Here is a 114,507-nt window from a genome sequence, read left to right on the forward strand (position 1 = left end):
GATGAACAAATAGACTGGGGATTTATCGCTGAAATCGGCTCATCTCCGGATAGAGACCGGGAATCGGTGTTCAAGCCCGGTTATTCAGAGGTTCCTTAGATCGAGCTCAGCAATATTGGATAAACTTGAGCTCTAGATAACTCCACTTTATCCACAGACCACCCCAACCAATAACCTCAACAACGCCAACACCTTAGCCGATAACGCCCTGCGCTGCCACGTATTCGCTTGAGTTCTCGTTTTTGCTCACACAATACGACTGTATGGCCAGCCAGCATCGTAGCAGGGGGTCGTTTTTGGGCTTACAGGTAACAAACGCAGTCGCCCCAGGGAATCCGGGAGGACGATAAAATACGGGGAATCAAGTGGTGCCGGGGGTGGGACTCGAACCCACACGCTCGTAAGAGCACGAGATTTTGAGTCTCGCGTGTCTACCAGTTTCACCACCCCGGCAGGGAGGAATCGGGATTATACCGATCACGCGACAGAGGTCAAAACGGCGTATCCCGCGGGGCTTTCTCAAAGGCCCCCTAGATGCTGTCGAACAGGGATAGCTGGCTCGTCTGCGCGAACGACTGCTGGGCCGCCTGGAGGACGAAGCTTTGGAAGCTGAGTTCACTGATGGCCTCGGCGTAGTCCACGTCCTGCAACTTGGAGCGGATTTCCTCGGTGAAGACGGAGGAGTCCGTCAGGAACTCGCGGGTGGAGTCGACGGCGTTGAGCCGGCCGCCCAGGTCGGTCTGCACCTGGAGGATGCTGGACTGGGCGTTGTCGAGGTTCTTCAGCGAGTTGGCGATCAATTCGTCGTACGCCTGCTGGCCGCTGCCAACGGTGGCGCTGGTGGGGCCGTTCTGGAGGTCCAGGTCCTCGAACTTGGCGCCCTGCACCTGGATCTGCCCGGTGCCGGTGCCGCCGTCGTTGGCGGAAAAGCTCAGGTCGCCTGCCTGGGAAACAATCTGCAGGTTGCCGCTGCTGTCGAGGCTGGCTTCGACTTTTTCCAGGGCGTCGTCGTTGCTGGTGTTGATGGCATCGCGAATGCCCGCCAGCGTTGTGTTGCCGGTGAAGCTCACGCCGTTGATGGTCAGGGTGTCGTCCGCCTCACCCACGTACGACGCGGCGGGAATGGTCGCCTCGGCTGGCGTTTTGGTCTGATTTTCCAGGCCGTAGATCAGCTTCTCAACCGTGGCGAACATGGACTGCTTCTCGGCGGTGTTCACCTCGAAACGGTCACCGACCTGCGCGCCACTGATTTCGAACTGGATGCCCTGGAACTGGATGCTGTCGCCACTGGTGTAGGTGCCGCTGTCCAGATAGTCACCGGGGACGGGCGGTGATGACGGGCTGGTGGACTGGCGGCGGATGCCGTATTCGGTGATGCCGCCGTTGTCGTAGATGTCCACGACCAGGTCTTCGTTATTGGCGTTGTAGAAGCTGTTGTAGATGTCCTGATCCAACACCATGCCCGAGGTAATGGTGGCGCCAGAGGTATTGTTCGGGCTCGCGGATGTGGTGAAGCTGGGCTGGTCCGTCGGCACGTCGACGAACAGTCTCTTGCCGGTGTCGTTGATGGGCACCTTCACGCCCTCGTCGATCTCAAGCTGGCGCTGCCCCTCGTCGCCCTGGTAGACCCAGTCGCCGGAGACGTTACGGGCGAAGGCCTGGGTCTCGCCCTTGAAGCCGCTGAAGATATACTCGCCCGAGGCATCCCGGGTGTTGGCGATGGAGGCCATCTGCTCCACCTTTTCGCGCAGTTCGGCCGCCACCGAGGCGCGATCGTCCGGGGACAGCGTGCCGTTGCCGGCCTGCACCGTCAGCTCGCGCACGCGCTGGAGCGAATCGACCATCTCGCCGAGTGTCGCCTCCTCCTGTTCCAGGCGATTCTGCGCCAGATCGGTGGCGCGCTTGAACTGGTCGATCTGCGAGACTTCCTGGTTCAGCTTGAGGATGCGGGCGGCGGCCACCGGGTCGTCCGACGGGTTGAGCACGCGCTTGCCGGACGACACCTGCTGCTGCGTCTGGTTCAGGCTGGTGTTGAGATCCTGCAGCCGGTTGAGGCCGCCGGAAAAAACCTGTTGTGTGGATATGCGCATCATGATGACGAGTCTCCGCCCTTGTTACCGCCTGACCGGGCCACTTACTGGAAGGTGCCCAGCAGGGTATTGAACAGTTCCTGCGCCACGCTCATCACGCGGGCATTGGCGCTGTAGGCATTCTGGTACTGGATCAGGCGCCCGGCTTCCTCGTCGAGGTTCACACCGGAAATCGACTGTTCCTGATTGGTGGACTGCTCGAGCAGGGCCTTGCCGGCTTCCAGATCCAGATTGCTCTGACGGCTCTGAACACCAACGGTCTCCACCAGGCCGCCGTACGCTTCCGAGAAGTTCTGGTTGCCGTTGTTCATGGTGTCCTTCGTGCCCAGACCACCGAGGAGCTGCGCGTTGCGGTTGTCCGACGTGCCGTCCCCGTTGTAGTTGATCAGAAAGGTGTCGTTGGCTTCCGGGTTGCCATTGATGGCGAACTGGAACCCGCGGTAGTTGGGATCGGTCGGGTCCTCGGTGAAGATCTCGTTCGGGCGCCCGGGCTCGAAACTGCCGGTCTGTGGCGGCACGAACGACTGCGGGTTGTTCGGGTCGGAGGCGTCCAGAATCTCGTAGTTCTCGGTGTCCGAGAAGCGGATCATCAGCGGCGGGTTGAGCTCGCCCTGCTGGCTGAATGAGTCCAGCCGCTGGTTGGTCAGCGGATTGTCCACATTGAGCATGGTGCCCTGATTGATCACGCCGTTGCCGGCATTGCCGGAATCGGCTTCGGCCTTGATCGGACTGGCTAGCGCCAGATCCTGTTCCCGTTCGATTTCCACGCCGATGTTGGCCGCCGCGTTCTTGGTCGGCTGGATGAGGAAGCGGTCGCCCTGCTGGAAGGTGCCCTCCTCGATCTGCACGTTGAAGCCATCCTGCGCGATTTCTGCCGGCAGCGGGCTGGGCAGGCTGCCCTGGCTCACCACTTCTCCGCTGGTGCGGTCGATCAGCTCGTAATTGTTGCCATTGTTGCCGCCGAACCGCAGCTGGTAGGAACGTCCGTCGAGCTGGTTGCTGTCGGTGATCTCGACGCCAATGGTCGCATCCTGCGGCGGGGCGTTGCCGCTATCGGCGGTGACCCGGCTCAGGCGCACGGCTTCGCTATTGATGTCCGTGAACAGATTGCCACCCAGATCCCCTTCCAGATCCATGCCGATCGCGTGCTGGTGGTTCACCTGTTCGGAGACGGCAATGGCAACACGACCCAGCTCATCAAAGGCCGGTTCCAGCGCCTGTTCCTGGAAGGTACGCAGCCCGCCCATGGTACCGCCCACAATCTGCTCGGTGACCCGCGCCACCCGGTTGCCGGTGCGCAGCTGGAAGTCGAGTTGATTGGGGTCGGACTGGCTTTCCACGGTATCAAGACTGGCCGCACGGCCACCGACGACAAGCGCCTGCCCGCCGGTCAGTGACACGTTCACCTGCTGGCCATCGGCCTGACTGACGTTGATCTTCACCAGCTCGGACAGCTCGCGGAGTTTTTCATCACGCTGGTCCAGCAGGTTGTTGGGCATCTCACCCTGCGCCAGCCCCGGGGTTTCAGAAATCTTGGTGTTAAGATCCGCCACGCTGGCGATCAGGGAGTTCACATCTTTTGCAGCGTTGGCCATCTGGCCGGTCACCGAGTCCCGTTGCTGACGCAGCTCGGTCTGCAGGGACTGGAAGCGGCTGGCCAGCTCGTTGGCCTCGCTCAGTACCAGTTTGCGCTGGGGCAACGCGGACGGGTCTTCCGCGGCGCTCTGGAGGCTGGAAAAGAAGTTGTTCAGCGCGCTGTTCAGACCGGTGCTCTCACCGCCGAGCAGGTTGTCGAGCCGGGACAGCTCGGTATTGAGCGCTTCCTGCTCGCTGGACAGGGATGTGTCCGTGCGCACCTGTTGTGTGACGAACTCGTTGGTGATGCGCTCAATGTTGCTGATGTTGACGCCGGTGCCGATCGTGCCAGCACCGGTCCGCATGCCCGGGCTGCTTTCGAAGTCGACCCTCTGACGGCTGTAACCGTCGGTGTTGGCGTTGCTGATGTTGTTACCGGTGGTATTCAGCGCCGCCTGGTGACCCAGAATGCCGGAAAGGCCAATATTGATCAGTCCCGCCATGTGTCGTTACTCCCTCTCTCCCGACGCAGGGTCGGCCGATACCCGGGACAGGGAATCGCCCGTCACCGCACGGAACGGGTCGCTGCCCATGATCCGCTGAATCTTGTCGCTGTAGGCCGGGTCCGTCGCGTAGCCGGCTTCCTGCAGGCGCTGGGCGAACACGTCCGGTCGGTCCGCGCTGTTCAGCGCCTCGCGGTAGCGCGGGTTGTTCTCCAGGAAACCAAGGTAGTCCCGAAAGCTGGCCTCAAAATCCGGATAGGCCCGGAACTGCGCCTGCTCCTTCATCGGCACGCCCTCGCGGTACTCAGTCGTGGTGATGCCTACCGACGGCCCCTGCCAGCGGTTGTCTGCCTTGATGCCGAACAGGTTGTGGCTGGGCTGCTCGGCCCGGCCCTCGATCATGTGCCGGCCCCAGCCGGTCTCGAGCGCGGCCTGGGCGACCATGACCTGCGGGTTCACGTCACTGTCGGCCGTGACCTTTTTCGCCAGCGGCATCAGTGATTCGACAAACTGCTCCGGTGATTCAAACCGCTTCGGCAGCGGCTGGTCGGCACGCTCTTCCGGAACGGCGTCGCGCTTCATCATGACGTCGACCTGCTCGACCTTCTCCGGCAGCGACGGGGTCAGCGACGGCAGGTCCCGCGAGTAATCGGCAATCGAGCCCTTGTGGGTGCTGCGCTTCTCGCCGCTCGCATCCATTCCTGGGACCTGTTTGCTCAGCTGGCGCACCAGGCTGTCCGCCAGCCCGAACCGGCCACTGTCGCTCATGGACAGGGTCAGCTGCTTGTCGAACATGTCCTGATACATCTCGCCCTGGTGGCTGTTCAGGTAATTGCCCTCGGCAAACACGTCGTTGACCTTGCGCATGGACTTCATCATCTCGGACAGGAACAGCCCCTCGAACTGCTTGGCCACCTGCTCCAGCGCCGCACGACGGTCCGTGTTGGCCTGGCGTTTGATGGCGTTCAGCCCGTTGAGGTCGGTGTAGACCGATGCCTGTTCCAGTCGCGGATCCTGCATGAGGCCCCCTAGATGACGATCAGCTCAGCGCGCAGCGCGCCGGACTGTTTGAGTGCTTCCAGCACTGCCATGACATCCCCCGGCGCGGCGCCCACCTGATTGACCGCCTGGACGATCTGGTTGAGCGTGACGGCGGGGCCGAACTTGAACATGCGCGACGGCTCCTGCTCAGTCAGAATCTGGGTGTTCTGCTCCACAGCGGTTTCCCCGCCCGCCAGCGCATTCGGCTGTTCCACTTCCGGGTTCTCTTCCACCACCACGGTGAGGTTGCCGTGGGTGACCGCCGCCGGACTGACCTTCACTTCCTGGCCGACCACGATCGTGCCGGTGCGGCTGTTGATGACCACTTTGGCCGCCTCGTCCGCCGGTTCCACCTGCAGGTTTTCCAGTACGGAGAGGAAGCTGACGCGCTGGGAGGCATCCCGCGGCGCTTTCACCGCGACGGAGGTCGCGTCCTGGGCGTAGGCCATGTCCGGCCCCAGCTTGCCGTTGATGGTTTCCACCACGCGCCGGGCCGTTGTGAAGTCCGGACGCAGCAGGTTGAGGGTGATGGTATCGCCCTGGGAGAACGGCGACGTCACTTCCTGCTCAACGGTGGCGCCGCCGGGAATCCGCCCGACGCTCGGGACGTTGACGGTGATGCTCGAACCATCCTCACCCGAGGCGCCGAAGCCACCGACCACCAGATTGCCCTGAGCCATGGCGTAGACCTGCCCGTCCGCCCCCTTGAGCGGCGTCATCAGCAGGCTGCCACCACGCAGACTCTCGGCGTTGCCGATGGAGGAGACGGTAATGTCGATCTCCTGACCCCGCTTGGCGAATGGCGGCAGATCGGCCGTGACGGTGACGGCGGCGATGTTTTCCGTGTCCGGGTCCGTGCCGGGCGGCAGCGTGACGCCGAACTGGCTCATCATGTTCTTGAAGGTCTGGTTGGTGAACGGGGCGGAATCCCCGGTGCCACTCAGACCCACCACAAGGCCGTAGCCGACGAGCTGGTTGTCACGCACGCCCTGAACGCGGGTCAGATCCTTCAGGCGGTCCGCCAGCGCGGGTGCGGTGAGCAGGCACAGGGCCAGAACAATCGCATATCGGATGACACGGCTCATAACGGGAACCACTCACTGTTGAAGAAACGGGCCAGCCAGCCCATGCGGTTGGCCTGGTCAAAATCGCCAGTGCCGCCATAGGCAATGCGGGCGTCCGCGATGCGGGTGGACGTCACCGTGTTTTCCGGCGTGATGTCCTGCGGGCGCACCAGACCGGTCAGACGGATGTATTCCTTGCCGTTGGTCAGCGTGATCCACTTCTCGCCACGGACCTGAAGAACGCCGTTGGGATAGACCTTGGTCACGGTCACAGTGATGCTGCCCGCCAGGCTGTTGCTCTGGTCCGCTTCCGCAGCACCTTCAAAATCGCGCTCGAAATTGGGGTTGGTGCCGAGATTCAGCCCGTCGAGACCGAGAATGGTGCCTTCGTTGATGTTGACCTCACTGTCCTTGGTGACGCTGCTCTCGGCGTTCTTGGACGCGGTGGTGCTCTCCTGCAGCGTCACCGTCAGAATGTCGCCGACGTTCAGCGCCACGGTGTCGCCATAGGGATTGAAGTTGCGCGAGGTCTGGTAGATGGCGCCGGAGTTCGGATCGCGCTGCATCATGGCATCCGCAATCACCGGGGCGTACTCCGGATCACCCGGCGTTGCCCGCGGACGACTGACCGCCGCGCAGCCCTGCAGGACCGCCAGCAGCAGGATCAGACCGGTTGTCGCGATGGATCGATTCATGACGGCTCTCCGTTCTACCCGTTCAGCCCGCTATCACACGTTCTGTGACAGGAACTGCAGCATCTGGTCGGTGGTGGAGACGACCTTGGAGTTCATCTCGTAGGCCCGCTGGGTGGTAATCATGTTCACCAGCTCTTCCACCACTTCCACATTGGACGCCTCAATGCTGCCCTGCTCGACTGTGCCGAGGCCGTCCAGTCCGGGTTCGCCTTCCTGGGGATCACCGCTGGCGTTGGTCTCCCGGTAAAGGTTGTCGCCGATCGCGCGCAGCCCCTGCGGATTCACGAAATCCACGGTGGTGATCTGGCCCAGGTTCACCGGGTCGGCTTCGTTATCGATGGTGGCTGAAACGGTGCCGTCCTTGCCGATGGTGATATTGGTCGTGCCCTCAGGCACGGTAATGTTCGGCTCCAGCGGCATGCCGTTGGGGGTGACCACATCGCCGTTGGCGTTCAACTGGAACTGGCCGTCACGGGTGTAGCCAGTCGTGCCGTCGGGCATCTGGATCTGGAAGAAGCCACGACCGTTGATGGCCATGTCCAGCGACTGTTCGGTGACCTGCAGATTGCCCTGAGTGAACTGCTTCGCGGTACCCGCTACGCGCACACCGGTACCGAGCTGCAGGCCCGAGGGCAGCTGCGAGTTCTGGGTGTTGAAGCCGCCCGGCTGCTTCTGGACCTGATACAACAGGTCCTGGAACATCGCGCGATCACGCTTGAAGCCGGTTGTGTTGACGTTCGACAGGTTGTTGGAAATCGTGGACATCTTGGTGTCCATCGCCGTCAGGCCGGTCTTGCTTGCCCAGAGTGCCGGATGCATAGCTCATCTCCTGTGACGGTCCCCGGAGCGGCCAGTGTTTGCCGCTTTTGCCGCCGGGAACGCCCGTGATTCATCGATTATCAGAGGTTCTGCAACAGTCGTGCCGCCGCCTCGGAATTGCTGTCGGCCGTCTGCATGACCTTCACCTGCATTTCGTACTGACGGGACAACTCCATATTCGCGATCATCTCTTCCACCGCGTTGACGTTGGAGCCTTCCAGAAAGCCATTCTCAAGACGCACGGCCGCATCGGGGGGCTCCGGACCGTCCAGCGCCGCGTCCGGTTTGCGTCGCATGTAACCGTCGACCCCCTTCTCCAGCGACCCCTGCGGCGGGTTGACGAGTTTCAGCCGGTCAACTTCCACCAGATCGCCCGCGCCGCCGCCCTTGGGCACAATGGAGACGGTGCCGTCCTTGCCGATCTGGATGTCGTCATAGGGAGGCACCGCGACCGGGCCGCCATTTCCCATCACGGGGTCGCCTTCGCCGTTACGGAGGATGCCGTTGACGTCCAGGCGCAGGCTGCCGGCACGTGTGAAGCCTTCGTCGCCCTGGGGCGTCTGGACCGACAGCCAGCCAGGACCGTTGATGGCGACATCCAGCTTTCGGCCGGTCTCCATCAGTGGGCCGGCGGCGGTGTCCGTGGCAGGGTTTTCCGTCATGGCATAGGCGCGCGTGGGGTTTCCCTGACCAAAGACCGGCATGGACCGGGCCTGGGCGAAATCCCGCTTGAACCCGGTGGTACTGACGTTGGCCAGATTGTTCGCATGCGACTGTTGCTCAAGCATGTTCTGTTTGGCGCCGGACATGCCGAGATACAGCATCTTGTCCATCGGTAATCTCCTGCCGGGTTATTGACGCGTTACCCCGACAGATGCAGAAGCTGTGCCAAACCGACGACAAACCGGATTTCGAGAGGAAACTCAGGCAGGAAGGCAACCCCGGGACCGGCTCGGCGGCCCCGGGATGCCGGATCATTAACGCAGGTTGATGATGGTCTGGGTCACCGAGTCGGCGGTTTCAATCGTCTTGGCGTTCGCCTGATAGTTGCGCTGGGCAATGATCAGATTCACCAGCTCGCCGGACAGGTCGACGTTGGATTCTTCAACGGACGAAGACTTGATGGACCCCAGTGTGCCACTGTCCGGAGCCCCAACGATGGGCTGGCCGGACTCGAAGGTTTCCACCCAGGTGGTCTCCCCGACCGGAGAGAGGCCTTCGGTGTTGTTGAAACCCGCAAGGGCGACCTGCCCCAATGTCAGGGACTGCCCGTTCGAGTAGCGGGCGAACAACACGCCCTCGTTGGACACGTCCAGCCCAGAGAGCCGGCCTGTGGTGAAGCCGTTTTGCTGCTGATCATTCACCGCGAACTCACTGCCATACTGGGTCGTGTCACGCAGATCAATTGAGAAGTTAGAGCTGACCGGGGGCTCGGGGATCGGAATCTGACCGCCGTCCGCCACCGTTCTGGGACCATCCGCACCGTTGGGCTGGCCATTCTCGTCCACCGGCACCCAGTTGGAGACGAGGATCTCGTTTTCCGGGTCGCCATCCACGCTCTCTAACGTGCCGTTCTCGTTGAACAGCAGGTCGTACTGGGCCATGGTCGGCTGGCCACCCGGTGTTACCGGGTCACCAACGTTCCGACCATCGATCTGTACGTAGAGTGACCAGGGACTGCCCTGATTGACCCCGGTTGCCGGCTCCTTTACGAAGTACTGCGTCATCGTATGGGGGTTGCCCAGACTGTCGTAGATCGTGGACGAGGTGGCGTGGTTGTAGGTGCGCTGGTCGGTCGGGTCGAACGTGTTGGTGACAAAACCATCCGGGGACTCACCCGTGAGGATCGTGTCGTCGCCCGCCGTGTCTGGTGTCGCCGCGAGCGTAATGTCTCGGCCCAGGGTGATGTTCACGCCCCCGACCTGCTCGGACGGGTTGTTCGGGTCGCCGGAGACGGCCGTACCGCTGTCGAACTCCAGACTGCCGCCACCGCCCGAGTTGTCATAGCTGAAACCCAGGGTGTCGCCCCGGCTGGAGATGATGCGCAGGTCGCCCGCCCCGTTGATGGTGGCGTTCAGGCTGCTCAGGGACGAGCCGTTAATGTCATCAGCAAGCTGCTGGAGCTGTTCTTGCTGAGTCAACGCGTTGCCGTTGTCGTCGGTCGCCTGGACGGTGAAGTCCACATTCTGGAGCGTCAGGATATCCCCTGGCAGAATATTGCCGTCATTGGTCCCGTCAAGTACGGACTCGGTCCGCCCTGTGGCACTGACGTCCTCCTCCTGACTGAGCGAGTTGGCAATACTGCGGGCAGAAGCCCCGGCGGCAATATCCACCGTGCGGGTGGTGCTGTCCGGGTAGGTCACCGTCAGCTCCTGGGCATTGGTCTGGGCATTCAGGGCGGGCTGGTCGGTTTCATAACGCGAGCCGCTTTCCGCCAGCACCGATTCCCTCGAATCCAGATTCAGGTCCGAATCCACGTTCGTGGTCCGTTGCGGCGCGAGGTTGTCGCTGTCGACCTGAAGGTCACCACGGACCCCGCTCAGATTGCCGTCGTCATCGGCCTGGAAGCCCTGGACGCGCATGTTCTGGTTGTTGGTGACGAAGCCGTCCTTGTCGATGCCGAATTGGCCGGCACGGGAATAGCGTACTTCGCCGTCATTGTTCAGGACAAAGAAACCGTCACCGTTGATGGCCATGTCCAGACCGTTGTCGGTGAACCGTATGTTGCCCTGGCCGAATTGCTGCTGAACGTCCTGAACCCGCACACCATCGCCAATCGGGTTGCTACCGGAGCTGAGAAAGCCGCTGGCGTACAGATCCCCGAACTGGGCTTCGCTTCCCTTGAACCCGACGGTGCTGGCGTTGGATATGTTGTTGCCGGTGACATCCAGATCCACCTGGGACGCCCGCAGCCCGCTGAGACCGATATTGAAAGCCATGTTACACCTCGCCCCTTACTCCGCTGTGCGGGTTATTTGATTTGCTGAACGTCTGAGAGCGCTACCTGCCCCATGCCGGCCAGATTGAGAGTGACACCCTTACCGCCTTTCTGGCCCAGCGACACGCTGTCCACATTGGCGTTGATCATGGTGGAGAGCTGTTGAGTGCCCTGGGGGTAGCTGGCCTCTGCCTTGATGGCATAGGCGCCGGGCGGCATGGCATTGCCGTCTCCGTCCTTGCCATCCCATTCAAAGGTTGTCTGGCCAGCCTGGGCCGACCCGAGATCCAGCTGTCGGACCTGCGCACCCGACTCGTCGACCACTGTCAGCCGAAGACTGGAAGTGGACGCCGGCACGTTCACCACCCCGTCCATCTTGCCGTCCGGGCCCAATTGGCCGCTCTGGGATGGCACCAGCACCGACTGACCCACCATGGCGGATGCCTGCAGCGCCTGGGTGGAGCGGAACTCGCCGGCCAGTTGTTCGACACTGCTGGAGACGCTTTCCATCTGTTCAAGCGAGCTGAATTGCGCCAGCTGGGCGATGAACTCGCCGTTCTTCTGCGGCTCCAGCGGGTTCTGGTTCTTCATCTGGGCCAGCATCAGGTCCATGAATTCGCTGCGGCCCAGCTCGTCAGTGCCCTGCCCCTGTCCGGACTGCGGGGTCTGATTGCGGAATTGGTCCAGGATGCTGCTGGCGTTACTGACTGCCCCGGTATCGTTCATAAATGACTCCTTGCCGACGGCTTACTACTGACCCAGAGTAAGAATCCGCTGCATCATGGATTTGGCGGTGTTCATCACATCCACGTTGGTCTGAAAGCTGCGTGAGGAGGACATCATGTCCGCCATTTCCTCAACCACGTTCACGTTCGGATAGTAGACGTAGCCTTCCTCGTTGGCGGCGGGATGGTTGGGCTCGTATCGCATCTTGAGTTCCGCATCGCTTTCGACGATGCCGTCCACCCGCACGCCCTTGCCGGCGTCCTGACCGGGCGTGCCCAGCGTGTCCCTGCCCTGCCCCTGAGTCAGGGCGTCCTGCTGGATGGTGGAGAACACCGGCTTACGCGCACGATAGGTCTGATCGATGCTTGAACTGGCCGTCTCCGCATTGGCGATATTGGAGGCGGTGGTGTTCAGCCGCTGACTCTGTGCGGTCATGCCGGAACCGGCGATGTCAAAGATGTTGCCCAGGGACATGATGTCTGTCTCCATTCACGCGGGCCCGGTCAGGCGCCCACTGTTGTTACTGAGACTGGCCTTTCAGGGCCTCGCTCATACCTTTAAATGTACTGCTCAGGAACTGGAAGCTCGCCTGAAACCCCATGGCGTTGCGCGTATAGCGGGCTTGTTCCTGCTGGGTTTCCACGGTATTGCCATCCACGGACGGCTGGTGCGGTACGCGATACAGCAGTGCTGCCCGCTCGGTCATGGCACCGCCGGTTGCCATGTGGCGATCATGGGTACGTTCCATGGCCGCGCCGCTCTGGGAGGCCGAAGCGTCCCTGAGCGCGGCACGAAAATCGATGTCACGGGCCTTAAACCCGGGCGTGTCGGCATTGGCCAAGTTGTTGGCCAACACCTCTGCTCGACGGCTGTGCAACATCAGCGCGTCGTCACGAATGCCCAGCGCTTTGTCGAATGAAATGGCCATGCCCGTTCCTCACCCACTCTCTGTTGGTCGGTCTGAGAGAGACTAAGCAGAACGCATGCCAGAAATTAGAAACGGGGGGGAACGGCCCGTGAACCGGGCGGTCGGGGTGAATCGGCCGTGCCGGGCGGCGATCCGAAGGTGGCAAAAGCGGCAAGGGGTTACCGATTTCTTTTGGTTTCGCCGCGGAATCCGCGGAAGGACGCGGAAAAAAGAAGATTAGCCACGGAAAAACACAGAAGAACACGGAAAGAAAAAATAAAGACATTGGCTTTTCCGTGTCTTTCCGTGTTTTTCCGTGGCCATGTTCTTTCATTCCGCGTTGTTCCGCGGATTCCGCGGCGAATTCAGATCCCTTGAGCCGGCCAGCGCTGGACGAATTCGTTGGATTCGGGCCGTGGCACGGCGGGTTTGCGCTGGATGGGAGTGCCAACGTAGATCAGGCCGGCGAGGCTTTCGTTGTCGGCGAGCCCGAGCCCCTCATGGACCACCGGGTGGTAGTTGGCCGGTCCGGTGCGCCACATGCCGGCAAAGCCATGGGCCTGCAGCGCCAGCAACAGGTAGGCAACGCCGCAGCCGGTAGATAGCGTCTCTTCCACCGCCGGCACTTTGGGGTGGGACTGGTGGCGGGTGATGGCGGCGATGATCATCGGCGCCCGACGCGGCATCGAGCGTAACTTCGCCTCGCTCGGCATGGCGCTGTCATCGGCTGCACGCGCCAGAACGTCCGCCAGCGCGTCCAGCCCGTCCCCCTCAATCACCAGGTAACGCCATGGGCGCAGCAACGCATGGTCGGGTGCGCGAGCGGCACAGGCAAACGCCTCGTTCAGTACATCATTCCCCGGCGCCGGCGCCTGAAGACGCGGCTCGGATGCCCGACCGAGTATGGCCCCCGTAATCTCGCTCATGTCGTTCTCCTACTGCGCTGAATGCACCCGTCGCCCGAATTGTGACGGGGTTCCAATACTGTTAGTCTTAGACAAAAGCATAAGCCGATTGTTGAACAGCTCGGCACACATGATAACAAGAATCATTTGGTTTATCGCCATGACAGAACAGCGTCGTTTCCAGAGTTTCAAAGAGTTCTATCCCTATTACCTCGAAGAGCACAGCGATGCCAACTGCCGGCGCCTGCACTATGTGGGGAGTCTCTTGGTCATTGCTGTGCTGGTATACGCCATCGCCACATTGCAGTGGGCGTATCTGCTCCTGCTGCCCGTGATCGGATACGGGTTTGCGTGGGTTGGACACTTTGTCTTTGAAAAGAACCGGCCGGCCACCTTCACCTACCCGCTCTACAGCCTGATGGGTGACTGGGTCATGCTCAAAGACATGCTGACCGGCCGAATCCGGCTGTAGGATGATGAACGCACCACTGGCGGCGACAAAACCGACCTCCGCGGCGACGTCTCGACGACCGGTCGCGATCCCGCCCATGCCCGACTACACCGGACGTGTGCTTGCATATGTCTGTACAGCGACCATCATCCTGGTCGGGCTGTACACAGAGACCTTCGAACACTGGATGATCTGGCTGGCGGCCGGAGCCCTTTTCTGGCCCCACATGGCGCATTATTTCACCCGGCGGACGATTCTACGGCGCTCCTCGCGGGTTCGGCACAAGATGCTGCTGGCTGACTGTGCGCTCGGCGGTGGCTTTGTGGGCCTCATCGGCATGGTGGTGGTCCCATCCCTGGCGGTTCTGATGATGCTGATGTTCAGTTGCCTGCTGGTTGGCGGTATGCGCCAGTGGTTGCTGGGAACGGGCTGCTTTCTGGCCTCGGCCGCTGTATCACTCTGGCTCTTCGGACTCGCGCCCTCGCCCAACGCACCGATCCTGTTGAGCATGGTGGCGGTTTTAACGACCGGTCTCTACATCTGCGTTACGGCGTATTACGCACACCTGCAAGCCAAGGCACTGGTGACGGCCAAGTCCCAGATCCAGCATCAGCGTGAACAGTCCATTGCCCTGTCCCACAAGCTCTCCAAGTACCTGTCCCCGCAAGTGTGGCAGTCCATTTTTACCGGTGAGCGGGATGTGCGGCTGGAAACCCAGCGCAAGAAGCTGTCGATCTTCTTCTCGGACATCCGGGGTTTCACCGAGCTGTCGGAAGAGATGGAGCCCGAGGCGCTGACGGATCTTCTGAACACCTACTTCAACGAAATGTCACAGGTCGCCCTCAAGTACGGCGGCACCATTGACAAGTTCGTTGGTGATTCCATCATGATTTTCTTCGGCGACCCCACCAGTCAGGGGCAGCGTCAGGATGCACAGGCCTGTGTATCAATGGCCGTGGAGATGCGCAAACACATGAAGATTCTGCGCCAGAAATGGCGCAGTCAAGGCATCAAGACACCGCTGGAAATCCGCATGGGCATCAGTACTGGCTATGTGACCGTCGGCAACTTCGGTGCAGAAAACCGGATGGACTACACAATCATCGGCAAGGAGGTGAACCTGGCGGCCCGGCTGGAGGCACTGGCGGACCCCGGCGAGATCCTGATCTCCTACGAGACCTTTTCCCTGATTAAGGACACGATCATGTGCCGGGATATGGGGGAAATTTCCGTCAAGGGCTTTGGGCGCCCGGTCCCGATCTATGAGGTGATCGATTTCCGCCGCGACCTCGGTGCGGACCGAAGCTTCCTTGAGCACGAACACGCCGGGTTCGCAATGTATCTGGACTCCGAGAAGATCCATGCCGACGAGCGTCGCAACATTCTCGAGGCACTGGAATCAGCCGCCGAACGCCTTCGCGAAGAAGACCCCGACTACTGACGCACCAGGCGCTGGAATGCGGGCGCACGGTCCGCCGTACTGCGCCATGGGTTGATGTCCAACCCGCCCCGCCGTGTGTACTGCGCCAGAACGCTCAGCGCTTCTGGCCGACAGTGCTTCATCAGGTCCGTAAAGATCGTCTCCACGCAGTGTTCGTGAAAGTCCTGCTTCTGGCGAAAGCCTACGAGATAGTTCAGTAGCGACGCCCGTTCGATTTCCCGGCCGGTGTACGCCACAACGACGGTCGCCCAGTCGGGCTGGCCAGTGACCGGACAATTCGATTTGAGCAGGTGCGAGCACAACCGCTCGGTCACGCGGCGTTCTCCGGCTGTGGGGTTCTCCGGTGTGTGCGTCGTTATCGGCGCGTCGTCGATCAGAATCGTGTTATCCGGCCTTCCAGCGGCGGTGGTCGCGTCGTCCACGGAGTAAAGCTGAACGCCGACGGCCTTTCCCGCGACTTGGGACATATCACGCTCTATGCAATGACGGACCGCCGCTGCCGACTCAAACCGCTCCTGATTCAGGGAATTGAGGTAAAGCTTGAGCGACTTGGACTCGATCAGGAACGGCGAATCCGCCGGCACGGTAAACCGCGCCCAGGCCACGGCCGGTATGCCATCGGAGCGCAGCCAGGACAGCTCCCAGGCCTGCCAGATGTCGGCACCGAACCAGGGCCAATGCCCCTCGCTGAGCGCCAGACGCTTGCGATTGGCCGCGCGCGGCACCGGATACAACCGCTCCGGCGCGTACTGTTCAGGATAGTCGCTGGTCTGGCCCAGCGGTGCGTCGTTCAGGCTCATGAGCACCTCATCAATGCCGGATACCCCGGCCGCGGGATAGCATCCGCAGCGATACGGTGGAAAGGATCACGATAAAGACCGCCACCATCGCCAGCGACACCCACACGTTCACGTCCGAGACGCCCAGAATACCGTGGCGGAAGGCATTCACCATATACAGGATGGGGTTGATCATTGAGACGCCCTGCCAGAACTCCGGCAGCATCTGGATCGAGTAGAACACGCCGCCGAGATAGGTCAGCGGCGTCAGCACGAACGTGGGTACGATGGAGATATCGTCGAACTTCGTGGCCAGCATGGCGTTAATGAACCCACCCAGCGAGAAGAGCATCGAGGTCATGATCACCGTCAGGATGGTCGCGCTGACGCTGTACATCTGCAGGTCCGTAAAGCCCAGCGAAAGCAGCGTGACGATCAGTCCGACCCCCAGGCCGCGCGCCATGCCCCCGGCCACATAGCCGGCCAGGATGACCCAGTTCGGTACCGGTGATACCAGCAGTTCTTCGATGCTGCGCTGGAACTTCATGCCGAAGAACGAAGACACAACGTTGGCGTAGGAGCTGGTGATGACGGACATCATGATCAGCCCCGGTACGATGAACGCCATGTAGTCGAACCCTTCCATCGGGCCGATCCGCGAGCCGATCAGGTTGCCGAAGATCACGAAGTACAGCGTCATGGTGACGGCGGGCGGCAGCAGTGTCTGCGGCCAGATCCGCGTGAACCGGCGGATTTCGCGGACCACGATGGTGGTGAATGCGGTCCAGATTGCGCTGGGATTCATGCGCTCGCCTCCTGTTGGTCGCCGCTGCCCTCTTCCACCAGCTTCAGGAAGAGTTCCTCCAGACGGTTGGACTTGGTCCGCATACTGGTGACCTCGATACCGGCATCACTGAGCTCGCGGAACAGCGCATTCAGCGGGTGACCACGCTGCACGTCTGCCTCCAGCTGCCCTTCGCCATTCAGGCGGGTGTCAAAGTCCGCCAGCGCAGGCGCCTCACCCAGTGGCTCGGCGACATCCAGGACAAACGTTTCCATGCTGAGCTGGCGCAGCAGATCACGCTTGCTGGTGTTCTTGACGATGCGTCCCTCATCGATGATGGCAATGTGGCGGCAGAGGGCTTCCGCCTCTTCCAGATAGTGGGTGGTGAGGATGATGGTCGTGCCCCGCCGGTTCATTTCTTCCAGGAACGTCCACATGGAGCGGCGCAGCTCAATATCCACACCGGCGGTGGGCTCATCGAGAATCAGCAGACGCGGTTCATGGACCAGCGCCCGGGCAATCATCAGGCGACGCTTCATGCCACCGGAAAGCATCCGGGCCGGCGAGTTGCGTTTGTCCCAGAGTCCGAGCTGTCGCAGGTAGCGTTCGGCCGATTCCGCAGCTTTTTTCGTCGGAATACCGTAGTAACCCGCCTGCGTCACCAGGATGTCGAACACCTTTTCGAACTGGTTGAAGTTCATTTCCTGCGGCACAACGCCCAGATTCATCTTGGCTCTCGCCAGATCCGTGTCGATGCTGTGACCGAACACCTCGACGGTGCCGCCGGTCTTGTTGACCAGCGAACAGACGATGCCCAGTGTGGTCGATTTGCCCGCCCCGTTGGGCCCGAGCAGTGCAAAAAAATCACCGCTCTGGACCGTCAGATCAATGCCTTTGAGGGCCTGAAAGCCGCCTTCGTAGGTCTTATTGAGATTCCGAATCCGGAGTGCGTCGTTCATGATGTCGCCCGGTCTGGAGAATGAAGGATCGTAAGGGTCCTATCTTGTGATGAATTCCGCAAGTTCAAGCCGTTCGACCGTCGTCGATCAACTGCGCAAACTGCGACGGGCGTCCGGTAAAGACGTGCACGGATTCTTATAATCGCGGAATACATACGCGACCAACTGCGCAGGGACCACTCGACTGTATGATAAGAACAACGCTGAGCCTCGCCCTGGCCCTCGGGCTCACCGGCTGTGTCCTGGATGACAGCGGTGACGATGGCAACGCCGCCGCCACGGGGCAGCTGACCCTTGGCGGTATCGCCGGCCTCAACTACGACACCCAAAGCCAGACCGGAACCACCAACGATCGCGGCACATTTCGATATTTCGAAGGCGAGAACGTGACTTTTCGCGTGGGAGATCTCGTGGTCGGCGAGTCGGTGCCAACGGACCCCATCATCACGCCACTGGAGTTCCTCCCCGAAACCCGCCAGCAATTGCAGCAACCGCTGACCAACGAACTGGGCCTGCTCAGCCACCGCCCAGTCGAGGAGCAGGTGGTGAGCAACACCACGCTATTGAACATTACCCGATTCCTGATGGTGATGGACGAAGACCAGTCCACCTCAGAGGGCAGTGATCTTCAGATCACGGACCGCACTCTGGATCAATTCCGGGACCTTCGCCAGCAACTGGAGGAGCCGATTGACTTTACGGTCTCCGCGTCGGACTTCAACCAGGGCGGCAAGCAGCCGGACACCAATGAAGAGCCCGATCCCGGTGCCGAGCGGTCACCGGTCAACTGGGTGCTTGAACGCATCTGCTTCGAGCCGGCGGACAGCGAGCTTTGCGACGATCCGCCTACGCCCACCGAAATCAGCAACGCACCGGTGGCCCCCGAGGACGATACGGAGCGGGACCCGGATGTGGAGTACCAGGACGACCTTCAACAGAAGCGGGACCGAATCCTGGGCGCCCAGCGCAGCATCGGGGATGTGAGCGAGTCCGACGCCGAAGACTATCTGCTTCGCGAACTGGATGAGATCACCGTCGACATCGCCAACCGCTACTACCTCGACACCGTCACCCAGACCGTCAGTGAAGGTGATGAATCGGTCCGGGAGGTGACTGTACTGAAGGTGGGTGGCGGGATCGAAATTGACCGTATCGAGGCCATCAGCACCAACCCGTCGGCGCTCACCATTCACAGCACGCACGCTGAAAGCGGCACGGTCGAATATTTTGTGAGCGGGGATGCCGGTACGGAGGTGGAGTTAATCATCAATTTCCGCCCGGTCGGTGATTATCGCTGGGTGCAGAAGCCCCTGCGGGTCGTCATCGAAGAGTAGCCGCCCGCGTCAGCCGACCAGGCGTTTGATGCTCCATCGGGATACTCTGGCACCGGTGACCTCATACTGCATCGGGTTCAGCCCTGCGGTGCCGAGCGGCAGGCATGCGGTGATGTTAAGCGTCTGCGAGGCATCACGGCCTTTGTTGTACTCGGCCAGGTTGATGATGCGGCCCTTTTTCAGCGGCTGGTGTTCCTGGTCGGTCATGACCATCACACGCGGCCAGAGCCGGCGCTCTGGTGAATGTGAGATAACAGCGCCGCGCTGACCGTCGCTGAGCTGCACCAGCGTGCCGGTCGGATACAGTCCCACCGACTGGATGAACCGCTCTACCAGATCCTCCTGGAAGGCGATATTCCGCAGTTCGTAGAGGTGAGCCACGGCCTGCGCGGACGTCATGGGGCGACGGCCCGGGCGCGGTTCCACCAGTGACTCGTAGTAGTCCACCAGACCCGCGATCTTGCCCAGAAGCGGGATCCGGTCGCCCCGCAGTCCGGACGGGAAACCGGACCCATTGTGACGCTCGCGGTGATAGCGCACGACGCTCAGTACCGGACGTGCCACATCCGCGTCTTTCAGGCGCCGAACACCGTATTCGACGTACTTCTGGAACGTGCGGTAGTCGTCCGCGTTGAGCCGATCCTCATTCTGGACGATCGATTCCGGCAGATCGAGTTTGCCCACGTGCGCAAGCAGTGTGCCCATGGCAAGGCTGTGCAGCGCATTTTCGTCAATACCGAAGTGTCGGCCACAGATCAGAGCCCATACCGAGGCGTTCATGGCATGGCGGTAGCTGTGGTCGTCGTGTTCGCGAATCCGGGTCATCCAGAGCAGCGCATCCGGGTGACGGACCACGCTCTCCATCATGCCACGGGCCACCCGCGATACGGCCCTCAGATCCGGCGCCTCGCCGTCACGAAACTGCCGGGTCACACCCTGCAGCGCCGCCTCCGCGTCTTCCAGAACAACCGACGCCTGACGAGCCTCCTTCTTCATGGACGTCTGGACGTCGTACTGGCGGGGTTGCCGGATGTGGATGGGGGGCAGCTTGATCGCTACGTTCTGATCCTTGCGTTTGCGCCCCGGTGGCGAAAAGGTGTCGTCGTCCGGGGTGGAAACGTCACGCCCTTCCGCCACATCAATCATCACCCACTTACAATGGGAGATCAGTGACTGGATTTCGTGCTGGTGGCGAATGTGAAAACCCTGGATGGGGAACGGTGTCTGGTGCCACGGGCAGTCCAGATCAGACACGAACATCCCGATCTCAAGATCATGTGCTGCGACTTTTTTCTGTCGAACGCCCACGGTACACCTCGACTCCAGATTTCACGGTTTTTGACACTGTCTATTGTGCCTGTCTGGCAGCCAGAGGCCATTACAATTTCGTAGCGACTCGTCACCATTCACTGACATCGGGTTACCTATCTTGTCACTTCGCAACATCGTGTGTCGGTGTGACGGCTGTAACAAATCCGGTGCCGACCCGATCGCTGTTACTCGTCGTCGCAGACGGCATCTCCCAGCTCTGGCGGCCCGGCCTCCAGGCTGTAGCGCGGTGCCTTGCGTACGGCAATGGAATAGGGGACAGCGGATGCCCGGACGTAGTCCCGGTTTTCAGCCTCCTCGCCGGAGCCACGCTGGGTGTTGATCGGCTCGCAATCCACCCGCAGCGCCAGTTCCCCCTCCAGTGCTTCCAGCCGGTCAGCGTTTGTCACCGCCATGCAAACCGTTCCGGGCTCAACCGGCTCGCCAGTACGTGCCAGCCGGTCCTGCCCCGGTTCGCCACACGCGCGAACCCCCTCACTGGCGCAGCCTGAGTCACCCTGGGGCACCCCCTTCAACCGCCAGACCCGGGTACTGCACTGTGTCTCAACGGTCAAAGCAGTCGCCACAACATCAGCCCCCGGCCACCACGCCGGGTACTCAGCGGTATGCCAGACCACACGCACACGCCGGTCCTCGCCCGACGAATTCTCCGCAGGGAACACCGCATAATGGGTATAGTGAGATGCACAGCCGGCCATCACAAGAGCGAACCCACCGACCAGCGCCCCCGAGAGGCGGCCCCGCCAGCGCCCGAAGGAACGTTCCCGTTGAACCAGAGGCGGTCTTGTGCTCATTCGTCATCATCCTCATCGACAAGCTGCATGCCGATACCATCCTCGGCATATCGCACCACCTTCATCGCCCGGATCGGTGCTGGCACCGGCATGTCTTGAACCTGAACCCTAACCCGGTCCCCAACGGCAGGAAGCCATTCCGGGTCATTCACTTCGACAAAAACCCCGCTGTCGGAGATGTCCCGCGTTAGAAATATCTTCTCTCCAAGCGTCTCATGCGTGATCAGGAGCTTCGCGGTCATGGGGGTGCGGAGGTGTTTTCGGCGATCACGGGACATAATCAAAAAGGCCTACAGGTTGTTGTTATCCATCGTGTTGAAGAGCATAGCATCATCAGCCGTGCCCTTCCCGACCGATACCGCCCCGCTTTTCCTTTTTCTCGCAAAACCCAACAAGAATGGTTATTATCACGTTTATCGAAAACAGCGAACTGACAGAACGCCCACGCAGTAAAACGAGAATAAGGACAGTGACATGAAGCTACGAAACATCATTCTAGGCAGCGCACTGGCGGCCAGCACATTCATGCCAGCGGCGGCCAGCGCCAGTGGTGACGTCAACATCTACTCCTACCGCCAGGCCTATCTGCTGGAACCTCTGCTCGATGCCTTTACCGAGAAAACCGGCATTGACGCCAATGTGGTGTTCGCCAAAAAGGGGTTGGCTGAGCGCCTGGCCCGCGAAGGTGAGAACAGTCCGGCGGATCTGGTGCTGACCACCGATATATCACGGCTCAATGAACTGGTGGAGCGGGGCCTGACCCAAAGCGTCGTGACAGACACGCTAAACGACAACATCCCGTCCAGTCTGCGCCACTCCGAGGGACTGTGGTACGGCCTCACGACACGTGCCCGTCTCATCTTTGCCTCCAATGAGCGGGTCGAGGAAGGGGCGATCACCACCTACGAGGAGCTGGCCGACGAGCGCTGGGATGACCGGATCTGCACCCGGAGTGGCAAGCACCCCTACAACATTGCCCTCTTCAGCTCGATGATCGCACACCACGGTGTCGAGGAAGCCGAGCAATGGCTTGAAGGCCTCAAGGACAACCTGGCCCGCAAGCCCCAGGGAGGCGACCGCGACCAGATCAAGGCGATTGCCGCTGGCGAATGCGATCTGTCCATCGGCAACAGCTACTACTACGGGAAGATGCTGCAGGACGAGAATCAGAAGGCCATTGCCAATCAGGTTCACCTGGTGTTCCCCAACGCTGATGACCGCGGCACGCACGTCAATGTCAGTGGTATGGCAATGACTCAGAGCGCCCCGAACCGGGACAACGCCGTCAAACTGATGAACTACCTCGCCTCAGAAGAGGCGCAGTCGATTTACGCCCGTGTGAACTTTGAGTACCCGGCCAACCCAGCCGTCGCGCCATCCGAACTGGTCTCGGGCTGGGGCACCCTGAACCGCGACGATCTACCACTGGAAACCATCGCCGATTATCGTGAGGAGGCGGTCAAGATGGTGGATCGGGTCCGGTACGACAACTGATTCCGCCCATGGGAAAGCGGGCAGTCTGATACAATCGCCCGCTTTCTCATGACACCCGGCCAAGCACTTCTATGACACAGGCGACCTCGTCGGACCCCGCAATCAGCACCTCGCGTTACACGCTGACCCATCGAACGGGCAAACGGTGGTTTTTCGGGGCCGCTGCCACCACCGCCCTGGTCGCCCTGCCGATCATTGCGGTCATGGTTCTGGCGTTTTTCCCGGAATCGAACGTCTGGCCCCACCTGGTCTCCACCACACTCCCGCTCTACCTTGAGAACACGGCCCTGCTGATGTTGGGCGTCGCTGTGACGACACTGGGCCTGGGCATTCCCTGCGCGTGGATTGTCACCATGTGCCAGTTTCCCGGGCGCCGGGTGCTGGAGTGGGCGTTGTTGCTGCCGTTCGCCGTGCCGGCCTACGTCATCGCCTATGTCTACACGGATCTGCTGGACTATGCGGGGCCCATCCAGAGTACGTTGAGAGCCGCGTTTGGCTGGGAGAGTGCCGGGGACTACTGGTTTCCCGCCATCCGGACGCTGACCGGCGCCATCATCATGATCGGCCTGGTGCTCTACCCGTACATCTACCTGCTCGCCCGGGCGGCGTTCATGGAACAGTCGCCGTCCCTGTTTGCAGTCAGTCGCAGCCTCGGTCGTTCCCGCACGGCGACCTTTTTCCGGGTCGTGCTGCCCGTCGCACGCCCGGCGATTGCGGTGGGCCTGTCGCTGGTGCTGATGGAGACACTGAACGATTTTGGGACAGTGGATTTTTTCGCCGTGAACACCCTGACGCGAGGGCTGTTCGACACCTGGATGAACCTTGGCAATCTCGGGGGTGCGGCGCAGATCGCCATGGTCATGCTAACGTTCATGGTCGTGCTGGTCACACTCGAGCGCCTGTCCCGACGCCGCCAGCAGCAATACGCGGCGCGAGATCTCCGCGACCCCGTCCATCGATTCCGCCCCCGACGCTCCGTCCAGGCATTCTGCCTGGTATTCTGTGCGATGCCGGTCGTGCTTGGGTTTCTCGTTCCCGCCGGTGTACTGGGGCACTATGCCTGGCTTTATCTGGACGAAAGCTGGACCGAGTCATTTCTGGAGACGACCTGGAACAGCCTGTTCCTCGCCTCCATGGCCGCGCTGTCCACCACAGTGATCGGTCTGGTGCTGGCGTACAGCCGCCGGCTTCATGACACGCCGGTGATGAAAGCCCTGCTGCGTCTCTCGTCCCTGGGGTACGCCATGCCCGGCGCGGTTCTGGCAGTCGGCGTCATCATCCCGCTTGCGGCATTCGATAACTGGTTCGATGGGCTGATGGAGCAATTCCTGGGGTGGAACAGCGGGCTGCTGCTGAGCGGATCGGCATTCGCCATTATTTTCGCCTACACCGTGCGGTTTCTGGCCGTTTCGGCTGGCAGCCTTGAGTCGGCGCTTCAGAACGTGACGCCCAACATGGACATGGCCTCCCGCTCGCTGGGGAGTCCGCCGGCGCGGACACTGTTGCGGGTGCACCTGCCGATGCTTCGAGGGACCATGCTCACGGCGGCGCTGGTCGTCTTTGTGGATTGCATGAAGGAACTGCCGGCGACACTGATCCTCAGGCCCTTCAATTTCCAGACACTGGCAACCCACGTGTACCAGTTCGCCTCGGATGAGATGCTGGGCCAGAGCGCCCTGCCCGCTCTGCTGATCGTGACAGCGGGCATCATCCCGATCGTTCTGATGAGCCGCTCGATCAGCCGGTCGCGGGAGTTTCAGTAAGTCAGCGAATTACCTCTGGTCCTGCGAGCGCGGGACGGTCACCACGAAGCGCCCGCTAAAGGTGGCCGCCGGCGTCGCTCCGGCCGCGTCCTGAGAGTAGACCGTGGATTCCAGACACAGCCGACCGATGCCCCGACGATCCACGCTGCGTTCGAACCGCTGCATGTCCTCCGCGCCGGGGAGGGAGCATCGGGCCAACAGGTCTCCACTGAGCGGCTGACCGTAATCGATGGCGCCGGACTGGATCACCACTTCGCCCTCGAGGCCCTGATCCTCCACCCACAGCTCCAGCAACGACCAGGCCGCGGTCACCGCCACGGCATAGATGCTGCCACCGAAGCCGGTGCCCTGGTGGTTGTGGTTCAACGACAGCGGCGCGTGCACTTCGATGTCGCGGCCAGAAAAGGCAGTCAGCGTCACCCCAAGCGATCGGGTGAGCGGAATCAGGGTGTTGATGCGCTCCTGAAAGCGGGCAAGACGGGTCATGGGTTATCCTCCTTGGCACCCAGTGTAGGACGCCCGTCCGGCTTGCCCAATTCGACCAAAGGCGGTCGCCCGCCCCCGCTCTGGGGCGGGGGCTGGAGCGGATTACTCCCAGATGATCGCCTCACCGGCGCGGTACCAGTCGTCGACCCTGTCAGCGTAGGCGTCTTCCACGACGTTCCGTTTGAGCTTCAGGGTCGGGGTGAGGAAATCGTTCTCCATGGTCCATTCTCCGTCCACGACGGCGATGAATTTGAGCTTTTCATGAGGGTCCACGGATTGGTTGATCTGGGCCATCAGCTCAGTGAAGCTCTTTTCCAGCTCCTCACGGAACTCGGGGTCTGAGGACTTGCTCAGCGCCTCCTCCGAGAGCATCACCAACGCGTGCGGCTGCGTCTGGTTGGCACCGGAGACGCACACCATCTCCACGTCGGGATGGCTCATCAACTGATTCTCGATGGGCGCCGGGGCAATATACTTGCCCTTGCTGGTCTTGAAGATCTCCTTGATCCGCCCGGTAATCTTCAGGCGCCCCAGTTCATCCAGTTGGCCCTTGTCGCCCGTGCGGAGGTAACCATCCTCGGTGAAGGTCTGCCGGGTTTTCTCCTCGTCCCGGTAGTAGCCCATCATGGTCGCTGGGCTTTTGACCAGCACCTCACCCTCTTCGCTGATCTTCACGTCCACGCCCGGCAGGGGCTCGCCGACATACCCCGTGCGAGCCCGGCCCGGCCGGGTCGTGTGGGAGTAGGCAAAGTTCTCGGACATGCCGTACCCCTCAAGCAGCTCCAGCCCCAGGTTGCGGTACCACTCGAGGATGTCATGGGACAGCGGCGCCGACCCACTGCCAGCGAATTTGACGTGTTGAAGACCGAGGTTGGTCAGCACCTTCTTCTTGATGATCCGGTTCAATACCGGAATGCGCAGCAGCCGATCGAGCTTCTTCTGGGGCATCTTCTCGAAGACCCCGTGCTGGAACTTGGTCCAGATGCGTGGAACGGCAAGGAACAGGGTCGGCTCCGCCCGGCGCAGGTCTTCCACGAATGTATCCAGCGACTCGGCAAAGTACACGCGGAACCCTCGTTTCATGGAACCGAGTTCCACCAGGTAACGCTCGAATACGTGTGACAACGGCAGATAGGACAGCATCCGTTCGTTCGCCGTGACTTCCAACAGCGATGTCCCACCCTCCGCGGCAATAGCCAGGCTCTTGAAGTCCAGCATGACCCCCTTGGGCCGGCCGGTGCTTCCGGAGGTGTAGACAATGGTCGCCAGCTCATCCGGATCACGCTGAACGTTCTCTTTCAGCGGCGGGTACTTGGCGACAAGGTCGTCCCAGGTGGGAAAGTCCGTTTTCGGACTCAGCGGAAAAGAGATGCAGTGGATGGCATCGGGAACACCACTTTTCATACCATCCCAGTCGTCCAGCTTGCCGACAAACAGGGCTTCACAGCCACTGTGTTCGAGAATGTACTGCACGGTATCCGCATTCAGCGTCGGGTACAGGGGCACGGAAATGTGTCCGGCCATCCAGATCGCCCAGTCAGCCATAATCCAGTGAGCGCAGTTCTTAGAGACAATCCCGATCCGGCTCTTTTCCGGCAGGTTGAGCGACTTGAGATAGGAAGCCATTCGCCGCGCTTCGCCGACGGCACGGCGCCAGGTGTAGTCCACGGTCTTGCCGCCACCAACCGGCTGGGTCATGTAGATCGACTCGGCGCGGGCGGTTTCCCAATGATAAATCATCTCCAGGGGAAGCGCTGTCTGTGCTGTCTCCATTTCTTTTCCTTACCCGGTTGTGGTTGTTATGGAAAAGACCCTATGCCAACTCTGTCACCAGCGTCAAAGCGGCCTCGCGAGCCGGAGGCCGATCTCAGTGAAATGGCCGACGGATGACGGCATGCCACAGCACTGTCATTGGTCTGTCGCATGTCAGTGGACGGGTCATGGTGACTCTCCGTTATACTGCATTAACTGCCGGATTTCACGGGATCCCAACCCGTTCACGGCAATTGCGCCCAAAAAGAGCGAATAATGGCATGGGTCTGAAAGACAGGAAGCAAGCGATGTACGTCTGTATCCACTGCCGCCAGGGGCTGATGGACCCGGTGGCACAACTGGACGAGGTCGGTCACCTGGATCGATATCAGTGCAGTTACTGCGGTCACCAGACCACAATCCCGCCGGTTGCCATTTCCGTTACTCAAGCGCTGTCATGCCTGGCCGGTGCCGGAATCGCCCTGTTTCTGCTGTTCCGCCATCTGGGCCAGGCGCTGCAGGCCTTCCAGCTTGGCAATGGCAACATGGTCACGGACCTGGGGCTCTCACTGCTCGCGACCATCCTCTTGGTCGGCTTTGTGGTGACCATCATCCAGGCCATCCAGAGCATGAAAACCCAGCTTCAGTACCGGCATGTTCCCCCGCGATCCGGGTAACAGCGGCGACTGGTTTTTGTGCTAAAATCCGGCCCTTTCGTTTTTGGGCGGCCCCGGAACCTTGATCTGCTCCGGCGCCGATTGATCCAGCATGATCCGGAGACACACCATGTTCAGCCGTTTAGTCAAAACCATGCTAGCGACCCTGCTGCTGGCCACCGCCTCACTCGTGCAGGCGGAACCAAAAACCGTTGCCGTCACCCAGATCGTCGAGCACCCCGCTCTCGATGCGGTCTATCAAGGCGTCCGTGACGAGCTGACGGAAAACGCGGGCTACCGCATTGGTGAGTCCATCAAGTTCATGCATGAAAGCGCCCAGGCGAATACCGCCACGGCGTCCCAGATCGCCCGCAAGTTTGTCGGTGCCAGTCCGGACGTGATTGTTGCCATTGCCACGCCGTCGGCGCAGACAGTCGCCGCCGCTGCCCGCAAAACGCCAGTCGTTTTTTCCGCGGTCACCGACCCGGTCGGCGCCAAACTCGTCGACAGCATGGAGAAACCAGGCGCCAACATTACCGGCATCACCGATATGCTGCCGATTGATCGCCACCTGGACATGCTCCAGCGCGTGGTACCGGATGCCACCCGCATCGGGACCGTCTATAATCCCGGCGAAGCCAATGCCGTGGCCCTGGTGGATGAAATCGAAAAGCGTTTCAAAGAGCGGGACGTCGAGCTGGTGAAAGCCGCCGCCACCAAGACGTCGGAAGTACTGGGCGCGGCCCGCTCACTGGTCGGCAAGGTGGATGCCATCTACATCACCACTGACAACACCGTGGTATCCGCTGCCGAAGCGGTGATGTCCGTCGGCGAACGTGCCGACATCCCGGTCTTCGCCGCGGATACCGCAACGGTCGAGCGCGGCGCCGTCGCCGCTCTGGGCTTCAACTACTACGACATGGGTCGCCAGACCGGGCAGGTTGTCGACCGCATCCTGAAAGGGGAAGCACCCGCTTCCATTCCGGTTCGTGGCATCGACAAGCTGTCTCTCCACGTCAACCCGGGAGCGGCGGAACGCATGGGCATCGCCCTGCCCCAATCCTTCGTTGATGACGCTGACAAGGTCATTTCCGAATAATCGCCCGACGATCAACGCAGGATCTCCATGCTCAGTGAAATCGCGCTTTACGGCGCCTTCGAGACGGGCCTGATTTACGGCATCGTCGCGTTTGGCGTCTATCTCTCATTCCGGGTGCTCCACTTCCCCGACCTGACCGTCGATGGCAGCTTCCCGCTCGGTGCGGCCGTGGCGGCCGTGATGATCATTGACGGCTTCAACCCCTGGCTGGCGACCGGTATGGCCCTGGTCGCCGGCATGGGCGCCGGTGCCGTGACGGCGCTGCTCAACGTCCGGCTCCACATCCTGAATCTGCTCGCGTCCATCCTGACGATGATTGCCCTGTATTCCGTCAACCTGCGCATCATGGGCCGTCCCAATATTGCCCTGCTCTCCGAAGAGACGGTGCTGACGCCCTGGTATGAGCTGGATCTGGCATTCCATCAGGTGCCGGTCGCGCTGTTCCTCCTCGTCTCTCTGGTCGGCCTGGTGATGCTCTGGCGGTTCATGCAGTCCGAGACCGGCCTAGCCATGCGGGCCACCGGCGCTAACCCACGAATGGCTCGCTCCCAGGGCATTGCCACCGGTTGGATGATTGTCCTTGGCATTGCCCTTTCCAACGGTCTTGTGGCCCTCGCGGGTGCTCTGTTTGCCCAGAGCCAGGGGGCCGCCGATGTCACGATGGGCGTTGGCGTGATTGTAATCGGGCTGGCGTCACTGATCGGCGGCGAGGCCGTGCTGACCCCCCGCAATGTCTTCCGCGCCCTGCTGGCCTGTCTTGTCGGCGCCATTCTCTACCGGCTCGCCATTGCCCTGGCTCTGAATGCGGATTTCGTGGGTCTCAAGACGCAGGACCTGAACCTGATTACCGCAGTTCTGGTGACGCTGGCGATTGTTCTCCCGAACGCCCGACACTCGGTCAAGTCATTCTTCTCGCGGAGCTGATGCCATGATTAGCGCAGACAACCTGCAACTGACTTTCGGCAAGGGAACACCGCTGGAGAATCCGGCTCTGCGTGGACTGAGTCTGAAAGTCGACCCGGGCGAGTTCGTGACGGTGATCGGCAGCAATGGCGCCGGCAAGAGCACGCTACTCAATGCCCTCTCCGGCGAGGTCATGGTTGACTCGGGCCAGATCATTGTGGACGACAAGGACGTCACCAAACTCCCCACACACCGTCGGGCGGACCGGGTGGCTCGGGTGTTTCAGGACCCATTGGCCGGCACCTGCGAGGATCTGACCATTGAGGAGAACATGTCCCTGGCCATCAAGCGGGGCATGCGACGGGGGCTGGGCTCTGGCGTCAAGAACCGTTACCGGAAGCGCTTCCGGGATGCGCTGGCGGAGCTGAATCTGGGGCTGGAGAATCGTCTTGGCGACCGGATGGGGTTGCTGTCCGGAGGACAGCGTCAGGCGGTCAGCCTGCTGATGGCCAGTCTGAACCCCTCCAGCATTCTGCTTCTGGACGAACACACAGCCGCCCTCGATCCGCGCACGGCCCGCTTCGTCCTGAACCTGACATGCAACATTGTTGAGCGCCATCGCAAGACGGCCCTGATGGTCACGCACAGCATGAAGCAGGCACTGGACGTCGGCAGCCGGACGGTCATGCTGCACCAGGGTCAGGTGGTATTCGATATCAGTGGCGAGGAACGTGAGGGGCTGGAGGTACCGGATCTGCTGTCGCTGTTCGAGAAGCAGCGGGGACTGGAGGTGACCGACGACAGCCTGCTGCTCGGCTGACGGTGCTTCTGGAAACACAGGGGACGGCCCGTTGCCGGGCGCCCCCTGCGACGGACGGGCACTTACTGGTGTCCGTAAACACGCATGTTGGTGCCACTTACTGACAGGTTGTCCATGGCCAGTGACCCAATGGACGTGCCACCGATCAGGACGCCGCCCACACGGATATCCGCCTCGAACTGCGCCAAATCAATCGCCAGACTACTATTACCGGTCGCGTTGTTGCCTTCATAGAGGTTCAGCTCCACCGGAGCGAAAACATCAAGGGGCTGCGGCGCGTCGAGGTCGTAGTCGGCACCGGTCACCACGACGTCCCGAACACCCAAGGCCAGGAACGGCGCATCAAAGTCCAAATCGTCGATGGCGATATCGGTCTGGATGTTCAGCGTGTCCGTTGCCGTGTCAACACGCAGGGTGCCGGAACCGATCAGGGCATCCATCTGGAAGTTGTCCATGATCGTCGTGGAGTCCGTGTTACCGGCGCCCTCGCCCTCGAGCACCCACTCCCCCGTGGCGACCCGCACATCCACCGCCCTAAGAAGACCTGCAGGCAGCAGATTGATAACGGCATCGCCGTCTGAAAGGACATCAATGTCCATCCGGAAATCATCCAGTAAGTCAGTTGGCGTGGAACCCGCCAAGTCCAGATTCATCTCCGAGAAAAAGTCCGTCCGGTTGGCACCACCGACAAAGACGTCGTTCACGGCGAGTGAGCCCTCGTCCGTATACCGAACTTCGTCGATGTTGATACGTGTCTGCAGCTCAATGGTCACGCCGGACTGGCCGGTCACGTTGCCCATCTGGCTGTCATCAAGTGGCTGGATTTCCGCCATCCCCAGGCCGGGTGCGAGACCGAGGCACAGCGCAACTGTGCTTGTTTTAAAACCTTTCATTTGATTGCTTCCCTGTTGCTTTTGTTGTCATCTGAACTTCCCGCAATCAATCACGAGAGACTGCATCAAAATCAAGGCCGTTTATTGTTGTTCTTGGCAAATGCTGGGCATAATCACCCCGCATACTCTCACTTTAGCGACACATCCATCGAGTCAACGTGCTCGCGATCACAAAACCGGGTTACAGGATGCAAATGCGACACAAACAACGCATCGCTCCGTTCTGCGACCCAATTGGTAACCGCGGAATCCGGTTATCAACTGAGCACTAGATCTAGTGCCATCGTTGCTGAAGGCCCAACCACGCGGTTTCAACAACAGGCAACCCCCGACAGATTGATTTTTCCCAATCCGCGACCATCTCCGATAGTTTCCTCGCCCTTCACAGACCACAATATGGTGTTATACTAAATCACCAATTGGCGGATATATTGGGTTTTCGAAAAGCGGGGTCGGTGCCTGGGAGCACCGGTTGTCAACCGCGTCCCCTCGGCCATGGCCGTCATTCGGGGAGTGAGCGGGTGGCAATGATCGAATTCCCGAACCACCAGATATAGTGTCCAGGCCGCTATAGCCGCCTGGACCCGACCTGCTGATCGGCAGACCTATAACGAGAACCGGACGTTTGAGGGCGGCAATGAGCGCGAAAGTACAGGAGCTGATATCCACCATTCCCTTCCAGGAAGCCTCGATCGACATCTGGAACAGTAAGTACCAGTTGAAGACCAAGAGCGGCGAACCTGTGGATCGGACCGTTGAGGACACCTACGAACGGGTGGCCCGCAAACTGTCCGAGGTCGAGGCAAAGGACCGTCGCAAGCAGTGTTTCAACGATTTCGTCTGGGCGCTCCAAAACGGGGCCATTCCCGCAGGCCGTATCACCTCGAATGCGGGCGCTGAAGCCCACAAGCCGGCCACGTCCACGATCAACTGCACCGTATCAGGCACGGTCAGCGACTCCATGAACGACATCCTGGAGAAAAACCATGAGGCCGGTCTGACACTGAAAGCCGGCTGCGGGATTGGCTACGAGTTCTCGACCCTGCGTCCGAAAGGCGCATACGTTGCCGGCGCCGGCGCGACCACCTCCGGCCCGCTGTCCTTTATGGATATTTTTGACCGCATGTGCTTTACGGTGTCTTCCGCCGGCGGCCGGCGTGGTGCCCAGATGGCCACCTTTGATGTTCACCACCCGGACGTTCTGGACTTCATCCAGGCCAAGCGCGAAGACGGCCGCCTGCGGCAGTTCAACCTGTCCCTGCTGGTGACCGAAGACTTCATTGAAGCGGTGAGAAACGGCGACGACTGGCACCTGTCTTTCCCCGTGACCCAGCAGGAAGTCGAGACTGAGAACCTCGACGTTCACGATCCGGAGCAGTTCGTCTTCCGGCCCTTCCCCACCCAGGAAGGGTATGTCATCAACGAAGATGGCGAGGTCGCCTGCCGGATCTACCGGACGGTCAAGGCCCAGTTCATCTGGGATGCGATCATGACGTCTACCTATGACTACGCCGAGCCTGGCTTCATCCTGATCGATAAGGTCAACCGGATGAACAACAACTGGTTCTGCGAAGACATCCGGGCCACCAATCCCTGTGGCGAGCAGCCGCTGCCGCCCTATGGCAGCTGCCTGCTGGGCTCGGTCAACCTCACACAGTTCGTGGACTACCCGTTTACGGACAAGGCCAGCTTCAACTACGAGAAGTACCGCAAGGTGGTCGGCATCTTCACACGGATGCTGGATAACGTGGTAGAAATCAACGGCCTGCCGCTCGACGAACAGCGTCACGAGATTGAGTACAAGCGCCGGCACGGCATGGGCATTCTGGGTCTCGGCTCGACGCTCGCCATGCTGCGGATGCCGTACGGCTCCAAAGAGTCCGTCGCCTTTACCGAAGACGTGGTCCGCGAAATGGCCGTGGAAGGCTGGCGCCAGTCACTGGCCCTCGGCCAGGAGAAAGGCCCGGCACCGATCATGAACGACGACTTCGAGATCACCCGCCGGATGCTGGCCATCTGCCCGAAGCTGAAGGAAGAAGGCTACAAGCTCGGTGACAGGCTCCCGGGACGCGTCCTGCACGCCCAGTACAGTGCGTATATGCAACAGATTGCCGATGTCGAGCCGGAGCTGGTTGCGGAACTGGCGGAGAAAGGCGGACGCTTCACGCATCACACCTCGATTGCGCCGACGGGCACCATCAGTCTGTCACTGGCCAACAATGCCAGTAACGGTATCGAGCCGAGCTTCTCGCACCACTATGCACGCAACATCATCCGGGAAGGCCGTAAGACCAAGGAGAAAGTCGACGTTTTCTCTTACGAGCTGCTGGCCTACCGGCATCTGATCAATGCCAAGGCCATGCCCTTCTCGGAAGAGGCGGACGCCAAACTGCCGGAATACTTCACCACGTCCGACGACGTGACGCCGACTCAGCACGTGGACATTCAGGCAGCGGCCCAGAAATGGGTGGATTCCTCAATATCCAAGACGGCGAATGTTCCGACAGAATTCCCTTATCCGGACTTCAAGGACATCTACATGTACGCCTACGAGAACGGACTCAAGGGCTGCACCACGTTCCGGTTCAACCCCGAGGCGTTCCAGGGTGTCCTGGTCAAACAGAAAGATCTGGAAAACACGCTGTACGAGTTCACCCTGGACGACGGGTCCAAGGTTAACGTCCGGGGCGATGAGGAAATCGAATACGACGGTGAGGTGCACACGGCTGCGAACCTCTTTGATGCACTCAAGGAAGGCACTTACGGCAAGTACTAAGCGCCCCGCACCAGAACAGGACAGAACATCATGACGGTAAAGATCGACAAAAACATCGTAGGCTATCGGGTCAAACCCAACGACTCGGCCGAACCCGCGGCTCCGGCGGCAAAAGAGGAAGAGCAGCACCAGCCGATCGAGATGAACGAGCACATCGAACGGCCGGATTTCCTGCTGGGCACGACCTACAAGATCAAGCCGCCGGTTGACGAGCATGCGATGTACATCACCATCAACGACATCCTGCTCAACGAGGACACGGATCACGAGGTTCGTCAGCCCTATGAGATCTTCATCAACTCCAAGTCGATGGAGCATTTCCAGTGGGTGATCGCCCTCACCCGGGTCATCTCCGCCGTATTCCGCAAAGGCGGCGATGTGACCTTCCTCGTGGAGGAGCTACGCTCGGTCTATGACCCCAACGGCGGGTACTTCCGTAAGGGCGGCGTTTTCATGCCCTCACTGGTGGCCGAAATTGGCGCCGTGATCGAGAAGCACATGAAGGCCATCGGGCTGATCGAAAGCGAGGAAATGAGCGAGGTCAGCCGACGCATCCTGGCGGAAAAGAAGGCCGAGTTCGAGTCCCGCCAAAAAGAGTCCAGCAACGATGGCGACACTGGCGGCTACCCCTCCAACGCGACCACGTGCGGCAAGTGCAACACCAAAGCCGTGGTGGTCATGGACGGCTGCGCGACCTGCCTGTCGTGTGGGGATTCGAAGTGTTCATAACCCCCTAAAAGTGGTTACTTATAACACCTAGCAGTTTTTCAATCGCTAACCCTCAGAGCCTTCCGTTCTGGGGGTTTTTTATGAATGTCCCCATCTCTCAAAACTCGACAACTGGCAAGCCCCCGATACAGTAGACACCTGAGGGCGTTACACTAACGCAAAGCCAAGCAGGTGTTCTGAGTGAGCGATGGGTCACCGATATAACCCATATCTGAACTGGTTCGGGTTACGTAGCGCCGCCGGTCTGATGACCCAGAGTGAGGCCGCTGTCAATAAAGCGCTGTAACACCACGCCGTAGGTGCCATCTGGCACCTCCTTGCCTATTTCAAGTACTTGGCCATCGTCATTCCGGGGTTTAAGGCTCAGGTCCAGTAGCCGAAACTTCGGCAGGCGCTCTTTGTTGGCATCACGAACCATCATAATACGTGGCCGTCGCCGGTTTTTCGGATTGGACGCGATCACGATGGCCACTTCCCCTGTTTTCATATCGACGATGGAACCGGGAGGATAAATGCCGATCATTTGCACGAATTCACGGGCCAGATCGGGATCAAACTGGGTTCCCCGGAATCGGTGAATGATCTCCAGCGCCTCCATAGACGACCGGCCCCGGTCGTAAACACGGTTGCTGGTGATGGCATCGTAGGTGTCCACAATCGCCACAATTTTTGCAAAATAGGGGATCTGATAGTCTTCCAGCCCTCGCGGGTAGCCTTTACCGTCCAGTCTCTCGTGGTGGTTGTAAGCGACATCGATCGTTGCGTGCGCCACCTTGGGCAGGGCCATCAACATGTCTCGTCCCCAATTGGCATGATTTTGCATGATAGCGTGTTCTTCTGGTGTCAGGGCTCCGGGTTTCTGGAGAATTTCGCTCGGGACTTTGGCTTTGCCAATGTCATGCAGCAATCCGCAAAGACCAAGTGTCCGAATTTCCTCTTCCAATAGTCCCAAACGTTTGCCGAAGGCGGCGCTCAGGATGGACACGTTGAGGCAATGTTCGGCGGTGTATTCGTCTTTGTGTTTCAGTTTCGTCAGGAGTAGAAGGGCATCGTCGTTGCGAAGAATGCTGTCAACACAGTCGTTCACCACTTCCCTGGCACGATTCAGGTCCAGGGCCCGGCCGACCCGAAGGCCTGACATGATACCGTCAGCAACCTTTTTCGCTTCACCGTAGTGACCAGTGGCGTTGCGAATTTCGTAGTTGACATCCACTTTGTTGACGTAGGTGACGCGTTTGGTGATCCGGCCTTCGCCGGAGTCCGGTTGAGGGCGACGTTTGGCCTTGACCTTTTTTTTTGTGTCTGGTCGCTGGCTATACTGGACGAATCTCGCCTTTTCCTTCCGCTTTAAATGCTCGCCGGGATGGGGCTCGTATTCGGTTTTTTTGACCTTACCTTCGATAGTGACTTTACGGCACTGTGACTGTAATGCGTCGATATCGTCCTGGCGCTGGATAATAAAGCCCTGCAACAGAAAGTCGGTTTCCTCCCAGGGGCGATCCAGTTTGGTGACGTGCATACCGATTCGAAGCTCAGAGACGTCAATCTCAAGCTCCGTCGTTTCGTAGCGCATAGAAGATGTCGTTCTCGGCGCAAAGCGAGTTTCAGCTTCATACAGAAAGGTAGTCACCGGGCCGTGAAATGTCACTATGCAGATTGTTCGTTTGCGAAACTGAATCTTGAAAATTTGTCAAAGCGGTTTCTCATGGTCGTTCGCAGGCTAACTGGTAACACTCAGCTTAGTTCCGAAATACTGAATGGTCGCATCAGGAAGTATTACCCCATGGCGATCTGGACCCGCGCACTTCGCCACGCTTGAAAACATCGCTAACGCCAGCAAGAAGACGGCGGTTGTAGCGCTTGGTATTTGGTACGTGGATGTGGGTGGGGTTCTCCACCGTTACTACGCCCCGTTGTAGTAATTTAGACTTTCAAACTTTCCGACTTTAAAACGCTTCGGCTGCCAAACCAACTCACCACCCGTCCCGCAATGCCATCGGATAGATCCGCGGTTCAATCTCCAGCTCGATGCCATACCGGCTGAACACATCGTCCCGGATGCGTGCGGCCAGGTCGAGCAGTTCCCGCGCGTTGCCCTGACCGTGATGCACCAGCACCAGCGCCTGACGGCTGTGAACGCCGACATGCGCCTCGCGGTGCCCCTTCCAGCCGCTTTGGTCAATCAGCCAGCCAGCCGCCACCTTAATGCCGTCCTCGACCTCGTGGGCGGGCATGTCGGGATGCTCGGCGCTGAGGCGTTCAAACGTGTCACGGGAAATCACGGGGTTTTTGAAGAAACTGCCGGCGTTGGGCAGAAGAGCCGGGTCCGGGAGCTTGCGACGACGGATCTGACTGACCGCTTCGGCGACATCGGCCGCACGCAGGGTCTCCGGTTGGCGGCCATCCAACCAGTCCGCCAGCTCACGATAGGACAGGTTCACAGGCCTTGAGCGGGACAGCGCCAACCGCACATCCAGCACCACATACCGACCAGGTTCTCGCTTGAAAACGCTGTCGCGGTAGGCGAATGCACACTCGTCCGGACCCAGCACACGGACCTGACCGCTATGACGATCCAGCACCGAGACGGACACGAGCACATCACTGAGTTCAACGCCGTAGGCACCAATGTTCTGGATCGGCGCCGCCCCAACCGTCCCGGGAATCAGCGCCAGGTTTTCCAGACCCCGGTAGCCCGCTGAGACGGAGTACAACACACTGGCATGCCAGTTCTCGCCAGCCCCCAGTTCCAGCACCGCCCGGTCTTCCGAGACATCCGACCAGCGCCGCCCCATGATCGCCATCTCGATGACCAGACCGGGCTGGAACGTATCCAGCACTACATTACTGCCTCCACCAAGAACCAGCGTTTCGAGATCATGCTGAGCGGCCCACTCCAGTGCCCGGATCAGTGCCTCACGATGGCTCACCCGCACGAACCATTCGGCCCGCGCCGGCAGGCCGAGCGTGGTCCGTTCGGTCAGGTCCACATTCTCGCGTGGCGGCCAGTCGGGGTGCGTCACAAACGATGCTCCCGGATGTCGTCGAGCAGGCCGTCACAGGCGTCCTCCACGAGGTCGAGCACGTAACCAAAACCGTCCCGGCCGCCATAATAGGGGTCGGGAACCTCCTCTTCTCGACGTCCACGGGCATAGGAGAGAAACAGTCGGGGCTCGGTCGCGTTCGGCTGCCCGTCGGCCATTCGCGCCACTACGGACTGGTTCTGGTGATCCATCGTCAGGACGTAGTCGAAGGCGAGGAGGTCGTCCGGACGGAGTTGCCGGGCACGCAGGTCCGACAGGTCGTAGCCCCTCCCAAGTGCGGCCTGGGTGGCGCGGGCGTCGGGCGCCTCGCCGACGTGAAAACCGCCCGTTCCGCAGGACTCGATGTCCACCCGGTCCGCCAGACCGGCGTCCGCCACTCGCTGGCGGAACACACCATGGGCGGTGGGGGACCGGCAGATATTGCCGAGGCACACAAACAGTACACGAACGGGAGCTGTCATATGCCTACTTCTCCTGCTTCCGATTCTGAAACACGGCACGGACCCGTTCCAGGTCCGCCTCGGTATCCACGCCGCCAGGCGGCACTTCCAATGCCTCGTCCACATGAATCCGGGCGCCGTTCTCCATGGCCCGCAACTGCTCCAGAGACTCGACCTGCTCCAGCAGGGACGGCGGCCAGTTCACAAAGTCGTGCAGCACCCGGGCGCGATAGCCATAAATACCGATATGACGGAAGTAAGGCGTGGCTGGCGGCAGTGAGGCGGGCGTGCCGTCCGCCCATTGATCACGGGCCCAGGGAATCGGGGCGCGACTGAAGTAAAGCGCGTAACCCTCGCGATCCCGGACGACCTTGACGATGTTGGGGTTCAGGACCGACTCCACGTCATGGAGTCGCTCGCACAGGGTGGCAATGGCCGCGTCCGGGAAACGCTGGAGCGACTGGGCGACCTGGTTGATCAGCGCGGGCGGAATCAACGGCTCGTCACCCTGAACATTGACCACCCGTTCCTCAGCAGCCAGTCCGCAGCGGCGCGCAACCTCTTCAAGTCGGTCTGTGCCGGAAGCGTGATCGGAATCGGTCATGGCCACCTCGGCGCCAAAATCGCCGCAGATGTCGGCAATACGCTCATCGTCGGTTGCAACGATGACCCGCGATGCGCCGCTTTCACAGGCCCTGGCATGGACGTGGCGAATCATCGGCCAGCCGTCCAGGTCCAGAAGGGGCTTACCAGGCAGGCGCGTGGAGGCGTAGCGGGCCGGAATGACGACCGTAAAGGACATATCGGTTCTCCCTCCGTCAGGCAGTGCCTGGTTCATCAGCGCCGCTTTTCCAGGCGCTCGTCTGTCGTCAGCGTCCGGGCCTCATCCGCGATCATCACAGGAATGCCGTCACGGATCGGAAAGGCCATCCCATCCGCCCGGCAGATCAGTTCATCCCGGGCCTCGGTCAACACCAGGTCGCCCTTGCAGACGGGGCACGCCAGTAAGGCAATCAGTTTCTTATCCATCATGATCCTCTCTGGTCGGAGCCGACGGCCGAATCCCCCGCTCCGACAGTTGTTGCTGCAGCTGCCGCCAGAAAGCCTTCGGCAACCGGGCGTCAACGGCCAGATACCAGGCGTCCGCCGTCCGTTCACGGCATTTCACCGCATCCTTGGCCGTCATCACAAGCGTCTCACCCGGGGCGGGTGTCAGGTCAGAAGCGGAAAACGGGTGATGGTCCGGGAACGGCCGTTCGTTGACCCGGGCGCCCAGCTCTCGCAGCGTCTCAAAAAAACGCGACGGGTTGCCGATGCCCGCCACGGCGGAGACCGACTGCCCCGCCAGCCAGCCCGGCCCGCGCTCGTCACCGCTCGACACGTGTACCAGCCGACTCGGTGCCAGCGTCATCTCGTGGGCGCCGCCAAGCGACGGTAGCGTCCCGCCATTGGTCACCACCAGATCCACCGAGTCGAGCCGGGCGGGCTCTTCACGCAAGGGGCCGACGGGAATCGGCGCGCCATTCCCCAGCCCCCGGGCCGCATCCAGAACAGCAATTTCCAGATCCCGATGCAGGGCATAGTGCTGCAGGCCATCATCGCAGACCAGGATGTCTCCCAGATCGTGCTCCCGCGCGTATCGCGCCGCCCTGACCCGCCGGGGATCGACCACTACGGGGCAACCGGAGGTCAGCGCCAGCATCGCCGGCTCGTCCCCGCTCTCATCCACCGGTGTCTGCGGCGTCACCACCAGCGGGAGCGTTTCCGGATCACCGCCATACCCCCGACTGAGGATCACCGGGCGCCAACCCTGCTCGGCCAGCCAGGTTACCAGCGTCAGGACCAACGGGGACTTACCGGTGCCACCCACTGTAATGTTGCCGACCACGATAACCGGCAGACCCGCCTCTTCGCCTCGGTGACCGGTGCGGTAGGCCCGGTAACGCCGACGGGCAACCCACCGGAACAACCAGGCCAGGGGCCACAACCACCAGAGGGGACGGTTGCTGCCGTACCAGAGCCGGTCGAGACGCTGGCTCATGCCGGCTCGCCGAACCCGGTCTGGTGGAGCTGTGTATACACACCGCCCGCCTCAAGGAGCTCGCTGTGACGGCCGGATTCCACGATACGCCCGCCGTCCATGACCAGAATCCGGTCCGCTTTTTCGATGGTGGACAGCCGGTGCGCAATCACCAGCGTCGTCCGGCCTTCCATCACCACGTTGAGTGCTTCCTGAATGTGGCGTTCGGATTCGGTATCCAGCGCCGAGGTGGCCTCATCCAGAATCAGGATGGGTGCGTCCTTGAGCAACGCCCGGGCAATGGCCAGCCGCTGGCGCTGACCGCCTGACAGCATCACGCCGTTGTCACCAATCAGCGTGTCCATGCCCTCCGGCATCCGGTCAATGAACTCCAGGGCATGGGCCTTGGCGGCCGCATCCCGGATCGCGTCCGGGTCATTCTGACTGAGCGTTCCGTAGGCAATATTCGCGGCAATGGTGTCGTTGAACAGCACCACGTTCTGGGTGACCAGTGCGATCTGATCCCGAAGCGCTCTCAGGGTGTAGTCGCGAATCGGCACATCATCGAGCGTGATCTCGCCACCGGTGTATTCGTAAAACCGCGGCAGCAGACTGACCAGCGTCGACTTGCCACTACCGGAACGTCCGACCAGCGCGACGCTCTGACCCGCCGGGATGGTGACGTTGATGTCATGCAACACATCGTCAAGCTGGTCGCGATACCGGAAGCACACGTGATTGAGCGCGATCTGACCCTCGACCCGACCCGGTGCGTAATCGCCGCCGTCCGGCTCCGGTACTTCGTCAACGGTCTGGAACACATCGTAAGCGGCCGCCACACCTTTCTGGATCTGATCGTGAATGGACGTCACCTGCCGGACGGGCTTGGCCATCGTTGACGCCGCCGTAATGAACGCCACCAGCTCCCCGGTGGTCATACCATTGCGGATCTCCGGCGCAAGCATCAGCCACACCAGTGCGGCAATGGAGACCGCCACCAGCAGTTGCACGATCGGCACACTGATCGCCTTGGTGGAGGCCATTTTCAGGCTCTGTTTCAGATTGCGTTGACTGACGTCGTAGAACCGATCCCGCTCATAGCGCTCGCCGCCAAAGATCCGTACCACGCGATACCCGGAAATCGCCTCCGAGGCGACGTGCGTGATATCGCCCATGGAGTTCTGGATACGCAGGCTGATCTTCCGGAAGCGCTTGCTGGCAAAGCTCACCACCAGCCCGATCAGCGGCGCCAGGCCGATGAAGATCAGCGTCAGCTTCCAGTTGGTGTAGAACATGAAAGACAGCAGGCCAACGATAGTCAGCCCTTCACGCAGCAGGATGGTCACGGCATTGGTGGTGGCGTCGGCGACCTGCTCCACGTTGAATGTCATCTTGGACACGAGATGACCGGACGAGTGGTCATCGTAAAAGCGCGACGGCAGCACCAGCAGCTGGTCGAATACCTGCGTCCGGAGGGCGTGAATGATCTGACGCCCCACATACTGGATGAAATACTGCCCCAGAAAGGTCCCCAGCCCCCGCATCGCAAAAACGCCAATAATCAGGGCGGTCAGGAAGATGCGGTTGCGGTCCGAGGGATTCTCAATCGCGGCGATCACCACTTCCATGGCAGCCGCCATGGCGGTTGACGCGCCAGCGTAGATCATGTTGCCAATAACGGCCAGACTGAATGCCAGCCAGAAGGGTTTGGCGTAGCTCAGCAGTCGCTTGTACGTCTGCCAGTTGGAGGGCTCGGACACTGCGGTCATAGAATGCGTCTGCCAATCCGGATGTGCGCGCTCACTCCTGCTCGGAGAGACGCTCGGTGGTGATACTCAGTTTACTGAAGCCCAGTTCGCCAGCCACGTCCATCGCACGAACCACGTACTCGTGGGCCGTCTGGGCGTCGGCGGTGATGACGAACGGCAGAGACTGGTCGCCGGAGGCCAGTTCACTGATCGCCCGGCGAAGCGTCGGGCGCTGGTTATTGACCAGAGCCCGGTCATTGACCAGATACTGGCCATCGCCGGTCACGACCACGTCAATCTGATCCACATCCGACGGGCTCGCCTGCCCCTTTGCCTCAGGCAGGTCCACCTTCAGGTGGCTTTCCTTCGTGAAGGTGGTGGACACCATGAAGAAGATCAGGAGCAGGAAGACGACGTCGATCAACGGCGTCAGGTCCACACCGACCTGCTGGCTGCGCTGGCGTTTGAACTTCACGGGGGTCAGGCTCCCTCGATGTCGATATCGCGGTCACCGTGGACGACTTCCACCAGACGGATGGCCTCCTGTTCCATCCCCACCACCAGCTCATCCACTCGCCGGATGAAGTAGCGATGGCAGATCAGGGCAGGAATCGCCACGCTCAGGCCCGCCGCGGTTGTTACCAACGCCTCGGAAATGCCACCGGCCAGGTTTTCGGCGTTACCAACACCGCCCAGCTGGATTTCGGCGAACACCTTGATCATGCCGATCACCGTACCGAGCAGGCCGAGTAGCGGCGTGATGGTCGCAATGGTCCCCAGGGGATTGAGGAACCGCTCCAGATCGTGGATGACCTGGCTGGCCTCATGCTCGATGCTTTCCTTCATGATGTCGCGACCGTGCTTCGCGTTCATCAGCCCACCGGCCAGGACACGACCCAGCGGAGAGGCCGATTGCAGCGCCCGAAGCTTGCGACCATTGAGTTCCTTTTTCTTGATCCAGCGCCAGAGCTCATCGGTGGTGCTGGCGGGCGCTACTCGCGACGGGCGCAGCGACCAGAAGCGCTCGAAGATAATCGCCAGGGCGAGAATGGAGCAGGCGACAATCGGCACCATGATGATGCCACCAGCTTGAAGAAGCTCTAACACAGATGATCTCCCTGATTCCGAACGGGCCGCGCGCTACTTTAGCACAGGCACCCTGTCCCGCCACACCCTGCCCTCATTGGAACGGAGCGGTTGCGGCGGACGGATCCAGAATGGCGAATCCATTCTCGCGGTCGTCACCCGTATGCCATCCGGGTGGAACCGGAAATGCAGAGCCCCCTGATGCGCCGTACTGAACAGGCGACTGCCTTGCGCCACATACCGGTCCACGACCGTCGCCGCCGGATGACCGTAGGGATGACGATACCCCGCACTGAAGACCACGCCCTCTGGCGACAACCCGTGGACCCACGCCTCTGAAGACGAGGTCTGACTGCCATGATGCGCCGCAATCAGCAGCGTCCGCGTTGGGCGCCGAGCCGGCTGGCGACGCAACCACTGGTGCTCAACCCTGGCTGGTATATCGCCAGGCAGGACGACCCGAGCGCCGCCGACATGGATCGTGATCACACATGACGAGGCATTCCCGGCGTCCGCCCCCGACGACTGCCAGCCAGACAGGTCCGCACGACCAACCATGAGTCGTGCACCATCACAGCGCCCAAGACGGCCCTCCATGGCACGACGTTCCGAGAGGTTCAACCGGCCCGGCTCACCGGCAAGCACACGTTCGACAGTCATTCCCTCCAATAAAGGGACCAGCCCGCCCGTATGGTCCCCATCCCCATGACTGAGAATCACGGCATCCAGAGACCGGACGCCCAGCCGGCTCAGCGAGGGAAGAATCGAAGATTCAACGGCGTTGTATCCGGAGGGCGATGACGGCCCGGTATCGTAGAGAATCGCCTGGTCAGCATCACGGAAAAGCGCGGACAGTCCCTGGCCCACATCCCAGACCCACAGCTCCGGCACCACAACCGTTCGATTCGGCACGCTCCCGGACGCCATCCCCTGCGACAGCACCAACACGCCGAGGCACGCCAGAGTGGCCCATCGATACCCGGCGCTTACCGGCACCACAGCAAGTAACAATCCCGCGATCGACAGCGGTGCCGCCAACCACAGCGGCCATGCCAGATCCGGCGCGGGCCAGTCAGCCAGCCAGGACAGCCAATACATCAGGACCGACAGCAACGGGTCGACCAACCATGTCGCAAACATTGCCGCGCCCGGCCACAGGAGACCGACTACGACCACCCCCAGCGTCACAGGCAGGATGAGGACGGAGACCAGCGGAATTGCCACCAGGTTCGCCAGCCATCCGACCAGCACCGGTGACTCACCGAGTACGGCCAGTGCCGGCCAGAGGCCACCGAAAATGCCCGCTTGCGCCACCATCAGCCCCCGAACCGGACCGGGTTGTCCCAGGCGACCGCGAAATACCAGTATAAGACTGGCGACCGCGCCGAACGACAGCCAGAATCCCGGGTCGAGCGGTGCTGCCGGGTCAATCAGGAGCGCCAGAGTCATTGCTACCAGCCAGGCCGTCCAGGCGCCCGAACGATGGCCAAGCACCCAGGCGGCGCCACCCACCAGCGCCATGATCAATGCCCGCTGAGTGGGCACAGAAAGGCCAGCCATCAGCGCGTAGACCAGGCTGGCGAGCAGCCCTGCAAGGACCATGCTGAGCCGGCGGGGCCGACTCCCCATCCGAGTCATGGGTACCGGCCAAAGCATCCCCCGCACCAGGATCATCGCCAGACCACCCACCAGCCCGATGTGCAGACCAGAGATCGCCACCAGATGAGTGGTTCCGGTGGCCTGGAAACGCTCCCAGTCCGCGTCAGTCAGATGCCGACGCTCTCCGAGCACCAGCGTTTCAATGAGCCGGAAATGGGTCAGGTCGCCATAGCGCGCTTCCAGAGTCCGGGCCAGTTCATCCCGCCAGCGGTGATACTGGCATCGCAGATCGCAGCGCACGGAAGCCGACACCCCAACCGAGCGGACTGTGCCGGTCGCATGAAAACCATGGCGGAATAGCCAGCGCTCGTAACGGAAGCCGGCTGGATTGACCGAGCCGTGAGGCGGTTTAAGCTTGACAGTCAGACGCAGGCGGTGAGGAAGCGGCACGGGCTCATCCTCACCGTACGCCGCCAGACGAATGGTTTGCGGCAATACGGCGGGCGTCGCCCCATGCCATTGGGTGACGCAAAACGGGAAACGCCGGCTGTGGTAGGCACCTGACTCGACCAGACCGCAGCGGTAACCGCTCACGTCGTACAGCCCGGCGTCGCGCTCGGTCAGCCGCGCTTCCATCGCACCATCGACGTGGATCAGCGCCCAACCCAGTCCAAGGCACAGTCCGATCACGGCCTTCAGGCTGGTCAGCAACGCGGGCGAATCAGGCCGACGGAGCAGCCACACAAGCACGGCGCACAGCATCACCACCCCCAGCAAGATCCAGGGTGGTCGCTCGCCAGCACAATAGAGTAAGATAGCGCCGCCTGAGAATGCGGCCATCCATGTACGCATCAGGCTCCCGGGCAATCCATGCCCTACTTTTGTTTGTCACGACTCCGGCGTCATACTGGTGCCAGCCCGGAAGTCAATCCATCCGTGCCAAGGCACGGTGCTGACAGGCCCTAGACGCTATGCCGAAACGGTTCATCAAACGCAACATGCCAACCCCGGACCGGGTGCGAAAGATCCAGTCCCTACAGTTTCTGGGGGACGTGCTCCATGAACCAAACCTCTGGCATATCAATCGTCACGCCGTCTCCCGGGCATTCTTGATCGGCCTGTTCCTGTGCTGCATTCCGATTCCATTCCAGATGGTCGGGGCGGTTCTCATGGCCATCTGGATCAATGCCAATCTGCCGCTCTCTCTGGTGCTCGTCTGGATCAGCAACCCGCTGACAATGCCGCCAATGTTCTATTTCAACTACCGGATCGGTGCCTGGATACTCGGCCAGCCTGCCCTGGAATTCGAGTTCCAGCTCTCCTGGAGCTGGATTACCGAGCGCATTGTCGACATCGGCGTACCACTGTATCTGGGATCGGTCGTGGTCGGCGCGATTGCCGGGGGCAGCAGTTACCTGATCCTTCAGTATCTCTGGCGGCGCCATGTCCGGACGGCCTGGCACCAGCGCCAGGCGCAGCGGCGCGCAGCCCGGTCCGGCCAGATTCCCTCCTAGGGTGCGACTTCGTGGTCCTCGTGCAGCTGCCCCTGCTCCAGTCGCATGACCCGGCCCAGCCGACGCGCCATACCGGTGTCGTGGGTGACAACGACGAACGCCGTCCCCAGACGGTCGCGAAGTGACTCAATCATCGCCTGCACACTGTTGGCGGTCTGCTCGTCCAGATTGCCAGTCGGCTCATCCATCAGGACACACTGCGGATCATTGACCAGCGCGCGGGCAATCGCGACCCGCTGACGCTCGCCACCCGACAACTCGGCGGGTTTATGAGCAAGCCGATCGCCCAGACCGACCTGTTCCAGTATGGACCGGGCGCGCTCCCGGGCGTCTTTCAGGCTTTGCTGGCCCAGCGCGCAGGGCATCATCACGTTCTCCAGCGCGGTGAACTCCGGCAACAGATGGTGGAACTGGTACACGAATCCCAGGTTCCGGCTCCGGAAAAGTGCCCGCTGCCCCTCACTGAGGCGATGAATCCGCTCGCCACAGATTCGAATATCGCCCGATGTGGGCTGGTCCAGACCACCGAGCAGATTCAGCAGCGTGGTCTTGCCCGCACCGCTGCTGCCGACGATGGACACGGTTTCTCCGGCGGCTACTCGCAGGGAAATATCAGAGAAGATCGTGAGTTTGCCGGGGCCTTCACGATAGGTTCGTCCAATGGATTCGCAGTCAATCACCATGCCGGATGCTCCCTGATCATTCATAACGCAGCGCCTCTGCCGGATCGACACGGGATGCCCGCCAGGCCGGATACAATGTGGCGAGCAGGCTCATGGCCAGGCCGGCACCGCTGACAATCAGCACGTCCTGCCACATCAGGCGGGACGGCAGGTAACTGATGAAGTACACATCGGCACTGAGGAACTGGTGCCCGATGACCCCTTCAAGCCAGCTGATAAAGGCGCTGATATTGATCGCGCCCACCACGCCGAGCAGGGTGCCGACAATCACCCCGAAGACGCCAATCACTGCCCCCTGGATCATGAAAATGCGCATGATCCGTCCCGGCGTCGCGCCCATGGTGCGGAGGATCGCAATATCCGCCGTCTTGTCCGTCACCACCATCACCAGAGTGGAGACGATATTGAAGGCGGCGACGGCGACGATGAACATCAAGAGCAGTCCGATCATGGTTTTTTCCATGCGGATGGCCTGGAACAGATTCCCGTGAGAACGGGTCCAGTCGGAGATGAAGTACCGCCCGCCAAGACTGCGCGCCACGTTTTCGGCAATGGACGGCGCCTGGAAGAGGTTGTCCACTTTCAGGCGCACGCCATGGGCCTTACCACCGGTGCGCATGAGTTTGGCCGCATCGTCCATGTGGACCAGCGTGTAGTTGCCATCCAGCTGAGCGCCCACGCTGAAGATGCCCTTGACCGTGAAGCGTTTGAGCCGGGGAAGCACCCCGGCCGGCGTCACCGATGCCTCGGGCAGCACCACCGTGACCTTGTCCCCCACTTCCAGGCCCAGCCCACTGGCCATGAGCCGACCGATGATGATGCCGAATTCACCGGAACGAAGATCGTCCAACGTCCCCACCTCCATGTGGTTCTCGATGATGGATACCTGACGCTCCTGCTCCGGCAGGATGCCATTGAGCGACACACCCCGGACATCCCCGGAGCCGGTCACCATTCCCTGCCCCTGAATGAAAGGCGCGGCGGCTTTCACCCGGGAGTGGTCGGTGGCCAACCGGTCAATCCGGCGCCAGTCATCAACGACGTCATCCCCCTGAATAACCGCGTGGGGCACCATCCCGAGGATGCGCTTGCGCAGCTCTTGGTCGAAGCCATTCATCACCGACAGCACAATGATCAGTACCGCAACGCCAAGCATCAGGCCGATCATGGAGGTCAGTGAAATGAACGAGATGAAATGATTACGCCGTTTGGCGGCCGTATAGCGAAGGCCGATGGAGAATGCGAGCGGCTTGAACATGTGGTTTCGTTACTTCCCTGGGCCACGATTCCCCTCGACAGCAGTGTCGGGAGAACCTGTTACACTTTTAAGAGAAGGCCCGCCTGGATAGCGCGCGCCTTCCCATACTGGCGATCCGTATCGCCCTGAAACCGGAGCACAGGACCAAATGGAACCCCGAGGCGAACAAGATCGACGCCAGTTCTACCGGATAACCGATCAGGTGGGGCTGGAGCTCAAAAAGCTGACGGGCGACGAAACACTGCCCGCCGATCCGTTCGGGGACGGCCACCTGTCCGCGTTGATGGACGAATTACAGCGTCTGGATCACGACATCCGGGGCAACCTTGCCACCCTGGCCGAACGTGACCGACTCGTCGCGTCCCTGATCAAGTCGCTCAACAGTCGTGTCGACGCGTTGGCGCGCATTATGACCTTTGAGCAAAATCCCTTGCAACCGGAACAATGGGCGACCGTGACGCTGAGCGAGGGTGGCGTGGCGTTCCCGAGTGAGGACTCCGAGCTCGTTCCCGGACGCCGCGTGGCAATGCGCCTGACGCTACCGCCCGCACTCTTCCGCCCTTCCGGCATTCTCGATATCGTATCGGAGAGTCGTGACGCCAACGGCCTGCGGATTCTTCATGGCGAGTTCGTCAGTCTCGACGAAGGGCCCCGCCAGCAGATTGCCCGGCACGTCATGCAGTGGCAGATCCGTCGGCGGCAGCAACAACAGTCGGAACAGGCGATTCCCGGAACCGGAACAGAGACTGGCTCTGCAAAGCGCCCAGACCTGAACCATAATCAGGCGAATCAGTGAACACGCCGACGGAATCATGAGACAGAAAGGACCGAAGTACATGAGCCAACAACAATCACCGATTGCCGACGCACGCCCACGAGTTCGCCGCCTCCTGGCCAGTGTCTGCCTGGGCGGCCTGATGGCGGTCACCTCCCCGCTGGCCGCTGACGAGGTCCGCATGCCCATCGGCGCCAAACCCATGGCCACCGGGCAGCAAGCCATCAACGTCCCGCGTAACGGCATGAGCCAGGCCCAGGTCGAACAGCGGTTCGGCGCCCCACGGCGTATGGTGGGCCCGGTTGGCGAGCCCCCCATCCGGGAATGGCACTACGAGGACTTTGTGGTCTATTTCGAACGCAACCGGGTCATCCATACGGTCGTCGAGCCGGCGAAAGGCCAATAAGGGAAGCGGGTCACACGAATGCGGACTGACGGGATCACCCCCAGACGGTAGAATGCGGTGTTTTTGACGCGCAGACTGAGTGATTGTTCGTGAGTGATTCCCGTTGCGTGCCTGCCGAATGGGCACCCCAAAGCACCCTGATACTGACCTGGCCCCACCATGGCACCGACTGGCGGGACCGGCTGGCCGAGGTTGAGCCCGTTTTCGAGCAGATTGCACGGGAAACGCTGGCCTTCCAGAACGTGCTGATCAGTTGCGAAAACGTCATCCGCGCCGAGTCGCTTGAATCGACACTCAACGCATACGCTCGGACGCATGACCTGCCCGGTCGGGTACGGGGGCTGATGGCCCCTTCGAACGACACCTGGGCAAGGGACCACGCCCCGATCGGCGTCCTCACATCAGAGGGACCAGTGCTTGTGGACTTTCAGTTCAATGGCTGGGGTGGCAAGTATGACTGGGAAAAGGACAATGCGATCACCGGTCACCTGGCGCGGCAGCACGCATTCGATGGGCATCCGATTGAAACCGTCGATTTTGTGCTGGAAGGCGGGTCAATCGACTCCGATGGTGCCGGCACGCTTCTGACGACCAGCCAGTGTCTGCTGACGCCAACACGCAACCCCTCCCATGACCGCCGCGGCATCGAAGCGGTTCTGAGCGAGACACTGGGCGCCGACCGCGTACTATGGCTGGATCACGGCTACCTGGCCGGGGACGATACGGATTGCCACATCGATACCCTGGCCCGGTTCTGCGCGGCGGACACCATTACCTATATGCGCTGTGAGGACCCCACCGACGAGCACTACGGTGCGCTCAACGCCATGGAGAACGAACTGGGCCGGTTTACCCAGCGGGACGGCACGCCCTATCGACTGGTGCCCCTGCCGTGGCCGGATCCTATCCGGGACGCCGCCGGCAACCGTCTCCCGGCCAGCTATGCCAACTTCCTGATCATCAACGGCGCCGTGCTCGCACCGGTCTACGACGTTGCACAGGATGATGCCGCTGTGGCCACGCTGACGGAGCTTTTCCCGGACCGGCAGGTCATCCCGATTCCATGCCGGTCCCTCATTGAACAGGGCGGCAGCCTTCACTGTCTGACCATGCAGATTCCCTCGGGAGACGCACCGGTATGACGAATCAGGAGACTCTGCCCGTCGCAGCAATCCAGCAGGCCTGCTCGCCGGACAAAACCGAGAGCCTGACCATCAGCGAACGGCTGATCCGACAGGCGGCTGGTGACGGCGCCCGCCTGATCGTTCTGCAGGAGCTGCACGCCACGCACTATTTCTGCCAGAGCGAGGATGTAGCGGTGTTCGACCTGGCAGAGCCCATTCCGGGGCCCACAACCGACCGGCTCGGCGAGCTGGCCCGCGAGCTGGGCGTGGTGATTGTCGGCTCGGTATTCGAGCGCCGCATGGCGGGCGTCTACCACAACACGGCGGTGGTTCTGGACAGTGACGGGCAGCTTGCCGGGCGCTACCGCAAGATGCACATCCCAGATGACCCCGGGTTCTACGAGAAATTCTATTTCACGCCGGGAGATGCTGGTACCCGCGACATGCCTTCCGGGTTCAGTCCGATCGACACAGCCGTCGGGCGCTTGGGCGTGCTAGTCTGCTGGGATCAGTGGTATCCCGAAGCCGCCCGGCTGATGGCCCTGGCCGGGGCGGACATCCTCATCTACCCCACCGCGATTGGCTGGGACCGGACCGACGATGGCGACGAGCAGACCCGCCAGCTTGATGCCTGGGTAACGGTGCAACGGGGGCACGCCATTGCCAACAACCTCCCGGTGATCGCTCCAAACCGCGTCGGCCATGAGCCCGCGCCCGAGACTGGAACCCCGGGCATCGACTTCTGGGGCAACAGCTTCATCTGCGGCCCACAGGGAGAGATGCTGGCCCGGGCCGATGATCGCCATGAAACGGTGCTTCACGCGTCGATTGACCGACACCACAGTGAGTCCATTCGCCGCATCTGGCCGTATTTCCGGGATCGGCGCATTGATGCGTACGACGACCTTCTGAAACGGGTACGGGACTGACGCCCACCATGAAGAAACTGATCGACGGCACCCTCAACCAACTCAACACCATTCTCCTGGGTAAGTCCGAACAGGTTCGGCTGGCCCTGTGCTGCCTGCTCGCCCGCGGGCACCTGCTGATTGAGGACATCCCGGGCATGGGCAAGACGACCCTGTCCCATGCCCTGGCGCAGATCACCGATCTGAGTTATCAACGCATCCAGTTCACCAGCGATCTGCTGCCTGCGGATGTCCTGGGCTTCTCCATGTTCGACCGGGAAGCGGACCACCTGGTCTTTCACCCGGGCCCCATTTTCGCGCAGGTGGTGCTTGCCGACGAGATCAACCGGGCCTCTCCGCGCACCCAGAGCGCCCTTCTGGAAGCCATGGAGGAGCGGCAGGTGTCGATTGAGGGTGAAACACGCCCGCTTCCCTCACCGTTTTTTGTCATTGCGACTCAGAACCCACTGGAACAGGGCGGCACCTATCCGTTGCCCGAATCCCAGCTTGACCGGTTTCTGATGCGTGTGGAGCTGGGTTACCCCGACCCCCGCGCGGAGCGGGCCCTACTGGAAGGCGAAGACCGCCGCACTCTGACCCAGCACCTGCAACCACTGCTGCGCCCCGATGACCTGGCCACGCTGCAGCAGGGTGTGGAACGCGTCAGCACGAGCGGGGCTCTGCTCGACTACGTCCAGCGTCTGCTGGAACAGAGCCGTCAGATGCCCGGCGTGCGCTACGGACTCTCGCCCCGGGCGGGTCTGGGCATCATCCGGGCCGCGCGGGCCTGGGCGCTCATGGAAGGTCGCCACCACGTGCTTCCCGATGACGTGCAGGCCATTTTTCCTGCCGTGGCCGAGCACCGGCTCGAGAACGGCGAGTCCGGCCGGGGCCGGGACCGGGCGCGCGCCCTGCTCGACCAGGTCCCGGTGATGAGCTGATGCGCCAGGCGTTTGCGTGATAAAAGCGCGATAGAAAGCGGTGCCGCGCACGCTCCCAGGTTGAATTTCAGCAGGACGGCACAATATTCCCAGCATCCGGGGTCGTCCAACGTCGGCGCGCATAGGAGCCGGCAATATTGGGCATTGCCCCAACCAATTCAAGAAACCCGCGGATCGTGATACCGTCCGCGGCAGTTTCCGAAGACCGCCTTTTTCGAAGAGAGCCATCATGAGCAACGCACAACATTCCCGTCTGATTATTCTCGGCTCCGGCCCCGCCGGTTACACCGCCGCGGTCTATGCCGCGCGGGCCAACCTCAAACCCACGCTGATCACCGGCATCGAGGTGGGCGGCCAGCTCACCACCACCACCGACGTGGACAACTGGCCCGGTGACAATGACGGCGTCCAGGGGCCGGAGTTGATGCAACGGATGCTCAAACACGCTGAGCGGTTCGAGACCAACGTCGTGTACGACACCATCAACGAGGCTGACCTCAACAGCCGCCCCTACCGGCTCAAGGGGGACAGTGGCGAGTACACGTGCGATGCGCTGATTATCGCGACTGGCGCCACCGCAATGTACCTGGGGCTGGAATCCGAAGAGACGTTTATGGGACAGGGCGTCTCCGCCTGCGCCACCTGTGACGGCTTCTTCTACAAAAAACAGAAGGTCGCTGTGATCGGCGGTGGCAATACAGCCGTTGAGGAAGCGCTGTATCTATCCAACATTGCTGACAAAGTCACGCTGGTTCATCGCCGGGACGAGCTGCGGGCCGAAGCAATCCTCCAGGACAAGCTGTTCGAGAAGGTTGAAAACGGCAACATCGAGATTCTCTGGGATCACACGCTCGACGAGGTGCTGGGTGATGCCACGGGCGTGACCGGCATGCGCGTCAAGCACACGAAATCCGGTGAGACCCAGGACATCGACCTGGCGGGTGTCTTCATTGCGATCGGGCACCGGCCGAATACCGAGCTCTTCAAGGGGCAGCTGGACATGGAAGGCGGCTACATCCGCATCCGTTCCGGGCTCGATGGTATGGCGACTGAATCCAGTGTGCCGGGTGTATTCGCCGCTGGTGATGTGGCGGATCACGTGTACCGTCAGGCCGTCACCTCCGCCGGCTTCGGCTGCATGGCAGCGCTGGACGCGGAGAAGTACCTGGACACACTAGACAATTGAGGTCCTAGGAGTCGGTGAAGCACCGACTCCCACATGTGCCCCGACCCATGGTCTATGTGTATCGGGACACGAACTCAGCGCCGCGCCCCCGGGGCCATCGATTGCAGACTGACGCGGAACCCAATCACTTCTTCCGACGTTCCTGAGACAGCGGGTGGTCGTGTTATCCTTCGGCCAATCACATCAGCTCTCTGACGGACGTCATGACCACACTACCCTGGCTGGAACCCGGCAACGACTGGTTCCCTCCTCCGGAACAAGCGCTGAACGACCCGGACGGCCTTCTGGCCATCGGGGGCGACCTCTCTCCCAGGCGATTGGAGAACGCGTACCGGCAGGGTATATTTCCCTGGTTCAGCGAAGAGCAGCCAGTACTCTGGTGGTCGCCAAACCCCCGATGCGTGCTTTTCCCGAATGAAGTCCATATTTCTCGGCGTCTACGACGCACCCTGAACCGTCGCCCCTGGTCCATGACGGCCGATAGGGCCTTTGACCACGTCATCCGTGCCTGCGCCGAGGAGCGTGCCGAAGGGACGTGGATCACGAAAGACATGCGCAACGCCTACCTGCACCTTCATCGCCTCGGTCGCGCTCACTCGTTCGAAGCCTGGAATACTGACGGTCAACTGGTGGCCGGTCTGTATGGCGTTGCCATGGGGCGCTGTTTCTTCGGCGAGTCCATGTTCACGCGCGAAACCGACGCCTCGAAGGCCCTGTTCGTCCATGTGGCCAACCAGCTTTCGCAGTGGCAGTACGCCATCCTGGACTGCCAAGTGGAAAACGGTCACCTGCTCAGAATGGGCGCACGCTGTATCCCCAGAGCCCGCTTTTTATCTATACTGAGGGAGAACGTGGATCAGGCCCCCGGCCATGAGGACTGGTCCCTGACCTGGCGCTGGTAGGTTATGCCAGCTTCCCTTTTCCGGAAGGGATGGCCCATGTATCAACGCGGAGATGGTGACGACCACCATCCCGGAGGTCGCCGCGATGAGCAGCCTGAGAACCCTGGTCTTCTTCGCCACGCCGGCTCACGACTGCAGTTATCTGCCGGATCGCGAGGCAACCACCATGTTTGTTGACCCGCGGGCGACCGTCGACAAGCGCCTCTACAGCCAACTGACCTCACTGGGCTTCCGGCGCTCCGGTTCGCATTATTACCGCCCCCACTGTGAAGGCTGCAATGCCTGCATTCCGGTCCGTATCGACGCGACCCGATTCCGCCCCAACCGATCCCAGCGCCGGGTTTGGCGCGACAATCCAGACGTCCGCTTTGCGTTGGCGCCACCGCGGTTTCAGGAGCGGTACTACACGCTTTATGCGCGATACATCGAGCAACGCCACTACGACGGTGACATGTATCCACCATCGCGTGAGCAGTTCACATCGTTTCTTGTGGAAGGCGCCAACCAGAGTCACTTCCTGGAGATGTGGGCCGAGGAGCGATTGATTGGCCTGGCGGTTCTGGACGTGCTGGACGACGGACTCTCAGCCATCTACACACTGTTCGACCCGGACGAAGCCGACCGGGGCCTGGGGACGCTCGCGGTTCTCTGGCAGGTCGATGAGGCGCTCCGGCGCGACCTGTCCTACGTCTACCTGGGCTACTGGATCCGGGATTGCCGCAAGATGAACTACAAGACCCGCTTCCGGCCGCTTGAGGCGTTGTTGAATGGGCAGTGGCAGGTGATGGCAGATCACAAATCACAATAAGGACTGACATTTGCCACGGAAGAACACGGAAAGCACGGACGGCGTCCTGCGGACGCAAAGAGAGTCACAAGCACTTGCCACTTGTTACTTGCGACTCGTCACTTTTCCGTGCTTTCCACGGCTGAACCTGATGATTACCCACCGCTAATCACACGATAGCACCGTGGCTTTTGCTTTCACCCCCCAAATCAGGCAGAATTGCCCGCATTTCATGAGTGAGGGCCAGCCCAAGGAACACCGGCGATGGCCCGAAACTGATCATCGTTCACCAACCGAATGTTTCTGAGGTGATTACTGAATGGCAAAGTCTGATGTCATCGAAATGGAAGGCGTTGTGGTCGATACCCTTCCCAACACCATGTTCCGCGTCGAGCTGACCAACGGTCACGTTGTGACAGCCCACATCTCGGGCAAGATGCGCAAGAACTACATCCGCATCCTGACCGGCGACAAGGTCAAGGTTGAGCTGACGCCGTACGATCTGAACAAGGGCCGCATCGTTTACCGCGCCCGCTGATCGACCGGCACGAATAAAAAAAGCCCCGCCTGGCTCTCGCCGACGGGGCTTTTTCATTTGCGCCTTGTGGTCGCGGCGGGCCGGCTCAGACCGCCTCGGCCGGTTCATCCTCGTACTCAAACGTCAGGTGATCGTCTTCGAGGTGGACCTTCACATCGCCGCCGTTTTCGGACAGGCGCCCGAACAGGATCTGCTCGGCCAGCGGCCGTTTGATCTTGTCCTGGATCAGGCGGGACATGGGACGCGCGCCCATTGTCGGGTCGTAACCCTGCTCCGCCAGCCATTGCTTGGCGTCCTCGTCCACATGCAGCACCACCCGCTTCTCGTCGAGCTGCGCCTGCAGTTCGGTGAGGAACTTGTCCACCACATGCGTGATGGTGTCACGCTGCAGATCGTGGAACTGGATGATACCGTCGAGACGATTCCGGAACTCCGGCGTGAAGGTCTTGGAAATGATCTCCATGCCATCGGAGCTGTGATCCTGCTCGGTGAAGCCGATTGAGCGACGCGCCATCGACTCGGCGCCCGCGTTGGTCGTCATCACCAGAATCACGTGCCGGAAGTCCGCCTTGCGACCGTTGTTGTCTGTCAACGTCCCGTGATCCATCACCTGCAGCAGTAGATTGAAGACTTCCGGATGCGCCTTCTCGATCTCGTCAAGCAGCAGAACGCAGTGCGGCTGCTTGTTGACCGCCTCGGTCAACAAGCCACCCTGGTCGAAGCCAACGTAGCCCGGAGGCGCACCAATCAGCCGGGAAACCGTGTGCGATTCCATGTACTCGGACATGTCGAATCGCACCAGGTCGATGCCCAGCACCTTAGAAAGCTGGCGGGTGACCTCGGTCTTGCCCACACCCGTCGGGCCCGAGAACAGGAAGGCCCCTTCCGGCTTGTCCGGCGACTTGAGCCCCGCACGGGCCAGCTTGATGGCCGTGGACAGTGACTCGATTGCCTCGTCCTGCCCGAAGACCGTCATCTTCAGGTCGCGCTCCATATTACGCAGCAGATCCTTGTCGCTGCTGGAGACGCTCTTCGGCGGAATCCGGGCGATGGTGGCCACCACGTCCTCGATGCAGGACACCCCGATCACCTTACGCCGCTTGCTCGTCGGCATCAGGCGCTGTCGGGCACCCGCTTCATCGATGACGTCGATAGCCTTGTCCGGCAGATGCCGGTCGGTGATGTAACGATCCGACAACTCCGACGCGACCCGCAGTGCCTTGTCGGTGTACTTCAGATCGTGGTGCTTCTCGAAGTGTGACTTCAGCCCCCTCAGAATCTGATAGGTGTCGTCAACACTCGGCTCGTTCACATCAATCTTCTGGAAACGACGGGCCAGAGCACTGTCTTTCTCGAAGATGCCTCGGAACTCCGAGTAAGTGGTGGAGCCGATGCAGCGCAGCTCACCAGACCCCAGCAACGGCTTGAGGAGGTTCGAGGCGTCCATGACACCACCGGATGCCGAGCCAGCACCGATGATGGTGTGAATCTCGTCAATGAAGAGAATCGCGTGATTCTCTTTCTTAAGTTCCGCCAGCAACCCCTTGAATCGCTTCTCGAAATCGCCTCGGTACTTGGTGCCCGCCAGCAGCGCACCCATGTCCAGCGAATAGACGACCGCGTCGGAAATCACATCCGGCACCTGCCCGTCCACAATCCGCTTTGCCAAACCCTCGGCAATGGCCGTCTTGCCGACACCAGCCTCGCCCACGAGCAGCGGGTTGTTCTTGCGGCGACGAACCAGCGTCTGAACAGTGCGTTCGACTTCGTGCTCACGCCCAATCAGCGGATCGATCCGGCCCAGGCGGGCCTGTTCATTCAGGTTGGAGGCGTAGCTCTCAAGCGGCTTCGAGGATGCGCCGTCTTCACCCATTTCCTCCTGGGCCTGATCACCACTGTCCTGCTGTTCTTCAGGGCCCTGGACCCGAGAGATGCCGTGAGAGACGTAATTGACCACATCAATGCGGGCAATGTTCTGCTTTTTCAGTACATAGACCGCCTGACTCTCCTGCTCGCTGAAGATGGCCACCAGCACGTTCGCGCCGGTCACCTCTTTCTTACCGGAGGACTGCACGTGGAACACCGCGCGCTGCAGAACGCGCTGGAAGCCCAATGTCGGCTGGGTTTCACGTTCGCTGTCATTCTGGGGAATCAGAGGGGTTGTTGAGTCCACAAACTCCAGTAACTCGTCCTGAAGTCTCTGGAGATCCGCACCACAGGCCCGGAGCACACCCAACGCCGACTCATTGTCCAGCAGAGCCAATAACAGGTGCTCTACTGTCATGAACTCATGTCGCTTTTCACGGGCGTTCCGAAACGCTGTGTTGAGCGTCATTTCCAGATCTTTGCTTAACATGGGCCACCCCAGGCTCTATCAGTCCGCACGTTCTATCTCACAAAGCAGCGGGTGTTCGCACTCCGAGGAGTACTGGTTCACCTGAGCCGCTTTGGTCTCCGCGATGTCGCGGGTATATACCCCACATACGGCCTTTCCCTGCGTATGGACGAGCAACATCACTTGAGTCGCCTTTTCTTCATTCATGCCGAAGAACGTCATCAGAACTTCCACCACGAAATCCATCGGGGTGTAATCGTCGTTCAGCAAGACAACCCGAAAGCGCGCCGGGCGCTTCAACGCCGGTTTCTCCGGCGCCGTCGTCACACCGTCTTCACGGTCGGGCGCCTGATCATCATCCTCCTGATTCCATATTAGTAGAGAATTGGAAATCTTCCGCATGGTTTCGTTACCGGATTTTTGACCGTTCAGGAACCCTCCGGTTCCCTACTGTGATACGTGACGGTTCGCCGATCCGTTTTCAAGCCATCGCCCTCCGATACGGGTCGGCAAACCTGTGAAAAAACCTCTGGTTTGACGCAGTTCATAATAACGTGCCGCCGTCGGCCACAACCAGCCATTTTGCTATTGACTCTGATCGAATATTGGTCAACAGTAGATTTCACATTGTTAAATTATGTAAACACGGCGCCGGCCGAGACCGCTCATGATCGGTCTCGGACCGGCAGGTAAGGCACCCGGAGGTGCCCCGATAACGACCAGCACGCACGAATGACGCTAGGGAGTGAGCACGATGCCTCAAGGCAAAGTCAAATGGTTCAATAACGCCAAGGGCTACGGGTTCATCATTGAGGATGGTGGCAGCGAGGACCTGTTCGCACACTTTTCCGCAGTCCAGATGGAAGGTTACAAAACCCTCAAGGCTGGGCAAACCGTTACGTTCGACAAGAAACCAAGTGATAAAGGCATTCACGCGGTCAATATCGTCCCTCAGGACAAGCTGGATAAACGATCCCGCTCGAGCGACCGACCGCACCTGAAAGCCGTCTGACGCGTCCAGGCCCGGAAAACCAATCTCGACAGCGGGGCACCCTGAGTGCCCCGACAGTGCCCTGCTTCGTGTTCGCGACGCCTCATTCCATATTGGCAATCACGGCGTCACCGAACTCGGAGCACTTGAGCAGTGTTGCGTCCGGCATCAGGCGTTCAAAATCGTACGTGACGGTCTTGGAGGCAATGGCACCCTCCATCCCCCGGATCACCAGGTCCGCCGCCTCAAACCAGCCCAGGTGACGCAGCATCATTTCCGCAGACAGAATCAATGAACCGGGGTTGACCTTGTCCTGACCCGCGTATTTTGGCGCGGTGCCATGGGTCGCCTCAAAATTCGCGACGGAGCCGCCCATATTCGCGCCGGGCGCAATGCCAATTCCGCCCACTTCCGCGGCCAACGCATCGGAAATGTAGTCACCGTTCAGGTTGAGGGTCGCGATGACACTGTAGTCATCAGGCCGCATGAGAATCTGCTGAAGGAACGCATCCGCGATGACGTCCTTGATGACGATCTCGCGACCAGTCTGCGGATTCGTCATGACGTGCCAGGAGCCGCCGTCCAGTGGTGTCGCACCATAGCGCTGCGCCGCCAGCTCGTACCCCCAGGTCTTAAACGCGCCCTCGGTGTACTTCATGATATTGCCTTTGTGGACCAGCGTGACGGACGGTTTGTCGTTATCGATGGCAAACTGGATCGCTTTGCGGACCAGGCGCTGCGTGCCCTCTTTCGACACGGGCTTCACCCCAATACCGCAGCCTTCCGGGAAGCGGATATTTCGCACCCCCATCTCGTCCCGGAGGAAGGTGATCAGCTTCTTCGCTTCCGGGGAATCGGCCTGCCACTCGATACCGGCGTAAATATCCTCGGAGTTCTCCCGGAAAATGACCATGTCGGTCAGCTCGGGGTGACTGACCGGGCTCGGAACCCCTTTGAAATACCGGACCGGGCGAACGCAGGCGTACAGGTCCAGCTCCTGACGCAGCGACACGTTCAACGACCGGAACCCCTCCCCCACGGGCGTCGTCAGCGGCCCCTTGATACTGACCGGGAATTCCCGCATCGCCTCCAGGGTTTCGGCCGGTAGCCAGGTATTGGGACCGTAGACCCGGGTGGCCTTTTCGCCACAGTAGACTTCCATCCAGGTGACAGAGCGTTTGGAGCTGTAGGCTTTCCGGACCGCCGCATCCACCACATTTTTCATCACCGGTGTGATATCCGTGCCGATGCCATCACCCTCGATATAAGGGACAATCGGGTGATTGGGTACATTCAGGGAAAGATCTGCGTTGACGGTAATCCGGTCGCCATCCGCCGGCACTGTGATCTTCTCATACCCCATATTGGTCTCCCTGTCGTTCCAGACTCCGCCCACCCACCGCGGTCAGGCGACGCCTGTTCCATGATAGAAAAGCGCCCTTCGCCTTTGTAGTATGGCCGCTTATTCGCGCTTTCGCTCCGGACACTGTCCTGTATGGCCCAACTCATTCTGCTTTACAAACCGTTTCGCGTTCTCAGCCAGTTTACGGATCAACGCGGCAGGCCGACGCTGGCCCACTATATCGGGGCGTCCGGCGTGTATCCGGCGGGCCGCCTCGATTTCGACTCGGAGGGATTGCTGCTCCTAACCGATGACGGTCGGTTGCAACAGCGGATTGCCTCCCCCGCCCGGAAGATGAGCAAAACCTACCTGGTGCAGGTGGAGGGTGCCATCACCGACGAGGCGCTGGAGCATCTCCAATCAGGCGTCGAACTCAAGGATGGCCTGACTCGACCGGCCCAGGCCCGGCGTATTGACCCACCCGATCTCGCCGCTCGGCAACCGCCCGTGCGCTTCCGGCGCGACACTCCCACCAGCTGGATCGAGCTGACACTGACTGAGGGCCGCAACCGTCAGGTCCGCCGGATGACCGCCGCCGTGGACTTCCCCACGCTCCGACTGGTCCGGTATCGTATCGGCGACTGGACGCTCGACGGACTCCAACCCGGAGACAGTCGCCAACAGACCATACACCTGCCGGCGTCCGCCCCCAACCAGAACCAGCGGAATCGCCGGAACCGACGAAGGAAACGCTCATGACCTGGACACCCCACGCCACCGTCGCTGTCATCGTTGAATCCGATCAACGGTTCCTGATGGTGGAGGAACGGAGCCAGGGGCGTGTGGTGTTCAACCAACCGGCCGGCCACATTGAGGAGAACGAAACCATCCTTGATGCTGCCCGCCGCGAGGCGCTCGAGGAAACCGGCTGGTCGGTCGAGCCCGAGCACTTTCTGGGGCTGTACACCTTTCGGGCGCCGGTCAACGGCGTCACCTACTACCGGTTCTGTTTCTCGGCCCGCCCCGTCCGACAGGAAACGACAGAACTGGATGACGACATTATCGCGGCCCATTGGCTTACCCGTGGCGAGCTGGCCGACCAGTACGACCAGCTGCGCAGCCCACTGGTTCTCCAGTGCATCGATGACTATCGCCGCGGACGGCGCTTCCCCCTGGATGTCATTGTGGACCCGGTTCCCTCACTCTGACGGGTCGCGCCGCGCCAGACACCCCGCAGAGATGGTAGAATCCCGGTTTTATCCATCGGCAAGAGCGGTACTCGATGACAGTGACAAACCCCAATGCAACACGGGTAATTGTCGGCATGTCCGGCGGGGTGGACTCCTCCGTTTCAGCCATGCTGCTGCAGTCCCAGGGCTATGCCGTCGAGGGCCTGTTCATGAAAAACTGGGACGAGGACGACGGCACCGAATACTGCACCGCCATGACCGACCTGGCGGACGCCCAGGCCGTCGCGGACCGCCTCGGCATCACGCTCCACACGGCGAGCTTCTCGGCAGAGTACTGGGATCGTGTGTTCGAGCATTTCCTGTCGGAATACCAGGCCGGACGCACACCGAACCCGGACATCCTGTGCAATAAGGAAGTGAAGTTCCGGGCCTTTCTGGATTACGCCCTGACGCTCGGCGCGGATTACATCGCCACAGGCCATTATGCCCGCCGTCGTCCGCCTGAATACGGCGAAGGCCCCGCCGAGCTGTTGAAGGGCCTCGACCCGAACAAAGACCAGAGTTATTTCCTGCACGCCGTGTCGGGTGAGCGCATTGCCCGGACCCTGTTCCCGCTGGGCGATATTGAAAAGCCGGACGTCCGGAAGATGGCGGCCGAGGCCGGACTGGTCACCCATGACAAGAAAGACTCCACGGGCATCTGCTTCATCGGTGAGCGCAAGTTCAAGGACTTCCTCAAGCAGTACATCCCGGCGCAACCGGGTGACATCGAAACCCCGGACGGCGACGTGATCGGCCGCCATCAGGGACTGATGTACCACACCATCGGACAACGCCAGGGGCTTGGCATTGGGGGCCTGAGCGGCTACAGCGATGATCCGTGGTACGTTGCCGAAAAAGACCTGACCCGTAACGTGCTGATCGCCGTTCAGGGCGGCCAGCATCCGTTGCTGTTTTCCCGTGGGCTGACGACCGGCCCCATCGACTGGGTGGCGGGCCATGCCCCTTCATCGCAGTTCCGCTGCCACGCCAAGGCACGATATCGCCAGCCCGACCAACCCTGCACAGTCACGGTGGGCGACAGCGGCTGCCGGGTGGACTTCGATGAGCCACAGCGCGCCGTGACACCGGGCCAATCCGTGGTCTTTTACGACGGCGATGTCTGCCTCGGAGGCGGCGTCATCGAGACCACCTGGCGTGATGCCCACGCATCCCTGTCCGATGCCGGATGAGCCGCGAACCCGACTGACGAGGTAATCTTGAGTCAATCACTGGACGACCAGATCATTGCGCTGGCCGGCCTTTTCCAGGCGGTCACACAAGTACAACAGATCGCGCACCAGGGGCGATGCGATGCCGGCAGTTTCGACACCTGCATTGCCTCCCTGTTCGCAACCGACCCACCCTCAACGCGGGCGGTATACGGCGAACTGCGGGACCTCCGCGAAGGGCTCTCCACACTGCGGGACCTGCTCCAGCAGCAGCGGGGCCAGCAGGACATGGAAATCCTGCGCTATGCCCTCAACCTGATCCATCTCGAATCCCGGCTCCGCAGGAAGCCGGAGATGCTGGATATCATCGGCAGCCGCATCGACCAGGCCCGCCACACCGCCGACCACTTCGGCTACAGCCATATCAACCTGATCAACAACCTGGCGTCGATCTACACCGACACGGTCAGCACCTTCCGGCTCCGCATCCAGGTCACGGGCAGCCCCGCCGAACTCCAGCGCGAGGAAAACGCCGCCCGGGTCAGAGCGCTACTGCTGGCCGGCATCCGCTCGGCCGTGCTCTGGCGTCAGGTCGGCGGCCGTCGCTGGCACCTGCTGCTGTTCCGGAAGAAGATGACCGAGACCGCAAAGCGGCTCGCGGAGAAGGCGAATCAGTCGGTGTTGCACTGACTCTACTGTATAATAGTTGCCCCACAGCTCAACCAATTCACACATGAGGTATTCGATGGACCTGACCACGCTGACCGCCATTTCCCCCGTCGATGGCCGCTACGGCCGCAAGACCGAGGTGTTCCGGAGCATTTTCAGCGAGTACGGCCTGATCCGGAATCGCGTCACCGTGGAAGTCCGCTGGCTGGAAAAGCTCGCCGGGCATACTGGTATTGCTGAGGTCCCCACCCTCTCCGACGCCGCACGCAAACGACTCAACCAGATCGTGAGCGACTTCAGCGTCGAGGACGCGGAGCGGATCAAGGCCATCGAATCCACCACCAACCACGACGTCAAGGCGGTGGAGTATTTCATCAAGGAAGTGATTGCGGACACCCCGGAGCTGGAAGCGATCTCCGAGTTCGTTCACTTCGCCTGCACCTCTGAGGATATCAATAACCTATCCCACGCCCTGATGCTTCGTGAAGGCCTCGACCATGGACTGCTTCCGGCGATGGAACAGGTCACCGACCGGGTCGCGGAGCTCGGCCGGGAGCATTCAGATCAGCCCATGCTGTCCCGGACCCATGGGCAGACCGCCTCTCCCACGACCGTCGGCAAGGAACTGGCCAACGTCGCGCACCGTCTGCGCCGTCAGCTCGATCAGGTCCGTAACGTGGACATTCTCGGCAAGATCAACGGCGCCGTCGGCAACTACAACGCGCACCTGGCTGTTTACCCGAACGTCGACTGGGAGGCGAACGCACGGGATTTCGTCACATCGCTGGGCCTGAGCTGGAACCCCTACACCACCCAGATCGAACCGCACGACTACATTGCCGAGCTGTTCGACGCCATCGCCCGGTTCAACACCATCCTCATTGACCTGGACCGGGACCTCTGGGGCTACATCTCACTGGGCTACTTCAAACAGAAAACCGTGGCCGGCGAAGTCGGGTCCTCGACCATGCCGCACAAGGTCAACCCGATTGATTTCGAGAATTCCGAGGGCAACCTGGGCATCGCCAACGCGCTGTTCCGGCACCTGGCGGAAAAACTGCCCATCTCCCGCTGGCAGCGTGACCTGACCGATTCCACGGTCCTGCGGAACCTTGGCGTCGGGTTTGCCCACTCGGTCATTGCGCTGGAATCCACCCTCAAGGGCCTGAACAAGCTGGAAATCCACCCGGAGCGGCTGGACGAGGACCTGAACCACGCCTGGGAAGTGCTCGCCGAGCCGATTCAGACCGTGATGCGCCGTTACGGCGTGGAGAAGCCCTACGAAAAACTCAAGTCCCTGACGCGGGGCAAGGCCATGACGCCGGAGGTGATCCGCGAGTTTGTCGACAGTCTCGAGATTCCTCAGGACGCCAAGGACGATCTCAAGGCCCTGACTCCCGGGCGCTACACCGGCAACGCCTCCCAGCAGGCGGGGAAGCTCCGGTAATGCGGATACCTGGCGGACCCGATGTCGACACGTTTCTGTCAGAGTATTGGCAGAAGAAGCCGCTGGTGATCCGGGGTGCGTTTCCGGAACTGGCCAGCCCGGTCTCTCCGGATGAGCTGGCAGGACTCGCCTGCGAGCCCACCGTTGAATCGCGCCTGGTTCTGGATGAGAAGGACGGCAAACCCTGGCAGTTGGAAAACGGACCCTTCGATCCGGAACGGTTCAGCGACCTACCGACCACGGGCTGGACGCTTCTGGTTCAGGGGCTCGACCACTGGGTGCCGGAGCTGGCGCCTCTGCTCGACCGTTTCCGTTTCATCCCCAACTGGCGGCTCGACGACATCATGGCCAGCTACGCGCCGGAAGGCGGGAGCGTTGGGCCGCATTTCGATCAGTATGATGTGTTCCTGCTCCAGGCCGAAGGCTGCCGGGAGTGGCATTTTGGCGGTCACTGTGATGAGCAGTCGCCGCGCGTGGCGGAGACGCCGCTACGCATCCTGAAAGACTGGCAGCCGGAGGAAACCGTTCTCCTCGAGCCAGGCGACATGCTGTATCTCCCACCGGGCATTGGTCACCACGGCATTGCCCGTGGCGACTGCGTCACTCTCTCCGTCGGTTTCCGGGCGCCGAGTCACGATGACATCCTGACCGGCTTTTCCGATTTTCTCTGCGAGCAGGCCGGCGCCGAGCAACTGTTGCGTGATCCGGATCTGACAGCGCCGGAGAACCCCGGTGAAATCGGCCCGGAAGCCATCGATCGCGCCGCGTCGGTGCTGGAGGATCAGCTCAGACGCCGACGGGAACTCGCCCTGTGGTTCGGTCAGTACACCACCGCCCCGAAAAACGACAGCATCGTCATTCCACCGGATGACCCCCTGCCAGAGCCCAACGCGCTACGGGAGGCACTTGATAGCGGGCAGACGCTGCGCTGGAACGAAGGGTCCCGGTTTGCCTGGCACCGGCTCTCGGACGAGGAAACGGCTCTGTTCGTCGATGGCGAACGGTTTATACTCAGGGAGGACGCCCGGGCCATCGCACCCGTGCTCTGTGCTGGTCATCAACCGGACCCGGCGGCGCTGCGTGCCTTCTGCGACGATCCCGCACTCGCCGGTCTGATGACGAACCTGGTCAACCATGGCAGCCTGTATCTGGAATGAGCCTGAGCATTCGCCAATACTCGTGGCAGCTCGCCCCCCGAGCCGTTCGGGAGATCCGCGAGCGCGTGTTCATCAAGGAGCAGTCCGTCCCTCCCGCGCTGGAATGGGATGACACGGACGAGATTGCCGATCATTTCGTCGGCGTTACCCCGGACAACACGCCGGTGGCCGTTGCCCGCCTGATTCCACCGGTCGCAGGCCGGTCCGGCTACGCCTCAATCGGTCGGATGGCCGTTCTGCGTGAGCACCGGGGAAACGGCCATGCCCAGGCCCTGCTCCGTCACCTGATGGCCATCGCTGGCGAATCGGCGGACCAGCTCATTCTCAGTGCCCAGGAGCAGGCAATTCCGTTCTATCAACGCTCGGGCTTCCACGTTTGCTCAGACACCTACGACGATGCCGGCATTCCCCACAAGGACATGCGCTGCCTGGCCCCTGAGGCAATCCTTCAGGCTGACCACAGGTCCACACCGACCATCCTGGGAGCCGATGACAGCACCTGGCCGGTGGAAACCGAGGCTGAGTATTCCAACCTGCTGGATACGCTGGTCGGCCAGGCCCGCCAACGACTCTGGCTCTACGACCGGGAGCTGTCCCACGACCGCTACGACCGGAGCCGACTACGTGATCTGCTCTCCTGGCTCGCCCGCCACCACCGGCACAGCGAGGTGCGGCTGCTGATTCAGGATGACGGCCCGCTGGTCAAACGGCGCCATCAACTCGTGCAGTTGATGAGACGCCTGCCCAGCAGCATTGAGCTGCGCGTGGTGAACCCGGATTATCCGACCCCCGATGAACCGTTCGTGATCGCTGATCGCAGCGGTGTGGGCTATCGCCATGGCTTTGACGAACCGCACGGCTGGTTCCGCTTCGACGCGCCCGGCCACGCCAAACGACTGGCTGAGCGCTTCCAGCAGCTCTGGGAAACCGCCTCACCATCGGTGGAATTGCGCGAGTTACCGCTCTGACGAACTCAGCGGTTGCATCCCCGTTGTCTCAAACGGCGCGCCGAACCCCGCAAACTCCTCATCGAACTCCTCGGCGACCGCCACGATCAGCCGTCGCAGCCACTGATGGTCCGGGTTGTGCTGGAGCAGCGGACTCCAGGCCATTTTGAGCTCAAAGGGTGGAATGTTGAACGGCGGGACTTTCACCACCAGATCGTCATTCTTCCGCTGCAGCCAGGCGGCGCGACTCGGCAGCGTGGCGATCAGATCGTGCTGTTCGGCCAGCAGCATGGCGACTTGGTAGTGTCTTGTGAACACGGAAATGCGACGCTTGCGCCCCATCAACCCCAGGGCCTCGTCGACCCACCCGAGGCGCTGGACGTCTTTTGGGTTCACTCCCACGCCGACCCCAAAGCCGGTCTTACTCACCCAGATGTGACTGGCGTCCAGGTAGGTGTCCAGGGTAAACGGCTCCCGTAGAATCGGGTTGTGGGCATTCATCAGGCAAGCAAAATACTCCGTCCAGAGCGTTTTCTGATGAAAAGACTGAGGGAGCTTGTCGAAGCGGTTGATTGCCATGTCCAGACGGCCCTGCTCCACGTCCAGAAAGCTCACGTCGCTGGGCGTCAATACGTCGAGCGTGACATTGGGTGCTTCCTGGCGAATTCGGCGCAACACCCTGGGCATGAGGCACGACTCGGCATAGTCGCTGGCCATGATGCGGAACACCCGCTGGCTGTCGCCAGCGGAAAACTCGGTCTTCGCCTGAACGGCCCGTTCAATGTCCGCCAGCACATTCCGCACCATCGGCTTGAGTTCCTCGGCCCGCTCGGTGGGCGTCATCCCCTCGCTGGTGCGGATCAGCAGCGGGTCACCGAACAGCTCCCGCAACCGCTTCAGGCCATTGCTCATGGCCGGCTGTGTAATCCCGAGATGACTGGCGGCCTTGGTCACATTTTTCTCGCGCAGCAAGACATCCAGATAGACCAGCAGATTCAGATCAACGCGGGAAATGTCCATGAACGGTGCCCTTGAAAAGTTCGGCCCTATTGTAGCACTCCCCAACCCGCCCCTCCGGCGACCAAAATCCGCGAATCTGCTAGGATAAGAGAAACCTGGCGGGAGGACAGAGCGTCATGACCCGACCATGTGGGACACCAGGGTCCCGACCACTCAACGATCCACGACCGGCAGAATGTATCGCCTATGGACCTGACAACCATCGTTATCTTCTTCGGGGTCATCGTCGTCCTCTCAATCATCGCCATCATGGTCAGCCAGGCCCGGGAAAAGGCAAGGCTGGAACGCGCCCGCCGTGCGACGGCATTGGAAGATCGCTTCAAACTCAGCCAGCGGCTGCTGTCCGACATCCCATCCCAGTATCTGTCACGGGACCTGCGCCGCATGCTCCTGCTGCACGCCGAGGAGACCTGCCAGTCGCTGGAAGCGCTCAAGACGGACCTGCCCACTGGTGAATGGCGCCAACGTATCCGCAAACAGCGCGAGGACCTTGAGGCCGGCGGTGAAGGCCCCGCCGCCTCCCGGATTGACTCAAAGAAGAAAACATCAGACATCAAAATTGACCTTGAGCACCTGTACCGCATCATCGAAACCATGCAGAAGCAGGGCCGGATCGACGCCTCTCTGGCAAAACGCAACCTGAAAGTGATTATCTACCTCCTCCATCGCGTTCAGGCCGACTACCACGTCCACCAGGCACAGGAGGCTACCCAAAACCAGCGTTACCGGCACGCCATCCACGCCTACCACATGGCCTGCAGCGCCCTTGACGCGGTCAAGGACCATCCGTCGGCCGTGAAGGCTCTCAAGAGCTTCCGAGGGCGGATCACGGAGCTGGAACAGGCGGCCGAACAACAGTCTGGGGGCAAGGCAGGCCAGGACCGTTTGGAGAAGGAATGGGATTCCTTCCTGAGCGAGGACGAGTGGAAGAAAAAAGCGGATTACGATGACTGACCACCGCCGCCGGTCCCCTGATCGGCGCGCAAGGAAGCAAGGGACCGTGTGAGTGGAACGCCCCTTCAAAACACGCCTGTCGTTTCGACTGACGCGCAACACCGTCCTGCTGGCGTTGCTGCTCGGCATCCTGTTGAATCTGGTCCAGGTCGGGCTGGACTATACCCAGGCACGGGCCGCCATGGACGACGAGATCACGGCACTGATCAATATCAGTGACAGCCCCGCCTCCCAGATCGCCTACAACATCGATGCGCGACTGGCCCGGGAACTGCTCGACGGCCTTCTGAACCATCCCGCCATCCTCCAGGCGCGCATTTCCGATCCGGAGGGCGACATTCTGGCCGAGGTCAGTCGTGCAACATTGTCATCCGACTACCGCTGGCTCAGTGATGCGCTGTTCGGGGCGCGCCAGCGGTATCAGGAGGATCTGTCTGTCCCCCAGCTCGATGACATGCCGCTTGGCGAGCTCTCCGTCACCATCGACACCTACCACTATGGCACCGCGTTCCTGAACCGGGCCGGCTACACGCTGATCAGCGGCTTCGTGAAGAGCCTGATCCTCAGCATCATCCTGCTGTTCATCTTCCACCGGATTCTGACCCGCCCGATACTGAACGTCATCAGCGCCCTCGGGCGGGTGGAACCCGATGCACCGGAGAAAACCCGTCTGCCGGTGCCACCCAGTCACAATGACGACGAAATCGGTCGGCTGGTGACCATGATCAATCATCACCTGGACACCATCGACGAAAGCCTGAAACAGGTCCGTATGGCCGAGGCCCGCATGAAGGATTATTCCTTCCAGCTGGAACGGGAGGTGGATGACCGCACACGTGAGATTTCGGAGAAGAATGAAGCGCTCAAGCGAGGCAACCGGGCGCTCATCCGCGCCAAGGAAGAGGCCATGCAGAGAGCCCGGGGCCGGGCGGACTTCCTGGCGAACATGAGTCACGAAATCCGGACGCCACTGAACGGCGTTCTTGGCATGCTGAGCCTGACCCTGGACGACGAGCTGACGGCGACACAACGGGATCGCCTTGAGCTAGCCCGCTCCGCGAGTGAGAGCCTGTTGGGCCTGCTGAACGATATTCTGGACATTTCCAAGGTCGAAGCCGGCAAGCTTGGTCTGGAGGCCATCGATTTCAATCTGGTGCGGGTCGTGCGCGAAGCCGCCGCGCTTATGGAACAACAGGCGGATCGGAAAGGCATTGGCCTCACGGTGGCCATTGCCCCGGGCACCCCCGAGTGGTTCGTCGGCGACCCCACCCGCATCCGCCAGGTGGTGAACAATCTGCTGAGTAATGCCGTCAAGTTCACCGATCACGGCGAGGTCCGGATCATGCTGGACCGGGTCGGCGACCAGGTACGAATCGATGTTCTGGATACCGGAATCGGCCTCTCGGTTGAGGCGCGCAAGCGAATTTTTTCCCCTTTCTCACAGGGGTCCGAGGAGACCACCCGGCGCTATGGGGGGACTGGCCTGGGTCTGACGCTCTGCCGTCAACTCGTGGACCGCATGAATGGGCGCATCACAGTCGCTTCTGAGCCCGGTGAAGGAACCCGCTTCACGGTCTGGCTGCCCCTCTCCGTGTCCGACCCCCCCGATAGCAACGCCAACGCGGTCGCCACCCTGCCGGAGCCGGAGCGCCCCGCCGCCGGCCGCCGGATACTACTGGTGGAAGACAACCGCGTTAATCAGGTCGTCGCCAGCGGTATGCTGAAAAAGCTGGGCCACCAGGTCGAAGTGGCTGAAAACGGCGAGAAAGCGCTGGAGGCGCTGGACCACACTTCTTTCGATCTGGTTCTGATGGACTGCCAGATGCCGGTGATGGACGGATACCAGGCGGCACGGGCGATACGCCGCGACGGGCGCTGGCCGGACCTGCCGCTGATCGCCGTTACCGCCAACGTCATGGAGGGCGACGCGCAGCACTGCATCGACGCGGGGATGGACGATTACATGTCCAAGCCGTATGACCGTGACACGCTGCAACGGGTCGTTCAGCGTTGGACCTAAGTTCATTCGCTGATGGGACACTAACCATCCAGTCGGTGCAGCAGCGACTGCAGCATGGACCGCAGACGCTCCGCTTCCTCAAGATCCAGGCCGGACCGGCACATCAACTCACCGGGCACCGACCGGGCGCGATCCCGCAACGCCCGGCCCGATTCCGACAGGGCCACCGTCACCACTCGCTCATCCACACGACTACGGGCCCGCGCGACGAGCCCGTGAGCCTCAAGTCGCTTGAGCAACGGGGTCAGTGTCCCGGAGTCCAGCCGCAGGCGACGGCCGAGCGTGGAGACCCGGACCGACTCGCCCTGACCATCCGCCTCCCAGAGCGCCAGCATCACCAGATACTGAGGGTACGTGAGCCCCAATGCGTCCAAAAGCGGCCGATACAGCGAAGTCATGGCCCGGTTGGCCGCGTAAAGGGTAAAACAGACCTGATTGTCCAGGGCCAGAGGGTCGTCTGTCATCAAAGCAACTTTTCAATGTCCTTTCGGATGTCGCCGGGCTTGGCGGTCGGCGGGTACCGGTCCACCACGTCCCCGTCCCGGTTCACCAGGAACTTCGTGAAGTTCCACTTGATTTTCTCAGAGCCCATCAACCCTTTGGCCTGACGCTTGAGGTACTGATACAGGGGGTGGGCGTCCGGACCGTTGACGTCAATCTTGGAGAACATCGGAAAGTCGACGCCGTAATTGAGGCTGCAGAACTCGCTGATTTCACCGTTCTCAGCCGGGTCCTGATTCATGAACTGGTTGCATGGAAACCCGAGCACTTCGAATCCGCGATCACCCAGCTCCTCGTGCAGAGACTGAAGCCCTTCGAACTGTGGCGTGAACCCGCATTTGCTGGCGGTATTCACAATCAGCAGGACCTTCCCCTGATAATCCGCCAGGGTCCTGCGCTGGCCACGAATGTCATCCACTTCGATCTCGTAGAGCGATTCCGACATGGTGGTTACTCCTTTTTGCCTTCTACGACTGTTGGACGCCATCCTGACGATGTACTTTGGTTGTGTCCAATTTAATTTTTCACAATCAATGATACGACCACGGACTGGCCTCTTCCTCCCCTGCGCCGGCTTTGGCAGAATGGTCTTTTATGCACAAAATCATGGATTCAGGACCTCATGCAGAACTTTAAAAAATCAACCAAGCTGGACGACGTGTGCTACGACATCCGCGGCCCGGTCCTGCGTGAGGCCCGTCGCCTGGAAGAGGAAGGCAACCGGGTCCTGAAACTCAACATTGGCAACCCGGCGGCTTTCGAGCTGGATGTACCGGAAGAGATCCAGCAGGACGTGATCTACAACATGCACTCCGCTCAGGGCTACGTGGAGTCCAAGGGCCTGTTTTCGGCCCGCAAGGCGGTCATGCACTACTGCCAGCGCCGCGGCATCAACAAAGTCGAGATCGACGACATTTATCTTGGCAATGGCGTCAGCGAGATGATCGTCATGTCCATGCAGGCGCTGCTCAACACGGGGGACGAGGTTCTCATCCCGGCACCGGACTATCCGCTATGGACGGCGGCCGTCACACTGTCCAGTGGCCGACCTGTCCATTACGTCTGCGATGAGGCTCAGGACTGGTTTCCGGACATTGATGACATCAAGTCCAAGATCACCACCCACACACGAGCCATTGTCCTGATCAACCCGAACAACCCGACCGGATCGGTGTATTCGAAGGAGCTGCTCGAACAGGTGATCGAGCTCGCCCGCCAACACGATCTGATCATCCTCGCCGACGAGATCTACGACAAGATTCTCTACGACGGGGTGCAGCATGTGCCCGCCGCCTCATTGGCGGACGATGTGCTGTTTTTCACCTACAACGGACTGTCGAAGAACTACCGGGCGGCCGGCTACCGCTCGGGATGGATGATTATCAGCGGGGCCAAGCACCGGGCCCGGAACCTGATCGAGGGCATCGACATGCTGGCTTCCATGCGCCTGTGCTCCAATGTGCCGGCACAGCTGGCCATACAGACGGCGCTTGGGGGGTATCAGTCGATTGAGGACTTGGTCGCGCCGGAGGGGCGCCTCTACGAACAGCGGGACATCGCGTACCGGATGCTGAACGACATTCCGGGCATCAGCTGCGTCAAGCCCCAGGGTGCCCTTTACATGTTCCCGAAACTGGACCCGAAACGATTCCCGATTGAGGACGACGAGAGACTGGCTTACGACCTGCTCCAACAGGAGAAGATCCTGCTGGTACAGGGGTCCGCATTCAACATCAACGATCGACAGCACATGCGCGTTGTCTTCCTCCCCCGGGTCGATACGCTGGAAGACGCCATCTCGCGTCTGGGCAATTTCCTCGAGCACTATCAGCAATAGGGGCTCGCCATGGCCGACATCCATATCGAGGAGTTTTTCCGGGATACGGCCATTATCCTGGTCCAGCTCTACAACGCCTTCCCCCGCAAGACCACCCTGTTCGTCGAGGACATTGCGGGGCCGGACGAGCCCGATGAGTTCGGGCTCCACAGCCGGCGACACATGGCGTGCTTCGGTACCATGCTGTGGCTGGCCGATGAAGGCCATCTGCGGTACGAAACCACGATCAGTCAGGACGCCATCGATCAGGCGGTGCTGACCCAGGACACCTTCACCCGGCTGAGTGCGGCTGCCCCGCTCGACCGCTTACCCGGTGCGATCACCGAGGAACTGAACCAGTCCGATCAGATTCCACCGGCTGTCCGTGCCGATCATGCCACCAGCATCCACCTGTTTCGAAAGGCGCTCAAAAGCGGGCACTCGACCCGTATTGCCGACACCGTCCAAGGCATCCTTTTTCACGACGCTGCTTCGTCTTAAATTTTCGTTATCCTCTTGAACCATGACGGGTTGCCCCGATCATAGGAAAAAATACTCTGGAGGAGTCATCTGATGAGAATCCTGCTGTTCCTGGCCACCAACCTGGCAGTGATCGTCGTTGCCAGCCTCACCCTGAGTCTGCTAGGGGTGGATTCCTACCTGGAACGCAACGGCCTCAACTACGAATCGCTCCTGATCTTCGCGGCCGTCTTCGGCTTCGCGGGATCGTTCATCTCACTGCTGATCTCCAAGAAGATGGCGGTCTGGAGCACCCGGGCACAGAAAATCGAGGATCCAAGGACCCCCGCCGAACGCTGGCTCGTGGAAACCGTCAGCCAACTCGCCCGAGAAGCGGGCATCGGCATGCCGGAAGTGGCCATTTTCCCCGCCTCCCAGTCCAACGCATTCGCAACGGGCTGGAACCGGAACAAGGCGCTGGTGGCAGTCAGCCAGGGACTGCTGGAGCGGTTCAACAAGGACGAGATCCGCGCGGTTCTGGGCCATGAGATAGGCCACGTCGCCAACGGGGACATGATTACGCTGGCGTTGATCCAGGGGGTGGTGAACACCTTCGTGATCTTCGCCTCACGGGTGATTGGCTCGGTTGTGGATCGGGTGGTCTTCCGGAACGAAGACGGCCACGGCATTGGCTTCTTCGTGGTCAGCATTGTTGCCGAGATCGTGCTGGGCATCCTGGCGAGCACCATCGTCTTCTGGTTCTCTCGCCGGAGGGAGTTCCGGGCCGATGTGGCCGGCGCGCAACTGGCCGGTCGCCAGGCCATGATCGGTGCCCTGAACCGGTTGAAGCGGGAAAGCGAACTGCCCGACCAGATGCCCGACAGCCTGCAGGCCTTCGGCATCAACCGCGGCGCCCGAAGCGGCCTGGCCGCCCTGTTCATGACACACCCGCCGCTGGAAGACCGGATTGCCGCCCTTCAGAACATGGCTTAACAGACTGAACCAATCGACCGGATGCCGCCGAACGGCGGCGTCTGGCGAGCGCCCTACTTCTGCTTGAGCTTGAAACCCAGCGCCTTGAACACCTGCTGGAGATCCTTCGCCCCGCTCTTCAGTTGTATCTTGACGCTGTCGAACTCGCGGCGAATGGGATACTGCTGGCGCAAACGATCAAAGCCCGTGCTCCATTCGCCGACCGGCCGCCTCAGCACGGACCGGAAACGCGCATCGTCGCAGCGGACGTCGTAACAGGCCCGGATGGCGACACGGGCTGCCTCCTGAGTGGATGCACTGGCCGTGAACGAGAGCTTGCTCAGTGGCGGTTCCGGCATATACTGGCCACTCGACTTGCGCACCGGCAGGCCGAAATAGCGACAGACCGCCTGATAGATCCGTTCCGTGCCCTGAATTTTGCCTTCCTGACTGTAACCGGCAATGTGAGGGGTCATCAGCCAGGCCGCCTCCGCCAGCTCCGGATCGGTCTCCGGCTCGCCTTCCCAGACATCGAGGCAAAGCCAGGGGGGCGCTTCCTGTCGCATGCGCTCCCGCAACGCCTCCGAATCCACGACAGCGCCCCGGCTGGTATTGATCAACAATTGTTGCTCATTAAGAGTCGCCAGACGCGCCCGGTCCAGCAGGTGGTGCGTGGCATGATCACCGGCGCGGGTCAGCGGCGTGTGCAGCGTGATGACGTCACAGGTAAGCACGTCGTCCAGATCGTCCAGGCCGTCTTCCCCGTCGTCGGCCAGTGGCGGATCACTGGCACGAACCGAAAAGCCGAGTTTGCCAAGCCGATGACGCAGCCGACCGCCGACATTACCAGCTCCAACGATGCCGACCGAGAGGCGGGTCCAGTCCTCAATGCCGCGTTCTTCAGCGTACACGGATAGCACGCTCAGAACGTACTCCACCACGCTGTCGGCATTACTGCCGGGCGCCGCCGCAAAGCCGATGCCGTTCCGCTCGAGCCAGGATTCATCAATGTGATCGGTGCCGATGGTGGCCGTGCCAACAAACCGCACACGGCTGCCCGACAGCAGATCGGCATCCACGCGGGTGACCGAGCGCACCAGCAGGATATCGGCGTCTGTCACATCCGCCGCCTTGATGGCCCGGCCGGGCATGCGGCGGATGGTTCCAATATCACCGAAAAACGCGTCCAGTAGCGGGATGTTCTCGTCGGCGAGAATCTGCATGGCGGAGTCCGTATCCAGGGGCTCGATCAACGCCGCCGTCCCTGCGGACGCCGGCCGCCACCACCGCCACGACGCTTGCGTCGCTGAATCGGCGGTTTCTTGAGCGGTTGAGTCAGACTTTCCTCAGGGACTTCGCAGGTCAGCTTCTGATCGATGTACGCCTCGATGGCCGGCAGCGAGAAGGCATCATCCTCACTGGCGAAGCTGACCGACACCCCGTTGCGGCCGGCGCGACCGGTACGGCCGATGCGGTGCACGTAGTCTTCCGCATTGTCCGGAAGATTGTAGTTGAACACGTGGGTCACGCCATTGACATGGATACCGCGACCGGCAACATCGGTCGCCACCAGTGCCTGGATCTGCCCTTCCCGGAACCGGTCCAGTGTTTTGAGCCGCTTGTTCTGCGCGATCTCGCCGGACATCAGCTCGGAGGCGATGCCCTGGTTCCGGAGGTCGTCGTTCAGGTCACGACACTGATCCCGGCGGTTGGCGAAGATGATGGCCTTTTCCACTTCCGGGCGCTTCAGGTAATTGGTCAGGACCGTCAGCTTGTCGTCATTGCCCACCATAAAGACCGACTGATCGACACGCTCGGCGGTTTTCTGTTCCGGTTCGATTTCGACGAACTCCGCCTTGCGGGTCCACATGGACGACAGGTTAAGCACGTCCTGATTGAAGGTCGCGGAGAATAACAGCGTCTGACGCTGATCCTTCGGTGTGCACTTGCGGATGATGCGTTTGACGTCAGGAATGAAGCCCATGTCGAGCATCCGATCCGCCTCGTCGATGATCAGCATGTCGATCTGGTCCAGAAACACGTCCTGAGAGCTGAGAAAATCGATCAGACGACCCGGTGTTGCCACCAGAATGTCGAGCGCTTCATTGCGCAGTTGCTCCCGCTGGCGGTCGTAGTTCACACCACCCATCACGGTCATCACGGAGTGGCCGGTGTGGGCACAGAGCTGCTCGGCATCCTCGGCGATCTGCATCGCCAGCTCCCGCGTTGGCGCCAGCGCCAGGATTCGCGGCTCGGAGGCATATCGCTCTTCCCAGGGAAGCGGCGTCGCCAGCATGCGCTGAATGGCGGTCAGCAGGAACGCGGCGGTTTTGCCCGTGCCGGTCTGTGCCTGGCCGATCAGGTCATGGCCGGCCAGCGTCATGGGCAACGTTTCCGCCTGAATCGGCGTACAGGTGGTAAAGCCGATACCGGCGAGCGCTTTCTGCAGCGGTGGGGACAGGGCCAGGTCCTCAAACCGTGTCGGGCGCTCCTCGTTCTCAGCAGCCTCCTCCCCACTATCGGCTTCGGTCGGCCCGGCAGTGCGACCGTCCGTACCGTTGCCCTGTTCCCCGTCGGACTCCGACGAACCACTCACCTCCGTTTCCGTCAGCGTTTCCACGTCGGATGGGCGCTCAGGGGCGTCTTCACTCACTGCAGACTGCGATGGATTCTGACCACTCGTTGGCACGTTCACTCCTCTGTTCGGTATCGTCTGGCAACCGGAACCGGTGCGGGCCAAACTGGCGACGCTGGCCATAGGCCTCCAACAGGGCGTCGCAAAACCGTTTTGCCCTGACGGGAAGCCCCTGATCCAGATATCGTAACGCCTGCTGACTGACGGCCCGGCGGAACCGTGCCTCATCGGCTGCCCCGTCTCCGGACAGGTTATCCAGACTGATGTGAAAGCGGAAGCCCGCTGCCTCTGAGAAAATCCATTCGAGGGCCTGAGGGCGCACTTCCACCTTTTCAAATTCCGCTTGTTGCTGGGCCGTCCGCCCATCCGGGCAATACCAGTACCCGTAGTCATAAAGCTGACGGCGACGCTCTCCAGCAATGCACCAGTGACTCGTTTCGTGAAGAGCACTGGCATAGAAACCATGCGCGAACACCACCCGGTGGTGCGGGTATTCCCCGGATGCCGGCACATACTCCGGCTCATCCTCACCACGGACAAGTTCGGTGTTCCATTGCTGAAGAAAACACCGATTGAACAGTCGTATCAGATCGTCGGGATGGTGTGTCATGCGGTCGCCTATTGTGCGCGTTTCAACCAGTGATTACCACCCGACGCCCGGTCGGGCGGCCCGGGTCAGGAACTTTCTGGTACCATCCCGCCTCATAGTGCTGACCCGTTCACACTCACTGTTTTACTCAGGTCGTTATCCCCATGGCACACTGGCGTCGTCCGCCCCACTCCCTAACGATGGCACAACACCTGATGGCGCTCGTACTCGTGGCGCTCTGCCTGCCTGTCCATGCGCTGGATCTGGGCCAGCAAAAGGGGGCCGGTGACTTCCTGCCAGTCGATCAGGCATTCCCGTTTGAAACCACCCTGACCGACTCCGGACTGTCGCTGCACTGGGATGTCACGCCCGGCCACTACCTGTATCAGGGCCGCGTCCAGGTCCGAGCTCCCGAAGCGGGCGTATCAGTCAGCGCCCCCCGGTTCTCCAGAGCGGGTGAGGACCGGGAAGATCCCTATTTCGGGCAGGTCACCGTGTTTACCGAGCCGGCCACCGCCCATATTGATGTCACATTGCCCGCGGACAAACGGGAGACGACGCTGAAGGTGACCTATCAGGGGTGCGCCGAAGCCGGTCTGTGCTACCCGCCGGAAACCCGTGATGTTTTGTATATTGCCGGAGACAGCAGTGCACCATCGTCCGGCAGCGATTCAAAAGCACCCGCTTCGGCAGGACTCGATACGGCCACCGGGCTGGCTGCATTGCTCTCCGAGCAGAGTCTGCTGGTCGCGGTTGGGCTGTTTTTCCTGCTCGGGCTCGGCCTGACCTTCACGCCCTGTGTCCTGCCGATGATTCCCATCGTCGCCACGGTGGTGTCCAGCCGGAATACCCGGACCACCGCTCAGGCCCTGACACTCGCCATCAGCTATGTCCTGGGCATGGCGCTGACCTACGCAGCGGCCGGTGCGGTCACGGGCCTGCTCGGTGCCAGCTTCAATGTGCAGGCGCAGCTCCAGCAGCCCTGGGTATTGATCACATTTGCCGCGTTCTTCGCGGTGTTTGCGATGGCCATGTTCGGCCTGTACGACATCCAGCTTCCCGCCGCGCTGCGCAACCGGCTGGATTCAGCGAGCCGTCAGCTCAGCGGTGGGCGCCTCGCGGGCGTCTTCGGCATTGGTGCCCTCTCTGCGCTGATCGTCTCGCCCTGCGTCTCGGCGCCACTGGCCGGCAGTCTTCTCTATATCAGCGCCACACAGAATGCGATTCTGGGCGGTATTGTCCTGTTTGCCATGGCGCTCGGCATGGGTGTCCCCCTGATTCTGGTCGCCGTCGGCGGCCAACGTTTTCTGCCCACCTCCGGCCCCTGGATGATGGCCGTCAAGGCACTCTATGGATGGCTATTACTCGGGGTGGCTGTCTGGCTACTGGAACGGCTGCTTCCGGGCTGGACAACGCTATTGCTGTGGGGCGCCCTGCTGATCGGCATTGCATTGCACCTCGGCACTCTCGAGCCGGCGGCAACCGGTTGGCCGCGATTCCGCAAGGGCGTGGGCGTTGTGGTGCTCCTCTACGCCGTGTCCCTGTTTGCGGGCGGGCTGGCCGGCGCCTCCGATCCGTTCCGGCCTCTGGCCCCGTTTACCGCAACACCACCGGTCGGCGACCCCGCATCCGGGACCTCGCAATTCGAGACCATTGAACAACCCGCCGCTCTACAACAGGCGCTGCACGAGGCGGCGCAGCAGGACCAGCCGGTGATGCTCGAGTTCTATGCCGACTGGTGCATCACCTGTAAAACGATGGAGCGAAACGTGTTTTCCCGCGCGTCGGTCCGACAGGCGCTCACCCCTTATCGCCTGCTCCGGATCGATGTTACCGACAACACCCCCGCGCAACAGGCGCTGCTTGAGGAACTGGGCCTGTTCGGGCCGCCAGCCATCCTGTTCCACGATGCCAGTGGGCGGGAACTCTCGCAGTTTCGAGTCCTGGGGGATATGGGCCGCGAGGCCTTCCTCGACCATCTCGCGGCGCTACCGGTTCGCGAGCGTTCATGAGCGCGTCGGGCCGCCAGGCCCTCCGGCAGGGGGCCGCTTTCGTGCTGGCTGGCGAACTGCTGCTGGCCATCATGGGCGCCATCATCAAGCACCTCGCGCCAGAGATGCCGAATGCGGTCCTGGTGTTCCTGCGCAATGCACTGGGCCTGGCCATTCTGCTGCCAATCCTGCTGGTGCGCACCGGGCCGGCAGGGCTTAAGACCCGCCACCTCCGGTTTCACCTGATGCGGGCGGTCATCGGCGTCAGCGCCATGTACTGCTATTTTTTCAGTCTGGAGAAGTTGGTCCTCACCGAGGCCATTCTGCTGAAGCTGACCGCGCCATTCTTTATCCCGATCATCGCCCTGCTCTGGCTCGGTGAATCGACCTCGCGGGCCGCCTGGCTGACCATTGCCGCCGGATTTGCCGGCGTGCTTGTGATTCTCGACCCGACGGCGGCCGGCTTCCAGGATTACCTGTTCGTCGCCGCCGGCCTGCTCGGCGCTCTGCTCGGTGCGACCGCCAAGGTCACGATCCGGCGCATGGGCGTCACCGAGCCCAGCGCCCGTATCGTCTTTTACTTCGGGCTCTTCGGCACCATGGTGACGGCACCGGCTGCCATCGCCGGCTGGCAAACGCCAACGCCCACCCAATGGTTGTGGCTGATTGCTCTGGCTGCCTGCGCGACCCTGGCGCAGATGCTGATCACGACCGCCTATCGCATCGCCCCGGCCGGGCGTATCGGCCAGTTCACCTACTCGTCAGTGCTGTTCGCGGCGCTGCTCGGCTGGCTGTTCTGGTCCGAGCCCTTCACTTTGGAACAGGCACTGGGCTGCGCGCTGATCGTGGGTGCGGGGCTGGTGAATACGCGATTGCGGCGTTAGGAAAATCGAGCGCCTCCAAGGCCCCTACCCTAACTCTGTTCGAGAATGGTGACCTTCTCCTCCCGCTCAAGCAGGGCGACCAGCTCATCCATCAGCCCCTGGCGCTCCTGGGACCGGTACCAATGGTCCCAGTCCGCCACCGAACGCCAGTTGCAGAGCGTCATCCGGTGGTTGGGATCGCTCAGATCCACCAGCGTCTCCCCGGAAATAAAGCCCGGCGCAGTGACCGCCCGTTGCAGCAGTTGCCGCGAACGCTCCTCATAATACGGTTCCAGAGACTCCGCAATGTGCCGTTCAATCAGAACTCGGATCATGATGGTGACCTCCACAAGCCATTGATCTTATAATCCCAACATAGCACGCCGGATCCAGATGGGGTGTGAGAGGGTCACACAGAGGGGGCATCATGACCGAGCCGACGTTTGATATGACGCTGGACGCAACCGGGCTGACCTGCCCGGAGCCCGTCATGATGCTGCATAACCGGATCGCGGAAGTCCCGGTGGGCGGGGTTCTCCGGGTGATTGCGACGGATCCGTCCACCAGTCGCGACGTGCCACGATTCTGCCAGTTTCTCAATCACGACCTGGTCGGTGAGGATCACTCGGAGGAGCGGTATGTCTACTTTATACGGCGCGGTCAGTAGGCGACCGCGAGGACGGTGATCTCTTCCCGGTCATGGTAGAGCTGCCGTGCCGAGAGCTGAACGCGAAAGTCCTCGGTCGACGCGCGCTCCAGCAGTAGGTCCCGGCAGATCAGCCACTCCTCATAGCGCTGCTTCATGGGGAGCTTCAGGTTGAAAAGGCTCCATCGGCACAGGCCGGCCGCCAGCCAGTCCCCGACCATGTCCACGGTCCGGCGGGGACGGTCGACGATGTCGCAGACCATCCAGTCAACCGGGTGGGCCGGACGCCATCGGTAGCCGTCTTCCTGCACATGGGTCACCTGACCGGTTGCCATCAGCGCTTCATCCATCGGGCCGTTATCGACGGCCGTCACCATCATGCCCCGACGCACAAGCTGCCAGGTCCAGCCGCCGGGCGCTGCGCCCAGATCGACCGCCTGTCGCCCGTCACTCAGCCACTCCCGTTGCTCGTACTCCGAAAGCAGCACTTTCCACGCCTCTTCCAGCTTCAACGCCGAGCGACTGGGGGCGTCCGCCGGCAGCTTCAGTCGGGGCGCGCCCGAGAGGAATGGTGATCGCTCAGGTGCCTTGCTGATCCCCATCAACGCCGTTTCAAAATCTGGAAGAAACAGCTCGAGACGGCGCTCTCCCGCCACATCGGCACCACCGAGAAATCCGGTCTTTCGAAGGGCCTGCGACAATGGTGCCACCCACTTACGGGCAAAGACGCTGAGATCGGTCGATGCGCTTTCAGGCACCCGCACCTCAACCCGCCCGGCCTGCCAGTTGCCACCGGCAGCCCGCAGGCATTCAAGGACGGCACCCACACGGTCGCTCTCGGGCAGATCCAGCGACAGGGACACCGGAAACCAGTCACGAACAAAAACCCGCGTATCCAGCCCGACGGCACTCATGGCGTCCCGGGCAACGGAACCGTCCGCCAGCATGAAACGCACCGTTCCTGAGCCTTTATCAGGCCGGAAGTACCCCGCCATGCTCTTTTCCGCCAGCGCATCCGTCATTTCCTGCCCGGCTTCCACTTCAAACCCCGGACGGCAGAACAGCAGAAGCTCATCCATGACCGTCAACCTCCAGCCCGGCCCGCCAGCCCGAAAACACTGAGGCCGCTTCCCGGATCAGATCATCCTGGGTCCGGCCACTCTGACGGGTGGGCTTGAAGTCATGTTCGCCGCTCTCAAGCCAGTGCAGCCGGATGGCGGGCAACAGGGGGGTCAGGTGGTCGGTCACCTCGTCCTGCCGACCGAACGGGTCCCGCGTGCCCTGCAGGATCAACAACGGCATTCGCAACGCTTTGAAGTGATCAGTGCGCCATCGGTCCGGCTTGCCAGGCGGATGGAACGGATACCCGAAACAGGCACAACCGATCACGCCCTGAGCAGCGAGGTCCGCATCGGCCGCCAGCTCACTGGCGATGCGGCCGCCCATCGACTTGCCACCGATGACCACCGGATTCTCCGACGTCAGTGTGTCAATCTGCTCACGAAACGCTTTTTTGAGCGTGTTGGCGGCCGACGGCGGCCGTTTGCGACCATCTTCCCGGCGTTTCTGCATATAACCGAACTCAAAGCGGACGACGCGAACGCCGGTAGCGCCAATCTCCCGTGCCAGAGCCTCCATGAACGGGGAATCCATCGGCGCACCAGCACCGTGGGCAAGCAGTAGCGTTAACGGGCCCTGACCATCGGTCAGGCGATCATTCGCAGGCAAAACGTCTCTCCTGTCTGCTATGTTGAAACGGGGTCCCGGGGCCGTCCACCAGCCGGTGGACATGTCGGCGCCAAGCCTATCACAGGCGCTGCGCAAAACACTGTCAATAGGCCCATGCCGCCGTTCCCGACGGCAAATTACCCCATTTGTGTCATTGCAAATGGAGGGCGGTTTCCCCATACTTTGCGCCCACAAAGACTCTCCACTTGAAACCCACTGGTAAGGCCAATGAGCACAGCAAACTTCGACCTCACCTACAACTACAAGGTGGTGCGACAGTTCACCATCATGACAGTTGTCTGGGGCATTCTGGGGATGGCCATGGGGGTGCTGATCGCCTCCCAACTGTACTGGCCATCCATGAACCTGGATCTGCCCTGGACTCACTTCGGGCGCCTGCGCCCGCTTCACACCAACCTGGTGATTTTCGGTTTCGGCGGTAGCGCCCTCTTTGCGACGTCCTACTACGTGGTACAGCGCACCTGCCAGGCTCGTTTGCTGTCGGACGGACTTGCGGCCTTCACCTTCTGGGGCTGGAACCTGGTGCTCGTACTCGCCTGCATCACCCTTCCCATGGGCTTCACTTCCACCAAGGAGTATGCCGAGCTCGAGTGGCCGATCGACATCCTGATTACTGTGGTCTGGGTCGCCTACGCGATGGTGTTCTTCGGGACGATCATGAAGCGCAAGGCCAAGCACATCTACGTGGCCAACTGGTTCTACGGCGCATTCATCATCACCGTGGCCGTGCTCCACATCGGCAACAACCTTGAGCTGCCGGTATCGGCATTCAAGTCCTACTCCATCTATGCAGGCGTCACCGACGCCATGATGCAATGGTGGTGGGGACATAACGCTGTCGGCTTCTTCCTGACTGCCGGCTTCCTCGGCATGATGTACTACTTCGTGCCCAAGCAGGCGGATCGGCCCGTCTACTCCTACCGCCTGTCGATCGTTCACTTCTGGGCGCTGCTGGCGACCTATGTATGGGCTGGTGGTCATCACCTGCACTACAGTGCGCTGCCCGACTGGGCGCAGACGGCCGGCATGGTGATGTCCCTGATCCTGCTCGCACCGAGCTGGGGCGGCATGATCAACGGCATGATGACCCTCTCCGGTGCCTGGCACAAACTGCGCACGGACCCGATCCTGCGCTTCCTGGTGGTGTCCCTGTCGTTCTACGGCATGTCCACGTTTGAAGGGCCGATGATGGCCATCAAGACCGTCAATGCCCTCTCCCACAACACCGACTGGACCATCGGCCACGTGCACTCCGGTGCGCTGGGCTGGGTTGCCATGATTTCCATCGGCGCGACCTATCACCTGGTTCCCAAGCTGTGGGGCGTGTCGAAAATGTACAGCGTCAACCTGATCAACATCCACTTCTGGCTGGCCACGATCGGCACCGTACTGTACATCGTCGCGATGTGGGTCAACGGCATCATGCAGGGCCTGATGTGGCGTGCCGTGAACGCTGACGGCACCCTGACCTACAGCTTTGTGGAAGCTCTGGAAGCCTCCAAACCGGGTTACCTGGTTCGCTTCATCGGCGGGGCGATTTTCCTGAGCGGCATGCTCGTCATGGCGTATAACGCCTGGATGACCGTCCGCCAGAAAGACGCCGTTGCGTTGGACAATAGCGCGCCGCAGGCCGCCTGAAGCAGGAGCGAGTGACCATGAAGCACGAAATTGTCGAGAAAAACCTCGGGTTGATGAGCATCCTGATCATTCTGGTCATCAGCACGGCGTTTCTGGTGGAAATTGTGCCGCTGTTCTTCCTGAAATCCGTCAACGAGCCAGTTGACGGACTGGAGCCGCTGTCGGCGCTGGAGCTGTCAGGACGCGATATCTATATCCGCGAAGGCTGCCACGTCTGTCACACGCAGATGGTGCGGCCATTCCGGGCGGAAACCGAGCGTTATGGCCACTATTCGGTGGCCGGCGAGTTCGTCTATGAGCGGCCCTTCCTCTGGGGGTCCAAGCGCACGGGCCCGGATCTGGCACGCGTGGGCGGCCGGTACTCGGACGCCTGGCACCGGGTTCACCTCTACAACCCGCGGGATGTTGTGCCTGAGTCCAACATGCCGGCCTTCCCATGGTTGTTTGAGGACAAGCTGGACCCTGAGGCCATCCAGCCGAAGATGGAAGCGATGCAGACTCTGGGCGTGCCCTATACCGATGAGCAGATTGAGCAAGCCCCGGAGAAAGTCCGTGGCAAATACGAGATCGAGGCCCTGGTGGCCTATCTGCAACAACTGGGCACGGTCATTTCGACCAAACGGTGATCCCCATGGACTTAAACGATGTGCGCGGTATTCACACGTTGCTCGTGATGGTGGCGTTTCTGGGAATCGTCTGGTGGGCCTATAGCGCCAAGCGCAGAAAGCCGAATGACGAAGCCGCCAATCTGCCTTTCGAGGACGATGACATCGACCAGCGTACGCGTCGAAAAGAGAACACGGAGAACGATCAATGAGTACCTTTTGGAGCATCTGGATCAGTGTGATCGTGCTCGGTACGGTCCTCGGCTGCTGGTGGCTGCTCTGGTCCGTCCGAAGGGGTCAGTCCAGTGACCTTGAAACCGACCAGACCACGGGTCACTCCTACGACGGCATCGAAGAATACGACAACCCGCTGCCGAAGTGGTGGGTGCACCTGTTCACGGCGACCATCGTATTTTCCCTGGGCTACCTGGTCCTGTACCCGGGCCTTGGCAGCTTCGAGGGGCTGCTGGGCTGGACCCAGGAAAAGCAGTGGGAACAGGAAATGCAGAAGGCGGAAGCTCGCTACGGTGAGCTGTATGCCCGCTATGCCGACACGCCCGTCAAGGAGCTCGCGCAGAACGAGGACGCATTGCAGATGGGCCAGCGCCTGTTCGCCAACAACTGCGCTGTCTGCCATGGTTCCGCCGCGCGGGGCGCGATTGGCTTTCCCAACCTGACGGACGATGCCTGGATCTGGGGTGGCTCACCAGAGAACATCAAGACCACCCTTCATAACGGTCGCCAGAATGCCATGCCGGCCAAGGGCACCATGCCGAACATGACCTCGGAACAGGTCGATCAGGTGGTAAACTACGTGCTGAGCTTCAGTGATCGGGAACGCAGCGCCGAGGCGGCCGAAGCCGGCGAGAAGGTGTTCCAGCAGGCCTGCGTGGCCTGCCACGGGCCGAACGGCAAAGGGAACCCGGCACTGGGGGCACCGAATCTGACGGACGACGCCTGGTTGTACGGCAGCACCTACGACTGGATCAAGGAAACCGTCATGAACGGCCGGCAGAACGAAATGCCGGCACAGGAGGGTCGTCTCAGCGACGACCAGATTCATATCCTGGCCACCTATGTCTGGAGTCTGTCCAACCGGGGCCAGTAATCCAACCGACAGTGGTCGGCCCATGCGGGCCGGCCACTGCCCGGACGAAAGCCGGCGTGGCCGGGACACCGGCCACAGCGGCGCCTGTTGAGAGGTCACAATGAGCAGTCAGATTCCGGTCAGAGAGATCGATCCGGCGACTGACGACGCCTCCAATAAGAAGAAAAAAGCCGGGAACGTCGACCACTACGCCAACCGCAAGAAGATCTACACCCGCTCAGTCAAGGGGTTCTTCCAGCGCATCCGCTTCGTCAGCCTCTGGGCGCTGATGGGGATGTACTTCCTGTTCTGCTGGATTCAGGTCGGCGGCGAGCCGATCATACACTTTGACCTGCCCGCACGTGAATTCCACCTGTTCGGAACCACCTTTTTCCCGAAGGATTTCATTCTGCTGTCAGGCATGCTGATCATTGCCGCCTTCGGCCTGTTCTTCATCACGACCCTGTTTGGACGCATCTGGTGTGGCTACACCTGCCCCCAGACGGTGTGGACCTTCATCTTCATGTGGGTTGAAGAAAAAATCGAAGGCAGCCGGAACAAACGGATCAAGCTGGATAAGGCGCCGAACAGCGCATCGAAGAGCGTGAAAAAGGCCTCCAAGCACGCCGTCTGGCTATTGATCGCATTCGCCACGGGCCTGACGTTCGTCGGCTACTTCTACCCGGTGCGGGAGCTGCTGGCCGATCTGTTCACACTCCAGGCCAACGGCTGGGCCTATTTCTGGGTCGGCTTCTTCACCGTTGCCACCTACACCAATGCCGGATGGCTGCGGGAGCAGGTCTGCCTCTACATGTGTCCATACGCCCGTTTTCAGTCGGTGATGTACGACGAGGACACCCGGGTCGTCGCGTACGACTATAACCGTGGCGAGCCGCGGGGCGGTCGCAAGAAATCCGCTGATCCGGCTGAACTGGGTCTGGGAGACTGTATCGACTGCGGCCAGTGCGTCCAGGTGTGCCCGACCGGCATCGATATCCGTGACGGTCTCCAGTATGAGTGCATTGGTTGCGCCCTGTGCATTGACGCCTGCGATCAGGTGATGGAGCGAATGAACTACCCGACCGGACTGATCCGGTATGTCACCGAGAATGAGCTGGAGGGAAAGCCCTCGAAGTTCCTGCGGCCACGCACATTCGGCTATGGCGCCGCACTGGTGGCCATGATCGCCGCGATCGCCATCACGCTGGTCATGCGGGTGCCGGTCGAGCTTGACGTATTGCGGGACCGCGGTCAGCTCTATCAGATGAACGGGCGCGGCATGCTGGAGAACTCCTACACGCTCAAGGTCCAGAACATGACGGAGGTGCCACAGACATTCCGGATCAGTGTGTCAGGGCCGGAAAGCACCCAGCTGATCACCCGTGACGAAATCCAGCTCGATCCGGGCGCCAACCGGACGCTGCCCACGGTCGTGGAGATCAGCCCCGAATCACTGACCCAATCCCGCACAGACATCCGCTTCCGTATCGAGTCACAGGGTCAACCACCGCTGTCCGCGGAAACGGAAAGTCGGTTCATCGGACCAAGCCGCTAGCACGCTCAGGACATCAGCATGAAACAACGTACAGTCGAAGACACACAGCCCTGGTATCGTCAGTTCTGGCCCTGGTTCATTCTTTCGATTCCGCTCATCACCATCGTCTGGTGCATTTTCATGATCACCATGGCAATCCAGTCCGAAAATGCCATGGTCAATGACGACTATTACGAGAAGGGGCTGGCCATCAATCAGGAACTGTCCCGGGACCGCCGGGCAGCGGCACTGGGCCTGTCCGCCTCAATGCGGGTGGACGGCGAGCTGGTCCGCGTCGATCTATCCGGTGCGGCCAACCGGGAAAGACCCTTCCCGTTCCTGATGCTGAACCTGTTCCATCCCACCCTTGGCGACCGCGACCAGAGGCTGCGGCTGATTCATCAGGGGGAAGGCCACTACCGGGCAACCCTGCCCGCGGCACTGGAGAACCGCTGGTACCTGGAGGTACGGGGGCCCGACAACGACTGGCGCCTGACCGGTGAAGCCTCGTTGCCGCTCAAGGACCCGCTGACTCTGGTTCCGGCAACCCAGGGCTGACTGTGGCGACCGGCAGCTGCTATCACTGTGACGAGCCTTTAACCGGAGGGGCAGCGGTCACGCTGACACTTCGGGGCGAACCGCGCTCGTTTTGCTGCGAGGGCTGCCGGGCTGTTTGCCAGTTGATCATCGATGAGGATCTGGACGCTGTCTATCGCTACCGGACCGCACCGCAGCCCACCGCTCGCACCCTGACGGACACCGAGTCGCGCCGGATTGCGTTGTACGACCATGAACTCGTCCAACGTTCGTTCGTAAGCGCCCTGCCAGATGGTAAGCGGCGCGAGGCCAGCCTGCTGATCAGCGGTATCAGCTGTGCAGCCTGTATCTGGCTTCTGGAGCACCATCTTGGCCAGCAGCACGGCGCGGAGCATCTGACGGTCAACCACACCACCCATCGCGCCAGTCTGATCTGGTACCCGGATGAGGTTGCCCTGAGTGACCTTTTCCGCGCCATCCATGAGCTTGGCTACGACGCCAGCCCCTGGGATGCCAGCGAGGCTGATCATCGACGGCAGCAGGAAAGTCGCTCGGCGCTGATACGCCTGTGCGTCGCCGGTATTGGCGGCATGCAGAGCATGATGCTGGCTGTGCCTCTGTATTTCGGTCTCATTGATGGCGTGTCTGGCAATCTGGAAACGTTTTTCCGCTGGGTGAGCCTGCTTGTTGCGACGCCGGTGGTGCTGTATAGCGCCCGGCCTTTCTTCCGGAATGCGTGGCGTGACCTACGCACCCGCCACCTGTCCATGGATGTGCCGGTGGCTCTGGCGATCGGACTCGCCTACAGTGCCAGCGCGGTCGTCACGGTCTTCGGTGGAGAGGAGGTCTATTTCGAGTCGGTCTGCATGTTCACCTTCTTCCTCTCTCTGGGACGCTACATCGAGATGCAGGCCCGACACCGGGCGGGTCTGAGCGACCAGGCGGCAGGCAGCCAGACTCCGACGATCGCCAATCGGATCAACGGTCAGCAGGAAGCGATCGTCTCCATTCATGAGCTGACACCCGGGGATCACATCCGACTCTATCCGGGCGATACCATTCCCGTGGACGGCGAGGTTGTCTCCGGTCAGACCACAGTCAACGAAGCCGCCCTCACCGGCGAGTATGTCCCGGTCTCCCGGCAGCCGGGGGACGCCGTCCATGCCGGCACGGTCAATGGCGACCAGCCGCTGGTCATCGCCATGACACGCGCCGGCGCGGGCACCCGGCTGGCCGGGATACTGCGCATCATGGATCGGGTTCAGGCCGAACGCCCCCGGGCGGCCCGTGTGGCCGATCGCGTGGCCGCCGTGTTCGTCGGCACGCTGCTGGTGGTCGCTCCCCTGGTCGGGCTGGGATGGTGGCTGGCGGGTACGGGGCGAGCCTTCGACATCATGTTGGCGGTGCTGGTCGTAACCTGCCCCTGCGCCCTGTCGCTGGCCACGCCCACGGCCCTGACCAGCGCCACCAATGCGCTGCGGCGCCGGGGGTTTCTACCAGCCCGTGGCCACACACTCGAATCGCTGGCCACCATTGATACGGTGGTGTTCGACAAGACCGGCACGTTGACCCAGGGCAGCCTGACGCTGACCGGAACAGATGCCCTGGCGAACTGGTCCGAAGACGATTGCCTGTCCCTCGCCGCCGCTCTGGAAGTGCACTCGGAGCACCCTGTGGCTCAGGCGTTCAAACCATTCCGTCGCCCTAGCTGGTCGGTCGACGGCGTTCGGAATCACGTCGCCGGCGGACTGAGCGGGCAGTGGCAGGGCCAAACGGTGGCCATTGGTCACGCGGGCTTTCTCCAGGCGCAATCCGATCTCCCCCTTCCCGACCACGCGGGCATGATCATCGGGCTGACCGTCGGCAACCAACTGGTGGCTCGCTTCCACCTTGATGACCGGCTGCGCCCGGACGCCATCGAGACCGTGCAGGCGCTGACGGCCCGGGGGCTTGAGACGCACCTGCTCAGCGGTGATCGCTCAACCCACGTCGCCGAGGTCGCGCAGGCAACCGGCATCCATGCCTGGCGGGGCGAGTGCACCCCCGAAGACAAGCTGAATGCGCTGAAAGCCCTTGAGCACCAGGGGCACCGAATCCTGATGGTGGGTGATGGCCTGAACGATTTGCCCGTCATGGCGGGCGCCCACGTTTCGGTCGCGCTTGGCCGGGCCGCGGACCTGACCCAGCTCCAGGCGGATGCCATCCTGCTCCGGCAACAGCTGGCCAGCGTGCCCGAAGCCCTGACGCTGGCTCGCCGGACCCGGCGAACGATTCGCCAGAATCTCGGGTGGGCCCTGGGTTACAACATCACTGCCCTGCCGCTGGCAGCCGCGGGCATTGTCCCGCCCTGGCTGGCCGCACTGGGGATGTCCGCCAGTTCCCTGGTGGTGGTACTCAACGCCCTGCGACTCGGGATGGCGTCATCGCCTGGCGCCGGCTACCGCGTTACCATGAATCCGGCATCGCTTCCGTCGTCCAATCCCGCAAGGTGAGTCATGGAAATCGTCTATCTGCTGGTCCCGCTGACACTGCTCCTCGTTGCCGTCGGTATCGGCATCTTCTCCTGGGCCGTCAAAAACGGTCAGTACGATGACCTCGATGGTCCGGCCCATCAGATTCTTTACGATGACGACGAAGACATGATTCCGCCTGGCGCCAGGGCGAACACTAACGACGCAGCAGAGACGGAATCACCGACTCCTTCCGACAACCCAGAGGACCCCCCGCGACGATGATGATGATGCCTGACATGCCGGTAAGCTACCCGGCTGCTTTTCTGGTCGGCCTGCTCGGCAGCACCCATTGTATCGGTATGTGCGGCGGCATCAGCGCTTCCCTTTCCATGGCCCTGCCGACGGGCCGAAGCTTTCGGTGGCGCCAGCTAGCCTACCTGCTGTGTTTCAACGGCGGGCGTATCGGCAGCTATGTTCTTCTGACCAGCCTGTTGGCGTTCCTCAGCACGTCGGCCGTCGGTGAACTCAAGGCCCTTGGCCCGGTCTTACGGAGCCTGGCGGCTGCCCTGCTGATTCTCATGGGGCTGTCCATCGGACAATGGTGGCAGGGCATCAGTGTGATTGAACGCATCGGCGCGCCACTCTGGCGGCGCCTCTCACCACTGACCGGCAAACTGTTGCCGATTCGTCACCCTCATCAGTCCCTGCTTCTGGGTATTCTCTGGGGCTGGCTACCGTGTGGTCTGGTTTACAGCACGCTCGCGTGGGCCGCACTCCAGCCCACTGTGCCACAAGCCATGCTGACCATGCTCTGCTTCGGGCTCGGCACCCTGCCCTCCATGCTGCTCACCGGCATGGCCGCACGCTCGCTTCAGCGACTTCGGAGCAATCCGTACTTCCGCCGGGGTGCCGGTGTGCTGATGATTGGATTTGGCATCTGGACCATTCCCTGGATGGCCCTCAGCATGGCGCACTAGTGGCCCGGGAATTGCAGCGTGTTTCTCAGAACCCGTCGTTCTGTATCGTTTTTCGGCATTCACAATTGACCGCCTTACCAGGCTGGTCTAGCTTGAACATGAACTTAGGCGTTTTTGCTCAAGTGGATCTTGGAAACCGGTGCTAACTGCCGGTTGTGTGGCCTGAGGAAACTGACAGTTCGGTTTCCCTGAACGAGAGGTCCCTGACGATGTCCCGGGCTCACGCACTCATCACGCATGTCATTCGCCCCGTTTCCGAAGCGTTGGGCGGCCCTCACCCATTACTGGAAGACGTTCTCTTCAGCGCCGCCAGCCTGCGGGAGTTCGACCCCTGGCACGCCGCCGAACCGGGCACACTGGGGTTGTTCGGTATTACCCCGGAACTCCATCGCCAGGTCTGGGATCAGTATCTGGCATACCGGCCGGAGCAGGCGAGCCGCGTACGCGGCTACGCGAGCCAGCACCGGTTTCTGGAGGCACCGGACGACGAGCTGATCACCAACACCTGTTATGCCGCAGCCGTCGGCATCAGCGCGCTCCAGTGGGTACAGTCCACCTGGCCGCCGGTAAGCGATGATGTGGCAGGCGTTACGAGGTTATGGGCGGAGCTGACGTCCATTCAGGGCCACCAGAAGGTCGTCCGCTTCGAGGAACTCCTGAGTCACCAGCTGGCCAGTCACTCCGAGAACAGCCATCAGCAGGCCGTGCTCACAGGTTGAGCACATCCACGCGGCCATAGCCGCCGCTGTCATTGGTCGGCATCACCGTCGCCGGCTGGGCGGAACCGCCTTCCGGGTCCGCAAAATCGTGGATCGACGGATCCGCCAGATGGGAGGGCTTGACGTTGCAGATCGCCCGAAACATGCTCTCCAGGCGCCCCGGATGGTCTCTGTCCCAGCTTTGCAGCATGTCTTTCACCACCTGGCGCTGGAGATTCTCCTGAGAACCACAGAGGTTGCAGGGAATGATCGGGTACTCACGCAACTCGGCGTAACGGGCAATGTCCTCTTCGCGCGCATAGGCCAGCGGTCGAATGACCTGGTTACGACCATCATCACTGCGCAACTTGGGCGGCATGGTCTTGAGGGTCCCGCCGTAGAACATGTTCAGGAACAGGGTTTCCAGCAGGTCGTCCCGGTGGTGGCCCAGGGCAATCTTGGTCACGCCCTGCTCTTCGGCAAAGTTATAGAGAATGCCCCGGCGCAGGCGCGAGCATAGCCCGCAGGTGGTTTTCCCTTCCGGCACCTTTTCCTTGACAATGGAATAGGTGTCTTTTTCGATTACGTGATACTCAATGCCGAGCTTTGAGAGATAGTCCGGCAGGACGTGTTCGGGAAATCCCGGCTGCTTCTGATCCAGGTTGACTGCAATCAGATCAAACCGGACCGGCGCACTGCGCTGCAGGTTCAGGAGGATATCGAGCATGGTGTAGGAGTCTTTGCCACCACTGAGGCAACACATCACCTTGTCACCGGCGCCGATCATGTCGAAGTCGGCAATCGCCTGACCAACGTCCCGGCGCAGCTTCTTCTGGAGCCGGTTCTGCTCTTTGTGATGCTCTTTCGGGTCCAGCGTCTCGTTTGCCATGCCACCGACACTCTGATGGAAATGAGGCGGGAGTATACCGGATTCACCCGCAGCTCGTCAGTCACAGGGCTTTTATGGGCGAGGCGATTCGCTTAATCTTGCTACTATGACTGATTCCCGAATGCCGCTCGCAGGCACTGACGCGCTCCAGGATCATCTGGGTCATCTCATGGTGGCCGTGGAAACCCTGCTCCGGGAGCATCCGGCCGGGCTCTCCGAGCTATCGCTGATCCGCTCGTTGCAGAACCGGCCCTGGGAGCTTCTGGGCGACATCGATTTCAGCGACCCCGCCCGGCTCTATCCAGCGCACTTTCTGGTATTCCACTGCCTGTACCGGCTGCGGGACGAGCTGGCGCCGGAGGGGGAATCGGTTGCCATCTCGCCCCTGCTGATCCGTCTCTACCGAGAAGAGACGGTAGCAGGCGATGGCCTCCCGGACCGGCACGACGACCTGCGGGCCTTCTATCTGGACCTTTCGGGCTATGAGCTGCCGGAGAGCACCGTCCAGCGTATGCTGGACGACTTCTGGTCCGGTCAGAGCGCCCGGTCAATGGACACCGCCGAGCTGCAGGAAGCCGCTGGCACATTGGGATTGTATGAGTTACCGTCCGACTTCGCCGGGGTGAAGCGCGCCTTCCGGCGACGGGCAATGCAGTCACATCCGGATCGGGGTGGTTCCAGCGAGGCGATTCAGGCGATCAATGAGGCCTTCACCCGACTGCGTCACTATTACCGCGCATCGTCTTAAGAGGACATCATGAGACTCAAGGCAGGACGGTTTCACACAGGCGGGTTCCTGGTGCTGACGCTGCTGAGCGGCGTCTCTCACGCGGATCTCGCCATTCTCCAGTACCACCACGTCAGCAATGACACGCCGGCGGCCACCAGCACAACTCCCTCGCTGTTCAGGGCCCAGCTGGATCGCATCGAATCACTTGGGATCCCTGTCAAACCGCTGAAGGCCGCAACCCAGCGACAACTCAGCGGTAATGGCGACGACACGCCCACGGTAGCCATCACCTTTGACGACGCTTACAGCTCGATCCATGAAACCGCCGCACCGATCCTGCTGGAACGTGGCATGCCATTCACGGTTTTCGTGAATACCCAGCCCGTGGACGAAGGACGCCAGGACAGCATGAGCTGGGACCAGCTCCGGGAGCTGGCCGATCACGAGCTCGTCACCATTGCCAATCACAGCGCGGATCACGCCCACCTGCCCCGCCGGCCCGGCGAGACCGAGTCGGCGTGGCGCAAGCGCGTCACAGACAGCCTGGACAAGGCTTACGAGCGTCTTGAAACCGAAATCGGAGAACGACCGGGCCTGTTTGCCTACCCCTATGGCGAATACGATGCCGCCACCGAGGCGCTGGTCCGCGATCGGGGATGGCTGGGCTATGGCCAACATTCAGGGCCCGTCGGTGAGACGTCCGGCCAGACCCGCCTGCCCCGTTTCCCAATGGCCACGGCCTATGGTCAGCTCGACACACTGCCCACCAAACTGCGAAGCCTGGCGCTGCCTGTTCCAGCGGACTCTCTGCCAGACAGTGTCGTCGATTCCAACCCACCGTCCATGACACTGGCGCTGCCCGATGGGTTCGAGCCGGCCAGGCTCACCTGTTACGGCTCTGGCCGTGGCAAACTGCCAACCATCCGGACCGACGGTGGCTCTTCCGTCACCGTTCAGGCCGATACGGCATTCGACAGCCGTCGGTTCCGTTACAACTGCACCTACCCGGCCGGCGACGGGCGTTTCTACTGGCTGTCGCAGCAATGGACGGATCTGTCCCAGCCCGAAGACTGAACGAGGCCCTGGTTCGACGACCAGCAACCGTCGAGGCAGCACTCTGCGCCCGCCTTTGATTTGGCGAGGCGTGTGATGCCTCGGCGGCTAACGGTGCTGTTGTAGCCCGATTTCACCGGTCGGCGCGTGGGGAATCACCTCAGGGCCCTCATCGGTCTCGTAGACGGTCTGCCCCTGCTGATCCGCCTGACGCGTGAGGATCAGCAGCCACGCCTCGCCCTGGGCGGGATAGGCCGCCAGGCGCGCTTCCAGGAACGCCCGGCGGGACCAGCTCTCCGGCTCAAACCGATAGGTGACATCTGTGATCAGCCGCCGGACCTCCATGGACTGGTCCAGGAAGACCAGCGTGGGCAGCACGACCCCATCACGAACGTATGATCGCAACTGCAGAACCAGGGCCGGTGCCTTACTGGCCGAAGGAAGCGACACCAGCCGGTAATGGCTTTTGCCACTGGCGAAGTCATAACGGGGACCGGACGGATCCAGCCCGGCACCAAACGCCCGGCTCGCGTCCCAGGGGACGGCATCCGCCACCGGCAACGACTCGCAGCACGTCCGCTGCCATTGCTCGATCAGCGACGGCCCCTCGGTTTCCACGCCCATATTCGACAGCGCCTCCGGGTTGGGTGCCCGCGTCGGTGAACCGCTGTCCGCGACGATCTCCCGCGCTGGGGTCAGCGATGGCGCCTCGGGCTCTCCGGCGTCATCCGTGAATGCGCCCGGCTCCGGTTGGTAGGGCGTGTTCCGTAGCTCCCCGGTCGCATCCCGCCAGGTGAAGTACGGTCTGGGACCGCCCTCGCGCACAAAACCCTGGCGCGCCAGCTCATTTCCGTCCGGGTAGTTCTCCAGGGTATACGCCAGCGCCTCGTCATCATCCCGGGACTCCCCGGTCGTCGACTCCGGCGACTGGGGGGATGCTGACGAGGCGCCTTTGTCCCGGGAAGTCGAGGTATTGCGGCGGGCTCGGGTGTTTGCCGACGTCGTGTCGGCGCGCGCGGTTCCGGCCCGGTCTTCCATCCGCTGTTCCGCGATGCGGGTATGGCGCACCTGACCGGACGCATCCACCCAGGTGTAGTAACGCCCATCCTGTTCCGGCCCGGGGCCGGCACACCCGACCGCTCCAACCGCCAAAGCCAGGAGCAGGCCCTTCCATCGCTGATCATTCATATCCTAACACCGCGTGTAACAGGGCCCCTATCATCGGGCATGGCCGATCAGAATCGGGTCCGGAAGCTCAACCCGGCCGAGACAACACTCAGGTCGGTTTTGACGTCCAATCCGGCATAGGGGTTGTAGATGATGTTGGTTATATTGTCACAGTTGATGTTGCAACTGGTATCCGCGGGAATGGTTTCGATGGTCCGCAAATAGCTCAGGCTCAGGTCAATGTGCGTGTCCTTATCCCACTGGTACCCCATGCCAATCCCGTACATATGGGTATCGCCGAACGGTGCCAGCAGCTGGCGCTGATCGTCCGGGATCACCGAATCCCGGAGCTCAACACCGGCCCGCAGGTCCAGGCGTGATGACACATGCAATTCCGCCCCGAAGCCCCAGGTCCACTCGTCCTCAAAGTTCAGGGGCAGGCGCAGTGACGTCGGTGTCGCGTTGTCCGGCGAGAGAATCCGCGCCGCATTGAGGAATTCCAGCTCGCGATCGAACTGGAATGTGAAGGACTCCCACTCGGCCCAGTCTGTCCAGCTCAGGTCGGCATTCAGCGTCAGCCAGGGGAAGGCCTTGACACTGACCCCGGTCTGAAAATGCTGCGGATAGGTCAGGTCCATGCTCACGTTGCCGGATTCGCGAGGTGCGCCGGACGGCAGACTCAGGATCGCCGACCCGATGGCCCCGAGAATGGAGCTGTTCACGCTCTGCCAGAAGCCGGACCAGTCCTCCGTGTACTGGATGGCGAACTGCCCCTTGAGGTTCATATCCGCTTCGGACGTATAGTTTGCCCCCCAGCGGAACCACGGCGTGGGCTCCCAGAGCACCCCCAGATTGTAGGTGGGTGAGATCGTCTCCTGAACGTCAACGTTGAACGCGCCAATCTCGTCCCAGGGCCCGACGTTGCCTCCGCACAGCTGAAGCCAGGGCGCCAGGGGCTCTTCACCGTCCTGGCAGTTGAACGCATCCTGTAGTACTTCGGCAACGCCCAGCAGCATGTTGGGCGCCCGCATGTTCTGATCGGCGGCAATCCCCTGATGGGACAGATGAATCCCGGCGCCGACAGCCCACTCGTCATTCACCTCGTAGGCGACCGTTGGCGACAGGTAGGTCGTACGCTGGAGCGCAGTGGCCTTTGGCTGAAAGCGACCGGGGTCGTCCGAGTCCCGATACCACCCCCCTGCCTGGGGCAGATAGAAGGCATTACCAAAGGTCAGCTTCGACCCGGGCGGCTTGATGCTGATCCCCGCGGACGGGGCCATCGCCGGCCCATTCGGCAACTTCTGGATGCCAAATCCCGGCACATACAGCGCGATGGTGCTGGTATGGCTGTGCGTGTTGGCGACCGGATCACGCTGGCCACCACGCACCGGGTCCTCTTCGAGACCGTCGATACCGAAAATTTCATAGCCTGGCGGCGCAATGAAATCCGCGTCCAGATCCAGATACAGGGCGAGCAGGTTCACTTCCAGCTGTCGGCCGTCCAGTTTGGACAGACCCGCCGGGTTGTAATGCACGGCCATCACCCCGGGAGGATCAGCCGTTACGGCGTTTCCCAATGCCAGAGCCTTGGGATGGATCGCCAGATTCTGTGTCAGCTGGGCCTGGGCGTTACAGGAAAGCGCACCGGCCACCAGGGCCCCGAGTAGCCGTTGTCTGTGTCGGTTCCGTTGTCCATGTCGATACAATGGCATGACGTCTTCCTAGCCGAAAAATGCGCGCGTGGAGATCACTCTTTCAAACCGGAGAAATTGATCGGCAGAGAAAGCCCGAGTGAGAAGTCGGGGGTATCCTCCGTCAGGCCAATGCCCAGACTGGTGTTGACGATGGTGGTATCGGTCACGCGCGTGCCCAGGGAAAAACTGAGGAAACCGCTCATCTGGTCCTGCGCCACTGCCTCAGAACCATCACTGAACTTGAGGATCGTCTCGTCTGTATAGCTGATCTGCACGGAGGCGCTCAGGGAAATGTCATAGGACAGGGAATAGGAGAAACCACCGGAGCCCGACAGGGTGAATCCGGGATCCACTTCATTGAGCAGCCGGGCGCCGCGAACCTGCTGCAGGTCCTTCTCCGGCAGCTTGTAGCTGGTGCTCACGGAGCCATAGACCACGACCGGGTCCAGTACTTTGGAAAGGCTGGCCCCGCCGGACAGGCTGTAGTACCCGCTCCCCGTCGATAGCTGACGATTAACGTCAATCTCGTATGGGCTGACCCCCGTCTTGGACGTCAGGCTACCGAACAGGGTCGTTGACATTTCACCGGGCACATAGGCGAAGGGCTGCCAGCGCGCGGTAAAGGCAATGTCGCCCACGTCATAGATCTCAAGCTCGTCCTGCGTGTCGAACTTCACCACCAGCGGAATGCGGGTACCAACGGTCACGTTGTTCAGCAGGCCGTAGTCATAGGAGAAGGAGTTGGTGAAGTTGTGCGTGGCGGACGGCACCACGTCCAGGTTACGGACCGAGGAATCGACGATCTCCAGATCCAGCCGTTGGTCCCCGGTGTAGGAGTAGTCAAACGAATAGGTCAGCGCGTGTGACCCCTCTTTCTGCAGGGAGTAGTTCTTCTCGGCAGACTGGAAGACCTCCTCCAGCTGTTCCGCCGACCCCTCGTCGCCTTCCTGCTTCGCCAGGGCCTCCCGGGCCTCGTCCACACTGGCGTCGTCCTGCGCCAGGGCCGGCACCGCCCCGGCTGCTGTCATCAGGAGGATCACGCCTCGCACTAACCAACGATTCATCCCAGCTTCCTTCTTTTTTGTAGTCGGAGTTGCCTTGATCCGCGATTCCGTATCCGGTTATCGGCCGAATACTGCACCGTCAATTACGGCGATAATGGAGTTGTTTCCGGGTGTTCTCAGCGCTGCCGTCCGGGTTGTTCTTCTGGCGCTCCAGCATGTTCTGAATGCGCCTCTCGACGGCCTCGTGGAAGGCCGGCACCCGCTGCATGGCCTGAAGACGCAAGGTCTGGTCATCCACAAAGCGCATGTCTTCCTCCCGCAGCTCGAGCGCATCGAATGGCTTCTCACTGCCCGGGAACACGATAAACAGCACGTTGTCATCCCACTTCTTCTTGAACTGGGACAACGTAAATGAAATGTTGCCAACCGAGGGGTCGGCCAGGAACACACGACCGTCCTGAATCGCCCGAAGCACCACGAAGTGTTTGAACCCGGCGTGCTGGATGGGGACGATGGCCGGATGGTCCAGATCCTTGAGATCCTGAATGTTCGCGCGGAAACCGCCAGAGGGGTAACCAAGCGCCGTCACCAGCCGCTTCATGTCCAGCATCGAAAACGCGCGGCGCTGGACGATCCGGTCACTTTCACCGTAGTGGAGCAACCCCTCCATGACCTGACGCTCATTGAGGCTGCGCCCCAGGTAAAAATTGAGCACCGTTGTCAGCGCTGCCGAACCGCAACTGTAGTCGTACTGCTGGCGAACCACGTTCCGGTACTTCTGCGCCACCAACGGCTCCACCGCCACGCTCTTTCTCAGCTCAACCGGTGAGTCGTCAACGTTCTGCTCAATGATTACATGGCCTTTCTCATGGGGCGCCTCCACGGTCGCTTCCTGGACCATGGCGAATGTCATGAGGGACCCTGCCAGCACGAGAATCATGGCACTTCTGCTTCCTTTCGTTCGGAACGGATCGCACGACGCCGGCAACAACCGGGTACGGCCTGTTACAGCGCGTTACAGTAAGATACCGGAATGATAAGCCTCTGAAAGATAACTGTGCCTCAAATCTGTACGGGCAGAAGAGGCCCGGCCCTGGAGGATTGAGACACAGTTCAACCGCAGGGTCAGAACACCTGGCCGCGAAGATGCCAGTCGTTGTGGGTCAGGGGCTCGGCACCGTCCACCGTGACGCGGACCGTTTCACTGAAGCCGATACCCCAGGCACCGGGAATACGGAAACACAGTGGCAGATGGAACACCATGTCGGCCTCGAATACATCCGGCTCACCACGGGCGATGAATCCGCTCCCCTCCACCCAGGACGGGGGAAACTGGGCGCCGACAGTGTACCCGTAGACGCCGGAGAAGAAGGCTTCATCAGCCAGTGGCGCGAACACGGCCTCCGCGTCCCGCGCCGCATCGTCAAATGAGCGCCCGGGCACCATGGCCCGACACAACGTCTCATAAACCGTGCGGATGGTGTCGGCCACACGGCGCATGGTGTCCGTCGGGCCTTGCTGACCGGCGATCACCGTGTGCATCTGGGGCGCTGTATAACGCTGGCACGCCGCGCCCATTTCCATAAAAACAGGATCACCCGCTTCAATCAGCAGGCGGCGATGGTTGGTATGGATGATACTGCTGCGCATGCCGGCCACGACGATCGGCTGCATGCTCATGAACTCACTGCCCGCCGCGTGCATGGCGCGGGCGGCCTCAGCGGCCACCTCACTGTCGGTTCCTCCGGCACGGACCGCGTCCCGAGCGGCGGCCATGCCGCTCTCGGTCATTCGGGCACTGTGACGCAACAGATCGATTTCCGCTTCCGACTTCACCCGCCTGATCCGCGCCAGGATGCCCTGACTGTCAACAATACGGGCCGCCCCGAGCTGTTCACGGAGACCATCCACCAGCCGGGGTCTCAGGCTGGCACCGCCAAGATCAAGACCGATGGTCTGGCCCATGGCGTCCAGGGTCTCCGACAGCGGATCCAGGATCTCGCCGGGCCCTTCCCATCGGTAGCCGAGAATACGGTCGCAGCGCGCCATAGCCACTGCCGGGCCGGTTTCGATGGACGGAACCTGAAGAACAGCCTCACCCGGTCGATAGGCCAGTGCCGTATGCACCGAGACTTCAAAGGTGTTGTAGCCGGTCAGATAATGGATCTCGGCAGGCTGGGTAATCAGGAGTGCGTCCAGTCCAGCTCGCGCCATGGCGCTGTCCAGGGCGTGCCGGCGACGATCCAGTTCGGTGTCGGGAAAGGCGTGCTCTCGCTCGGTCAGCGAGGCCGCGAGGCGTTTCTGGTAGTCAAGATGGTCCAAGGGGAGGCTCCTCCGGTGTGACGCCGTGTGTGCTTATCACAGCTTAGGACACACCGGAGAGCCCTGCCCGCGGCAAGCCGGATCAGTTCCGCTCGATTTCTGCCTTCTCGCGGAGCTGCTCGACATACGCCGCGTAGGCCTGTTGGCCACTTTGAGCCGACAGGAATCGGCGAATCGACGACAGCGAGGATTCACTGCCTTCCACCGACCCAGACTGTACCGATTGCAGACCGATGATCACCGCCTGCTGCTGTCCCCCGGTCCAGTCGAAGGTCTGGCCCTGATCCGGGCGAGGCATGCGGAAGGCCTGGCTGACCACTCGACGGGAGGGTTCCGAAGCCGAGCGTCCGACACCCTCGTGACGGCGCCATTCGATGCCCAGATCGGCGGCGACCGTTTCCGGAGCCTCACCACCACGGAGCCGCTCAATGACATTCCGGGCTTCTTCAGACAGCGCCTCGGCGATTTCACGTTGGCGCAGTGTCGTCTCGATCTGATCCCGCACGGCATCCAGAGCGAGCGTCTTACCGGGGTGGTGCTCACGAACCCGCGCCACCACCGCCCTGCCATCACTGACTTCGATGACTTCGGTGTTGAAGTCGCCATTCAGCACATCGTCGGAGTACAACTGACGAACCAGCCCCTGATGGTCGAACGGCGCGTCGCCACCTTCCCGGCTGATTCCATCCCGGGTCTGGATCTCCAGCCCCAGTTCCTCGGCAGGCACCGTCAGGTTGGGTTCCGCGTAGGCCACATCGGCCAGCCGGGAGCGCTTCTCGGAGAAAAGCCGTCCGGCTTTCTCACGGGCGATCTGTTTCTTCAGCTCCGGACGCAACGCGTCGAAGCTCGGCTTATCCGCTTCGCGAACGGCATCCAGACGGATCAGGTGATACCCGAAACGGGTCTCAACCGGCTCAGAGATCTCGCCTTTCTCCAGGTCATAGAGCGCGTCTTCAAACGCCGGCTCGTAGACACCCCGGCCCGCGAAACCAAGATCGCCTCCTTTTTCGGCAGACAGCGGGTCGTCCGAATACTCGCGGGCCAGCGCTCCGAAGTCCTCGCCATTCTCCAGCTTCGACTGCACTTCCTGGAGGGTGTCTTCGGCATTCTCACCGCTTTCGATAAGAATGTGGGCGGCTCGACGCTGCTGCTGCCCTTCCAACTCCGACAGACGCTGCTCATAGCGATCCTGCAGGGCATCGTCGCTGACCTCCACATTCTCTGCCAGCGCCTCGACCGAGAGGGTCAACCAGGCCACATCCACCCGTTCCGGTTGTTTGAAGGCGTCCGGGTTGTTGTCGTAGTAGGTCTGTATGTCGTCCTCTGTCACGGAGACCGTGTCCACAACACGAGACTGGTCGATCGCCAGCGTCTGGAAGTTCCGTGTCTGACTCTGAAGCTGCAGGACATACCGGGCGGACTCCGGCGTCACAAAGGAGCTGCTCATCACGCCCGCGCGGATCTGATTGATGCGGTACTGGTCCCGCAATGCCTGGCGGAACTCGGTGACGCCCATCCCCATCTGACGAACGCGCGATGTAAACGCTTCCTGACTGAACTGCCCATCGACCTGAAACTGACTCATGGAGGTAATCAGACCATCGACGTCACGAGCAGACAGCGTGAAACCCTGATCGGCCGCGTCCTGGGTAAGCAGCGCCTGACGAATCAGTGAATCCATCACGGTCTGACGAATCCGGTCCTCGTCCAACAGGGAGGGATCAGGAGTCTCCATCTGTGAAAGCTGACGCTGGCGCTGCATCTGGACGGAGCGCTGGAACTTGCGCTCGGTTACGTCCTTCCCATTGACCGTTGCGACAGTCGGCTCACCGCTGAACCCATTGATCATGGCGTCCATACCAAACATGGACAGACCCAGGACCAGCAGGACGACGATGATCTTGGCAATGGTGCCCTGCGCATTGCTGCGGATATCTTGAAGCATGTTCCGTCACTCTATTGAACTCGGGTTGACCGGTTCGGGGCGGGAACCGGCCGCTAAACGCAAAAAGGCGCATCCGGGATGGAATGCGCCTCTTTCGTCCGGGGAGTGCCTACGGGCTGGCTGGCGGAGAGCCTTACCGGCCGGAGACCGACCCGGACCGCCTGGCGGAGCCTTCGCCGGCGGCACCCGGCTGGATACCGCCCGCGACAAGCCGCTTACTTGACGGAGTCTTTCAGCGCCTTGCCCGCCTTGAAGTTCGGCACTTTGGAGGCCGGAATCTTGATTTCCTGACCAGTCTGCGGGTTACGGCCCGTACGTGCCGCCCGCTCCTTCACGGAGAAGGTACCAAACCCGATCAGGGTCACCTGGTCGCCCTTCTTGAGCGCACCGGTGATGGAATCGACCATGGCATCCAGGGCGCGACCTGCACCGGCCTTGGAGATATCTGCTGACGCTGCGATTTCATCGATCAGTTCGGACTTGTTCACACTAAACCCCTTCGATTTCAGGTTGAAGATGTTGTTGGTTGGCTTCTTTTTCTTCGGAACCTCCCGACTATCGCACACGGTCGGGGAGAATTCCATTCTCGGTCTTTTTATTCCTTTCGTTCCTTCCGGCATCGACAGGAATACGGACGGCGCCCGGGAAACCCTTGGTATGGGCCGCTTAGAGTGCGATCAGTTATACCAACGGGTTCTCTGGGCTGTCAATCGATCCCCCCGCGTTCAGTGGGTTTTAATGCGATCGGAGTTGTCACCATCCTCTTCGCGACCCGCCTGGCTGGACGCTTCCTGCTCCAGACCGGTAGGCAACGGTTCGGGCTGCCACGCCAGTGCGATGTCGAGGACTTCATCAATCCAGCTCACGGGACGGATCTCCAACGACTCTTTGATATTGTCCGGTATCTCCTTGAGATCCCGTTCATTTTCCTCAGGAATCACGACGGTCTTGATGCCACCCCGGTGCGCCGCAAGCAGCTTCTCCTTCAGACCGCCGATCGGGAGCACACGGCCACGCAGGGTGATCTCACCGGTCATCGCAACATCGGCACGGACCGGAATGTCCGTCAGGGCCGAAACCAGCCCTGTACACATTCCGATGCCGGCACTGGGACCATCTTTCGGCGTCGCACCTTCCGGCACATGGATGTGCACGTCGTGCTTCTCGTAGAAATCGTCCCCGATGCCCAGGCCAGCGGCCCGGCTGCGTACCACGGTTAGAGCGGCCTGGATGGACTCCTGCATCACGTCACCCAGTGAGCCGGTCTTCACAACCTTGCCCTTGCCCTTGGTTAGCGCGCACTCGATGGTCAGCAGTTCGCCGCCGACCTGGGTCCAGGCCAGGCCGGTCACCTGTCCTACCTGATTGTGCTCTTCGGCCAGCCCGTACTTGAAGCGACGGACACCCGCGTAATGCTCGAGCAGCTCCGAGGTGAGCTCGACAGACGACTTGTCGTTGGCCTCGACGTGATCGCGCACCACCTTGCGGCAGATCTTGGCGATCTCACGCTCCAGGCTCCGCACACCGGCTTCGCGCGTGTAATGACGGATCAGGTCCCGCAACGTCTCTTCCGGAATCGTCAGTTCGTTCTTGCGCAGGCCGTTGGCCTTGAGCTGCTTCGGGATCAGGTGCTGAAGCGCAATATTGACCTTTTCATCCTCGGTGTAGCCGGGGATGCGGATGACTTCCATCCGGTCCAGCAGGGCCGGTGGGATGTCCATGGTGTTGGACGTGCAGACAAACATCACGTCCGACAGGTCATAATCCACTTCCAGGTAATGATCGTTAAAGGTGTGGTTCTGCTCCGGGTCCAACACCTCCAGCAATGCCGAGGCCGGATCGCCACGGTGATCCATGCCCATCTTGTCGATCTCGTCGAACAGGAACAGCGGGTTCTTGACCTCGACCTTGGAGAGCTTCTGGATCAGCTTGCCTGGCAGGGCGCCGATATAGGTCTTCCGGTGTCCGCGAATCTCTGCTTCGTCACGAACGCCACCCAGCGCCATCCGGGTGTATTTGCGGTTTGTGGCACGGGCTATGGACTGCCCCAGCGATGTCTTGCCCACCCCCGGGGGGCCGACCAGACATAGCACAGGGCCTTTGATCTTGCGCACGCGACTCTGTACCGCGAGGTACTCAAGGATGCGCTTCTTGACGTCATCAAGGCCATAGTGGTCTTCATCCAGAATCTGGCGTGCCTTGTCGAGATTATGTCGAACCCGGCTGCGCTTCTTCCAGGGAATGGACAGCATCCAGTCGATATAGCCCCGGACCACCGTTGCTTCGGCGGACATTGGCGACATCATCTTCAGCTTGTTGAGCTCTTCCTCGGTCTTCTTCTTGGCCTCTTCAGGCAGACCGGCTTCTTCTAGCTTCTGCTCAAGCTCCTCAAAATCGTTGCTGCCATCACCGAGCTGACCCATCTCCTTCTGGATGGCTTTCATCTGCTCGTTCAGGTAGTACTCCCGCTGACTGCGTTCCATCTGTTTCTTCACGCGGCCGCGGATTCGCTTCTCGACTTCGATCAGATCGATTTCACCGTCCAGACGCCCCATGAGCGCTTCCACCCGCTCACGGATATCGAGAATCTCAAGCAGTTCCTGCTTCTCGTGCACTTTCAGGTCGAGATGAGACGCCATGGTGTCCGCCAGACGCTCCAGTTCCTCGATACCGGACAGCGAGTTGGTCACCTCCGACGGTACCTTCTTGGACAGCTTGACGAACTTCTCGAACTCATCCGACAGGGTCTTGAGCAGTACTTCTTCCTCCCGTTCGGGCAACGACTCCCCTTCCAGGGTCGTTGCCTCAGCCAGCAGGTACTCGCCCTCTTCCGCAATGGACTCCACACGGACGCGGGCACTGCCTTCGACAAGCACCTTCACTGTGCCATCCGGCAGGCGCAGCATCTGGAGAACCGACGCCAGCGTGCCCATCTGGAACAGGTCCCTGGCCCCGGGGTCGTCCGTCGCTGCGTCCCGCTGGGCCACCAGCAGGATCTCCTTGCTGCCTTCCATGGCCGCTTCCAGCGCCTGAATCGACTTATCACGGCCGACAAAAAGCGGCACCACCATGTGCGGGAACACAACCACATCCCGCAGCGGCAGCATGGGATATTCTTTCACAGCAGACTCGGATATCGGACTCATAAAGCATCCTCTGACTGACGCATCCGACCATGCCAGACGACCGGATACGGAGGGAGACTGAACGTGTCTCGCCACCGGACGACCTCAGGCCCTCGGCGACGTTCACGATGTGCTTCCTTCACTATTGGGATAAAAAGAGCGGAATGCAATGGCCCGGCAGGGCCAGAAAAGGCGAGAAGCCCATGGCGCCCGAATGGCGCCATGGGCCATGACGATCAATCCTCAGGCACCGCCTTGGCACGATCGTTATTGGCGTAAATCTTGAACGGCTCAGACTCACCGTCAATGACGCTCTCGTCAATAACGACCTTGGTGACGTCCGGTTCGCCCGGGATCTGGTACATGGTATCCAGCAACGTGGATTCCAGAATGGAACGCAAACCACGTGCCCCCGTTTTGCGTTCCATGGCTTTGCGGGCCACGGCGCGCAGCGCATCCTCCCGGAAATCCAGCTCCACGTCTTCCATATCGAAGAGCGTCTGATATTGCTTGGTGAGCGCGTTCTTCGGCTGGGTCAGGATTTCCACCAGGGCGGCTTCGTCCAGTTCATTCAGCGTCGCCACAACCGGCAGACGACCGACGAATTCGGGGATCAGGCCGTACTTCACCAGATCCTCTGTTTCAACGTCCCGGACCACTTCCGCCGTACTCTTGCGATCTTCTTCGCTGACAACGGACGCCGAGAAGCCAATACTGCTGCGCTCGGACCGCTCGCGAATGACCTTGTCGAGCCCGGAGAACGCGCCACCACAGATGAACAGGATGTTGCCGGTGTCCACCTGCAGGAATTCCTGCTGGGGATGCTTGCGACCACCCTGCGGAGGCACGGACGCGGTGGTACCCTCGATCAGCTTCAGCAGCGCCTGCTGCACGCCCTCGCCGGATACGTCCCGGGTAATGGACGGGTTGTCCGACTTGCGCGACACCTTGTCGATTTCGTCGATATAGACGATGCCCTTCTGGGCCTTGTCGACATCGTAGTCGCACTTCTGCAGAAGCTTCTGAATGATGTTCTCAACGTCCTCACCAACGTAACCCGCTTCGGTGAGCGTGGTGGCGTCGGCGATCGTGAACGGCACATTCAGCATGCGCGCCAGCGTCTCGGCCAGCAGCGTTTTGCCGCTACCGGTCGGGCCGATCATCAGGATGTTGCTCTTGCCCAGCTCGACTTCCGCCTTGGTGTCCCCATAGCGGAGGCGCTTGTAGTGGTTATAGACCGCTACCGACAGCACGACCTTGGCATCATCCTGTCCGATCACATACTCGTTGAGGGTATCCCGGATTTCTGCAGGCGTGGGCAGCCGATCACTCTGCTCTTCCTCGACCGTCTCCTGGATTTCCTCCCGGATAATGTCGTTGCACAGATCGACGCACTCGTCGCAGATGAACACCGAGGGCCCTGCAATGAGCTTTCGGACTTCATGCTGGCTCTTTCCACAAAACGAGCAGTAGAGCAACTTACCGCTATCGTCGCCTCTGCCGTTTCTCTCATCTGCCATTGATCTACCTCTGTCTTTGGCTATGCGTGGTATCGCCCGGCCGTACCGGTAACGGCGTATCCCAAAACCCGTCCCTGATGGCAAACAGGACTGCGACGGGCCCGGGTTCAACGATCAGGGCCGCTCTACGGCCCCCACAGCACTTCGACCGACTGACTGTGCAGCGCTGAATACGCCGCCGCTGAGCCGCGTCGTACAAAATCAGTATTATGTATTCGAAGCGCGTTTATCAAGTACGGCATCCACCAGACCGTATTCTTTCGCCTGCTCCGGATCCATGAAATTGTCACGCTCCGTGTCCTGGCCGATGGTCTCCACATCCTGCCCGGTGTGCTTTGCCAGCAGCTTGTTCAGGGTTTCACGGGTCTTGAGAATCTCACGGGTGTGGATTTCGATGTCCGTCGCCTGACCCTGGTAGCCACCCAGAGGCTGATGGATCATGACACGCGAGTGCGGCAGACAGGCACGTTTACCCTCAGCACCACCCGCCAGCAGGAACGCCCCCATGCTTGCCGCCTGTCCGACGCAAAGCGTCGCGACGTCCGGCTTGACGAACTGCATGGTGTCGTAAATGGACATACCGGCGGACACAGAGCCCCCCGGGCTGTTGATGTAGAGGTGGATGTCCTTGTCCGGGTTTTCGGACTCCAGGAAGAGCAGCTGAGCGACGATCAGGTTGGCCATATGATCCTCAACGGGACCAACCATGAAGATGACGCGCTCTTTCAACAGACGGGAATAAATGTCGAACGAGCGCTCACCACGAGCCGTCTGCTCGATCACCATCGGGATCAGGCCGGAATTGGAAATCGTGCTCGGGCCGTCAAAGGGTTGTTGCGTCATGGTGTGCCTGGACTCCTTTACTGGGAACGGGGTGTAACCCCGGCTTTGTGTGACTGGATCGGGCGGCTTCGCATCGATGCCCGATCAGGAGGCAGTGTAGCGCACCAGACTCGGGCCGCCACCCGGGCGGCCCGGCCTGCCCGTCATCAGCCCTGCTGCTGACCAGCCTGCACAGCCTCCTCGTATTTCATCTTCTTCGTGGTGACTTTGGCCTGATCCAGGACAAAATCAACCACCGCATCTTCCAGCACCACGTTTTCCACCTGGGCCTTCTGCTGCGGATCACCATTGAAGTGGGCAATCACTTCATCGGGCTGCTCGTAGGTGGACGCAATTTCCTGAATCTTCTCATCCACTTTGTCGCTGTCCGCCTTCAACTCATTCTGGCGAATCAACTCCTGGAACAATAGCCCTGTTTTCACCCGACGCTGCGCCTGCTCGGTGAACAGCTCAGCAGGCAGTTGCTGCGGGTCCATCTGACCGCCGAAGCGCTGAACCGCATCCTGACGCAGGCGATCAATCTCCTGGTCAGTCAGTGCCTGAGGAATGTCAAACTCGTTGACTTCCAGCAGGCCTTCCACAACGTCATTCTTGACCTTGTTGTTCACCGCCTGCTTGAGCTCCCGCTCCATGTTGTTACGTACTTCAGCGCGGAAAGATTCCTCGTCTTCGGCGTTGACACCGAATTTTTCAAAAAATTCCGGGGTCAGTTCCGGCAGGATCGGCTCTTCAACTTTCTTGACGTTGATCTTGAACGTCGCCGGCTTACCCGCCAGCTCCTCGTTCTGATAGTCCTCGGGGAACGTCACTTCGATCTCATGCTCTTCGCCAGCCCGAGCCCCTTTGATGCCACTCTCAAAGCCGGGAATCATCTGACCGTCACCCAGCGTCAGCTGGTGATCTTCCGCTGAGCCGCCCTCAAAGGCCTCACCATCAATGTAACCGGTGAAATCCATGGTCAGCACGTCCTTGTTCTTGGACTTGCGCTTGACCTCTTTGTGGTCCGCGTGCTGGCGACGCAGGTTGTCGATCATTTTCTCGACGTCCTTGTCCGTGACTTCGGCGTTCGGCTTCTGGACGGTTATCTTGCTCAGGTCGCCGATCTCGATCTCGGGCAGCACTTCGAACGTCGCCACGAATTCCAGATCCTTGCCCTCTTCCATCGTCTTCGGCTCGAAGCTGGGATACCCGGCCGGGTTGATCTCCTGCTCCTCAAGGGCCTTCATGTAGCGATCGCGCATGACCTCGCTGACCACTTCCTGGCGGATGCCGGCCCCAAAACGACGCTTGACCACTTTCAGCGGAACCTTGCCCGGGCGGAAGCCGTTGAGACGCACCTGACCGGCAGTCTCCCGAAGACGGCTCTCAACCGCTTCATCGACTTCACTGGCAGGCACACCAATCGTCATGCGACGCTCGATGTTGGACGTCGTTTCTACAGAGACTTGCATGGAAGATCCTCGAATTACCGTTTCAATGGGTTAATGAGTGGCCGGCCCGGTGACTGGCGCCCCGGCCCGCGAACTATAAAACGACCATATTATCACGGTTTGCCGGCCTGAGAGAATGTGTGCCCGTCCACGCGCCTCACGAGCTGGGGCGACAGCCGGCTCAGGGCGCGATTGCCGGCAAACCACTGATAACCAATAAGAAAAACCCCCTTGGCGCAAAGCAACCAAGGGGGTCGACTGACTGGTGCCGTGGGGGAGACTTGAACTCCCACGCCTTGCGGCACTAGGACCTAAACCTAGCGTGTCTACCAATTCCACCACCACGGCAAATCAAGCGGCCCGAAGTCAACGTTCCGTTGCTGCAATCAGCGAGCGATCAATCACCCCGAGCCGACCGAATGCTACCACTGACGAGACGCAATCGCCAGCCAGCGCACCAAACGGAAAGAGGAACGGACACGAGCCGATACGAAAAAACGCGGGGAGAACAAAGAAGAGATTGGGGTGGACGAAGGGAGTCGAACCCTCGACCGCAGGAGTCACAATCCTGAGCTCTACCAACTGAGCTACGTCCACCACATTGTCGGGCCCGGAAAGGCCGATCCGCCCCGAGAGGTTGCACACCATACCGATATCGGCAGGGGCTCGCAACATCACCTTTGCGAAAAGGCGACCACTGGCCAGCTTGGCGCATGCTCTGAAGCCGGACCTCAAGCGCCCTGATGGTTGGCGCGCCCGGCAGGACTTGAACCTGCGACCTACGGCTTAGAAGGCCGTTGCTCTATCCAGCTGAGCTACGAGCGCTCGACCTTTCACTCACCCGGTGTCATCGGGAAAGTGGTCGGGGTAGAGAGATTCGAACTCCCGACATCCTGCTCCCAAAGCAGGCGCGCTACCAGACTGCGCTATACCCCGAACTTCAGCCTGATCGGCGGGTGCCTCATCAAAGCTGGCGCGAATGATACCCACCCTGCCCCACCCCGTCAACACGGACTTCACGCCGCTCGCGGACCGTTTTGAGACGCTCCCATCATTGGACGGACCCGGGAAGCGTGCGACAATACGCCGCTTTCGTAACAACCCGTTTTACCAGCCGGGCGCGACCTGGCGGAGCAACTCAGGCATACCACCATGACAGCACAACTGATTGACGGAAGGAAGATCTCGGAACAGGTGCGAGCGGACGTTGCCAGCAGCGTCTCCGCGCGGCGGGAGCAGGGCAAACGCCCGCCAGGTCTGGCCGTGGTACTGGTCGGCTCCGATCCCGCATCGGAGGTGTATGTCGGCAAGAAGCGTGAAGCCTGCGAGCAGGCCGGCATCCAATCGTTCTCCTACAACCTGCCGGCATCCACCTCCCAGGAGGCGCTGGAGTCCCTGATCGACGAACTCAACGCCGACCGGCACGTGGATGGCATCCTCGTTCAGCTGCCGCTGCCCGATCACCTCGATCCGGACCCGATTCTGCTGAAAATCGCCGTTGATAAAGATGTGGATGGCTTCCATCCCTTCAACATCGGCCGCCTGGTTCAGCGACGCCCAGCGCTGCGCCCCTGCACGCCGGCCGGCATCATCACTCTCCTTGATCACATCGGCACGCCCTACAAAGGCCAGCACGCGGTGATCGTCGGTGCATCCAACATTGTCGGGCGGCCCATGACCATGGAATTACTACTGCGGGGGGCGACCGCGACAGTCACCCATCGATTCACGGGGGATCTGTCCTATTACGTCCGCCAGGCCGACATCGTCATCGCCGCCGTCGGCAAACCGGGACTGGTAAAAGGCGAATGGATCAAGGAAGGCGCCACCGTCATCGACGTAGGCATCAATCGAATGGAAGACGGCAAACTTCGTGGCGACATCGAATTCGACGAGGCCGCCGAACGCGCGGCCTGGATCACTCCGGTGCCCGGCGGTGTGGGGCCGATGACGATCGCGACCCTGCTGCAGAACACCTTGTACGCGGCGGACTATCTGCACGACTGACGGTGCTGATTAGCCACGGAAAAACACGGAAAGCACGGAACCGCCCTTCGGGCGGAAACAATAAAACGTTTGAACGCATTAAAGTCTGAAGGTTTTAAAGTTCACGCGGCCTGAGCCTCGGACACTGAGCCACCTGAAAACGTTCAAACTTTAAAGCCTTATAACCTCGATTCTCCGTGGCTAACAAAACAAAAAAGCCCCGCCTGGGACCACCAGGCGGGGCTTTTTCATGGGATGACGTCGGCACTTACGCGCCGTACTTCTCCTTCGCCTTCAGGCGGTAGGCGTGCAGCAGCGGCTCGGTGTAGCCGTTCGGCTGCTCGCGGCCCTTGAGGACGAGATCCAGGGCGGCCTGAAATGCAACACTGTCATCGAAGTCCGGCGCCATGTTGCGGTAGCTCGGATCGGCCGCGTTCTGGCGGTCCACGACCGCGGCCATGCGCTGCATGGTCTCGCGCACCTGCTCCTCGGTGCAGATGCCGTGGTACAGCCAGTTGCAGATGTGCTGCGAGGAGATCCGCAGTGTCGCCCGGTCTTCCATCAGGCCGACATCGTTGATGTCCGGCACTTTGGAGCAGCCCACGCCCTGGTCAATCCAGCGCACAACGTAGCCGAGGATGCCCTGGGCGTTGTTGTCGAGCTCCTGCTGAATCTCGGCAGCCGACAGCTTGGACGGGTCCTCCAGCAGCGGCAGCGTCAGAATATCCTCAAGCTTGGCGTGCTCGCGATTGGCCAGCTCTTTCTGGACGTCCTGCACATTGACCTGATGGTAGTGCAGCGCATGCAGCACTGCGGCAGTCGGCGAGGGCACCCAGGCGGTATTGGCGCCGGATTTCGGATGGCCGATCTTCGCGTCCATCATGGCCGCCATCTTATCCGGCATGGGCCACATGCCCTTGCCGATCTGGGCAACACCACTGAATCCGGTTTCCAGTCCCACGTCTACGTTCCAGTTCTCGTAGGCCTGCATCCATTTGGCCGGCTTGATCTCGCCCTTGCGCAGCACCGGACCGAATTCCATGGAGGTATGGATCTCGTCGCCGGTGCGATCCAGGAAGCCGGTGTTGATAAAGACGGCACGCTCCTTCGCGGCCGCAATGCAGGCCTTCAGGTTGACCGTCGTGCGACGCTCTTCATCCATGATGCCCACTTTCAGCGTGTGGCGGGTCAGGCCCAGCGCGTCCTCCACACGATTGAAGAAGTCATTCGTGAACGCCACTTCTTCCGGACCATGCATCTTTGGCTTCACGATGTAGACGCTGCCCGTTTTGGTGTTACGCCGGTCGCTATCGCCCTTCAGGTCATGCATTGCCACCAGCGAGGTCACCAGACCGTCCATCAGGCCTTCCGGCACTTCATTGCCATCCTTGTCCAGAACCGCATTGTTGGTCATCAGATGACCCACGTTCCGGACAAACATCAGACTGCGCCCTGGCAGCGTAAGATCGCCACCCTGTGGCGCGGTATAGACCCGATCCGGGTTCATCCGGCGGGTGACGGTCTTGCCGCCTTTCTCAAAGCTTTCTTCGAGGTCGCCTTTCATCAGGCCGAGCCAGTTGCGATAGGCCGCTGTCTTGTCCGCCGCATCAACGGCCGCAACTGAGTCCTCACAGTCCATGATGGTGGTCAGAGCGCCCTCAACGAGCACATCTTTGACATGCGCACCATCATCTTTGCCGATCGGATGGGTCGCATCGACCTGGATCTCGAAGTGCATGCCATTCTTGACCAGCAGCACGCCGTTCGGCTCGTTCTCAGCGCCGGTATAGCCAACGAACTGAGCCTCATCTTTCAGGCCAGTCGTCTCACCATTCTGGAGTTTTACCACCAGCTTGCCGCCATCGATCTGATACTTCGCGGCGTCGCGATGGCTGCCCTGGGCCAACGGCGCCTGCTCGTCCAGGTGCTTGCGGGCATATTCAATGACCCGCGCACCACGCACCGGATTGTAGCCACCGGCGCCTTTCTCGGCACCGTCTTCTTCAGAGATCACATCACTGCCGTAAAGCGCGTCGTACAGGCTACCCCAACGGGCATTGACGGCATTCAGGGCAAAACGCGCATTCAGGACAGGAACGACCAGCTGAGGCCCGGCCTGGGTCGCGATTTCCGGGTCAACATTCTGGGTGCTGATGTTTAAGTCACCCGGCTCATCCACCAGATAACCGATCTCCTTGAGGAAGCCCTTGTACTCTTCCATGTTGATCGGCTGACCCTTGTGCTCGCGATACCAGCCATCCATTTTTGCCTGGATGTCATCGCGCTTGCGCAGCAGCTCGCG

General features: G+C 61.1%; 108 protein-coding genes and 5 tRNA genes (1 of these 113 only partly in view). 50 read left to right on the plus strand and 63 right to left on the minus strand.

What is annotated here, in order from left to right:
* Window positions 1–366 precede the first annotated feature (366 nt).
* The 13 genes from C8D92_RS10980 to C8D92_RS11040 form a co-directional block, all read right to left on the minus strand.
* Window positions 367–453, minus strand: a tRNA-Leu gene (locus C8D92_RS10980).
* A 77-nt stretch (window positions 454–530) separates the two neighbouring features.
* The gene (gene flgL / locus C8D92_RS10985; protein ID WP_116919398.1) at window positions 531–2,093 is read right to left on the minus strand and encodes a flagellar hook-associated protein FlgL; all 1,563 of its coding nucleotides are present in this window, start codon (window positions 2,091–2,093) and stop codon (window positions 531–533) included.
* 41 nt (window positions 2,094–2,134) lie between these two features.
* Entirely contained in the window at window positions 2,135–4,168 is a 2,034-nt protein-coding gene (flgK, locus tag C8D92_RS10990) for a flagellar hook-associated protein FlgK (protein WP_116919399.1), read from the minus strand.
* A gap of 6 nt (window positions 4,169–4,174) precedes the next feature.
* Window positions 4,175–5,188: a flagellar assembly peptidoglycan hydrolase FlgJ gene (gene flgJ, locus C8D92_RS10995; RefSeq protein WP_116919400.1), complete on the minus strand. Its 1,014-nt coding sequence runs from the start codon at window positions 5,186–5,188 to the stop codon at window positions 4,175–4,177.
* A gap of 8 nt (window positions 5,189–5,196) precedes the next feature.
* The gene (locus C8D92_RS11000) at window positions 5,197–6,294 is read right to left on the minus strand and encodes a flagellar basal body P-ring protein FlgI (RefSeq protein ID WP_095610717.1); all 1,098 of its coding nucleotides are present in this window, start codon (window positions 6,292–6,294) and stop codon (window positions 5,197–5,199) included.
* Complete coding sequence (gene flgH / locus C8D92_RS11005; protein WP_095610716.1) at window positions 6,291–6,968, minus strand: flagellar basal body L-ring protein FlgH; 678 nt, start codon at window positions 6,966–6,968, stop codon at window positions 6,291–6,293. The genes C8D92_RS11000 and flgH overlap by 4 nt, the downstream gene beginning before the upstream one ends.
* Before the next feature lie 33 nt (window positions 6,969–7,001).
* Window positions 7,002–7,787: a flagellar basal-body rod protein FlgG gene (gene flgG / locus C8D92_RS11010; protein ID WP_095610715.1), complete on the minus strand. Its 786-nt coding sequence runs from the start codon at window positions 7,785–7,787 to the stop codon at window positions 7,002–7,004.
* 80 nt (window positions 7,788–7,867) lie between these two features.
* Window positions 7,868–8,620 (minus strand): flagellar basal body rod protein FlgF, encoded by a 753-nt coding sequence (locus C8D92_RS11015; protein ID WP_095610714.1) that lies wholly within the window; start codon window positions 8,618–8,620, stop codon window positions 7,868–7,870.
* 144 nt (window positions 8,621–8,764) lie between these two features.
* Entirely contained in the window at window positions 8,765–10,726 is a 1,962-nt protein-coding gene (locus tag C8D92_RS11020; protein WP_095610713.1) for a flagellar hook protein FlgE, read from the minus strand.
* Between the two features lie 32 nt (window positions 10,727–10,758).
* On the minus strand, window positions 10,759–11,451 hold the full coding sequence (locus C8D92_RS11025; protein ID WP_095610712.1) for a flagellar hook assembly protein FlgD: 693 nt from the start codon (window positions 11,449–11,451) through the stop codon (window positions 10,759–10,761).
* Window positions 11,452–11,475: 24 nt separating this feature from the next.
* Window positions 11,476–11,925 carry a flagellar basal body rod protein FlgC gene (flgC, locus tag C8D92_RS11030; RefSeq protein WP_095610711.1) on the minus strand — a complete coding sequence of 150 codons (450 nt, stop codon included), beginning with the start codon at window positions 11,923–11,925 and terminating at the stop codon, window positions 11,476–11,478.
* 46 nt (window positions 11,926–11,971) lie between these two features.
* The gene (gene flgB, locus C8D92_RS11035) at window positions 11,972–12,379 is read right to left on the minus strand and encodes a flagellar basal body rod protein FlgB (RefSeq protein WP_095610710.1); all 408 of its coding nucleotides are present in this window, start codon (window positions 12,377–12,379) and stop codon (window positions 11,972–11,974) included.
* 344 nt (window positions 12,380–12,723) lie between these two features.
* Window positions 12,724–13,284 carry a nitroreductase family protein gene (locus tag C8D92_RS11040; RefSeq protein ID WP_095611723.1) on the minus strand — a complete coding sequence of 187 codons (561 nt, stop codon included), beginning with the start codon at window positions 13,282–13,284 and terminating at the stop codon, window positions 12,724–12,726.
* 139 nt (window positions 13,285–13,423) lie between these two features.
* Between C8D92_RS11040 and C8D92_RS11045 the strand changes: the two genes are divergently transcribed.
* A complete protein-coding gene (locus C8D92_RS11045) occupies window positions 13,424–13,735 on the plus strand; it encodes an Mpo1-like protein (RefSeq protein WP_095611722.1) in 312 nt (103 codons plus the stop codon).
* A gap of 1 nt (window position 13,736) precedes the next feature.
* Complete coding sequence (locus C8D92_RS11050) at window positions 13,737–15,155, plus strand: adenylate/guanylate cyclase domain-containing protein (RefSeq protein ID WP_095611721.1); 1,419 nt, start codon at window positions 13,737–13,739, stop codon at window positions 15,153–15,155.
* On the opposite strand, the gene queF is transcribed toward C8D92_RS11050, so the two are convergent.
* Genes queF through C8D92_RS11065 form a run of 3 tightly spaced genes read right to left on the minus strand, consistent with a single transcriptional unit; the run spans window position 15,149 to window position 17,677 of the window.
* A complete protein-coding gene (gene queF / locus C8D92_RS11055) occupies window positions 15,149–15,955 on the minus strand; it encodes an NADPH-dependent 7-cyano-7-deazaguanine reductase QueF (protein ID WP_095611720.1) in 807 nt (268 codons plus the stop codon). The genes C8D92_RS11050 and queF overlap by 7 nt on opposite strands.
* Before the next feature lie 10 nt (window positions 15,956–15,965).
* Entirely contained in the window at window positions 15,966–16,739 is a 774-nt protein-coding gene (locus C8D92_RS11060) for an ABC transporter permease (RefSeq protein WP_095611719.1), read from the minus strand.
* A complete protein-coding gene (locus C8D92_RS11065) occupies window positions 16,736–17,677 on the minus strand; it encodes an ABC transporter ATP-binding protein (RefSeq protein ID WP_095611718.1) in 942 nt (313 codons plus the stop codon). Before C8D92_RS11065 ends, C8D92_RS11060 begins: the two co-directional genes overlap by 4 nt.
* Before the next feature lie 188 nt (window positions 17,678–17,865).
* Here C8D92_RS11065 and C8D92_RS11070 point away from each other — a divergent pair, with 188 nt between their 5' ends.
* Entirely contained in the window at window positions 17,866–19,011 is a 1,146-nt protein-coding gene (locus tag C8D92_RS11070) for an organic solvent ABC transporter permease (protein ID WP_095611717.1), read from the plus strand.
* A 9-nt stretch (window positions 19,012–19,020) separates the two neighbouring features.
* On the opposite strand, the gene C8D92_RS11075 is transcribed toward C8D92_RS11070, so the two are convergent.
* The 3 genes from C8D92_RS11075 to C8D92_RS11085 form a co-directional block, all read right to left on the minus strand.
* Window positions 19,021–20,319, minus strand: coding sequence for a cyclic di-GMP phosphodiesterase (locus C8D92_RS11075; protein WP_095611716.1), 1,299 nt, complete (start codon window positions 20,317–20,319; stop codon window positions 19,021–19,023).
* A gap of 188 nt (window positions 20,320–20,507) precedes the next feature.
* Entirely contained in the window at window positions 20,508–21,134 is a 627-nt protein-coding gene (locus tag C8D92_RS11080) for a hypothetical protein (protein ID WP_228151243.1), read from the minus strand.
* The gene (locus C8D92_RS11085) at window positions 21,131–21,412 is read right to left on the minus strand and encodes a PilZ domain-containing protein (protein ID WP_322852823.1); all 282 of its coding nucleotides are present in this window, start codon (window positions 21,410–21,412) and stop codon (window positions 21,131–21,133) included. The genes C8D92_RS11080 and C8D92_RS11085 overlap by 4 nt, the downstream gene beginning before the upstream one ends.
* Before the next feature lie 196 nt (window positions 21,413–21,608).
* On the opposite strand from C8D92_RS11085, the gene C8D92_RS11090 reads away from it, so the two are divergent.
* Complete coding sequence (locus C8D92_RS11090) at window positions 21,609–22,628, plus strand: Fe(3+) ABC transporter substrate-binding protein (protein ID WP_095611715.1); 1,020 nt, start codon at window positions 21,609–21,611, stop codon at window positions 22,626–22,628.
* A gap of 71 nt (window positions 22,629–22,699) precedes the next feature.
* Entirely contained in the window at window positions 22,700–24,391 is a 1,692-nt protein-coding gene (locus C8D92_RS11095) for an ABC transporter permease (RefSeq protein ID WP_095611714.1), read from the plus strand.
* A gap of 9 nt (window positions 24,392–24,400) precedes the next feature.
* Here the strand turns inward: C8D92_RS11095 and C8D92_RS11100 are convergent, their stop codons facing one another.
* Both C8D92_RS11100 and C8D92_RS11105 read right to left on the minus strand, forming a co-directional pair.
* Complete coding sequence (locus C8D92_RS11100) at window positions 24,401–24,877, minus strand: YiiD C-terminal domain-containing protein (protein ID WP_095611713.1); 477 nt, start codon at window positions 24,875–24,877, stop codon at window positions 24,401–24,403.
* Between the two features lie 102 nt (window positions 24,878–24,979).
* A complete protein-coding gene (locus C8D92_RS11105) occupies window positions 24,980–26,650 on the minus strand; it encodes an AMP-binding protein (RefSeq protein ID WP_116919401.1) in 1,671 nt (556 codons plus the stop codon).
* Window positions 26,651–26,910: 260 nt separating this feature from the next.
* On the opposite strand from C8D92_RS11105, the gene C8D92_RS11110 reads away from it, so the two are divergent.
* The 4 genes from C8D92_RS11110 (at window position 26,911) to C8D92_RS11125 (ending at window position 30,107) form a co-directional block, all read left to right on the plus strand.
* The gene (locus tag C8D92_RS11110) at window positions 26,911–27,306 is read left to right on the plus strand and encodes a hypothetical protein (RefSeq protein WP_133243128.1); all 396 of its coding nucleotides are present in this window, start codon (window positions 26,911–26,913) and stop codon (window positions 27,304–27,306) included.
* 109 nt (window positions 27,307–27,415) lie between these two features.
* On the plus strand, window positions 27,416–28,384 hold the full coding sequence (locus C8D92_RS11115) for an ABC transporter substrate-binding protein (protein WP_116919403.1): 969 nt from the start codon (window positions 27,416–27,418) through the stop codon (window positions 28,382–28,384).
* Window positions 28,385–28,411: 27 nt separating this feature from the next.
* Window positions 28,412–29,308, plus strand: a complete 897-nt coding sequence (locus C8D92_RS11120) for an ABC transporter permease (RefSeq protein WP_095611709.1) — start codon at window positions 28,412–28,414, stop codon at window positions 29,306–29,308.
* Between the two features lie 4 nt (window positions 29,309–29,312).
* Entirely contained in the window at window positions 29,313–30,107 is a 795-nt protein-coding gene (locus C8D92_RS11125) for an ABC transporter ATP-binding protein (RefSeq protein ID WP_116919404.1), read from the plus strand.
* A gap of 62 nt (window positions 30,108–30,169) precedes the next feature.
* On the opposite strand, the gene C8D92_RS11130 is transcribed toward C8D92_RS11125, so the two are convergent.
* Window positions 30,170–31,000 carry a DUF6160 family protein gene (locus C8D92_RS11130; protein WP_116919405.1) on the minus strand — a complete coding sequence of 277 codons (831 nt, stop codon included), beginning with the start codon at window positions 30,998–31,000 and terminating at the stop codon, window positions 30,170–30,172.
* Window positions 31,001–31,637: 637 nt separating this feature from the next.
* On the opposite strand from C8D92_RS11130, the gene C8D92_RS11135 reads away from it, so the two are divergent.
* Both C8D92_RS11135 and C8D92_RS11140 read left to right on the plus strand, forming a co-directional pair.
* Window positions 31,638–33,776, plus strand: a complete 2,139-nt coding sequence (locus C8D92_RS11135) for an adenosylcobalamin-dependent ribonucleoside-diphosphate reductase (protein WP_116919406.1) — start codon at window positions 31,638–31,640, stop codon at window positions 33,774–33,776.
* Between the two features lie 30 nt (window positions 33,777–33,806).
* On the plus strand, window positions 33,807–34,505 hold the full coding sequence (locus C8D92_RS11140) for a TSCPD domain-containing protein (protein WP_116919407.1): 699 nt from the start codon (window positions 33,807–33,809) through the stop codon (window positions 34,503–34,505).
* A gap of 226 nt (window positions 34,506–34,731) precedes the next feature.
* On the opposite strand, the gene C8D92_RS11145 is transcribed toward C8D92_RS11140, so the two are convergent.
* The 10 genes from C8D92_RS11145 to C8D92_RS11190 all read right to left on the minus strand — a co-directional run bounded on the left by C8D92_RS11145 (window position 34,732) and on the right by C8D92_RS11190 (window position 45,294).
* Window positions 34,732–36,078 carry a cyclic di-GMP phosphodiesterase gene (locus C8D92_RS11145; RefSeq protein ID WP_116919408.1) on the minus strand — a complete coding sequence of 449 codons (1,347 nt, stop codon included), beginning with the start codon at window positions 36,076–36,078 and terminating at the stop codon, window positions 34,732–34,734.
* A gap of 400 nt (window positions 36,079–36,478) precedes the next feature.
* Window positions 36,479–37,528, minus strand: coding sequence for a UDP-N-acetylmuramate dehydrogenase (gene murB / locus C8D92_RS11150; RefSeq protein WP_116919409.1), 1,050 nt, complete (start codon window positions 37,526–37,528; stop codon window positions 36,479–36,481).
* Window positions 37,525–38,010 carry a low molecular weight protein-tyrosine-phosphatase gene (locus tag C8D92_RS11155; protein WP_095611703.1) on the minus strand — a complete coding sequence of 162 codons (486 nt, stop codon included), beginning with the start codon at window positions 38,008–38,010 and terminating at the stop codon, window positions 37,525–37,527. Before C8D92_RS11155 ends, murB begins: the two co-directional genes overlap by 4 nt.
* 4 nt (window positions 38,011–38,014) lie before the next feature.
* The gene (gene kdsB / locus C8D92_RS11160) at window positions 38,015–38,791 is read right to left on the minus strand and encodes a 3-deoxy-manno-octulosonate cytidylyltransferase (protein ID WP_116919410.1); all 777 of its coding nucleotides are present in this window, start codon (window positions 38,789–38,791) and stop codon (window positions 38,015–38,017) included.
* A gap of 35 nt (window positions 38,792–38,826) precedes the next feature.
* Window positions 38,827–39,018 carry a Trm112 family protein gene (locus tag C8D92_RS11165; RefSeq protein ID WP_095611726.1) on the minus strand — a complete coding sequence of 64 codons (192 nt, stop codon included), beginning with the start codon at window positions 39,016–39,018 and terminating at the stop codon, window positions 38,827–38,829.
* The gene (gene lpxK, locus C8D92_RS11170) at window positions 39,011–40,030 is read right to left on the minus strand and encodes a tetraacyldisaccharide 4'-kinase (protein ID WP_116919411.1); all 1,020 of its coding nucleotides are present in this window, start codon (window positions 40,028–40,030) and stop codon (window positions 39,011–39,013) included. Before lpxK ends, C8D92_RS11165 begins: the two co-directional genes overlap by 8 nt.
* Window positions 40,027–41,778 (minus strand): lipid A export permease/ATP-binding protein MsbA, encoded by a 1,752-nt coding sequence (gene msbA / locus C8D92_RS11175; RefSeq protein ID WP_116919412.1) that lies wholly within the window; start codon window positions 41,776–41,778, stop codon window positions 40,027–40,029. Before msbA ends, lpxK begins: the two co-directional genes overlap by 4 nt.
* Window positions 41,779–41,809: 31 nt before the next feature.
* Window positions 41,810–42,232: an ExbD/TolR family protein gene (locus C8D92_RS11180; RefSeq protein WP_095611700.1), complete on the minus strand. Its 423-nt coding sequence runs from the start codon at window positions 42,230–42,232 to the stop codon at window positions 41,810–41,812.
* A 5-nt stretch (window positions 42,233–42,237) separates the two neighbouring features.
* A complete protein-coding gene (locus C8D92_RS11185; RefSeq protein WP_095611699.1) occupies window positions 42,238–42,864 on the minus strand; it encodes a MotA/TolQ/ExbB proton channel family protein in 627 nt (208 codons plus the stop codon).
* Between the two features lie 33 nt (window positions 42,865–42,897).
* On the minus strand, window positions 42,898–45,294 hold the full coding sequence (locus tag C8D92_RS11190; protein ID WP_116919413.1) for a DNA internalization-related competence protein ComEC/Rec2: 2,397 nt from the start codon (window positions 45,292–45,294) through the stop codon (window positions 42,898–42,900).
* A gap of 119 nt (window positions 45,295–45,413) precedes the next feature.
* Here C8D92_RS11190 and C8D92_RS11195 point away from each other — a divergent pair, with 119 nt between their 5' ends.
* Window positions 45,414–45,956 (plus strand): DUF2062 domain-containing protein, encoded by a 543-nt coding sequence (locus C8D92_RS11195; protein WP_095611697.1) that lies wholly within the window; start codon window positions 45,414–45,416, stop codon window positions 45,954–45,956.
* Here the strand turns inward: C8D92_RS11195 and lolD are convergent.
* Both lolD and C8D92_RS11205 read right to left on the minus strand, forming a co-directional pair.
* The gene (gene lolD, locus C8D92_RS11200; protein ID WP_116919414.1) at window positions 45,953–46,663 is read right to left on the minus strand and encodes a lipoprotein-releasing ABC transporter ATP-binding protein LolD; all 711 of its coding nucleotides are present in this window, start codon (window positions 46,661–46,663) and stop codon (window positions 45,953–45,955) included. The genes C8D92_RS11195 and lolD overlap by 4 nt on opposite strands.
* A complete protein-coding gene (locus tag C8D92_RS11205; RefSeq protein ID WP_116919415.1) occupies window positions 46,656–47,897 on the minus strand; it encodes a lipoprotein-releasing ABC transporter permease subunit in 1,242 nt (413 codons plus the stop codon). The genes lolD and C8D92_RS11205 overlap by 8 nt, the downstream gene beginning before the upstream one ends.
* Before the next feature lie 148 nt (window positions 47,898–48,045).
* On the opposite strand from C8D92_RS11205, the gene C8D92_RS11210 reads away from it, so the two are divergent.
* The 9 genes from C8D92_RS11210 (at window position 48,046) to infA (ending at window position 55,464) form a co-directional block, all read left to right on the plus strand.
* The gene (locus tag C8D92_RS11210; RefSeq protein WP_116919416.1) at window positions 48,046–48,693 is read left to right on the plus strand and encodes a PilZ domain-containing protein; all 648 of its coding nucleotides are present in this window, start codon (window positions 48,046–48,048) and stop codon (window positions 48,691–48,693) included.
* Window positions 48,694–48,733: 40 nt separating this feature from the next.
* Complete coding sequence (locus C8D92_RS11215) at window positions 48,734–49,078, plus strand: hypothetical protein (RefSeq protein ID WP_243402433.1); 345 nt, start codon at window positions 48,734–48,736, stop codon at window positions 49,076–49,078.
* A gap of 89 nt (window positions 49,079–49,167) precedes the next feature.
* On the plus strand, window positions 49,168–50,220 hold the full coding sequence (locus C8D92_RS11220) for an agmatine deiminase family protein (protein WP_243402434.1): 1,053 nt from the start codon (window positions 49,168–49,170) through the stop codon (window positions 50,218–50,220).
* Entirely contained in the window at window positions 50,217–51,131 is a 915-nt protein-coding gene (locus C8D92_RS11225; RefSeq protein WP_116919417.1) for a carbon-nitrogen hydrolase, read from the plus strand. The genes C8D92_RS11220 and C8D92_RS11225 overlap by 4 nt, the downstream gene beginning before the upstream one ends.
* A gap of 8 nt (window positions 51,132–51,139) precedes the next feature.
* The gene (locus C8D92_RS11230) at window positions 51,140–52,051 is read left to right on the plus strand and encodes an AAA family ATPase (protein WP_116919418.1); all 912 of its coding nucleotides are present in this window, start codon (window positions 51,140–51,142) and stop codon (window positions 52,049–52,051) included.
* Between the two features lie 229 nt (window positions 52,052–52,280).
* Window positions 52,281–53,237: a thioredoxin-disulfide reductase gene (gene trxB, locus C8D92_RS11235; protein ID WP_095611692.1), complete on the plus strand. Its 957-nt coding sequence runs from the start codon at window positions 52,281–52,283 to the stop codon at window positions 53,235–53,237.
* A 203-nt stretch (window positions 53,238–53,440) separates the two neighbouring features.
* Window positions 53,441–54,139, plus strand: a complete 699-nt coding sequence (gene aat / locus C8D92_RS11240; protein WP_116919419.1) for a leucyl/phenylalanyl-tRNA--protein transferase — start codon at window positions 53,441–53,443, stop codon at window positions 54,137–54,139.
* Between the two features lie 85 nt (window positions 54,140–54,224).
* Window positions 54,225–54,947, plus strand: a complete 723-nt coding sequence (locus C8D92_RS11245) for an arginyltransferase (protein WP_095610231.1) — start codon at window positions 54,225–54,227, stop codon at window positions 54,945–54,947.
* Window positions 54,948–55,245: 298 nt separating this feature from the next.
* A complete protein-coding gene (gene infA / locus C8D92_RS11250; RefSeq protein ID WP_095610174.1) occupies window positions 55,246–55,464 on the plus strand; it encodes a translation initiation factor IF-1 in 219 nt (72 codons plus the stop codon).
* Between the two features lie 85 nt (window positions 55,465–55,549).
* Here infA and clpA read toward each other — a convergent pair whose 3' ends face one another.
* Both clpA and clpS read right to left on the minus strand, forming a co-directional pair.
* Complete coding sequence (gene clpA, locus C8D92_RS11255) at window positions 55,550–57,820, minus strand: ATP-dependent Clp protease ATP-binding subunit ClpA (RefSeq protein WP_095610175.1); 2,271 nt, start codon at window positions 57,818–57,820, stop codon at window positions 55,550–55,552.
* A gap of 18 nt (window positions 57,821–57,838) precedes the next feature.
* A complete protein-coding gene (gene clpS, locus C8D92_RS11260) occupies window positions 57,839–58,201 on the minus strand; it encodes an ATP-dependent Clp protease adapter ClpS (RefSeq protein WP_095610176.1) in 363 nt (120 codons plus the stop codon).
* Window positions 58,202–58,553: 352 nt separating this feature from the next.
* Between clpS and C8D92_RS11265 the strand changes: the two genes are divergently transcribed.
* The gene (locus C8D92_RS11265) at window positions 58,554–58,811 is read left to right on the plus strand and encodes a cold shock domain-containing protein (RefSeq protein WP_095610177.1); all 258 of its coding nucleotides are present in this window, start codon (window positions 58,554–58,556) and stop codon (window positions 58,809–58,811) included.
* 82 nt (window positions 58,812–58,893) lie between these two features.
* Here the strand turns inward: C8D92_RS11265 and icd are convergent, their stop codons facing one another.
* Window positions 58,894–60,153: an NADP-dependent isocitrate dehydrogenase gene (icd, locus tag C8D92_RS11270; protein ID WP_116919420.1), complete on the minus strand. Its 1,260-nt coding sequence runs from the start codon at window positions 60,151–60,153 to the stop codon at window positions 58,894–58,896.
* Window positions 60,154–60,285: 132 nt separating this feature from the next.
* Here icd and C8D92_RS11275 point away from each other — a divergent pair, with 132 nt between their 5' ends.
* The 7 genes from C8D92_RS11275 (at window position 60,286) to C8D92_RS11305 (ending at window position 66,774) form a co-directional block, all read left to right on the plus strand.
* Window positions 60,286–60,891 carry a pseudouridine synthase gene (locus C8D92_RS11275; RefSeq protein ID WP_116919421.1) on the plus strand — a complete coding sequence of 202 codons (606 nt, stop codon included), beginning with the start codon at window positions 60,286–60,288 and terminating at the stop codon, window positions 60,889–60,891.
* A complete protein-coding gene (locus tag C8D92_RS11280) occupies window positions 60,888–61,340 on the plus strand; it encodes an NUDIX hydrolase (RefSeq protein WP_095610180.1) in 453 nt (150 codons plus the stop codon). Before C8D92_RS11275 ends, C8D92_RS11280 begins: the two co-directional genes overlap by 4 nt.
* A 74-nt stretch (window positions 61,341–61,414) precedes the next feature.
* Entirely contained in the window at window positions 61,415–62,554 is a 1,140-nt protein-coding gene (mnmA, locus tag C8D92_RS11285; protein WP_116919422.1) for a tRNA 2-thiouridine(34) synthase MnmA, read from the plus strand.
* 27 nt (window positions 62,555–62,581) lie between these two features.
* The gene (gene hflD / locus C8D92_RS11290; RefSeq protein ID WP_095610181.1) at window positions 62,582–63,223 is read left to right on the plus strand and encodes a high frequency lysogenization protein HflD; all 642 of its coding nucleotides are present in this window, start codon (window positions 62,582–62,584) and stop codon (window positions 63,221–63,223) included.
* A 55-nt stretch (window positions 63,224–63,278) separates the two neighbouring features.
* Window positions 63,279–64,649, plus strand: a complete 1,371-nt coding sequence (purB, locus tag C8D92_RS11295; protein WP_095610182.1) for an adenylosuccinate lyase — start codon at window positions 63,279–63,281, stop codon at window positions 64,647–64,649.
* A complete protein-coding gene (locus C8D92_RS11300; protein ID WP_116919423.1) occupies window positions 64,649–65,806 on the plus strand; it encodes a cupin domain-containing protein in 1,158 nt (385 codons plus the stop codon). Before purB ends, C8D92_RS11300 begins: the two co-directional genes overlap by 1 nt.
* A complete protein-coding gene (locus C8D92_RS11305) occupies window positions 65,803–66,774 on the plus strand; it encodes a GNAT family N-acetyltransferase (protein WP_116919424.1) in 972 nt (323 codons plus the stop codon). The genes C8D92_RS11300 and C8D92_RS11305 overlap by 4 nt, the downstream gene beginning before the upstream one ends.
* Here the strand turns inward: C8D92_RS11305 and C8D92_RS11310 are convergent.
* A complete protein-coding gene (locus C8D92_RS11310) occupies window positions 66,763–67,773 on the minus strand; it encodes a LysR family transcriptional regulator (RefSeq protein WP_095610185.1) in 1,011 nt (336 codons plus the stop codon). The genes C8D92_RS11305 and C8D92_RS11310 overlap by 12 nt on opposite strands.
* 186 nt (window positions 67,774–67,959) lie before the next feature.
* On the opposite strand from C8D92_RS11310, the gene C8D92_RS11315 reads away from it, so the two are divergent.
* Both C8D92_RS11315 and C8D92_RS11320 read left to right on the plus strand, forming a co-directional pair.
* Window positions 67,960–68,727: a hypothetical protein gene (locus tag C8D92_RS11315; protein WP_116919425.1), complete on the plus strand. Its 768-nt coding sequence runs from the start codon at window positions 67,960–67,962 to the stop codon at window positions 68,725–68,727.
* 52 nt (window positions 68,728–68,779) lie between these two features.
* Entirely contained in the window at window positions 68,780–70,747 is a 1,968-nt protein-coding gene (locus tag C8D92_RS11320) for an ATP-binding protein (RefSeq protein ID WP_116919426.1), read from the plus strand.
* Window positions 70,748–70,767: 20 nt separating this feature from the next.
* Here the strand turns inward: C8D92_RS11320 and C8D92_RS11325 are convergent, their stop codons facing one another.
* Window positions 70,768–71,211, minus strand: a complete 444-nt coding sequence (locus tag C8D92_RS11325) for a MarR family winged helix-turn-helix transcriptional regulator (RefSeq protein WP_116919427.1) — start codon at window positions 71,209–71,211, stop codon at window positions 70,768–70,770.
* Window positions 71,211–71,693 (minus strand): glutathione peroxidase, encoded by a 483-nt coding sequence (locus tag C8D92_RS11330; protein ID WP_116919428.1) that lies wholly within the window; start codon window positions 71,691–71,693, stop codon window positions 71,211–71,213. Before C8D92_RS11330 ends, C8D92_RS11325 begins: the two co-directional genes overlap by 1 nt.
* A 177-nt stretch (window positions 71,694–71,870) precedes the next feature.
* Here C8D92_RS11330 and C8D92_RS11335 point away from each other — a divergent pair, with 177 nt between their 5' ends.
* From C8D92_RS11335 to htpX, 3 genes are all read left to right on the plus strand, one after another.
* The gene (locus C8D92_RS11335) at window positions 71,871–73,085 is read left to right on the plus strand and encodes a pyridoxal phosphate-dependent aminotransferase (RefSeq protein WP_095610190.1); all 1,215 of its coding nucleotides are present in this window, start codon (window positions 71,871–71,873) and stop codon (window positions 73,083–73,085) included.
* A 9-nt stretch (window positions 73,086–73,094) separates the two neighbouring features.
* The gene (locus C8D92_RS11340; RefSeq protein WP_095610191.1) at window positions 73,095–73,565 is read left to right on the plus strand and encodes a hypothetical protein; all 471 of its coding nucleotides are present in this window, start codon (window positions 73,095–73,097) and stop codon (window positions 73,563–73,565) included.
* Between the two features lie 69 nt (window positions 73,566–73,634).
* Window positions 73,635–74,516, plus strand: coding sequence for a protease HtpX (htpX, locus tag C8D92_RS11345; RefSeq protein ID WP_207775170.1), 882 nt, complete (start codon window positions 73,635–73,637; stop codon window positions 74,514–74,516).
* Window positions 74,517–74,569: 53 nt separating this feature from the next.
* On the opposite strand, the gene pdxB is transcribed toward htpX, so the two are convergent.
* From pdxB to C8D92_RS11360, 3 genes are all read right to left on the minus strand, one after another.
* Window positions 74,570–75,718 (minus strand): 4-phosphoerythronate dehydrogenase PdxB, encoded by a 1,149-nt coding sequence (pdxB, locus tag C8D92_RS11350; RefSeq protein WP_116919494.1) that lies wholly within the window; start codon window positions 75,716–75,718, stop codon window positions 74,570–74,572.
* Between the two features lie 26 nt (window positions 75,719–75,744).
* The gene (locus C8D92_RS11355; RefSeq protein ID WP_243402439.1) at window positions 75,745–76,962 is read right to left on the minus strand and encodes a DEAD/DEAH box helicase; all 1,218 of its coding nucleotides are present in this window, start codon (window positions 76,960–76,962) and stop codon (window positions 75,745–75,747) included.
* A 178-nt stretch (window positions 76,963–77,140) separates the two neighbouring features.
* The gene (locus tag C8D92_RS11360; RefSeq protein ID WP_165819271.1) at window positions 77,141–77,740 is read right to left on the minus strand and encodes an elongation factor P hydroxylase; all 600 of its coding nucleotides are present in this window, start codon (window positions 77,738–77,740) and stop codon (window positions 77,141–77,143) included.
* A 143-nt stretch (window positions 77,741–77,883) separates the two neighbouring features.
* Here C8D92_RS11360 and dsbD point away from each other — a divergent pair, with 143 nt between their 5' ends.
* Window positions 77,884–79,731, plus strand: a complete 1,848-nt coding sequence (dsbD, locus tag C8D92_RS11365; protein WP_095610194.1) for a protein-disulfide reductase DsbD — start codon at window positions 77,884–77,886, stop codon at window positions 79,729–79,731.
* Entirely contained in the window at window positions 79,728–80,594 is an 867-nt protein-coding gene (locus tag C8D92_RS11370) for a DMT family transporter (protein ID WP_095610195.1), read from the plus strand. The genes dsbD and C8D92_RS11370 overlap by 4 nt, the downstream gene beginning before the upstream one ends.
* A 29-nt stretch (window positions 80,595–80,623) precedes the next feature.
* On the opposite strand, the gene C8D92_RS11375 is transcribed toward C8D92_RS11370, so the two are convergent.
* A complete protein-coding gene (locus C8D92_RS11375) occupies window positions 80,624–80,908 on the minus strand; it encodes an antibiotic biosynthesis monooxygenase family protein (RefSeq protein WP_095610235.1) in 285 nt (94 codons plus the stop codon).
* Between the two features lie 92 nt (window positions 80,909–81,000).
* On the opposite strand from C8D92_RS11375, the gene tusA reads away from it, so the two are divergent.
* Window positions 81,001–81,240, plus strand: a complete 240-nt coding sequence (tusA, locus tag C8D92_RS11380) for a sulfurtransferase TusA (protein ID WP_095610196.1) — start codon at window positions 81,001–81,003, stop codon at window positions 81,238–81,240.
* Here the strand turns inward: tusA and rlmM are convergent.
* On the minus strand, window positions 81,234–82,298 hold the full coding sequence (gene rlmM / locus C8D92_RS11385) for a 23S rRNA (cytidine(2498)-2'-O)-methyltransferase RlmM (RefSeq protein ID WP_116919431.1): 1,065 nt from the start codon (window positions 82,296–82,298) through the stop codon (window positions 81,234–81,236). The two genes, tusA and rlmM, sit on opposite strands and share 7 nt — an antisense overlap.
* Window positions 82,291–82,947, minus strand: coding sequence for an alpha/beta fold hydrolase (locus tag C8D92_RS11390; protein WP_116919432.1), 657 nt, complete (start codon window positions 82,945–82,947; stop codon window positions 82,291–82,293). Before C8D92_RS11390 ends, rlmM begins: the two co-directional genes overlap by 8 nt.
* 228 nt (window positions 82,948–83,175) lie before the next feature.
* Here C8D92_RS11390 and ccoN point away from each other — a divergent pair, with 228 nt between their 5' ends.
* The 10 genes from ccoN (at window position 83,176) to C8D92_RS11440 (ending at window position 92,518) form a co-directional block, all read left to right on the plus strand.
* The gene (gene ccoN / locus C8D92_RS11395) at window positions 83,176–84,606 is read left to right on the plus strand and encodes a cytochrome-c oxidase, cbb3-type subunit I (RefSeq protein WP_095610199.1); all 1,431 of its coding nucleotides are present in this window, start codon (window positions 83,176–83,178) and stop codon (window positions 84,604–84,606) included.
* A gap of 17 nt (window positions 84,607–84,623) precedes the next feature.
* The gene (gene ccoO / locus C8D92_RS11400; RefSeq protein ID WP_095610200.1) at window positions 84,624–85,232 is read left to right on the plus strand and encodes a cytochrome-c oxidase, cbb3-type subunit II; all 609 of its coding nucleotides are present in this window, start codon (window positions 84,624–84,626) and stop codon (window positions 85,230–85,232) included.
* A gap of 5 nt (window positions 85,233–85,237) precedes the next feature.
* On the plus strand, window positions 85,238–85,423 hold the full coding sequence (locus tag C8D92_RS11405) for a cbb3-type cytochrome oxidase subunit 3 (protein ID WP_095610201.1): 186 nt from the start codon (window positions 85,238–85,240) through the stop codon (window positions 85,421–85,423).
* On the plus strand, window positions 85,420–86,319 hold the full coding sequence (ccoP, locus tag C8D92_RS11410; RefSeq protein ID WP_095610202.1) for a cytochrome-c oxidase, cbb3-type subunit III: 900 nt from the start codon (window positions 85,420–85,422) through the stop codon (window positions 86,317–86,319). Before C8D92_RS11405 ends, ccoP begins: the two co-directional genes overlap by 4 nt.
* 100 nt (window positions 86,320–86,419) lie before the next feature.
* Complete coding sequence (gene ccoG, locus C8D92_RS11415) at window positions 86,420–87,853, plus strand: cytochrome c oxidase accessory protein CcoG (protein WP_095610203.1); 1,434 nt, start codon at window positions 86,420–86,422, stop codon at window positions 87,851–87,853.
* 18 nt (window positions 87,854–87,871) lie between these two features.
* A complete protein-coding gene (locus C8D92_RS11420; protein WP_095610204.1) occupies window positions 87,872–88,390 on the plus strand; it encodes a FixH family protein in 519 nt (172 codons plus the stop codon).
* A 2-nt stretch (window positions 88,391–88,392) separates the two neighbouring features.
* The gene (locus C8D92_RS11425) at window positions 88,393–90,861 is read left to right on the plus strand and encodes a heavy metal translocating P-type ATPase (RefSeq protein ID WP_116919433.1); all 2,469 of its coding nucleotides are present in this window, start codon (window positions 88,393–88,395) and stop codon (window positions 90,859–90,861) included.
* A 3-nt stretch (window positions 90,862–90,864) separates the two neighbouring features.
* On the plus strand, window positions 90,865–91,104 hold the full coding sequence (gene ccoS / locus C8D92_RS11430) for a cbb3-type cytochrome oxidase assembly protein CcoS (RefSeq protein ID WP_116919434.1): 240 nt from the start codon (window positions 90,865–90,867) through the stop codon (window positions 91,102–91,104).
* A gap of 2 nt (window positions 91,105–91,106) precedes the next feature.
* A complete protein-coding gene (locus tag C8D92_RS11435; RefSeq protein ID WP_095610236.1) occupies window positions 91,107–91,799 on the plus strand; it encodes a sulfite exporter TauE/SafE family protein in 693 nt (230 codons plus the stop codon).
* Between the two features lie 209 nt (window positions 91,800–92,008).
* Window positions 92,009–92,518 (plus strand): hypothetical protein, encoded by a 510-nt coding sequence (locus tag C8D92_RS11440; protein WP_116919435.1) that lies wholly within the window; start codon window positions 92,009–92,011, stop codon window positions 92,516–92,518.
* Here the strand turns inward: C8D92_RS11440 and ttcA are convergent.
* On the minus strand, window positions 92,508–93,386 hold the full coding sequence (ttcA, locus tag C8D92_RS11445) for a tRNA 2-thiocytidine(32) synthetase TtcA (RefSeq protein WP_095610208.1): 879 nt from the start codon (window positions 93,384–93,386) through the stop codon (window positions 92,508–92,510). The genes C8D92_RS11440 and ttcA overlap by 11 nt on opposite strands.
* A gap of 121 nt (window positions 93,387–93,507) precedes the next feature.
* Between ttcA and C8D92_RS11450 the strand changes: the two genes are divergently transcribed.
* Window positions 93,508–94,134, plus strand: a complete 627-nt coding sequence (locus tag C8D92_RS11450; RefSeq protein WP_228151109.1) for a DNA-J related domain-containing protein — start codon at window positions 93,508–93,510, stop codon at window positions 94,132–94,134.
* 9 nt (window positions 94,135–94,143) lie between these two features.
* On the plus strand, window positions 94,144–95,190 hold the full coding sequence (locus C8D92_RS11455) for a polysaccharide deacetylase family protein (protein WP_116919436.1): 1,047 nt from the start codon (window positions 94,144–94,146) through the stop codon (window positions 95,188–95,190).
* A gap of 87 nt (window positions 95,191–95,277) precedes the next feature.
* On the opposite strand, the gene C8D92_RS11460 is transcribed toward C8D92_RS11455, so the two are convergent.
* The 15 genes from C8D92_RS11460 to C8D92_RS11530 form a co-directional block, all read right to left on the minus strand.
* Window positions 95,278–96,357 carry a MalM family protein gene (locus tag C8D92_RS11460; RefSeq protein ID WP_116919437.1) on the minus strand — a complete coding sequence of 360 codons (1,080 nt, stop codon included), beginning with the start codon at window positions 96,355–96,357 and terminating at the stop codon, window positions 95,278–95,280.
* A gap of 47 nt (window positions 96,358–96,404) precedes the next feature.
* The gene (locus tag C8D92_RS11465; protein WP_095610212.1) at window positions 96,405–98,048 is read right to left on the minus strand and encodes an OmpP1/FadL family transporter; all 1,644 of its coding nucleotides are present in this window, start codon (window positions 98,046–98,048) and stop codon (window positions 96,405–96,407) included.
* A gap of 35 nt (window positions 98,049–98,083) precedes the next feature.
* A complete protein-coding gene (locus C8D92_RS11470; protein ID WP_095610213.1) occupies window positions 98,084–99,094 on the minus strand; it encodes a flagellar protein FilC in 1,011 nt (336 codons plus the stop codon).
* A 79-nt stretch (window positions 99,095–99,173) separates the two neighbouring features.
* Complete coding sequence (locus tag C8D92_RS11475) at window positions 99,174–99,974, minus strand: C39 family peptidase (RefSeq protein WP_095610214.1); 801 nt, start codon at window positions 99,972–99,974, stop codon at window positions 99,174–99,176.
* Window positions 99,975–100,159: 185 nt separating this feature from the next.
* The gene (locus C8D92_RS11480; protein WP_116919438.1) at window positions 100,160–101,356 is read right to left on the minus strand and encodes a M24 family metallopeptidase; all 1,197 of its coding nucleotides are present in this window, start codon (window positions 101,354–101,356) and stop codon (window positions 100,160–100,162) included.
* Between the two features lie 82 nt (window positions 101,357–101,438).
* Window positions 101,439–103,301 carry a SurA N-terminal domain-containing protein gene (locus tag C8D92_RS11485; RefSeq protein ID WP_095610216.1) on the minus strand — a complete coding sequence of 621 codons (1,863 nt, stop codon included), beginning with the start codon at window positions 103,299–103,301 and terminating at the stop codon, window positions 101,439–101,441.
* 215 nt (window positions 103,302–103,516) lie between these two features.
* Window positions 103,517–103,921 (minus strand): HU family DNA-binding protein, encoded by a 405-nt coding sequence (locus C8D92_RS11490; protein WP_322852811.1) that lies wholly within the window; start codon window positions 103,919–103,921, stop codon window positions 103,517–103,519.
* A 105-nt stretch (window positions 103,922–104,026) separates the two neighbouring features.
* Window positions 104,027–106,447: an endopeptidase La gene (gene lon / locus C8D92_RS11495; protein ID WP_095610217.1), complete on the minus strand. Its 2,421-nt coding sequence runs from the start codon at window positions 106,445–106,447 to the stop codon at window positions 104,027–104,029.
* Between the two features lie 215 nt (window positions 106,448–106,662).
* On the minus strand, window positions 106,663–107,946 hold the full coding sequence (gene clpX, locus C8D92_RS11500; RefSeq protein ID WP_095610218.1) for an ATP-dependent Clp protease ATP-binding subunit ClpX: 1,284 nt from the start codon (window positions 107,944–107,946) through the stop codon (window positions 106,663–106,665).
* A gap of 207 nt (window positions 107,947–108,153) precedes the next feature.
* Entirely contained in the window at window positions 108,154–108,789 is a 636-nt protein-coding gene (clpP, locus tag C8D92_RS11505; RefSeq protein WP_095610219.1) for an ATP-dependent Clp endopeptidase proteolytic subunit ClpP, read from the minus strand.
* 146 nt (window positions 108,790–108,935) lie between these two features.
* Entirely contained in the window at window positions 108,936–110,240 is a 1,305-nt protein-coding gene (gene tig, locus C8D92_RS11510; protein WP_095610220.1) for a trigger factor, read from the minus strand.
* Between the two features lie 242 nt (window positions 110,241–110,482).
* A tRNA-Leu gene (locus C8D92_RS11515) sits at window positions 110,483–110,567 on the minus strand.
* Window positions 110,568–110,740: 173 nt separating this feature from the next.
* Window positions 110,741–110,816 (minus strand) — tRNA-His (locus tag C8D92_RS11520).
* Between the two features lie 151 nt (window positions 110,817–110,967).
* Window positions 110,968–111,044: transfer RNA gene (locus tag C8D92_RS11525), tRNA-Arg, on the minus strand.
* Between the two features lie 34 nt (window positions 111,045–111,078).
* Window positions 111,079–111,155, minus strand: a tRNA-Pro gene (locus tag C8D92_RS11530).
* Window positions 111,156–111,371: 216 nt separating this feature from the next.
* Between C8D92_RS11530 and folD the strand changes: the two genes are divergently transcribed.
* On the plus strand, window positions 111,372–112,226 hold the full coding sequence (gene folD, locus C8D92_RS11535; protein WP_095610221.1) for a bifunctional methylenetetrahydrofolate dehydrogenase/methenyltetrahydrofolate cyclohydrolase FolD: 855 nt from the start codon (window positions 111,372–111,374) through the stop codon (window positions 112,224–112,226).
* 247 nt (window positions 112,227–112,473) lie between these two features.
* Here the strand turns inward: folD and C8D92_RS11540 are convergent, their stop codons facing one another.
* Window positions 112,474–114,507: the 3' portion of a malate synthase G gene (locus tag C8D92_RS11540; protein WP_116919439.1), read on the minus strand. The gene runs 150 nt beyond the window's last position; the window shows 2,034 of its 2,184 coding nt (coding positions 151–2,184); the start codon falls outside the window, past its right edge — the gene reads right to left on this strand; its stop codon occupies window positions 112,474–112,476.

Origin of the sequence: Tamilnaduibacter salinus, assembly GCF_003096655.1 — a bacterium.
Classification (GTDB): Bacteria; Pseudomonadota; Gammaproteobacteria; order Pseudomonadales; family Oleiphilaceae; genus Tamilnaduibacter; species Tamilnaduibacter salinus.

Excerpts from the sequence above, each read along its gene's own strand:
- flgL (WP_116919398.1), bottom strand. The coding sequence starts at position 2,093 with ATGATGCGCATATCCACACAACAGGTTTTTTCCGGCGGCCTCAACCGG.
- flgK (WP_116919399.1), bottom strand. The coding sequence starts at position 4,168 with ATGGCGGGACTGATCAATATTGGCCTTTCCGGCATTCTGGGTCACCAG.
- flgJ (WP_116919400.1), bottom strand. The coding sequence starts at position 5,188 with ATGCAGGATCCGCGACTGGAACAGGCATCGGTCTACACCGACCTCAAC.
- C8D92_RS11000 (WP_095610717.1), bottom strand. The coding sequence starts at position 6,294 with ATGAGCCGTGTCATCCGATATGCGATTGTTCTGGCCCTGTGCCTGCTC.
- flgH (WP_095610716.1), bottom strand. The coding sequence starts at position 6,968 with ATGAATCGATCCATCGCGACAACCGGTCTGATCCTGCTGCTGGCGGTC.
- flgG (WP_095610715.1), bottom strand. The coding sequence starts at position 7,787 with ATGCATCCGGCACTCTGGGCAAGCAAGACCGGCCTGACGGCGATGGAC.
- C8D92_RS11015 (WP_095610714.1), bottom strand. The coding sequence starts at position 8,620 with ATGGACAAGATGCTGTATCTCGGCATGTCCGGCGCCAAACAGAACATG.
- C8D92_RS11020 (WP_095610713.1), bottom strand. The coding sequence starts at position 10,726 with ATGGCTTTCAATATCGGTCTCAGCGGGCTGCGGGCGTCCCAGGTGGAT.
- C8D92_RS11025 (WP_095610712.1), bottom strand. The coding sequence starts at position 11,451 with ATGAACGATACCGGGGCAGTCAGTAACGCCAGCAGCATCCTGGACCAA.
- flgC (WP_095610711.1), bottom strand. The coding sequence starts at position 11,925 with ATGTCCCTGGGCAACATCTTTGACATCGCCGGTTCCGGCATGACCGCA.
- flgB (WP_095610710.1), bottom strand. The coding sequence starts at position 12,379 with ATGGCCATTTCATTCGACAAAGCGCTGGGCATTCGTGACGACGCGCTG.
- C8D92_RS11040 (WP_095611723.1), bottom strand. The coding sequence starts at position 13,284 with ATGAGCGAGATTACGGGGGCCATACTCGGTCGGGCATCCGAGCCGCGT.
- C8D92_RS11045 (WP_095611722.1), top strand. The coding sequence starts at position 13,424 with ATGACAGAACAGCGTCGTTTCCAGAGTTTCAAAGAGTTCTATCCCTAT.
- C8D92_RS11050 (WP_095611721.1), top strand. The coding sequence starts at position 13,737 with ATGATGAACGCACCACTGGCGGCGACAAAACCGACCTCCGCGGCGACG.
- queF (WP_095611720.1), bottom strand. The coding sequence starts at position 15,955 with ATGAGCCTGAACGACGCACCGCTGGGCCAGACCAGCGACTATCCTGAA.
- C8D92_RS11060 (WP_095611719.1), bottom strand. The coding sequence starts at position 16,739 with ATGAATCCCAGCGCAATCTGGACCGCATTCACCACCATCGTGGTCCGC.
- C8D92_RS11065 (WP_095611718.1), bottom strand. The coding sequence starts at position 17,677 with ATGAACGACGCACTCCGGATTCGGAATCTCAATAAGACCTACGAAGGC.
- C8D92_RS11070 (WP_095611717.1), top strand. The coding sequence starts at position 17,866 with ATGATAAGAACAACGCTGAGCCTCGCCCTGGCCCTCGGGCTCACCGGC.
- C8D92_RS11080 (WP_228151243.1), bottom strand. The coding sequence starts at position 21,134 with ATGAGCACAAGACCGCCTCTGGTTCAACGGGAACGTTCCTTCGGGCGC.
- C8D92_RS11085 (WP_322852823.1), bottom strand. The coding sequence starts at position 21,412 with ATGTCCCGTGATCGCCGAAAACACCTCCGCACCCCCATGACCGCGAAG.
- C8D92_RS11090 (WP_095611715.1), top strand. The coding sequence starts at position 21,609 with ATGAAGCTACGAAACATCATTCTAGGCAGCGCACTGGCGGCCAGCACA.
- C8D92_RS11095 (WP_095611714.1), top strand. The coding sequence starts at position 22,700 with ATGACACAGGCGACCTCGTCGGACCCCGCAATCAGCACCTCGCGTTAC.
- C8D92_RS11100 (WP_095611713.1), bottom strand. The coding sequence starts at position 24,877 with ATGACCCGTCTTGCCCGCTTTCAGGAGCGCATCAACACCCTGATTCCG.
- C8D92_RS11105 (WP_116919401.1), bottom strand. The coding sequence starts at position 26,650 with ATGGAGACAGCACAGACAGCGCTTCCCCTGGAGATGATTTATCATTGG.
- C8D92_RS11110 (WP_133243128.1), top strand. The coding sequence starts at position 26,911 with ATGGGTCTGAAAGACAGGAAGCAAGCGATGTACGTCTGTATCCACTGC.
- C8D92_RS11115 (WP_116919403.1), top strand. The coding sequence starts at position 27,416 with ATGTTCAGCCGTTTAGTCAAAACCATGCTAGCGACCCTGCTGCTGGCC.
- C8D92_RS11120 (WP_095611709.1), top strand. The coding sequence starts at position 28,412 with ATGCTCAGTGAAATCGCGCTTTACGGCGCCTTCGAGACGGGCCTGATT.
- C8D92_RS11125 (WP_116919404.1), top strand. The coding sequence starts at position 29,313 with ATGATTAGCGCAGACAACCTGCAACTGACTTTCGGCAAGGGAACACCG.
- C8D92_RS11130 (WP_116919405.1), bottom strand. The coding sequence starts at position 31,000 with ATGAAAGGTTTTAAAACAAGCACAGTTGCGCTGTGCCTCGGTCTCGCA.
- C8D92_RS11135 (WP_116919406.1), top strand. The coding sequence starts at position 31,638 with ATGAGCGCGAAAGTACAGGAGCTGATATCCACCATTCCCTTCCAGGAA.
- C8D92_RS11140 (WP_116919407.1), top strand. The coding sequence starts at position 33,807 with ATGACGGTAAAGATCGACAAAAACATCGTAGGCTATCGGGTCAAACCC.
- C8D92_RS11145 (WP_116919408.1), bottom strand. The coding sequence starts at position 36,078 with ATGCGCTACGAAACGACGGAGCTTGAGATTGACGTCTCTGAGCTTCGA.
- C8D92_RS11155 (WP_095611703.1), bottom strand. The coding sequence starts at position 38,010 with ATGACAGCTCCCGTTCGTGTACTGTTTGTGTGCCTCGGCAATATCTGC.
- kdsB (WP_116919410.1), bottom strand. The coding sequence starts at position 38,791 with ATGTCCTTTACGGTCGTCATTCCGGCCCGCTACGCCTCCACGCGCCTG.
- C8D92_RS11165 (WP_095611726.1), bottom strand. The coding sequence starts at position 39,018 with ATGGATAAGAAACTGATTGCCTTACTGGCGTGCCCCGTCTGCAAGGGC.
- lpxK (WP_116919411.1), bottom strand. The coding sequence starts at position 40,030 with ATGAGCCAGCGTCTCGACCGGCTCTGGTACGGCAGCAACCGTCCCCTC.
- msbA (WP_116919412.1), bottom strand. The coding sequence starts at position 41,778 with ATGACCGCAGTGTCCGAGCCCTCCAACTGGCAGACGTACAAGCGACTG.
- C8D92_RS11190 (WP_116919413.1), bottom strand. The coding sequence starts at position 45,294 with ATGCGTACATGGATGGCCGCATTCTCAGGCGGCGCTATCTTACTCTAT.
- C8D92_RS11195 (WP_095611697.1), top strand. The coding sequence starts at position 45,414 with ATGCCGAAACGGTTCATCAAACGCAACATGCCAACCCCGGACCGGGTG.
- lolD (WP_116919414.1), bottom strand. The coding sequence starts at position 46,663 with ATGAATGATCAGGGAGCATCCGGCATGGTGATTGACTGCGAATCCATT.
- C8D92_RS11205 (WP_116919415.1), bottom strand. The coding sequence starts at position 47,897 with ATGTTCAAGCCGCTCGCATTCTCCATCGGCCTTCGCTATACGGCCGCC.
- C8D92_RS11210 (WP_116919416.1), top strand. The coding sequence starts at position 48,046 with ATGGAACCCCGAGGCGAACAAGATCGACGCCAGTTCTACCGGATAACC.
- C8D92_RS11215 (WP_243402433.1), top strand. The coding sequence starts at position 48,734 with ATGAGCCAACAACAATCACCGATTGCCGACGCACGCCCACGAGTTCGC.
- C8D92_RS11225 (WP_116919417.1), top strand. The coding sequence starts at position 50,217 with ATGACGAATCAGGAGACTCTGCCCGTCGCAGCAATCCAGCAGGCCTGC.
- C8D92_RS11230 (WP_116919418.1), top strand. The coding sequence starts at position 51,140 with ATGAAGAAACTGATCGACGGCACCCTCAACCAACTCAACACCATTCTC.
- trxB (WP_095611692.1), top strand. The coding sequence starts at position 52,281 with ATGAGCAACGCACAACATTCCCGTCTGATTATTCTCGGCTCCGGCCCC.
- aat (WP_116919419.1), top strand. The coding sequence starts at position 53,441 with ATGACCACACTACCCTGGCTGGAACCCGGCAACGACTGGTTCCCTCCT.
- C8D92_RS11245 (WP_095610231.1), top strand. The coding sequence starts at position 54,225 with ATGAGCAGCCTGAGAACCCTGGTCTTCTTCGCCACGCCGGCTCACGAC.
- infA (WP_095610174.1), top strand. The coding sequence starts at position 55,246 with ATGGCAAAGTCTGATGTCATCGAAATGGAAGGCGTTGTGGTCGATACC.
- clpA (WP_095610175.1), bottom strand. The coding sequence starts at position 57,820 with ATGTTAAGCAAAGATCTGGAAATGACGCTCAACACAGCGTTTCGGAAC.
- clpS (WP_095610176.1), bottom strand. The coding sequence starts at position 58,201 with ATGCGGAAGATTTCCAATTCTCTACTAATATGGAATCAGGAGGATGAT.
- C8D92_RS11265 (WP_095610177.1), top strand. The coding sequence starts at position 58,554 with ATGCCTCAAGGCAAAGTCAAATGGTTCAATAACGCCAAGGGCTACGGG.
- icd (WP_116919420.1), bottom strand. The coding sequence starts at position 60,153 with ATGGGGTATGAGAAGATCACAGTGCCGGCGGATGGCGACCGGATTACC.
- C8D92_RS11275 (WP_116919421.1), top strand. The coding sequence starts at position 60,286 with ATGGCCCAACTCATTCTGCTTTACAAACCGTTTCGCGTTCTCAGCCAG.
- C8D92_RS11280 (WP_095610180.1), top strand. The coding sequence starts at position 60,888 with ATGACCTGGACACCCCACGCCACCGTCGCTGTCATCGTTGAATCCGAT.
- mnmA (WP_116919422.1), top strand. The coding sequence starts at position 61,415 with ATGACAGTGACAAACCCCAATGCAACACGGGTAATTGTCGGCATGTCC.
- purB (WP_095610182.1), top strand. The coding sequence starts at position 63,279 with ATGGACCTGACCACGCTGACCGCCATTTCCCCCGTCGATGGCCGCTAC.
- C8D92_RS11300 (WP_116919423.1), top strand. The coding sequence starts at position 64,649 with ATGCGGATACCTGGCGGACCCGATGTCGACACGTTTCTGTCAGAGTAT.
- C8D92_RS11305 (WP_116919424.1), top strand. The coding sequence starts at position 65,803 with ATGAGCCTGAGCATTCGCCAATACTCGTGGCAGCTCGCCCCCCGAGCC.
- C8D92_RS11310 (WP_095610185.1), bottom strand. The coding sequence starts at position 67,773 with ATGGACATTTCCCGCGTTGATCTGAATCTGCTGGTCTATCTGGATGTC.
- C8D92_RS11315 (WP_116919425.1), top strand. The coding sequence starts at position 67,960 with ATGGACCTGACAACCATCGTTATCTTCTTCGGGGTCATCGTCGTCCTC.
- C8D92_RS11325 (WP_116919427.1), bottom strand. The coding sequence starts at position 71,211 with ATGACAGACGACCCTCTGGCCCTGGACAATCAGGTCTGTTTTACCCTT.
- C8D92_RS11330 (WP_116919428.1), bottom strand. The coding sequence starts at position 71,693 with ATGTCGGAATCGCTCTACGAGATCGAAGTGGATGACATTCGTGGCCAG.
- C8D92_RS11335 (WP_095610190.1), top strand. The coding sequence starts at position 71,871 with ATGCAGAACTTTAAAAAATCAACCAAGCTGGACGACGTGTGCTACGAC.
- C8D92_RS11340 (WP_095610191.1), top strand. The coding sequence starts at position 73,095 with ATGGCCGACATCCATATCGAGGAGTTTTTCCGGGATACGGCCATTATC.
- pdxB (WP_116919494.1), bottom strand. The coding sequence starts at position 75,718 with ATGCAGATTCTCGCCGACGAGAACATCCCGCTACTGGACGCGTTTTTC.
- C8D92_RS11360 (WP_165819271.1), bottom strand. The coding sequence starts at position 77,740 with ATGACACACCATCCCGACGATCTGATACGACTGTTCAATCGGTGTTTT.
- dsbD (WP_095610194.1), top strand. The coding sequence starts at position 77,884 with ATGGCACACTGGCGTCGTCCGCCCCACTCCCTAACGATGGCACAACAC.
- C8D92_RS11370 (WP_095610195.1), top strand. The coding sequence starts at position 79,728 with ATGAGCGCGTCGGGCCGCCAGGCCCTCCGGCAGGGGGCCGCTTTCGTG.
- C8D92_RS11375 (WP_095610235.1), bottom strand. The coding sequence starts at position 80,908 with ATGATCCGAGTTCTGATTGAACGGCACATTGCGGAGTCTCTGGAACCG.
- tusA (WP_095610196.1), top strand. The coding sequence starts at position 81,001 with ATGACCGAGCCGACGTTTGATATGACGCTGGACGCAACCGGGCTGACC.
- rlmM (WP_116919431.1), bottom strand. The coding sequence starts at position 82,298 with ATGGATGAGCTTCTGCTGTTCTGCCGTCCGGGGTTTGAAGTGGAAGCC.
- ccoN (WP_095610199.1), top strand. The coding sequence starts at position 83,176 with ATGAGCACAGCAAACTTCGACCTCACCTACAACTACAAGGTGGTGCGA.
- ccoO (WP_095610200.1), top strand. The coding sequence starts at position 84,624 with ATGAAGCACGAAATTGTCGAGAAAAACCTCGGGTTGATGAGCATCCTG.
- C8D92_RS11405 (WP_095610201.1), top strand. The coding sequence starts at position 85,238 with ATGGACTTAAACGATGTGCGCGGTATTCACACGTTGCTCGTGATGGTG.
- ccoP (WP_095610202.1), top strand. The coding sequence starts at position 85,420 with ATGAGTACCTTTTGGAGCATCTGGATCAGTGTGATCGTGCTCGGTACG.
- ccoG (WP_095610203.1), top strand. The coding sequence starts at position 86,420 with ATGAGCAGTCAGATTCCGGTCAGAGAGATCGATCCGGCGACTGACGAC.
- C8D92_RS11420 (WP_095610204.1), top strand. The coding sequence starts at position 87,872 with ATGAAACAACGTACAGTCGAAGACACACAGCCCTGGTATCGTCAGTTC.
- ccoS (WP_116919434.1), top strand. The coding sequence starts at position 90,865 with ATGGAAATCGTCTATCTGCTGGTCCCGCTGACACTGCTCCTCGTTGCC.
- C8D92_RS11435 (WP_095610236.1), top strand. The coding sequence starts at position 91,107 with ATGATGCCTGACATGCCGGTAAGCTACCCGGCTGCTTTTCTGGTCGGC.
- C8D92_RS11440 (WP_116919435.1), top strand. The coding sequence starts at position 92,009 with ATGTCCCGGGCTCACGCACTCATCACGCATGTCATTCGCCCCGTTTCC.
- ttcA (WP_095610208.1), bottom strand. The coding sequence starts at position 93,386 with ATGGCAAACGAGACGCTGGACCCGAAAGAGCATCACAAAGAGCAGAAC.
- C8D92_RS11450 (WP_228151109.1), top strand. The coding sequence starts at position 93,508 with ATGCCGCTCGCAGGCACTGACGCGCTCCAGGATCATCTGGGTCATCTC.
- C8D92_RS11455 (WP_116919436.1), top strand. The coding sequence starts at position 94,144 with ATGAGACTCAAGGCAGGACGGTTTCACACAGGCGGGTTCCTGGTGCTG.
- C8D92_RS11460 (WP_116919437.1), bottom strand. The coding sequence starts at position 96,357 with ATGAATGATCAGCGATGGAAGGGCCTGCTCCTGGCTTTGGCGGTTGGA.
- C8D92_RS11465 (WP_095610212.1), bottom strand. The coding sequence starts at position 98,048 with ATGCCATTGTATCGACATGGACAACGGAACCGACACAGACAACGGCTA.
- C8D92_RS11470 (WP_095610213.1), bottom strand. The coding sequence starts at position 99,094 with ATGAATCGTTGGTTAGTGCGAGGCGTGATCCTCCTGATGACAGCAGCC.
- C8D92_RS11475 (WP_095610214.1), bottom strand. The coding sequence starts at position 99,974 with ATGATTCTCGTGCTGGCAGGGTCCCTCATGACATTCGCCATGGTCCAG.
- C8D92_RS11485 (WP_095610216.1), bottom strand. The coding sequence starts at position 103,301 with ATGCTTCAAGATATCCGCAGCAATGCGCAGGGCACCATTGCCAAGATC.
- C8D92_RS11490 (WP_322852811.1), bottom strand. The coding sequence starts at position 103,921 with ATGCCGGAAGGAACGAAAGGAATAAAAAGACCGAGAATGGAATTCTCC.
- lon (WP_095610217.1), bottom strand. The coding sequence starts at position 106,447 with ATGAGTCCGATATCCGAGTCTGCTGTGAAAGAATATCCCATGCTGCCG.
- clpX (WP_095610218.1), bottom strand. The coding sequence starts at position 107,946 with ATGGCAGATGAGAGAAACGGCAGAGGCGACGATAGCGGTAAGTTGCTC.
- clpP (WP_095610219.1), bottom strand. The coding sequence starts at position 108,789 with ATGACGCAACAACCCTTTGACGGCCCGAGCACGATTTCCAATTCCGGC.
- tig (WP_095610220.1), bottom strand. The coding sequence starts at position 110,240 with ATGCAAGTCTCTGTAGAAACGACGTCCAACATCGAGCGTCGCATGACG.
- folD (WP_095610221.1), top strand. The coding sequence starts at position 111,372 with ATGACAGCACAACTGATTGACGGAAGGAAGATCTCGGAACAGGTGCGA.